We start from the raw sequence: 83,791 nt of genomic DNA on the forward strand, positions 1-83,791 counted from the left end.
ACTGATAACTGACAACTGACAACTGAAAATGTGGATGGGTATGATGGGAAGTTTTATCTGGTTGGTGACACAAGGTAGCCCACTACTTGCTGAAGCGGCAGAAGCAGAAGCAGAAGCAGGCGGGTTTGGTCTTAATTTTGATATTTTAGAAACAAACCTAATTAACCTGGCTATTCTTGTTGGCGTACTAGTATATTTTGGCAGCAAGGTAGTAGGAAAAACCTTGAGCGATCGCCGCGAGCGCATAGAAACAGAAATTGTAGCGGCAGAAAACCGCGCTAAAGAAGCAGCAGCAGCACTGCAAAAACAGCAGCAAAGATTGACAGAAGCTCAAGCGGAAGCCGAAAGAATTCGCCAAAGCGCGACAACGAACGCTCAACAAGCCAAAGAGCAAATCTTGGCTCAGGTGGGAATAGATATTCAACGCTTAAAAGAGACAGCAACTCAAGATTTAAATACGGCAAGAGAACGAGCGATCGCTCAACTGCGAGCTTCTGTAGTTGCAATGGCTTTACAAAAGGTAGAATCCCAATTGGAATCGGGATTAGACGAAAATATCCAACAACAAACAATCGATCGCAGCATAGCACTACTAGGAGGCAGTAAATGAGCAGCAATGCCATGAACGAACAGGTAGTGCAGCCTTACGCCCAGGCATTGATGTCTGTGGCGCGTAGTAATAACCTCACGGAACAATTCGGCGAAGATGCCCGTACTTTAACGAATTTGTTGCGGGAATCAGAGCAATTTCGTAACTTTCTCGCTAACCCCTTCGTCAGCATCAGCGACAAGAAGGCAGTATTGGGGCGAGTTGTCGGCGATAATGTCAACCCCTACATGCGTAACTTCTTAATGCTGTTGGTAGACCGCCGCCGCATTATTTTGTTAGAAGGGATTTGTCAACAGTATCTCGCCCTCCTGCGGCAACTGAATCAAACTGTTTTAGCCGAAGTCACTTCAGCTGTCGAACTGACTGAAGAACAAAAGCAAGCTGTGCGGGATAAAGTCATTGCCATGACCAACGCCCGTCAGGTAGAACTAGAAACAAGAATCGACCAAAGCTTAATCGGTGGTGCGATCGTCAAAGTTGGTTCTCAAGTGATCGACGCTAGTATCAGAGGACAACTGCGCCGCCTTTCTTTACGACTTACTAGCGGCACTTAAAAAGGACGAAGAAAGAAGGACAAGGGAGACAAGGAGGACAAGGGGGAAAAATTCTCCCCCCTCTCCCTTGTCTCCCCCCTCTCCCTTGTCTTCACCACTCCCGATTCCCAAAATTCCTTAACACAAACTCACCATGATCAGTATCAGACCTGACGAAATCAGCAGTATTATTCAGCAGCAAATCGAGCAATACGACCAAGAAGTTAAAGTTGCTAACGTTGGTACGGTATTGCAAGTAGGAGATGGTATCGCCCGGATCTATGGCTTAGAAAAAGCTATGGCTGGCGAACTCTTAGAATTTGAAGATGGAACCGTTGGTATCGCCCTGAACCTAGAAGAAGACAACGTAGGTGCGGTATTGATGGGTGAAGGTCGCGACATCCAAGAAGGCAGTTCCGTTACCGCTACAGGTAAAATTGCCCAGGTTCCAGTTGGAGAAGCCACAATCGGACGTGTTGTGGATGCTCTCGGTCGTCCGATTGATGGTAAGGGAGACATAAACACCTCAGAATTCCGTTTGATCGAGTCTGGCGCACCTGGTATCGTAGCGCGGCGTTCGGTATACGAACCAATGCAAACAGGAATTACCGCGATCGATGCAATGATTCCTGTAGGTAGAGGACAGCGGGAATTAATTATCGGTGACAGACAAACAGGTAAAACCGCGATCGCCATTGACACGATCATCAACCAGAAAACCGAAGATGTAATCTGTGTATACGTCGCGATCGGACAAAAAGCTTCCACCGTTGCTAACGTAGTCCAGACCTTACAAGAGAAGGGCGCAATGGACTACACCATTGTCGTTGCAGCTAACGCCAGCGACTCTGCTACCCTCCAGTACCTCGCGCCATACACGGGGGCAGCATTGGCAGAGTACTTCATGTACAAAGGCAAGGCAACTCTAATCATTTACGATGACTTGTCCAAGCAAGCTGCTGCTTATCGCCAAATGTCCTTGTTGCTACGTCGTCCACCAGGACGGGAAGCATACCCTGGAGACGTATTCTACCTCCACTCCCGCTTGTTGGAACGTGCGGCAAAACTTAGCACCGAACTAGGTGAAGGCAGCATGACAGCCCTACCAATTATCGAAACCCAAGCAGGGGACGTATCGGCTTACATTCCTACCAACGTAATTTCCATTACCGACGGTCAAATCTTCTTAACTTCCGACTTGTTCAACGCTGGTATTCGTCCGGCAATTAACCCTGGTATTTCCGTATCGCGGGTAGGTTCGGCAGCTCAAACCAAGGCAATGAAAAAAGTTGCTGGTAAGCTGAAATTGGAGTTGGCACAATTTGACGAATTGCAAGCTTTCTCGCAATTTGCCTCCGACTTGGATAAAGCCACCCAAGACCAGTTGGCACGGGGTCAGCGTTTGCGGGAGTTGTTGAAACAGCCACAAAATTCGCCACTATCGGTATTCGAGCAAGTTGCCATCCTCTACGCTGGGATTAACGGCTATATGGACGACATCGCCGTAGATAAAGTTACCACTTTCACCAAAGGACTGCGGGAATACCTGAAAACCAGTAAACCCAAGTATGGTGAAATCATCCGCAGCGAACGACAACTTACCGATGAAGCCGAAAAGTTGTTGAAAGAAGCAATTACCGAATACAAACAAACCTTCTTGGCAACTGCTTAGGTAATGGTTAATGGTTAATGGTTAATAGTTAATGGTTAATGGCAATTAACTATTAACTATTAACTATCAACGAATACCAACTACCAACTACCAATTACCAAAAGACGATGGCTAATCTCAAATTAATCCGCGATCGCATTCAGTCGGTCAAAAATACGAAAAAAATTACAGAAGCGATGCGTTTGGTGGCAGCGGCTAGGGTGCGTCGCGCTCAAGAACAAGTACTTTCTACTCGTCCGTTTGCCGATCGCTTGGCACAAGTACTGTATAATCTACAAACTCGCTTGCAGTTTGAAGATGTCAACCTACCGCTATTCAAAAAACGAGACATTCGCTCCATTGGTTTGCTGGTAATTACAGGCGATCGCGGTTTGTGCGGTGCTTATAATACCAACGTGATTAAACGGGCAGAAAACCGCGCCAAAGAACTTCAAGCTGAAGGCTTGGAATACAAATACATCCTTGTCGGACGCAAAGCCATCCAGTATTTTCAACGCCGCAACCAACCCATTGATGCAACGTATACGGGTTTAGAGCAAATTCCTACAGCGGCAGAAGCTTCTAATATTGCTGACGAGTTGCTTTCCCTGTTTTTGTCGGAAAGCGTAGACAGAGTGGAGTTAATCTATACCAAATTCGTCTCGTTAGTTAGTTCTCGCCCAGTGGTACAAACTCTGCTACCATTAGATGCTCAAGGTTTTGAAGCTGCAGACGATGAAGTTTTTCGGCTGACTACCCGTGGTGGTGAATTTGAAGTGGAAAGACAGAAAGTTTCTGCCACTGCACGGAGTTTTCCCAAGGATATGCTATTTGAGCAAGATCCCGTACAAATTCTCGATGCTCTGTTGCCTTTGTACCTGAATAACCAACTATTGCGTGCATTACAAGAATCTGCTGCTAGCGAACTGGCAGCACGTATGACAGCCATGAACAACGCTAGCGACAACGCTAGCGAATTGATTAATACCCTTACGCTGTCTTACAACAAAGCACGGCAAGCCGCCATTACCCAGGAAATTCTGGAAGTTGTCGGCGGTGCGGAAGCTTTGAAATAAGATTTCCCCAACCCCCCTTAACAAGGGGGATAGGGGGGATCCTCTGTATCTGCCTGCCAAAATCTCCACGACGAATTATAATGAGATAAGAAGCACATGGGGCTTTCAAGGTTTCGACAGGTTGGCGAAAGCTGCTCTGTGATACAGGTCGAGAGTGAGTCTCCTCTCGTAAATCAAAGGCTCAAAAAAACGTAACTGCGAACAACATCGTTCCTTTTGCTCGTAAGGCTGCTCCTGTAGCTGCCTAATAATCTCTCAAAGATTCGAGCGCTTGTAGTTTGACTCCGTTAAGGACTACAGGCAAACCCCAACGGATGCTCTAGCAAGGTTTCTTCGATTTACTTGCTAGCTAAGACTTAATCGAAGCATCCTACGTGCGGGATAATGCACGATCCCCGCCTTGAGGGTCAAAAAGGCTAAGCCTGTGAACGAGTGGGGGGTTAATACCCAATTTGGACACGGGTTCGATTCCCGTAAGCTCCACTTAAAAACCAAAACTGAGTTACCCACCTTGATGTTAAATTCCGGGTGGGTAATTTTTTGGCGTAACCATAGATATAATAGCAATTCTCGATTGCGTGCGTGACATTTGTAGGGGCGCACAGAGAAAGCGCCCCTACAGAGCGTGTGTTTTACCCAATTGAAAACCGCTATAAAATGTTGGTGCGATCGCCACCGCAATAATACAGATTTTTCCCAACAGCGTCTTAAATTATTTCCGCAATCTTCACCAAGAAGATTAGCTGTTGCTTGTGCCAATGTTAATCTAGCAGACTTGCGAGCGGTCTTGACTAGTACTGCTAATTGTACTGGGTTCGTCAGCTATGAGAACTTGTCTGAAGTTTACTGTATTATTTCGCGTCTGAGAATTTCTATGAATTTCCAATTTAACTTGTTAAAGTTTCCACTGTGGCAATATTTGACTCAGCCTATATTTGATGCCAATACGAAATTAGTTCTCAATCCTCAACAGTTTGAGGCGCAACATAGAGTCCAGCTTTTAGAGCGTTGCTGGTGTAAAGAGTACGACTCGAAGGATAGTTTTTTTAATAAGTAGGACGGGTGTAAAACCGTATAATCCTAAAGTTTAGTAAGCGGGTGATGGGACTCGAACCCACGACATCGACCTTGGGAAGGTAGCGTTCTACCACTGAACTACACCCGCAACTTAGCGTTTGAACACATACATATCTGTATATCGTACTCAAAAAATACTCAATGGGCAAGAAGAAAAGAAGTCCAAGAGGCGGTGTACATATGGAAGCTGTCGGGAATTCGCTGAGAATCAGATTTATGGCAACCGCTGGTGGAAAACAAATATGCTTTCACCCATGAGATTTCCAATTTTTCACTACCTTCATGCATTCCTTTATTGCCTTTAGGTGTTCCTGATTTTCCTTAACATGTTCCTGCGAAGCTTTGATAAACTCCTCTTTTGAGTTTTCATTGTGCTTCCGAGCCGCTTGGGAGTGTTTCAGTGAAGCATCAGCGTGTTTTTGCGCAGCCTTACCGTATTTTTCGATTAGCTCTCCATGCGTACTCTGTGGCTCTCCAAGCTTTTGTAAGAGCTTTCCAGTTTCCTTAGTATACTTAGCCTGTTTCTGTGAGGCTATGGCGTGTTCCTCAGCCGCCAATGCATTCTCTTCTGACACCCCAGACATAATTTACCTACAGATAACTAAGTTTGTCTAGTGTAGCCCTAGTGTCTGCTTCTGCTCATCCGGCAATCGGCTGATTATTTGATATGTACTAATAAAATTCCCACCAACTAGCGTTGCGGTAGGAACGGCTGGTAGGAAGGACATGAAAAACCTATATTGTTGCCTTATCCAATATTGATTTACTAATATGCAGTTTTCATTAACCAATAGGCTGAACTATTTGTCATAAGTGGTTGTTAATTAGAACACATACTAATCCTTACAGTATGTACTCTATTGCCTAGTTTTTACTGGAGAGATAGTAACGAATAATGTTTTCTAACTCATCAATGCTGTAAGGCTTGGTAACGCATTCTAGACAACCCTTGGAGATTCAAAAAGAGATTATCTGCTCGCTGCTGAGACTAGTCCTGTGTTATGCTGCTGACGAAAGAAAATCTTGGTCAGAATTGGGGCTGCCAAATTATGGGTGCAGCGATCGCCCGTCATGTCATAACTGTATTAACAGCTAGCAGCTTGTTTGTCGCTCAACCAACATCAGCAATCCCTGCGAGCGAATACCGTGCCTTGGGATTATCCTATCGTGCAGCGGCAAAATATCCAGAAGCGATCGCGGCTTTGCAAAAGTCTGTAGAACTCGAACCGCAAAATCTCTCTGGACGAGTTTTGTTAGGCTGGACGCAACACCTAGCCGGACAAAAAGAAGCGGCGGCTGAGTCTTTAATTCAAGTTTTATATCGCGATCCGAATTCTATTCCAGCTCTCAACGCTTTGGGAATTGTTTATTTAGTCAGTGGTAAATTGAATGCTGCTGTATTCGTTCACGCATGGGCAGCAATTTTACAACCAAAAAATGAGATTGCCTATTACAATCTCAGCTTAGCTTTTGAGCGATTGCAGTCCTACGAACCTGCAATTAGTGCGGCAAAACGCGCCGCCCAGCTAGAACCAACCAACCCTCATCCTTTAGTTGCTCTCAGTCTCGCCCATTGGCAGAAGGGCGAGCGCGCTGCGGCTGAAGCTGCTTATCGACAAGCGTACAACCTAGATGCACGGTATGGCGATCGCATTTTTCTCAACCATCTCCTGCAAGCTGGGTTCAGCCAGTCGCAGATTGAGATGACAAAACACATTTTAGCCGCAACTTTTCCCTAACTCTCACTCGAAATGTAGTTTTTTAACAAGGTTTAAACAAAAAATAAATAAAATTTGCTTGCATAAATAATTAATATTGATTAACTGTTCTTGAACTTACAAGAATACTGTTATATACGAAACTATAGCAATCTTAGATGGCTCGTGAAATCGATTGTCCGTATAGAGACGTTACATGTAACGTCTCTATACGGGAAACGTTCACACATCAATTTGAATTGCTATATAACCATTACTAAAATCTTTTTATGATGGATAATTCGTATCCCTTCGAGGACAATCAACTTATAGAAGAATTAGCTAGAAATCTCAATTTGGCAACACCAGAATATTCAGCATTGCCAGAAGCAGAGAAAACAATAGATCGGCGGGCGATTGAAGATGTATTTAACCTACTGCTAAGATATATCATTCTGAAACAAGAAATATACATTTCTACATCGAATTTATCCAATCGACAACAAATCACAACTATCTTCGATCGCCTTGCTCCGACAATTTGGATGAAGCTATCTATAATTGGAGCGAGTTTTTTTATTTCGGCTGCTATTGGATTAGGTTTGTTCAATCCAACAGCAACAGCACCTATCAGAATATATATTTATCTTTTTGGTTTTTTTGGCTTATTGTTTGCTATCCTTTGGGAAGTTAGATGGTTAAGACAGTTATCGAGTCAACAGGTAATTCGCAACCCAAAAGAAATAGCCTGTTTGGATTTTGAAGTAACTAGAGCGCAAGCGATTGGCTATGAATTAGATTTAGTCGATAAAATTATTAAAACGGCAAATTTCAGCAAACAAGCGCTCCAGTATGTTGAAAATAAAATTCACTCCGAACTATCATTTCAGACGCAACAGGTAAATCTAGCACATAAAATTATTAAAATAGCTGCAATTTTTATTGTTCTAAGCTTAGTTTATACTTCTATGCCCTTGCAGCTTTTACTAAACTCAATTTTGTTAAATAACCTAGCAATTCTCAACTCTATCGTGGCAGTTATAGCCGTATTGGGTGCAGGTGTAATTCTATTTGTAGAATGGGTAGAAGACACAGCGCTCCAGGGAAAAATTACTAGCTATAAAATTTGTGAGAATATATTAAAACAAGCGCGAGTGCTGTTAGAAGATTGATTTGGCTGTCATGCAGAAATCGGCAGTTGGAAGTTGGAATTCAGCAGATAATATTTACCTCTCACCAACTACCAACAACCAATTACCAACAACCAATTACCAATTACCAATTACCAATTACCACCCTCATTTCTCCACTCCTGAATGCCCTACAAGATCGCCCACAGGTTCAAATCGCCCGCCTAAGTATTTTGCTAAAAATTCCTCGGCTTTAGCATAGAAATGCAAGCGATTTTCGGGACGGGCAAAACCATGTCCCTCATCTGCGTACAGCAGATATTCAACTGGTCGATTGGATTGCCGCATTGCTGCCACAATTTGTTCGCTTTCTGCTTGTTTTACCCTCGGATCGTTAGCTCCCTGTCCAATTAACAAAGGTTTTTGGATGCGATCGCAGTAAAATAAGGGCGATCGCGATTTGAGAAATTCTGGTTCCGTCTCTAAATTTCCCAAACGATGAGCAAACATAGCTTTCATCGGTTCCCAGTAAGGCGGAATACTCTGCATCAGCGTAATTAAATTGCTGGGACCGACGATATCAACTCCAGCTGCAAATACCTCTGGCGTGAAAGTTAACCCCGCTAGCGCCGCATAGCCACCGTAGGAACCACCCATAATCGCTACTTTTTGAGGGTCAGAAATACCTTGTTCTACTAACCAATTGACTGCATCGATCAGATCGTCGTGCATCTTTGCGCCCCATTCGCGGTTTCCCGCATTCAGAAACGCCTTACCGTAGCCAGTAGAACCGCGAAAATTGACTTGCAATACCGCATAACCTCGGTTCGCCAGCCATTGCACTTCTGGATCGTAACCCCAAGTATCCCGCACCCAAGGACCTCCATGCACTAGAAGAATTGTTGGTAAGTTCTTAGCTGCAATTCCTACAGGTGTTGTGAGATAGCCGTGAATTGTTAACCCATCTCTTGTAGGGTAGGAGACAGGTTGCATGGTTGCTAATTGCAACTCTTCGAGTTTGGGTTGGTTGCTAAAAAGTAAAGTGCTACTTTTGGTCGTGCGATCGTATGTGTAGTAGTAAACTGGTCCATTGTCAGTGATGTAAGCCACTAACCAAGTTCGATCTGCCAAGTCACGGCTAGTAATGTTGTATTCTCCAGGGCGGACTTGGGCAATTACCTCTAGATCGTCAGCTATACTGCGATCGAGAATTTGCCACTCTTGTTTGTCGCGGTAAAAAGAAACCGCTTGCAAAACACGATCGGTTGGGTGAACGATGACACTATCAACATCGTATTCTGGATCTTCAGCAATAACAGTCTCTTGACGAGTCGCTAAGTCTAGGGCGAGGAGGCGTTGGGCGTTAGCATCGTGACTGCCGACGATATACAAAGTTTTGTCATCAGCAGAAAAACTAACCGCGTAGCCTTCATCCTCAGAACTCCAGTGGCGTAAATTTTCCCAAGCTGCCTGTGGAGATTCGCGGTAAAGTAAGTCGTAACCACCGTCAGCCGTAGCCGCGATCGCAGCTTGAACTTGAAACTGAGTATTCACAGTCCAAGAGACAATGTTACCTGGGTTTTCCGTGTCAAACTCTACTGCCCCATTTTTGAGGTTAACGCGGTAAACATCGTGCTTGCTTAAATCTGGCAAATTTAACCCCACCAAAAATTCATGCGGGAAGTTATGGTCTAAGGCGAGGGGTTGCGCCTGTACCCCTTGAAACGGAGTCAGGTCGCGGACAATATTCGTATTGATATTGACTGCATAACAGTGCCAATTTTCATCACCATCGGCATCTTGAAGGTAAATTAGCTGTTCGCCATCAAACGTCCAGAAGTACATGCGGATACCCCGTTTTTTATCCTGGGTTAGTTGGCGATCGTCTTGTTGTCCTACACTACGCACCCACACTTGAAGGATATTGTTTTCATCTGGGGCAATATACGCCAAATACTTGCCATCTGGGGAGAGTTGAGGACGGGCGCGTTCTGGGTTGCCAAACAGAATTTCACGTGGAATTAATGGTGGTAGTTGAGTTTGAGGTTGACTAGCTGTTGTTGTCACCATACTTGCCTCCTGATAATTGCTCTTTTACGATTGTTACCGCAATTGAGCAGAAGCCGCAGGATGGTTAGGGAATGCGATCGGCGATCGCTATGATTTGTGTACGTCACCACTTAAAAGCGAAGCCAGCGATCGACAGCAATCCCCAGAAAACTAGTGCGCTGCCAATGCCAAACCAAAGCGACGGAATTTCTTGTAGAACTACAGATGCAAATAACACTGCAAACATTGGCTCTAGCAGTAATATTGCAGTTGCCAGTACGACTGGTAAACGCTGCGCCGCTACTGTGTAGCACAAAAATGGTAAAGCAGTGGAAAAAATTCCCAATCCTAATAATACGAGAATAACTTGTCGATCGATTTCGATTCCAATTGACGCTGGGAAGAGAACTGCGCACAAAAAAGATAAAATACTTCCTAGCAAACAGGTCAGAAAAACCACATTTATCGATTTTGGCGCAATGTTTTGCTGAGCAAATGCATTAAACCAAAGTGTATAAATTGCGATCGAACCAGCAGCACCTAATGCTAAAAGGTAGCCTGCTAGAGTTGCCCAAGAGACAGCGCGATCGGTAGATAGCTGAGGCAGCACGATCGCACTGGCTCCAGTCATAGCCAGCAGCATTCCAAAGCCCTCACTTCTTTTTACGTGTAAGCGCACGACATATTTGTAGGCAATAATAAACAAGGGTGAGGTTGTGAATAATAATGTCACTTCTCCTACAGGTGCTAGCTGAAATGCTGTCGTGCCTAAGACATAACCCCCAATAGCTGGCAAACTCAGCCACCAGATCGGTGAAGTGCGAAGGGAGCGAATCAGATCGTGTCGGACACTCGGCGCTAGAAAAAGTATCGGCAGCATTGCAACAGTGGCAACCAAAAAGCGACCTGCCAAAACTGCAAAAGCAGACCATCCTGGAAGCCAGCGGACAAATACACCTACCATACCCCAAGTAGCTGCGGCACATAGAGCCGCCATTAAGCCTTGGGTGTTTAGTGTGGGTTGAGTCATCTAGATTTCATAGCCCTGACTGTTCCCTGTTAATCAAAGATTTCAAGTAAATTCGGAAGTCTCAAACTGCATCTTTTATTTTTTCTTTAATGCCTTTTTCACCAATTCGGGAATTTGAGAAGGGCGTTCTGCAACTGGAACTTTTGCCACTTTGAAAGCTTCTAACTTGCTTTTTGCCGTACCGACATTATCTCCTCTGCCAACCACGGCTGCTAGCGTCCCGGTATGCCCCCAGTGTTTACCTGCTGGCGCATGACAGCCAGCAATGTAGGCAATAACTGGTTTATCGATCGCCTCGGCAATGTAACGCGCCGCAGCTTCTTCACTATTTCCCCCAGGTTCCCCGACTAAAACGATCGCTTCTGTAGTATCGTCTTCATCGAAAATTTGCAGCCATTGTAGAAAAGAAGAACCAATAATTGCATCACTGCCGATACTGACAGCAATTGACTGCCCTAACCCGGCTTTAGTCAATCCCAAGGCAATTTCGTAAGTCAGAGTCGTGCTGCGACTGACAATACCAATCGAACCTGGAGTATAAAATTCACTGGCATGGGTTCCCAAGAGTAATTTGCCTGGAATGATAATACCCGGACTGTTTGGTCCTACAATTATGGTTTCGTTTGCCTCTGCTTTACGCAACAAGCGCACCATATCCAAAGGAGGTACACCAGCAGAGATGATAATAATTTGTTTTATCCCAGAAGCGATCGCCTCTAAAGCAGCATCTAAAGCTTGATAGGGAGGGACGAAAATAATCGTCGTATCGATCGCCCCAACTGCCGCTACTGCCTGTTCGACCAAATCGAACACGGGTAAATCGTCAATAGATGTCGTTTGACCAGGACTAACTGCGGCAACAATCTGCGTCCCGTAGGCTTGCATACGAGCAATGTAGGGCGACCAGAGCGATGCTGTCATGCCCTGAATTAAAACTTTACTATCAGGCTTTAATTTCATCACTCACTTCTTTTAGGCAACGAACTTTTCGCAACACGGACGGCTTGGGCGATCGCTTCGTCTAAATCTTCCATTGAAGAGACTTGTACCGCATCTAGCTTTGCTTTGGCATCTGCTAAATCCGTTCCTGCCAAGCGCACGACTAGTTTAGGGTATTGGGCATGAGAACGAGTTTTGTGCGTCTTATTGTCGTGCTGTTGTACGAAAGTCGCGATCGCCTCAGCCACTTCTACAGTTGTCGGCACGCTACAAAGAATATTAACTAAAATTGCGTGGATAGATTTATCTTGAGCGATCAATTCTAGACCTTGGATGACGCGATCGCAAAAATTCAACCCTCCATTTGCGCCAATTCTTCCATGTCCCACATTTAAGCAAACAGATGGTTTGCGGTGACTGGCTGTGGCGATCAAATCTAAAGTTGCCATCAATAACCCCGCGCCATTGCCCAAAATTGCGATATTTCCCGACTTATCTACCTCATTCCACTTGCCAACTTGAGCGACTGATGGATAACCGTTAGGACGGCTAGCTTTTTTTTCTGCCATCATCAAAATATCGGGATGGCGGGCGATCGCTTGGTCGTTGACAGTAACTTTACCATCCAATGCCATTAACTCCCCAGTCGAACTGACCCCTAAAGGATTGATTTCGATCAAATCCAAATCTTTCTGCACGAATAAACCGTACATTTTTTCCACGATAGCGCTGACCGATGCCAGTGCATCTCCCTGCAAGCCCATTTTGACTGCTAATCGGCGGGCATAAAAGGGTGAAAAATCTCGTTCGACTATGACTTGTTGTAAAGCTTCTGGATTGGATTCAACATCGACTCCCCCTTGCGTAGAACCCAGAAGCAACGGACGGCGAGCAACTGCATCGATAACTATGGCTAGGTAAAACTCGCGATCGGAGTTGTATTTTGCCTCCGCTAGTAAAACTTCAGGAAATTCCCCTAAAATTGGTAAATTGAAGATCGTTTGTGCCGCAGCGATCGCGTCGATCGTATTCGTGACGATCTTTACTCCCCCAGCTTTTCCCCTACCTCCCGTCCGCACTTGCGATTTGAGTACTACTGGATAGGGAATCTTCAACCCCTTCAAATCGCGGGGACGATCGATTCTTTGGGAAGGTAAAACTGGAATACCAATCTCGCGAAACCATTCTTTAGCTTGATACTCTAGTAGATCCATTTTTTGATGGTAATAGGTAATAGGTAATGGGTAATGGGTCAGGAGGGATTAGGATTTAGCACTAAGGGATTAGGGTAGCGATCGAGAACTACCAACTACCAACTACCAATTACCAATTACCAATTCATTTATACTTCATCCTTCAAGCCTAAACGATGCTTTTGCCAATCTTGCGCTACGAGGTTAATGCCATAAAATCGCTGCCAAAAGCGATCGACAACTTTAGTTGATAAAACTTTCGTCATCATAAACACCAAAAAATTTCCCCCTGTTGCTGCAATATAGCGCGGGCGGGGATGAGAGTCTGTCAGTGCTTTAACAATTGCTTCTGCAACTCGTTCGGCACTCCAAGCACGGCTACTCGTGTGTTTCTCTAAATCTTTTAATTTTTCAAAAGCAGCGCGATAGGGGGTGCGTTCGGGAGTGGCTACGGTTGATTCTACAGCTTGGGCGGCGGCGGCAAAAAAATCCGTGCTGACTGGACCTGGTTCGATGACGCTGACTTTAATATTGAATGGTGCTAGTTCCATGCGCAAAGCATCGCTGAGTCCTTCGAGGGCAAATTTTGAACCACTATACAAACCGCCAAACGGGAAAGCCATCCTGCCACCCAGCGAACTAATATTGATAATTCTGCCACCACCACGATCGCGCATCAGCGGAATTAAGCTGCGGATCAGCGCTAAGGGTGCTAGCACGTTGATTTGAAATTGTCTGGCAGCAGCTTCGTGGGGAATGAGTTCTATGGGTCCCATCTGTCCGTAGCCAGCATTATTCACTAAAGCATCAACGCGACCGAATTTTGCGATCGCGGCTTGGGTTAGGGCTTCAATTTGGTCAGTCTGTTCTAAATCTGTGGGAACGACGAGAACTTCTGCCCCTAATTGCCGACAGTGGCTAGCGACCTTTTCCAACTTGTCTGCATCTCTAGCTGCCAAGACTAAGCGAATCGTCTTAAATCGTTCTGCTAAAATTTTTGCCAATGCTGCCCCAATGCCAGTAGAAGCACCAGTTATTAATACAACTTGTTCGGATAAAGAAAGCATTTTTAGTCAATTTAACGAGCAACAATTAGGGCGAGACAGACAATCCTACCCTATGTTCTGCAAAGATTTTAAAGCGACGAGGGCAAACTTGTCTTATATCTGAGGAGACACAATTAAGGCAGCAGGGGAGAAGAGAGAGTCCAGCTGAGGGGACAAGGGAGACAAGGAGGACAAGGGAGACAATTCTGGTTCCACCAGCCATCAGTCGCAAGTCACAGTTAATTCCGAATTCCGAATTCCGAATTCTCCCCACACCTTTTCTGTCTCCTTTATCCTTTATCCTTTTACAGTTTCTCGCGCCAAGAACTTCTCTAGTTCGGTCAGCGCATCAGCATCAACTTTTGTTTGCATCGGGCAGAATTTGGGACCGCACATCGAGCAGAATTCAGCAGTTTTATAAATATCTGCTGGCAAGGTTTCATCGTGATATTCCTTTGCCCTGTCTGGATCGAGGGATAATTCAAACTGACGATTCCAGTCGAAATTGTAACGGGCGGTTGAAAGCTCGTCATCCCTATCTCTAGCACCGATGCGGTGTCTTGCCACGTCCGCAGCGTGGGCGGCGATTTTGTAGGCAATCAAACCATTCCGCACGTCTTCCGCATCGGGTAAGCCCAAATGTTCTTTAGGTGTGACATAGCATAACATTGCCGTACCATACCAACCTGCCATTGCTGCCCCGATCGCAGAAGTGATATGGTCGTAGCCTGGAGCAATATCCGTTACCAGTGGTCCCAACACGTAAAATGGTGCTTCCGAACACTCTTCCATCTGCTTGCGCACGTTAAACTCGATTTGATCCATCGGGACGTGTCCTGGTCCTTCTACCATGACTTGGACATCGTGTTCCCAGGCTTTACGAGTCAGTTGTCCCAAAGTTTTTAATTCTGCTAACTGCGCCTCGTCGGATGCATCGTGGAGACAGCCAGGGCGTAGAGAGTCACCCAAACTAAAGGACACGTCGTATTTCTTAAAAATCTCAATAATGTCGCGCAAGTGCGTGTACAGCGGATTTTGTTTGTGATGGTGCAACATCCACCGCGCTAAAATACCTCCACCACGGGAGACAATTCCAGTAATTCGGTTTTTGACTAATGGCAAATGCTCGATTAAAATCCCAGCATGAATTGTCATGTAGTCTACACCTTGCTGGGCGTGTTTCTCGATGATGTGGAGAAAATCTTCCGCAGTGAGCTTTTCAATACTACCGTGGACGCTTTCTAAAGCTTGATAGACTGGTACAGTGCCAATTGGCACGGGAGAAGCGTTAATAATTGCAGTGCGAATTTCATCTAAGTTACCGCCGCCTGTGGATAAGTCCATGACGGTATCGGCTCCATATTTTACCGCTAGATTGAGCTTGGCAACTTCCTCATCTAAGTTGGAAGAGTTGGGCGAAGCACCAAGATTAGCATTCACCTTGCATTTGGAGGCGATGCCAATACACATCGGTTCCAAATTGGGATGATTGATATTGGCAGGGATAATCATTCTGCCCCGTGCTACTTCATCTCGAATCAACTCCACGGGTAAATTCTCCCGTAGGGCGACACGATCCATTTCTTCGGTTATCACACCTTTACGGGCAAAGTGCATTTGAGACACGTTATCTTGCCCGCGACGCTTCGCGATCCATTCTGTACGCATTTCGAGTTCCTCGCATAAACAGCTTCCCTCCGCTGGTATTACCCAGTCTCAGGTTCTAAGGGACTGTCTCAGCCTGGTTTCCCAGACACCCCTAGCTATGGTTGTCGATTGTATCACTTCTCCCTAACCACAGTTTGTTAATTTTTGAGTTAATTAATCTTTCTCTATGTAGGCAAGCTAAATAGTTGTTGGAGTTAAGCGAAAGCTCGTAAAAATAATATTTGGCGGGAAAAATATACTGTCTATTTCCGAAAAGATTAGACTAAAAATTAATAACCGATCGCTTCAGGATTTTACCCGCGATGTTAGCTCATATACTAAGTTTACTGGCTCACGCGATCGATCCACCGATAGCACCCTACAATCCCAGCATCCGATCGGGCGATCGCAGCGTCCAATTAGTTAAGCAACAAAATAGCGCGATCGAACAGTTACTATCTACTAATGAATGTGAAGGATGTAACCTAGAAAATGCGGATCTTCAAGGTGCAAAATTGAGGGGCGCAAAACTAAGAGGCGCAAATATGAGAAATGCCGATCTTAGTTATGCCAACTTAGAAAATGCTGACTTAGAAAATACAAATTTAGAAAATGCTAATTTAGCAAGTAGCAATCTTCGAGGTGCGAAATTAGAAAATTCTTACCTGAGATCTGTCGATTTAGACAATGCTAACTTGAGTAATGCCAACTTAGAAAAAGTAAACCTGGAAAATGCCAATCTAGAGGGTAGCAGTCTTCGAGGTGCAAAACTAGATACTGCTTATCTTAGAGGTGTTAATTTTCGAGATGCCGATTTGCAACTCGCAATATTAGAAAATGCTAATCTTCAGGATGCCAATTTTCAGCGAGCTATTCTCCGAGATGCTGTACTCGATGATGCTTATTTGGGAAATACGAATTTAAGAAATGCCGATCTACGAAATGCTTCTCTACAAGATGCAAATTTGCAAGGGGCAAAATTAGCAGGAACTAATCTGCGCGGTGCAGATCTTAAAGGTGTTTATTTACCTGATGGTATGAGAAATGATTAGGTGATTGGGAGTTACCCAATTGAAGATTCAGATCTCGATCCCCCCAACCCCCCTTAAAAAGGGGGGCATTGTTCCCCCCTTCTCAAGGGGGGCTAGGGGGGATCTTTGAGGATCTATCGTTTTTAACCAAACTGTATCGATCTATATCTTCTTCCAATCCTTTTTGCTCTACTAAATCTACTTCAAATACCTCTGCAAACGATCGCGCAACTTGCAATTTCACCTGCTCTAGTTGAATATCTGGTATCCATTGAGCTAAACTACTCACGGGTTTATCGGCAATCCCGCAGGGGACAATTTTACTGAAACCTGCCATATCGGGACAGACATTCAAAGCAAAACCGTGCATTGTCACCCAGCGACTGACTTTAATCCCGATCGCTGCTACCTTGTATCCTTCCAACCATACCCCAGTTAACCCAGGGACGCGATCGCCCTGCAACCCGTAAACTGCTAATACGCGAATTAAGACTTCTTCTAGCTGCCGCAAATACCAGTGCAAATCTTTGTGGTGGAATTGCAGATTTAAAATCGGGTAGCCTACCAGTTGACCGGGACAGTGATAAGTTACCTCTCCACCTCTTTCTATCCTATATACTTCGTCTGCACTTTTGTCAAGGTCGAATTGCAGAAAATCTAAACTAGCTCCGTGTCCTAAAGTGTAGACTGGCGGGTGTTCCAGCAAAATTAAGACATCAGGTAAATCGGGATCTTGGCGGCGCTGTTGCAACAGATGTTTTTGCCAATTCCAAGCCTCAGCATAACAGACGAGTCCGTAATTATAAAGATAGCATTGATGGCGTTTCATGGAGATGATTACAAGCGATCGCAAAAAACTTCAAGCGTATTTTTTACCAAATTTTATTGCATTTGCGATTGACTACATCAAGAAATGTCAAGGAATGCGAAGGATATTAAAAAGAACTAAAACCTCTCTGTTTTCCAGAATACAAAGTGCTAACTTGAAAGTAGAAACACAAACACAGCAGGGAGGAAGGCTTTACCACCACGCCAGACTCGATGTGCAAGTCGAGATTCTACTAGGAAAAATCCCAGATCGCTCTCCAACTGGGAAATACCTGTAGTTTATCAGCAGGAACAAACCCTTTTCGGCAGGAAGTGCGACTGGTAAGTTGTCATCGCAAAATAGCGAAGTTGATAAACTAAAGCGTGGTGAAATGGTGACAAAGAGCGCACCAATCGATTGATTTCTGGAGTACTTAAAACACCAGAATTCGGGCTTTTAGTAAGTAGACACTGACAGCAAATTGTTGCTGCTTTGTATTTAACCTAACACAAATTTGGTTCGTATCCATCGGGAGAATTAAATATGAAGCTTGTGATCCATGGCAAAAACATCGAAATCACCGATGCCATTCGCGAGTACGTGAATCAGAAAATAGAAAAGGCAGTCAATCATTTTCAAACTCTAACCACTGAAGTAGATGTTCATTTGTCAGTAGCCCGCAATCCCAGGATCAACCCAAAACAAGCAGCGGAAGTCACAATTTACGCCAACGGAACTGTAATTCGGGCAGAGGAAAGTAGCGAGAACTTATACGCCAGCATCGATCTAGTTGCCGATAAAATTGCCCGACAGCTACGCAAGTATAAAGAAAAGTTGCAAGACAAGAAAACTCAGCCAAAAACTAGCTTAGAGGCAGTAGAACCACCCGTTGTTAATGATTTGATTGGCGATCGCACTCCCGAATTACCTAGCGAAGTCGTTCGGACGAAATACTTCGCCATGCCACCAATGACACTGAATGAAGCCCTAGAACAGTTGCAACTCGTCGATCATGACTTTTACATGTTCCGCAATGCCGAAACTGGAGAAATCAACGTCATTTACGAACGCAATCATGGTGGATATGGCGTAATTCAACCCCGCAACGGCAACGGACACACTCACGGTAATGCTAAGAACGGTAAAGCCCAAACTTCGGTAGAAAAGCCACAGGTTTCTAAGTAACAACAAGTAGAGACGTTACGTGTAACGTCTCTACACTGATAACTGTCTAAGCCTACAATGGAATTGGCGAGAAGTTGCTAGGAAGGTAGCGATGAGAGTACCACAGGCTTTCTTGACAAAATTCCGAGCTGCATTTGTCGGTGTCAGCATACTGATGCTAGGGATGCAACCTAGTTATGCTATAGAAACGTTACCAAGGCAAATCAAACCGCAAGAAAACCTACAGGTAGCAGCAACGCACAACAATCGAGGCGTAGAGTTAGCCGAACAGGGAAAATTCTCAGAAGCGATCGCGGCTTTCAATCAAGCAATTGAAATTTATCCTCAGTACGAAAACGCTCACAATAATCTAGGGCTTGCTTTTGGCAATCTGCAACAATATACTCAAGCAGAGAATGCTTTCAAACATGCCCTGGCGATCGATCCGCGTAATTTTGAAACCTACAATAATTTAGGAATCGCCCTCGGTAGTCAAGGCAAATTTGTAGAAGCGATCGCTGCTTTTCAACAAGCAATTCAACTCAAACCCAACGATCCAACCTCTTACCAAAACCTCGGTGTAGCATTTTGGAGCCAAGGAAATTTGCCCGAAGCACAAGCATCTTTGCATAAAGCCAAAGATCTCTACTCCACGCAAAACAACTCAACAGGCATAAGTCATGTAGAGCAGATTTTGCAACAGATGGAAAAGTAATGGGTAGTTGGTGAGTGGCTAGTGGCTAGTGGCTAGATTCAATTTCAGTAACTAGTCACTAGCGACTAGTTACCGATAACTGATTATATTGGCAGAGTCACAACAAAAGTCGTTCCTATTCCAACTTCACTGGTGACGCTAATTTCGCCGCCGTGCAAGTCTACACACTGTTTGACAATAGACATTCCCAAGCCTGTACCAGAGATATTTTCTACGTTACTACCACGATGAAAAGAATGGAAGAGTTGTTCTATGTCTTGAGCCGGAATACCAATTCCTCGATCGCGGATGGAGAAAGTAGCTTTTCTGGCTTCAATAGATAAGCTTAAATCGATGTCACCGCCTTTGGGCGAGTATTTAATTGCATTGGAAAGTAAGTTACTCAAAATATAACGGAGCAATTTTTCATCGACATGAGCAGCTATCTGTTGTGCTTGACTGGTAAAAATAATTGAGTGTTTGCTACTAGCACTCATCCGCATTTCTTCTACTAAGTCATGGCAAAATTGTTCTAAGGGTACTGGTGTGGGATTGAATTCGAGTTTTTCGGCTTCAGCTTTACCAATCAGTAAAACATCATCTAACAATTGTGTCATGCGTTTGGTAGCAATTTGAATTCGATCGAGATACATGCGTTTTTTATCTTCTGAAGCGCGATCGCCAAATTGTTCGAGTAGCTTAGCTGACATTAGAATTGTTGTTAGCGGAGTCCGAAATTCGTGAGATGCTGTAGTAATAAATCGCGATTTCAGTTCTACTAACTGTTTCTCTTTTTCTAAGGCGTAAATCATCTCAGCTTCGGCTAATTTCCGTTCTGTGATGTTGCGAAATATACCACGGGTGGCGATTGGCTTACCATTGATAGTTTTACAATTAATACTACCTGCAACCCAAACTTTCTCACCTTGTTTCGTTATAAATGCCGTTTCTATTTCCGAAATCTGTTTTCCTAACATGACTTCCCGAAAAGTTTTCTGGCAATGCTCTAAATTGTCGGGATGAATAACATCAAAAATTATCAAACGAGAAATTTCATCTTCACTATAATCTAAAGTTTCTTTCCAGGCTCGATTTACATATACTAAATGACCGTCTGGTGTAACACTTTGAATTAGATCGCTAGCATTTTCAAATAAATCTCTATAGCGTTCTTCACTTTCTCGGAGAGCTGCATCAGCTTGCTGACGCTCGTTAATTTCACGCTCTAATTTTCGATTAGTTCGCAATAGTTCTTTGGTACGCTCTTGGACTCTTTGTTGTAGAGATTCATTTGCTGCCTGCACTTCTTGAAACTTTTCATTTAAAGCCACCGTCATGAACTGAAAATTACCAATTAACGAATTAATTTCTACTACCTGACTAGTAGGAAATCGCATCAAATTCTTTTCTGGCAATTGGGAGGATAAATCTGTAGTTACGGTAGCTAACTGGGTTAATGGATTTGCTAATTTACGGCTGAGTAGTATGCCGCCAATTAAAACAATCAATACCGTAACTAGCATGAAAGTAAGGTCGTTAATATAAGTTTGTTGTAGGTGGTCGATATAAGGTGCAGCCGGAATTTCTAAAATAAGTTTCCATTGAGAACGATCGTTCAGCGGCTGTTCTTTAACATATAGAGAGCGTCGCCAGCGTACCATCGCCGGAAGTTTGCCTTTAGGTGGTAACCATAGGTATGTATTTTCAAAATATATATTCCCACTAGCTGTCTTTTGACTCAGCGATCGCATTTCTCCCCCATGCAGGCGATCGAAATTTTGCATCAGTTGTAATTGAGAATTGCTGCTGGCGACGATTCGATTTTGAGAGTCGAGAAGAATAATTTGGTGAACTCTGTGAGAAAGCTGCGATCGCAAAAAGTCCTCTAAATAGGAGAGGTTGAGGTGAGCGTATACTACACCAGACAAGCGATTGTTAGTTAGTATCGGTACGCCAATATCGATTTGGGGAATTCGTTCAGTCGAATGGATGTGGACGTTGCCTATAGTGGGTTTGAGACTAGTTTCGATCTGCTTTAAAGTCTTTATGTGCTGTGCATCTAATTTGCCAGGTGAAGTTAAGGCTGGATCGATTTGGGGTGCAGAGGCAACAATAGTATCGGTAGCATTAATAACTTGTAATAGAATTAATTCGGGATAAACTTGCTGTAGCAACTCCAGGCTGTGCTGTAATTGCGTTGAAGGCGCGTTAGCGGTCGTATTATTAGTAGCTAATTGACCGAGTTGAGATAAAACATTTAAATATTCGCGCTGGCGATCTGCCAAACCAGCTATCACCTCTTGAGCAGTATCTTTAAGTTCAACTTGAATTGTGTTGTGGATCTGTTGGGAAACCAAATTGCAATCTAAAACAACTAAAATTAGTGCAGGTAAAAAACAGGAAGTCGCACAAAGAGATAACAAAACCTGTCGCATGGATGGAGTATGCCTGACTTGGGCACGACTCACCCATCTAGAAATAGGTAAGTAATTAATTGCCAAGCTAGCGATAATAGAGTTAAAAATGCCATTAACAGACTGTTTCAACACCACTAACCAAGTTTGAGCCGAATCGACGTGTAACAAGCGGGAATAAAACAGCCACACCAACGGGATACCTAACAGCAGCCAGTAAAAGACATCTAATAGCACCAAACTTTGTCTTTGGTTGCGCCACAGTAAACCAATAAATAATGCTTCGCCAATCAAAACGATCGCGGCGTAGGGATGATTCCAGAGAAAGAAAGTGTGTACGGAGGCGATCGCTGCGGCAATTGTTCCCCAGCGAATACCGAAAAAGCGCACTACTAATAAAACAGAAATACTACCAAACAAAAAATCTACGCCAAAAAAGAGCGGCAAGCTGAAATAATTACCTGCATACCCTGCCAATAGCAAAATCGCCATTGGCAACCACGAGCGTCTAGGAATTGGGGGTAGTAACATGGTTAACTTTTAGTTACTGCGGCTTTTTAGCATCGCCTCGTAGAGATTACGAGCAAAACCACTGTTGTTAGATTAGTCCAGTTCCGAAATTTTCAGGATGAGTAAAATTACTGATGAAAGCGATCGCGACCCAACTTGCAGCTATTGTCAGCCCAGAATCTGTCTTGGAATGGGAAGATATAGATGCGATGCGACAAGAACACATCCAGGGGGCGATCGCCTCCAATATCGCACCTAGCTGCATTGTCTATCCCCAAACGCCAGCCGAACTAGCAGCAGTCATGGCATATACCGACAGCAACAACTGGCGAATTTTAGTCTATGGCAGCGGTACAAAACTCAGCTGGGGAGGACTGGCAAAAAATATCCAGGTGCTTGTCAGTACCGCACGCCTAAACCGACTCATCCAACACGCTGTCGGAGATTTAACCGTAACTGTAGAAGCGGGGATGAAATTTGCCGATCTACAAGCAGTGTTAGCCCCTACAGGACAATTTCTTGCCCTCGACCCCACCGCACCAGAATCAGCTACAATCGGGGGCATTGTCGCCACGGCTGATACTAATTCACTCCGACAACGTTACGGCGGCGTGCGCGATCAACTACTAGGTATTTCCTTTGTCCGTGCTGATGGAGAAATTGCCAAAGCTGGGGGACGAGTCGTGAAAAACGTCGCTGGCTACGACTTAATGAAGCTATTTACAGGTTCTTACGGCACGCTAGGCGCGATCGCCCAGGTAACACTACGGGTTTACCCCCTACCACCTGCATCCGGGACGGTGACGCTGACAGGCACAGCTGAGGCGATCGCCCAAGCGACATCTAAAATCAGGAGTTCGGCGTTAACTCCCACCCAAGCCGACCTGCTATCTTCTCATCTAGTCACTACCATAGGAATAGGTCAAGGACTAGGATTAATGGTTCGCTTTCAAAGCCTGAGTGCTAGCGTCCGAGAACAAACCGCACGGCTAGTAGAAATGGGACAACAATTGGGATTGCAAAGCACCACCTACTCAGATGCGGACGAAGCTGACTTATGGCAACAATTACAAGTACAAATACGTTTTCCTCAACCAATGCAAGCAGTTACTTGCAAAATAGGAGTATTACCAGCAACTGCTGTTGCAACTTTGCTCTATTTAGATCGGGTTGCTCCAGAATCGGCGATCGGTACAATCCATGTTGGTAGCGGTTTGGGAGCGATCAGATTTGACAACACTAATGTCAAGGCAAACACGGTTTTAAGTATGAGAACTCACTGCCAAAATCAAGGAGGTTATTTGTCTGTTTTAGAAGCCCCAGCAGTATTTAAGCAGCAGCTTGATGTCTGGGGTTATAGAGGCAATGCTTTAGATTTAATGCGACGCATAAAACAACAGTTCGATCCAAAAAATGTTTTGAGTCCGCAAAGGTTTGTCGGCGAGATTTAATAAACATTAGTTAATTGTTGATAGTTAATTGTCGATCGCTATCAACCATCAACTATCAACTATCAACCATCAACCACTATGCAAACTTCAGAAAATCCTTTAAATAATCATTTAATAGATCCAGAAACGGGGTCGATTAAGAATTTAAAAGGGTTCGATTCACAACATCCCCCCGATCCGAAACTCATCGATACTTGCGTTCACTGTGGCTTTTGCCTATCTACCTGTCCCAGTTATCGCGTCATTGGCAAAGAGATGGATTCGCCTAGAGGTAGAATCTACCTGATGGACGCAATTAACGAAGGCGAAATTGCCCTCAATACCGCTACTGTGGAACACTTTGATTCTTGTTTGGGATGCCTTGCTTGCGTCACCACTTGTCCTTCAGGGGTGCAGTATGACAAATTAATTTCTGCCACTCGTCCCCAAGTAGAACGCAACTATCCTCGTAGTTTAGGCGATCGCCTCTACAGAAAGCTAATTTTCTCCTTTTTTCCCTATCCCCATCGCCTGCGGTGGATGCTAGTGCCTTTATTTTTGTATCAATTGTTAGGCGTGCAAAAACTCGTCCGCGCTACCAAAATCTTGAAATACATTTCTCCTAGATTGGCGGCGATGGAATCGATATTGCCTAAAATTACGCTGAAATCTTTTCGGGACGATTTGCCTACGGTAATTCCAGCACAGGGAGAAAAGCGCTATCGGGTAGGAGTAATTTTAGGTTGCGTCCAACGGCTATTTTTCTCTCCCATTAATGAAGCTACTGTCAGGGTATTAACAGCAAATGGCTGTGAAGTCGTCATACCCAAATCTCAAGGTTGCTGTGCGGCGCTACCCCATCACCAGGGACAAGAAGAACAGGCGAAAGCACTAGCAAGACAGATGATAGATGCTTTTGCCGATACAGGTGTAGATGCGGTCATTATTAACGCTGCTGGCTGCGGTCATACTTTGAAAGAGTACGGACACTTATTGCAAGACGATCCAGAATATCGGGAAAAAGCACAAGCATTTGCAGCCAATGTCAAGGACGTACAAGAGTTTCTCGCTACTGTCGGCTTAACGACAAAACTTTCACCCCTATCTGAAAAACCTTTAACTCTGGTTTATCAGGATGCTTGTCATTTATTGCACGGGCAAAAAATTAGCGTCCAACCCCGTCAGTTGTTGCGACAAATCCCAGGAGTGCAGTTGCGCGAACCAATCGACGCAGCTTTGTGTTGTGGCAGCGCTGGAGTTTACAATATGCTGCAACCAGATGTTGCCGATGAATTAGGTCAGCAAAAAGTCCAAAATTTATTAAATACAGGTGCGAATTTGATCGCATCTGCCAATCCTGGTTGTACGCTGCAAATTAGCAAGCATTTGAAATTACAAGAGAAAAAGATTTCGGTCATGCATCCGATGGAATTGTTAGATTTGGCAATCCGGGGAAAACAGCTATCAGTGACCAGCGACCAGTTATCAGTGACCAGTGACCAGTGACCAGTGACCAGTGACCAGTGCATTTGTAGGGGCGGGTTTATCGATCCGATAGGCAAATCACAAACATGTTTGATAAACCCGCCCGATCGCCGCCACGAATTTATCGATATATTCAAATAAAATCAGAATTAGTTGATGAAAAGCGCTCCTACAAAGACAACGATCGCCTACCCAAGTTTGGATTAAACTGTCTCCAAAACCAAGCGAATGTTGCGTATACCGCGATCGCAGCTGCGATAACTTTTACTTTGTCCCATAACAGTTGTTTCTGCCACAGTTCTAGATTCAGAAAAAATGAACTGTAACCGTTGACGTTAATTCCTCCAAACGGCGCGATCGTACCTACTAAGGAAATTAGAATTGAAACTGAGGCGATCGCTAGAAAAATTCCTCGCAGCAGCTTTGATTTTTGGATGGGTTCGAGAACGTGAGTTAACGGCACGCACGCTAATAACATAATTGAAGCGAACCATCTGACTCCATAACTATGACCGCTATAGTTATTGCTACGAAAAATATAAAACATCACGTAAGCTAAACAAATCGCAGCAATGAATATATATTCTTTTTTATATTTAAAACCTGGTTGCGTTATCGCTCTACTCCAGCCATAAATTGCAAATAATAAAATTGGGGTATAGGATAGCAGACCTCTACTACCAAAAAGCATATGAAAAGCATAAATAGCTAGACTTTGTAAATCGTGTCCTACCAACCCTGAAAGATTACCTGCACCAAAATAAGACCCCGGATAGTCCCATAACTTAGCATTCATTGCTGGAGGAATGATACTGCCAGAAGTATAGAAATTTAACCATACATACAGCAATATGACGGGAATAAAAGCCAAAACGAAAGAAAGCTTAGCTCGATGGCTCTGATTAAATAGCAAAATAGAATACAAAGGAATTAAAGCGAACATTGTAATATCAGTGCTACCAGCAAAAGCAATAAAAAATCCGGCGATCGCGGCATTTCTTACTTCGTGTCGTCTGAGTAATAAAAAGTAAAAGCTGAAGAGTAAAAGACTGCCACTAAAAGCATGATTGTTAAAAACAATTGAATATGGTAGAACTAGCGTTCCCGCCCCCGCCAGAAGCAGCACAATATTTGTCCACTGCTCGTCAATCCGAAAGAATTTAAAAATCTCGTACAAGCAAACTAGTCCTAAGCTGGACATAACGCCCATAATTAGTACTGTTAACAAAAAGTAAGTCACAGATTGATGTGTGGCAATAGTCAGGTTAAAGACAGATTTTAGAAATAAATAAAATACCGAACTATACAAAGCCATAATTGGTGGCTTGTCAGAATAAAAATGATTTTGATAGAAATATTTATCGCCAGTCCAGATATAAGTAGAGCGATCGATACTAAAAGTATGAAAGTCCACCAATGACTCAATCGTTGCCATTCTGGAAGCATCATTCCAAGAATTTGTCTCTAATTTTGTTAAAATCGCAAACAAAAATAAGAATGCAAAAAATATCTGCATTCTTTTCACAACAACTTTATTTAACATCATGAATCAATAATTTTGACTTTTGACTTTTGACTTTTGACTTTTTTATATGGCTTCTCGCTCTAGTAGCAAAGTCACGGGACCATCATTATCAATAAAAACATGCATCATCGCGCCAAACTCTCCCGTTTCTACTTTTAAACCACTGTCGCGTAGCTTTTCCACAAACAGATTGTATAGGTTTTTCGCTGCTTCTGGTGCAGCCGAGCGGTCGAAGGAAGGGCGGCGACCTTTACGACAATCGCCATACAGAGTAAACTGACTGACAACTAAGAGTTCGCCATCGATTTCTGTGACGGATTTTTGCCAGCGATCGTTCCCTTCCTCAGCACCAAATAGACGCAAATCTAAACATTTACGTGCCATCCAGTCCAGTTCTACTTCCGTATCAGTATCGGCAATTCCCACCAGCAAGTTTAAACCCCGTCCAATTTTGCCAATAGTTTGTTCGCCAACGGTGACGTAAGAAGATTTAACTCGCTGAATGATGACGCGCATAGTGACGAAATAGAGAGTAAAGAGCGATCGCCATATTACTATTACCAAATATGCCAATGGCGATCGCTTTTCCAGCACCAAAAATTTCTTATTTGTCGTTGCTAGCGTCGTGTGGTTTGCTTTGAGTCATTTGTCCGATTAACTCCAATACCCTTTGCTCGAATTCTTGAGGAGAGACTCGTCCTTTGGTCAGAAACTCCGTATGTCCTAGCTTGAGCCGATTTCGCTCCGACTGGTCGAGGTCTTTGGCAGAATAGACGACTAAAGGAATACTGTAAAGGCGATCGTGTTGATGCAGCCACTCAACGACACCAAATCCATCCACTTGAGGCAAAATTAGATCGAGAATCAGTAGATCGGGTTTGATTTCTTGACTTAAACGAATTGCCTCGCGTCCATTTTTGGCAAGAAAAGTTTCAATATTATGACTTTTAAGCAGTGCGAGCAAAAGTTCGGCTAACTCGGCATCATCCTCAACCAGCAATACGCGGACTGGTCGAGCGTTTTTAGCTAGAGCTAGCTTGAGAGAGTCAAACAGCGAGTTTTCATCAACTGGCTTACTCACCCAAGCACTCGAATTTTGACTGAGCGGACTCTGACTAGGAGCGCAAATACTACAAATGACGATGGGAATGTCTTTCGTATCCGATCGCTCTTTCAGCTTTGCCATCACCTCCCAGCCATTCATTTTTGGCATCAGCAAATCTAGTAAAATTGCATCAGGATGTAGGGTAGCAGTAGAGGCGATCGCTTCTTGTCCAGAATGCACGACGACCGTGCGATAGCCTTTATGCTCAAGCAAGGTTTGTAGTTCAGTCCCAACATGAGGATCGTCGTCACAGATAAGTATGAGGGGAGACGAGTCAGGAGTAAGGATTGAGGGAGGAGTTAAAGAGTTATCTGCCTCGCGACTAGACTTAGCTTGTAGGATAGGCAGCGTAAAGTAAAAAGTACTGCCTTCACCCAGAACGCTTTCAACCCAAATGTGTCCGTCGTGCTGTTGTACGATACTGCGGCAAATTGCCAAGCCTAAACCTGTGCCATCATGCTTGCGGGAATCTGTTGAGTCAACTTGTTGAAATCGTTCAAATATACTATCGAGTTTGTCGGCTGGAATACCGCGTCCAGTGTCTTGCACTTGGAATGTGATATGAGTCGCTGGTTGTTGGTTGCTGGTTAACAGTTGACAGTTATCAGTGACTAGTGACTGGTGGCTAGTGGCTAGAATTGCTCCCTCAGCTCCCCCAGCTCCCTCAGCTCTCTTCCCCCTGCTCCCTGCTCTCTTCTCCCTGCTCCCTAATTCCACACTCAACCAAACCGTACTACCACTAGGCGAGAATTTAATTGCGTTAGAAAGTAGATTGGTGAGAGTTTGCACGATGCGGTCTGGATCTGCCCATACCTGAATTGGTAGGCTAGAAACAGATAAGGTAATTCCAGCTTTGTCGGCGAGAGGCTGCATCACGTTCACTGCTTCAGTTATCAACTCGGTAACATCGCAGCTTTCTTTTTCCATCTTCACCTTACCCGACTCGATCCGCTCGATATCGAGAATGTCGTTGATCAAACGTACCAGGCGTTCTGTGCTATCGGTGGCAATTTGCAATAAGCGTTGTCCCTGCGGTGAGTCTGGCTGGAGTAAACCACTAGCAAGCATCCCTAAAGAACCGTGAATCGAAGTCAAAGGCGTGCGGAGTTCGTGACTGACGACGGAAATAAACTCATCTTTCATCCGCTCGATTTGCTTGCGATCGCTCACATCATGCAAGTAAACCGTATATACTGTTTCTCCTCCCAAATTTAACTTGGAGATACTCGCCTCGGCAGGAAATTCAGTCCCATCCTTGCGGCAACCGTAAATTTCGCGTCGTTCTCCCATCCGGCGAGCCAAATTTGGAGATTGACCGAATTCATCTACGTGCTGACGATGTGCTGCGGCAAAACGCTTTGGTAGCAACAAGTCAAGCGGTTGTCCGATCGCTTCTGCTGCTGAGTAGCCGAATATTCTCTCGGCTCCAGAGTTAAACAAGGTGATGCGTTGATTGCTATCGATTGAAATAATCGCGTCATCGGCTATTGCGATGATTCCGGCAAATAAGGCTTGAGAATTTTGTAATGCTGCTTGGGTGCGCTGGCGCTCGTTTAACTCTGACTGGAGTTGCTCGTTCAGCTTGCAGCGATTTTCGCTTTCGACATTGTTCGTTGCTCTGACTTGGTTAATCCGGTGTAGTAGTTTCATCCGCTCTAAGCGATTGACGATCCGAGTCACGAGTTCGGAACCCACAATCGGCTTACGCACAAAATCATCTGCACCAGCACTAAAAACCCGATCTACAATGTCGGCATCGTGATGGACTGTCAAAAATAAAATTGGTAGATCGCTCCAGCGCGGCTCGTTACGTACCACCTGGCATAGGTCGATGCCATTAACATAGGGCATTTCCACATCTAGGATCAACAGATCCGGTGCAGTGGCTTCTAAAGTTTCCCAGAACCGACGCGGATCTTCTAAAGTTGTCACTTTCAATCCCCAAGGATTGAGCAATGCTGGTAACACTGCGAGGATTTTTGGATCGTCGTCCACAACAAGTAGATGAGCTTCTGCATGGGGTGCATTTTCTAATGCTTGCGCCACTGCATCTAGTACTTGTGTGGCAGGCATAGGCTTTTGCAAAAAGGTGCATCCACCACTACGAGCAATTTGCAGCCGATGGCTCAAGTCTGTTTGTTCGGTCAAAACTAGCACTGGTACGGGTGGCTGACGCTGCTTCAGTTCCGCTAGCAAGCTCAAACTCTCTTCATGACGCGGACAGATATCAGGATCGAGCAGAACAATACTGGGATGCTCTTGGTAAAGCTTGTTTCTAGCAGTATCGAGGTTATTAGCGATCGCAACCCTAAATCCTCTGTCTGTAGCTGCTGCGGTTAACTGTTGGGCGATCGAGCGTTCGCGATTGACTATCAGTAGCAATGGTTGCTCTGAATCTGCTTGTGGCTTACCTGCTTCTTCTTTCTGCTCAATTTCTTGACGCAGAGCCAACACTAGACGGCAAAAATTTGTTGCCTCAGATAGCAAGAGTGCGCGATCGCCTTTTAGCATCTGCTCAATTTCTTTTGCCAGTTTCGATTCTTGCGCCAAGCCGAAAGTTCCTAACGATCCTGCTAGGGTATGCGCTTCTTTTCGTGCTGATTCGAGCAGTTCTGGAGACAAGGCATTATTTGCGCTGACAGCAGCAGATGCTTGCTCCAACACGCCAATCTGTTCTGCAATCCTGGGCTTAAATTTATGCCAAATTCCTGCAACTGCCGATAGTGTTGAGTGGTGAGTGGGGAGAATTCGGAATTCGGAATTCGGAATTCGGAATTCGGAATGAGGAGTGACTTGTCTTGCTCCCCTGCTCCTCTGCCCCTCAGCTCCCTCAGCTTCCTCAGCCCCCTCAGCTCTCTTCTCCAAAGGCTTGAGACGATACCCAATGCCGTAGACAGTTTCAAGCAGATCGCTATTAGCTCCTGCGGCTTTGAGTTTTTGCCGCAATCCTTTAATATGAGTTCGCACGGCTTCTTCGCTGGGAAGGTCTTCATAAGACCAGAGATGTTCCAAGATCGTGCCGCAACTAAAAACGCGGCGACTGTTACGTAAAAACAGCTCTAAAAGTGCGTATTCCTTGGGAGTTAATGACAAATGCTTTTGACGATAGGTTGCCTCACAACTACTCGGATCTAATTGCAAGTCGCCCCACTTTAGTACTGGCGGGGAAACCAAACCGCTACGGCGCAACAGCGCTCTAATCCGAGCAACTAATTCTTCTTCGTCAAAAGGTTTAATTAAGTAATCATCTGCACCCGCATCTAGTCCAATCGCTTTATCGTGGCTGCTATCTCGACCAGTTAACAATAAAATTGGCGTTGACAAACCTTTAGATCTGATTTGACGGCAAAGACTAATGCCATCTAGTTTAGGGATGACGACATCCAGTACGATTAAGTCATAGTCGAAAGCTTGGACTAAATCCCAAGCAGCAAGACCATCGACAGCAACCTCAACTGCATAGTTGTGGTTGGTGAGGACGGTAGTAAGGGCATGGGCTACTAACTCGTCATCTTCTACAACTAAAATTTTCATTGCTAACTAGCTTTTCCCTGGCGATAGAAGATAGCAATTAACGAGCAAAATACAGAGGAAATGCAATCCAAAAATTGCTATCAAGCCGATCTTTAATCAAGCTACTTTATAGGAATCGCTTAAGTTTACAAGTAGCAAGAATTTGTTACATGGGAAAAGCCGATCGCCTAATAGATCGGAACCTTGGCGATCGGACATTGCTCGCTAGTTGCTACAGGGCGCGGAAACCGCCTCACCACAATGTCTCTGCTATACAAATCTTTCCGCGATTTTCAATTGCTAGACTTGTATCCGAGTGATACTTCACGTTCAGCCGACTGTAGTTTCTCGGCTGGCTGCACTGGGGACTGTACCGTTAAGACAGAACAAGAAGCGTGATGCAAAACGTAATTGCTGACACTACCCATAAAAAATTCAGATAAACCCCTGCGTCCCCTGCGTCCGGTGACAATTAAATCTGCCTTCCAAGCCAAAGCAAAATCGCAAATCAGCCGCCCAGGACTACCCGATAATTGTCGAAATTCCACGTTTAGCCCAGCAGCCATTGCTTCTTGATGGCGCGATCGCAACATGTCCAGACCTTGTTTTGTAAACGCTTCTCGCTGCTGTTGGTACAATTCCATATTTTTTTCATACACCGATGGATAGTATTCCAAGCTAGGTAAAATCGGTGTAGGGCTGCCGAGTTCTTCTTCCGATACTACGTGCAACAACATCAAGCTGGCGTTGTTTGCCTTAGCTAAAGACAAAGCTGTATCGAACACCTGTTTGCTGCTTTTTGACGTATCTACTGCAACCAAAATTTTCTGGAACATACTAACCATCCTTGGAATTCGGCAGTGCGGAATTCGGAATTATTTATGAATTGGTTCAATATCTAAGATCTATCAGAAGAATTTGAGGAAATTGTGAGGAATCAGTTGTCAGTGTAGAGACGTTACATGTAACGTCTGTACAAAGTTATCAGCGATCGGTTAACTGTCTTCACGCAGTGTAGCGCAGCGTTTACTGTCAACCATCAATTAGCCATTACTCATTATCCATTACCACTTCCTACTTACAAACTTTTAATTTTCTCAAATGCTCAGCCTCGATAAAATGGCACTGCACTGAAATAAAAAACGAGCATTCATGGATTTTCTCTCCAATACCGTCGTGCTGTCGCGGATGCAGTTTGCGCTGACTGCTCTATTTCACATGCTTTGGCCCACGATTACTACAGGCGTGGGAATATATTTGGTCATCGTTGAGGGATTATGGCTGAGGACTCGTAACCCTGACTATTACTACCATGCCCGTTTTTGGTCTAAGCTTTACGTGCTAAATTTTGGCATTGGGGTAGCGACGGGAATCCCAATGGAATTCCAGTTTGGGACGAACTGGGCTCCATTTTCCGAGGCTGTGGGCAACTTTTTCGGCAGCGTCATCGGATTTGAAGCTGCTTGGGCTTTTATGCTAGAGGCTGCTTTCTTGGGAATTATGCTATTTGGCTGGGAGCGCGTCAACTCTACCATTCACTACGTGGCGACGATTATGGTGGCGTTGGGCGCTAACTTATCTACGTTGTGGATTTTAACAGCAAACTCTTGGATGCAATCGCCAGCGGGTGGAGAAATTGTCAATGGTAAGTTTATTGTCAGGGATTACTTTCAAGCGATCGCCAATCCATTTATGGCAAAGAGTGTCCTGCACATGTTCTTCGCCACGTTAGAGACTTCGCTGTTTCTCGTCGGCGGGATTAGTGCGTGGTACATTCTCAACAATCGCCACCCAGCTTTCTTTTCTAAGTCTTTACGAATCGTTTTAGCAGCCGCGATCGCAGTTGCGCCCATGCAGATTTACATCGGACATTTAAGTGGCGAACAGGTATATCACTATCAACCTGCTAAACTTGCTGCGATGGAAGCACAATGGGAAACCACTCCCGCCGGACAACCTGCTGACTGGAGTTTGGTTGCATTACCTAACGATAAAGCGCAAAAAAACAATTGGGAAATTATCATTCCTAATGCTTTAGGATACATTCTAGAATTCAAACAAAATCTCACGGAACCTGTTGTGGGACTGAGAGATTTTAAATCAGAAGATCGACCGCATTTAGTTGGTTTGATATATTATTCCTTCCGCATTATGATCGGCATTGGATTTTTCCTAGCTTTCCTAATGCTATGGAGTATGCTTTACTGGTTACTTGGTAAGCTGAATAGCAAAAAAATCACTGAGCAGCGCTGGCTATTACGTACCTGGATTTTTGCGGCTCCTTTAGGATTTATCGCGATCGATTCTGGCTGGATCGTGCGCTGTGTTGGACGGCAACCGTGGACGTTATACAATCAAATTCGCACAGTAGATTCTGCTTCTCACGTTCCTGCTAGTAATGTTTTAGTTTCGCTGTCAGGTTTTGCGATCGTTTATGCGGTGTTATTTGTTGCCACATTGTATTTTGGTAGCCGCATTATTCGCAAAGGACCAAATTTAGAATTACCAATTCCAGGTGTGGAAACTATTCGTCCTGCGATCGATACTTCCCCCGGTGAATTTGTTCCCGACGAACGCCCCGTAGAAGCACAGCAGTAGAAATTCAAAATTCAAAATTCAAAATTCAAAATTAAGAAATTAACCTTCTACCCCTCACTAATTACCAATTACCAATTACCCGTTACTACATGGAGACTCTAACATATTTTCTCCCCCAAGTTTGGTTTGGAATTTTGGCACTGTTCCTATTTCTCTACGTCATGCTAGACGGTTTCGATTTGGGGGTAGGTATTCTCTCGCTGACTTCTGATGATGAGGAGCGGCGAGGACTGTTAATGACGAGCTTGAGTAATATTTGGGATGCTAACGAAACTTGGTTGGTATTAATGGGAGGCGGTTTATTTGGTGCATTTCCCCTCGCTTACAGTACAATTTTAAGCGCGCTTTACATCCCAATTATTACGATGGTATTTGGGTTTATTTTTCGAGCTGTTGCTTTTGAATTTCGCGAACAAGCAAAGCGCAAATTGATTTGGAATGTGGCGTTTGGCGCGGGAAGCTTTTTAGCGGCTCTCGGTCAAGGATTTGCTTTAGGTAGTGTATTAGAAGGCATTAAAGTTGATGAAGCCGGACATTTTATTGGTAGCACTTGGGACTGGCTGAGTTGGCAGTCAATATTAATTGCTCTGACGTTGATTCAAGCTTACGTGTTAATTGGTTCGACTTATTTAATTTGGAAAACGGAAGGAGAGTTACAGGAAACTCATTACAAAACTGCGAGAATAGCTGCCTTTACTACTTTGATCGGAGCAATTTTTATCACAATTTCCACTCCTATATTTTACGAAAGTGCTAGAACTCGCTTATTTCAACAGCCACTCGTCTATATTTTCGGCATCATTCCTGTCGTAGGCATACTTTTAATCTCTCGGCTTTTAGGTAGTCTCGATCGCAAGCAAGAACGAGCGCCATTTGTCTGGACAATTTTACTGTTCGTCCTTACTTTCATCGGACTGGCTTTAGTTGTCTTTCCCTACATTATTCCGCCTAATATTACAATTTATGAGGCATCGGCTGACCCTAGTTCGTTAGTCATCATGATTATCTTTATTGGTTTTCTCATCCCTGTCATGCTGTTTTACAACCTCTATCAATACGTCGTATTTAGAGGTAAGGTAACGGGGGGACATTATGGGGAATAATTCAGAAGTCAGGAGACAAAAATAGATGGGCAATGCCCACCCTACTTACGATTTATGACTCATTTGGTCATTTGGATCGAGGTGCGATCGCAAAACAGGAGGAGTATGTACCCAGACAGCTTGTTGCGGTACGGGAATAGCAATATCGGCGATATCGAAAGCCTTTTTCAATCGACGGCGATATTCTCTGGCTACATCCCATTGTTTGAGGGGTTGGGTTTTAATCCAAACCCGAATAATTAAACCGCGATCGCCAAAATTATCAACTCCTAGTACTTCTGGTCTTTCTAGAATTTGATCTCGCCACTGGGGATCTCGATCCATTTCTACACCCACCTCTTCAATTAAAAATAATGCTTGGTCGAGGTTGGCATTGTAAGCAACGGGTATACTTAAATCGGCACGCGACCACCGACTAGAAAGGTTTGCCACAATTTTAATTTCACTATTGGGAATAGTAATTAATCTACCTTCGGCATCGCGTAACTGAGTGATTCGCAGATTGAGATTTTCTACCAAACCGCCAAAAGTACCGACGTTAATTACGTCACCTACGGCGTACTGGTCTTCTACAATAATCAAAAAGCCATTGATCGCATCTTTAATTAAACTTTGGGATGCTAGAGATATGGCTACACCAAGTAGCCCCGCACCAGCTAACACTGGAACTAAATCTACACCCAGAGTTGAAAGGACAAGTAGTAAGCCCAAAGCGACAATACTAATAGTGGTCACGCTTTTAGCAACACCAGAAATTGTCATTACCCGCAGTTGCAAGCGTACGTAGTCTTGAGCGCCTAATAAGGCATTATTCGCCAGTGCATGAGTAAAGCGATCGATCGCAACATAGCTGGCGCGAGTGGCGACATAGGCTCCAATTGAGACAAGTCCAATCACGGCGGGAATTCTGACGATTGGAATTTGGAGTATCGCTAGAATCCAAACTGGAATAAACCGCGTGTAAGGGAACAATCCTAAAATTACCAGCGTTCCGCCAACCCATACGCCAGTTTGAGATAGCTGAAATATTCTTCGCCTGACTTCTCGTAAGTTATTTTGCTGTTGCTGCGTTAATTGTGTCGTGACTGACTCTGAGGGATCTGTGGGAGTCGTCGAAATTGGTATGACTCGATCTAAACGATCGCGCCAACGGCGAATTCCCCAGCTAGCCACTACGATACCCACAAAAATTCCAGTGGCGATCGCACCTCGGCGGATCAAAACTTGAGGTTTTCGTTCCTCTTTTGCCGCTTTCAGCTCTTGTGGCAGAGATTGTACTAATTTGCGTGCCAAATTTTGCACGCTTGTTTCTCCTTGAACCTCAGCATCTAAATCGGTGGGAGTGAAGAGATACTGCTGATTAATCGAAATGGCTGGCAGAGTTTGAGATACACCCGTGGGACTATTTGCATCCGTAATCGTTTGGCGTTGAGATCTGACTTCCAGTTCCTCCTCAGAATTGCTGGCAAAGTAATCTTCGCTAATTTTTTCTAAGTTTGACTGCACCTCATTGACCCGCTTAGCTAGCTCCTCCCTAGAAGATGCCGTGACCTGAAACAAACGCCGACCATCTAAGGTAATCCAGTCAGTATAGATCTGTCTTTGGGGATTATTGCGATCGCGAGTTGGTTGGTAAGCAGATAGAAAATTGTCTATTCCTGGGAGATCGAGTGAATTTAAACCTGGAATAGGTAACGATTGCTGTAAATTCGCTGGTTGTGTCGGCTTGGCTAGAGTGGGGGGAATAACTGAAGCATTCAGCACGATTGAACCCAAAATGCCACAAGTGAAACACATGACTAGCCGTCGTCTGCTTTTTGGTTTAGCGATCGCCTGAATTTGAGAGCGCACGTCCACACCTCCTACTTTTCACACTTATACACATTACTAGATGAAGGATGGTTGTTGGGAAGTGAGTAGTGAGTGGCTAGTGGCTGGTGGCTGGTGGCTGGACTCTTTTCTAATCACTAGTCACTACTCACTAGCCACTGATTAAAAAAACATGAAGTTTATTCGCTAAAGTATGAAAAAAGTGTAAATTTTGCGCGTAACAGCTATTGATGAGTTGACGATTGTTGGCTGGTCTTCATAGTCTGGACTGGTGCTTATGCAAGGGAGATAGGCGCTGTACCTAATGTTCAGTGAATAATTCCCCTTCTAGAAAAATGCAGTTAAGCTAAGTAAGACCACCTAAATTAACTCTTTAGGAATTAACTACATGACGGTTGCTCTCGATAAACTAAAGTACGAAATCAAAGATCCTGCTCTAGCAACCTTAGGTAAGCAGCGGATTGAATGGGCTGGGCGCGAGATGCCAGTGTTACGGCAGATCCGCGATCGCTTTGCCCAAGAAAAGCCTTTTGCCGGAATTCGCTTGGTCGCTTGTTGTCATGTCACTACAGAAACAGCACACTTGGCGATCGCCCTCAAAGCTGGTGGTGCAGATGCCGTTTTAATTGCTAGCAACCCCCTGTCTACTCAAGATGATGTAGCAGCTAGCTTAGTTGTAGATCATGGCATTCCTGTCTTTGCCATCAAAGGGGAAGACAACGCCACGTATAACAAACACGTCCAAATCGCTCTCGATCATCGCCCCAACATTATCATCGATGATGGCAGTGACGTAGTTGCAACTTTAATTCAAGAGCGGCAAAACCAAATCGCTGACTTAATCGGTACAACCGAAGAAACCACTACGGGTATCGTTCGCTTGCAAGCGATGTTAAAGGATGGCGTACTGACATTCCCAGCAGTGAATGTAAACGATGCCGATACTAAGCATTTCTTTGATAATCGTTACGGTACGGGTCAATCTACCCTAGATGGGATCGTTCGCGCTACCAATATTCTGCTCGCTGGCAAGACTGTAATTGTTGCTGGTTACGGTTGGTGCGGTAAGGGTACGGCACTACGGGCGCGTGGCATGGGTGCTAATGTCATCGTGACCGAAATCGACCCAATTAAGGCAATTGAAGCAGTAATGGATGGTTTCCGCGTCCTCCCAATGGCAGAAGCTGCACCTCAAGGAGATATCTTCATCACAGTTACAGGTAACAAGCACGTTATTCGTAGCGAACATTTCGACGTGATGAAAGACGGCGCGATCGTTTGTAACTCCGGTCACTTTGATATTGAAATTGACCTCAAGTCTTTAAAATCTAAAGCAGCAGAAGTCAAAAACGTTCGTCCGTTCACCGAACAATACAAACTCAACAGCGGCAAATCAGTTGTCGTCATCGGTGAAGGCAGACTGGTAAACTTGGCAGCAGCAGAAGGACACCCCAGTGCTGTCATGGATATGAGCTTTGCTAACCAAGCTATGGCTTGCGAATATCTGGTGAAAAACAAGGGTAAACTCGCTCCTGGCTTACATTCCATCCCAGTTGAAGTTGACAAAGAAATTGCTCGTTTGAAACTGCAAGCAATGGGTATCAGCGTTGATACTCTCACACCAGAACAAGTTGAATACATCAATTCTTGGACTTCTGGAACATAATTGATTTGAGATTCTCTTAGGGATCTAGGATGTAGGGTGGGCAATGCCCACCCTATTGCATATGTAATGTGATGTGAAACTATCTTGTTCCCCCCTTGTTCAAGGGGGGTTAGGGGGGATCTTCCCATAGTGAAGCACTTGGACGATCCCCTTTCTTGTTCCCCCCTTGTTCAAGGGGGGTTAGGGGGGATCTTCCCATAGTGAAGCACTTGGACGATCCCCCAACCCCCTTAAAAAGGGGGCTATAGATGAGTCGTGCATGGGTTTATCTAGTGTTCTTGTCGAGGCAGTTCAATGACTGAATGGATTGTAAATATCATGACTTCCCTTGGTTATTTGGGAATCGGATTGTTGATGTTTTTAGAAAACCTTTTTCCTCCCATTCCTTCAGAACTGATCATGCCATTGGCGGGTTTTACAGCAGCACAAGGTAAGTTGAATATTGTAGGGGCGATCGCAGCAGGTGTAATAGGAACTGTTGTCGGGGCGCTACCTTGGTACTATGCAGGAAAATTCTTAGGCGAAGAACGATTAAGAGGTTGGGCAGATAAATACGGTAAATGGATAACTATTACTGGTAAAGATATTGACAGATCGAAACATTGGTTTGACAAGCATGGGGTGAAAGCAGTACTTCTATGTCGTATGGTTCCTGGGGTACGCACTTTGATTTCACTTCCCGCCGGAATCGGTGATATGCATGTAGTACCGTTCCTGATCTACTCAACTGTCGGAACGATATTATGGGTAGGACTTTTAACTGCTGCTGGATACATCTTGGGAGATCACTACCAAATAGTAGAGGAATACCTTGCACCTGTTTCTAAAATTGTACTTGCAGCTCTAGTTATTGGTTTAATAATTGTAATTATCAGACGGAGGCAGCGACGGTAAATTATTGTCATTTCGATCGCTTCTTAAGAGGTATGGTGCATTATTAACGCACCATACATATAATTTAAAGAACATCTGATTTGTGCGATCGCTACCTTGAAAACTCGTTCTTATTACTGGCAGCTAATACCATATATCCGTCCCCAGTGGCAAAACCTAGCTAAGGGTGGCGTAGGAATTTTAGGCTTTGTCATCGCTACGTTAGCCTTAATTCATTTAGCTGGAAGATTGACTACACCGTTTGGACAAGGTAATGTCGTTGCGATCGCTCAACTTTCTAGTTTATGCGCTGCCGTTTTTCTCATCAGAGGTATTTCCCAAGCAATTCAAGATATTTATATGGCAAAAGCAGCTTTAAAAGTTGCTTTTTATCTAAGAAAACAAGTTTATAGCCATCTACAAAAACTCAACCTCAGCTATTTTGAAACCGCAAAAGCAGGCGATTTATCTTATCGACTGACTGAGGATATCGATCGCATTGGAGAAGTTGTCAATAAAATTTTTCATGATTTTATTCCTTGTCTTTTGCAGTTAGTGGCAATTCCGATCTATATGCTGTACCTAAATTGGCAGCTAACGATCGCAATTATTTTAGTTATCCCACTTATCGGTATACTCATTGCTTGGTTTGGCGAACGGGTACGCAAGTTTTCGCTCAAAAGTCAGAATCGCATTTCAGATTTATCAGCAATTTTAACTGAAGTTTTTAGTGGTATTCGCATTATTCAAGCTTTTGCAGCCGAAGATAGAGAAATTGCTCGATTCAGTCACGAAGCCGAACGAACTTTACAAGCCAAATATTCTACAGAACGACTCAAAGCGATTCAAATTCCAGTAGTGGGATTTTTACAAGCATTGAGTTTTCTATTTGTCCTCTTATTTGCAGCATGGCAAATTTCTCAAAATAACTTGACTGTAGCCGGATTTTTTAGCTATTTAGCAGCAGCAGTATCGATTATCGATCCGATTAGTCATACGACTAATAATTATAACGAGTTTAAACAAGCAGAAGCTTCTGTCGATCGCGTGTTTGAATTATTGGCAATTCAACCGACAGTAGAAGAAAAGTCAAATGCGATCGCTCTGCCCTTAGTCAGCGGTAAAGTAGAATATCGTCATATCAGTTTTGCCTATAAACTAGGACAACCAATACTAGAAAACTTGAGTTTAATTGCGCACCCAGGCGAAAGAATTGCTTTAGTGGGTGCTTCTGGGGCGGGAAAAACAACTTTAGTTAACTTACTTCCACGCTTCTACGATCCGCAGTCGGGAAAAATCTTAATTGATGAAATTGATGTGCGTGACGTGCAATTGAAAAGTCTGCGACGACAAATAGGGATTGTTCCCCAAGAAACAGTTTTATTTTCAGGTGCGATCGCCGAAAATATTGCTTTTGGACAGGCTAGTTACAATTTAGTAGATGTAGAATCAGCCGCCAAAATTGCCAATGCTCATCAATTTATTATGCAACTTCCTGATGGTTATTATACCCAAGTCGGAGAAAGAGGCGTAAATTTATCGGGAGGACAAAGACAAAGAATTGCGATCGCCCGTGCGGTTTTACTCGATCCGCGTATTCTGATCTTAGATGAAGCTACCTCTGCCTTAGATTCAGAATCGGAAGCTTTAGTACAGGAAGCTTTAGAAAGATTGATGCAGAATCGAACTGTATTTATCATCGCCCATCGTTTAACTACTGTACGTCGTAGCGATCGCATTTTGGTAATGGAAAAGGGACAAATTTTTGAATCAGGTACGCATGAAGAGTTGTTGGCATTAGAAGGACGGTATGCAAGGTTTTATGCTCAACAGTTTAGTTAGATCGAAGAAAATATATTTCTCTTGTCTAAGTCAAGTTTTAACGCAGATATTAGTAATTGCAAGCTTAAGTTAATAAACTCAATTTTCCTAACCTAACAATCTTTTATTACTTATATGCTCTTGCAAGCGACTAATAACTTCAGAAGTTAAACTTTCTTCTGGTTCGACTCATTTTTAACTAACTTCTGACTTCTGACTTCTGACTCCTGACTCCTGTTCAAAGCGTTTCCAAATAACTGAGCAAATCTGCCATTTCCTTCTCGCTAGGCTGAAATTTTGGCATTGGTGGTGTATCCCCACTAATCACCTGATGAATCAGACTGTAACCGGACTTTCGTTTGGAAACTCCTTGCAAGCTAGGCCCAACATTACCTTCTGCTTGAAAGCCATGACAACCAGCACAGTTCATCTGGAAGATCGCGTTACCTTGAACGGAGTCGCCAGGTAAAGATAAAACGCCCTTAATATAAGGATCGGCGGGACTGAGTAGGTAAGCGCCCACAATCGCCATTGCGATCGCCAATAACAGCGCTAGAGCGATCGTCGCGAACCGCTGGAGCGAATTTTGACTGAGGACGTGCTGGTTATCCAAAAGGTTTCACTAAAAGTCAACTTGACAAATCTTTTCTATATCCTACACATAGCTTAAAAGTTCTTGACCTTATCGGCAAGCAAAAAGCGCTAATTTATACCCATTAAATTTTTGTTAAAATCGACTGACATTTAGTCAGCTAAAGACTTCTGACTCAGCCCCCTACATACAACTAAACAGAGGTATGATTAAAGACGTGCAGAAAAACTTAATCTAAGCAAACATATTACTACATCTGACATTCAGGAGATTTGACGTGGTTGAACCCTTACTCGATGGCATGGTACTAGGTCTAATTTTTGTTACCCTGGCAGGGCTGTTTTTCAAAGCTTACGAGCAATTCAAGCGCGGTAAAAAGCTGGGAATTGACTAAGAATATGTAGAGGCGTTAAATATAACGTCTCTATATCTCTTTTGTATAGAAAATTAAAGTTGTGTTGCCATAGATTTTTTGACGACAGATTTCTAAGCCAGAGACGGCTTGCGGTTGCCAAAGTGAGGGATCGTATTCTACAGCGAGTTCTCCCTCTGGGTGCAAGAGATGATAGCGAGCGATCGCCTCTAATATTGGCTGATACAATCCACTGGCATAGGGTGGATCGAAGTAGATGCGATCGAATTGCTGTCCGACTAAAGTTTTCAACCGCTTCAACACGTCACCGCGCAATACTTGAAACTGTTGTTCTGGTTTGGCTATTTTCTGCCAGTTCTGTTGAATAATGGTGCAGGCACGGCTAGATTGTTCGATCCCGACTACATAATTAGCGCCTCTACATAACGCTTCCGCACCCATCGATCCTGTTCCAGCACATAGATCTAACCAGCGACAATCGGTAATTTTTCCCTGCCAAATATTAAATACAGCCTCCCGCACTCTACCACTAGTAGGGCGAGTATCTCTACCTGGGAGGGATTTTAATTGGCGATTACCAGAGATTCTGAGACTCATTGGAAGTGAGTGAGGATTTGGTAATGGGTAATGGGTAATGGGTAATTGTGAATTGAATTAACTCCCGACTATACAAGAACTGTTTCCCTTACCTGCGCCACGAAGTTAGATAAAATTTGCAAACCTGCTGTAGAAGACTTTTCGGGGTGAAATTGGACGGCTACGAGATTATCTTGGGCGATCGCCGCTGTGATGATTTGGCTGCCATGAGTGACTGTAGCGGCGCGAACTTGCGGATTGACGGGATCGACGTAGTAGGAATGAACGAAATAAACCCAAGGATTAGGTTGCAACTTTTGCCATAAGGTGCATTCGGGTTGAGTAAATTGCAGTTGGTTCCAACCCATGTGGGGAATCGTAATTCCTGGTTCGGAAGTAAAGCGGCGGACAGTACCAGCAATAATTCCCAGTCCTGGTTCCTTGCCTTCTTCGCTGCTTTCAAATAAAATTTGCAAACCAAGGCAGATTCCTAAAAAAGGTATCCCACTGGCGATCGCCTGTTTGATGGGTGCTTCCAAACTCCGCGATCGCAAATGTTGCACGGCTGGATCGAATGAGCCAACTCCTGGCAGGACGATCGCATCTGCTTGTAGTATTTCTCTGGCGGAATCCGTAATTTTTGGGGTTGCGCCTGCATTTTCTAGTCCTTTACAGGCAGAGTGCAAGTTTCCCATGTCATAATCTACAACTGCGATCGTTGCCATATTTCATCCTCATTCCGGCACTCTCTTATTTTAGGTCAATACACCTGCTTATACGAATATTGTGTACGGGCGAGTTCACCAAACAACACTGACTGGGATGAAGATTTCGGGTGAACCCACCCCTACAAATGCTTAACTTTCTTACTTACTTCACATGGCAAAAAAGATCTTGCTAACTTCTTTTACAACTTGGTTACCCCATCACACAACGAATTCTTCTGACGATCTATTAGAAAAAATATCTCAACTTAACTATACATTTGCTGTTCTCAACTTTTTGCGCCAGTTACCTGTTAATATTCAACTTGCCAGCAATATAGTGATGGAAAAAGCTGGGGTTTTAGAACCTAATTTAATTATTTGTTGCGGTATGGCAGAACGCCGACAGCATTTGACTATTGAATCTAATGCAACTTGTAGTGGTAGGATTTTACAGACAAATATCGATTTAGAAAAGTTAGTACAGGAAAATGAGAGAGTAAAAATTAGTTACGATGCAGGTAAGTTTGTTTGCGAAGGACTCTATTATTCAGTTTTAGAATGGATTGTTCGTCATCAATTATCAACAAGTTGTATTTTTATCCACGTACCTATCTTGACAGAGCAAAATTTCGATTTAGTTGTGAATGATTTTGAATTCATTTTGCAAAAACTTGGCAACTATTAGATGAAACCAGCATTCAAATATGTCTTGTGGAGTTTTGGAGTAATTAGTTTAGGTATTGTTGGCTATATTAGCTTTACCCTGTGGCAGGTCTTGAGTATCGGTACGGCTTATCAAGCAAAACAATTTTGTTCGGGCGTGTTTGTCTCTCAACGCACTCCAGAATCTATTTTCAATCGAGATGTCTTGGCTGAAATTGCAGGTTTATCAACCTTGGAACAGTCAATTGTTAAGTCAATTCAAGTAAATATCGATCGCCCGCAGCAATCTGTCACTGCAAGTATTTTGGGCTTGGCAAAACACCAAGCGATTTTTCGTCCTGGGCTTGGTTGTACTTTGGTTATCGATCGCTCTGTACAAGAGTTGCGATCGCAGGCTCAGCAACTCAACTTAACTCCACAACAAGATCGACGTTGGTTGACAGAAAAGACAAACCAACTTCCACCTGAAATTAACCAAAAACAACTTACAGCAGCTATGGACTGGATTTTCAGTTCCCAGCATGACTCTAGGGCTGTTGTCATTGTCTACAAAGGCGAGATTGTGGCAGAACGTTATGCCCCAGGTTTTTCGGCGCAAATGCCGTTGTTGGGATGGTCGATGACTAAGAGTGTAATGAATGCACTAGTAGGCATTTTAGTCAAGCAGGGTAAGCTGTCGCTAACCGACAAAAATCTCATGCCAGAGTGGAATCATCCAGGCGATCGCCGCAGCCAAATTACGCTAGATTCGATGCTCCGCATGAGTAGCGGTTTGAAGTTTGATGAGAATGAGGGCAATCCTTTGGGTAATCTAATTCAAATGCTATTCGGTCAGAGTAACGTAGCTGCTTACGCTGCAAGTCAACCTCTGGAAGCCGATCCAGGTAGTAAATGGCAGTATGCCAGCGGTACATCCAACATTCTCTCTCGGATTGTGCGCCGCGCGATCGGCGATCGCGATGCCGATTATCTCACATTTCCCCGTCGCGCTCTATTCAATCCTCTGGGGATGTCTAGTGCAGTTATCGAACCGGATGCATCGGGAACCTTTATCGGTTCTGCTTTCATGTATGCTACGGCAAGGGATTGGGCGCGGTTTGGTTTGCTTTATTTACAAGATGGCATGTGGGAAGGGCAACGCATTCTACCCGAAGGCTGGGTGAAGTACAGTCGCACGCCAACTCCAGCAGCACCCAAGAAAAATTATGGCGCTCATTTTTGGTTAATGAATGTTTCTACACCCTCTGGACACAGCAAAATTATGACCGCTCAAGGATTTCAAGATCAGTACACTGCTATTATTCCTTCACACCAACTCGTTATCGTTCATCTTGGTAGGAATAAAAACAGAACGCGCCAACAATTTATTCCTCGCGTTTTAGCGGCTTTTGCTAATTAATTTGGATGGGTTTACAGGAAATATTTGTTGGAGTCAAAGATGCTTCGTGAAACCGCCTCTACAACTTTTGACTTTTAACTTTTGACTTGCTTATGCTGCCTTTGTTGCCAATTTTCCCCATTGCTCAAACCACTCCCCCACCACAAGAAATCGTACAACCGCGAATTGTGCGTCCTTTAGCTGGCAGTTTGGATGCAGTGCCAGTATTTAATAGTAATAGTCCCGAAAAAATACAGGCAGAAGGAATCTTACTTTCCACTTTTCCGCCTGGTGGGAAAAAATCTAAATCCGCTCATCTGAATTTTCCTTTTAGGGGTAGATTCGATCTGTTTGCTCATCACGTTTTTCAACCGACTACACCGGACGATCTGCGATCGCTCTATTTAGGAGTCATATTACATAACCCTGGCAAGCGATCGGTACGGGTAGATATTTTGCAAGCAGCCAGTTATCTCAGCCAACCGGATGCACCATTTGCAGAATTACCACCTGTAACTGAAAATAACTTGGGTACGATATTTGCAGGACCAGGCGATCGCGTCATGAATGAGATTTTGCGCGGACAGCGACAGTCGAGTTTTCCGCCGCAACTGATTATTCCCCCCGGACAAAGCCAGATGTTAGTTAATCTACCGATTCCAGTACAGGGTTTAGAACCGCCGATTAACGGACGGTCTACATTCATGCGCTTGCGGAGTAGTGGAACGGTATATGCTGCAAGTTTGGCAATGTACGCGCCTACCGATTCTACTGGACAAGAGCGATCGCCTACTCTAGAAGAATGGCAGCAAATCTTAGAGCGTGGGAATTTAGCTGGACCCCGCGATAAAACTCCTACACCACCAGAACAAACGAGCGGTAAAGTTGTTTACGGTCGCGTGGCGGGAGTGGCGCAGGGTTCTCAATGGCGATCGCAATTGGTAGATAGTTCGTCGGGTGCTTCTTCTTTAAGTATCCCGTCGCCAGGTGAAGCTTTTTCCTATGGTTTGAGTATGTTGAACCAAGGGACGTTGGGAACGAGTCAAATTCAAAGTGCGCCAATGCTGATTCGTTACCCAGATACAGCTTATCGCGCCCACGGTAACTATGGGATTCAATATAGTCTGAGTTTGCCACTACAAAACAATAGCGATCGCGATCGAACTGTTACCGTCTCTCTAGAAACACCCCTGAAGGAAGACAAACTCAGTCAAGGCGGGTTGCGTTTCTTTAGTTCGCCAGCCAAGCAGGTATTCTTTCGCGGTACGGTAAGGTTGCGTTATAACGATGACCAAAACTTACCTCGAACGAAATACGTGCATTTAGTCCAGACGAGGGGAAAGCAGGGAGAACCATTAGTAACTTTACAGATGAAACCAGGCGATCGCCGTTTGATACAGTTAGACTTTCTTTATCCGCCAGATGCAACCCCTCCGCAGGTTTTAACGATTGGTACAAAATAGAGACATTACATAATTGTAGAGACGTTACATGTAACGTCTCTACACATGTCACGTACGCAATCGAAATTTGCAATCTTATTTTTTTAAACCAAAACCCGTCTTCTTCTTACTTCCACCTTTGGTTTTAGAACTAGATTTATTCACCTCTACAAAAGCTTCTTCAAATAAGTTGTGTAGATGAATAGGAACGCTAGCAATTTCTGGTAATTCCGGTTCTATCGGTTTATTGTATTCTTGTAATAGCGGTTCTAAGTCGCTGTCAAGTTTGAACTGAGGGCGTTCTAAGACCGTTTGCAATACTTGTTCTAATTGTTTGGGGTATTGTTGTGCTAATTTCTGCCAGATAAAAGTGTTGATAGTGGCATTTTCTAAATAATACTTAACTAATTTTTCCGCACCTTCTTGCGATCGCCAATCCTCAGCTTCTAACAACTCTACGAACTTAGTATACGTAGGTAGAAACATTTGTCCCCAGCGAGGATGAGAAATCGCCGTCACCTGTTCGGCTTTTTTCAGATCTGCTGGTAATTCTACTTTTGGTGCTACCATTTTAGTCTTGCTTTTATCTGCAAGAATCTGAGAAATTGCTTGCGAGTCCGCACCTGCTTCCTTAGCGGCTGCTTCAATTTCCTCATCTCCTACTCCCGCTTCTTCAGCTAGTTCTGACAAACTTTTAGATTCATCAACTCCGGCTGCTTTGAGGCGTTGTTGAGTTAGTATTTCTTGAAATTCAGCGACTTTCTTATTGAGTTGATAACCAGGCATCGTCACTTCTTCATTTCCAAAGAAATCTATAAATTCTTGATGATAGTTAGCCACAGATTGCCAAGCTTCTGCTAATAAATCTGGAGCATCGCTATAAAGATGTTTTCTATGGTTGTCTTTAAAATTACCAATTGCTACGGCAAGTTTGGGTTTTCCCAATTTACCCATCAGCGTGTAAGCACAAGAAAATGTCCAATAATCATCGGTGACGGGTGCGATGCGAGTCAGCAAAATTTCTCCCTCTTTCCACCGAGACATTTCTTGTAATGTTTTCTCGTCGTTTGGCTTCACAGTGTATTGTTTTGCCGTCAGCCAGTTCATCAATTCCAAACCATCGGGAAGAATTTTAGTAATAGTAAATAAACCGATAAAACTCCGCTTCCAACTATTTAGCAATTGGCGATCGCTCTTAGTCAACTCAGGCTGGCTTTCAATAAATAAGTCTATAGGTGTTTTGTCGCCGACCTGTCCTTCAGTAATAAATGTATCGATGACTATTTCTTGCTGAACCGCATCGTAGCGGTCTTTACGCGCATTGGCAGCAGCATAAGCCTCTAAAGCCTCAGCGAGTTCTCCTTCTGCATCGAGGACGAAATCGGTTAAGTCTTGTTTGAGTTGGCGCGATCGCTCTAGGATTGCTTCTACCATGAGGTTTTTTGATTGTATGGCTTTTACTAGGGTAAAGGTTGTATGGCAGTTTGAGGATCTGACTGGTGTGAGATTGACAGGAATTTAAATTGCAGATGCGGTAATGGGTAATGGGTAGTTGGTAGTTGTTTGCTGTTTCCCGTTCTCTATTCTCTGCTCCCAGCTCGTCCCTGCTCCCTGCTCCCTTCCTTTAGTGTTTTGATCATCCAGTGTGACTGAATTTGATAGCCTAGTTTGTGATATAGGTCTAAGGCTAGGGTATTAGATTGAAAGACTTGTAAGCCAATTTGCCGATCGCCTTTTGTTCGCGCCCAATCTTCGAGATATCTCATCAATGCTTTACCGATACCCCGTTGTCTGTATTCTGGTTTGACGTAGAGTAAGAATATATATGTATGGCGATCGCCCTTGACTTGATCTACGGCATTTCCTACCCAGAGACATGCTACTTTTTGGCGGGAGTCGGGAATGGTATTTTGACTTTTGACTTTTAACTTTTGACTTTCCTCCACCCACCATAAGGGTGTATCCTTAGAAAAATATTGCTCGACGGTGCGCGCCAGATGGGCAAAGTTCTGTTGGGGGAAGATTTCTCGGTAACTCTGCTGCATGAATTGGAGCAGCAGCGATCGCTCCGAGCTAGAGCCAGGATAAATTAAGTAGCCTGGTAGTAGCTGTTGAGTCACTTCAAAGTATGTGAGGTGCGATTGTATTTGCGATTGCGATCGTTCTATCTAAGTTAACTTGGGCGTTGTCTGATTGAGGACTGACTTCTTCGGTAGGTGCGGGTGCAGCCATATCAGCCGGGATGAAAATACGGGCGCTGACTGCAACCAAGGCAATTAAGAATACGAGTACGACTAATAATGGAGCGATGTATTGACGAAAGATAGCCATTTTGATTGTTAGTTGTTAGTTGTTGGTTGTTGGTTGAGTGTTGTTACCAATTACCCATTACCTATTACCTATTACCTATTCCATCCTACAACTGTTGCCAGTCTTCTTCATCTAGTCCTGGTCTGGGTAATATATACTTCGAGTTCCAAGGGGCAACGATAGGTAAAAGTAACAGTCCTGGTATGGCAGCAACTATTGTTAGTAAAAAGAAGGTTGCCCAACCTGTTGCTTTGGCAATTTCACCAGCAGGTCCAGCTAAAATATCTCTACTCATTGCCATTAAACTAGAAAATAAGGCAAATTGAGTTGTGGTAAAGCGGCGATCGCACAGACTCATTAAGTAGGCAACAGTTACGACTGTGACTAAGCCAGCACAGAAATTTTCGATGTTAATTGCTATGACTAGTAACGAGCTATTTTTTCCGGCGATCGCTAGGGCATAATAGCCTAAGTTACTCATCAGTTGCAGAATTCCAAATCCCCACAAGGCACGATTTATGCCAATTTTGGTTAAAATTACGCCACCGATTAATACTCCTACAGTTGTGGCTAAAAATCCCATTCCTCCTTGAATTGCGCCAATTGCGCTTTTACTAAAACCTAAATCTACTAAAAATGGATTTGCCATATTTCCCACTAAGGCATCTCCCAACTTATAAAGCAAGATAAATAGTAAAATTAGAATTCCTGCCCCAATTCCTTGACGCTGAAAAAATTCTTGAAAAGGTAAGTAAATTGCCTCTTGTAATGTTTGTGGCGATCGCTCTGTGGCTATTTCCCTAGTTTTTGTTGGTAACAAAAATGATGTAGCTAACCACACTACAATTAAAGCTGCGATTATCCAATAAAATATAGGTAAAGGTAGATAACCCGTACCAACCGCTAAGAGTAGTCCTGCAATTAATCCAATTCCGCCAATTAAAAAGACTATATCTTTAACAGTAGGAGGCGATCGCTCCTCTAAAATATCGTTCTCTGGTTGGGGCGACCAAAAAGTTGTAAATAGTCCAACTCCCATCAAAGCCGCCATTAACAAATAAACAACTTGCCAAGGTAAATAATCAGCTAAAACTAAAGCTAAAAAACTCGTGACTAACAACGCCATCCGATAACCGAGTACCCAAACAGATGCCCCAGTTTCTAATTCTTGTGGCTTCAGAACATCAGTGCGATAAGCATCGCCAACAATATCTTGAGTTGCACTGAAAAAAGAAACAATCAAAGCAGTAATTGCCAATAAATTCAAGACTCGTACATCTTGAGTAGGTTGTTGAAAAGCCAAAGCAGCGATCGCGACAATTAACCCAATTTGAGTTATCGCCAACCACCCCCGCCTACGCCCCAAAAAAGGGGGTACAAATCGATCCAACACAGGCGACCACAAAAACTTTAAAGAATAAGGTAAAGCCACCAAGCTGAACCAGCCAATAACCCCTAAATCGATATTTGACTCCTTCATCCAAATTTGTAAAGTTCGACTCGTTAAAAACAACGGCAAACCCGAAGCAAAACCCAGCAGTAGCAAAGCCGCCATCTTGCGACTTTGAAAAACTTGTAGCAGCGATCGCATTCCCGATCCCCCAAAACTCCCATCAGCTACAACAGCATTAAATCAGCGATCGCTTTTCTGGTGGTTTCTTAATCAAACCTTTAGAATCTCACGCAAAAGACCTTTAGCGATCTTCTTTGCGACTTTGCGACTTTGCGCGACATTAATTTTCTTAAATATCTTGAGCAAACCCCCCCCTACATTACAATCGTCTCTTTTATCTGAGCCGATCGCCGCGCTGCATCTGCCACTTTCAGAGCATATAAACTTTCAGTCGGAGACACGTACAAAGGCGTACCCATATATAAATGGTCTAAAACCATCCCTGTATCTTTAGCAAATAATCCACGTCGAGAACCGACCTCAATTTTTGTTGTTTCCTCTGCTTGAATTAACACGCCATCATCCTTATCAAAAATTAAACCACCTTTATCGGCATGAACCTCAAATTTGCGCTCGTTTTGCCACAAAGTTTCCCCTTTACCATAACTAACTTCGGCAATCGCTCCGCTAGTAAATCGAATTTGTGCAGTACACAAACACACTTGAAAAAATGACTCGGGATCTGTACCCCAATAACGATTTTGACAACTGATAGTCTCAACCGTACCGAACAAATCTGTAAGGCGATGAATTCTCGATAGCGCACCACATAGAGGAAAGCCAAACATCTCTTGATTGTAAGTCCAACGTCGAGGCGCGGGGCGTTGGGGATTCATCGTGCTGTAACGGGCGTAGAACGGGCTACCAACTTGTGGTAAATACTGTTTTAAGGCTTGGTGTAAGCCACCGAGTAACTCAATATGTTCGACGTGCAATAACCGATTTTGAGTTTTAGCTAGAGCAATAATTTCCTCTGCTGCCGCTACATCCAAAGCCAAAGGATATTCTACAACGACGTGCTTGTGGTTCTGTAAAGCAGCTTTGGCGATCGCTCCATGATCTGAGTTAATCGTACAGATAACAACGAGATCTATATCTTCCCGTGCTACCAACTGTTGCCAAGAATCAACCGCTTGGGCTTGATATGTCTGACTAAAAGTTGCTGTCTTTTCAGGAGTATGCCCAGCAATTGCAACGACACGCGATCGCTCGTCTCTTCCAAAAGATTCTGCTCTTAACTTCGCTGCATAGCCAGTACCTACTATTCCGATCTGAATTTGGTCATCGAGCATTGTGAAGATTGTTGTGTGGTAAGGGATAAGAAGAAAAGTTTTGACTTTTGACTTTTGACTTTTGACTTTTGACTTTTGACTTTTGACTTTTGACTTTTGACTTTTGACTTTTAACTTGTTTATGATGTTCCGAAACGGCTAGTAGGTGCTGAAGTTATGCTCTGCTGCCTCAATCCCAACTGCCAAAATCCAGTTAACCCTGACGATCGGCAATATTGCTTTAGTTGTGGCACAAAGCTCGTTCCGAGTTTAGGCGATCGCTTCCGTCCAGTTTACCCCCTAGCTGGTGGTGGCTTTAGTCAAATATTTCTCGCTCAAGATCGAGATGCACGAGAATCTTACGTGGTACAACAATTAGCGTTACCTGGATCTAATAAATACTATTCCGTCTCGAATATTTTTTACTCTCTAGCGAAGAAGTTAGCACAAATTGGCGAAAACGATCGAATTTCTACTTTGTCGGCTTATTTCACCCAAGGAAACTATTTTTATTTAGTTCAACCAGCAATTTCGGGGCAAACCTTAAGACAGGAATTAGTTCAGCAAGGAACATTTAGCGAGCAACAAATTTGGGATGTCTTAGGTCAAATATTGCCATTACTCTATTTCATCCACAAGCGCCAGATCGTTCACGGAAATATCAACTTAGAAAGTATTATTCGCCGTAATAGTGATGACAGGTTGATGTTAATTAACTTCGATCTGACCAAACAGCTATTTCATCCAAACAATTTACATCCAAACAACTCATTTGATGATGACTGGGCATTACAAACAAATCTCGATTTCTACGATTTAAGTGTAGCTTGTCTGCATTTATTATCTGGACATCCCTATTTTTCTTGGCTTCAAGGCGATCGCAACTGGAGTACGAATTGGCAACGTCACCCGTTATTACAAGCAGTTAGTCAGGAACTCGCGCAGGCGATCGATCGGTTACTACAAAAAAAACCTCAGCAAAACTATCTTGCAGTAGCGCGATCGCCTCAGCCGATTGTACCTGCACTGACAACCCCGTTAACCGCAGTAGAAACCGCAGCTTTAGTATCCCCGCAGGCAAACACTTCAGCCACATCGCCTCAACCCACAGTTATAACTCCATCAGCAAAACCATCTAAACGGAGTCGGCTTTTAGGTGGCTGCTTTCTACTATTGCTGGCGCTAGTAGCATATTTGTATTACTGGCAACAACAGCAAGTCAATACCATAACAGGGCATACAGATGAAGTGAATAGTGTTGCCTTTACTCCTGACGGTAAAAAGTTTGCTACTGGTAGCGACGATCGCACTGTCAAAATTTGGGATGCAAATAGCCGACGAGAAATTCGCTCGCTTGAGGAACATTTAGACTGGGTTTATTCGGTGGCGATTGGTAATGACAATCAAACCCTTGTCAGTGGCAGTAAAGATAATACAGTAAAAGTTTGGAATCTCAACACTGGGCGAGAAATCAAAACTCTACGCGGGCATAAAAGCTATGTCAATTACGTTGCCATTAGCCCAGACGGACAAAAAATTGCCAGTGCCAGTTATGACAAGACGGCTAAAATTTGGGATCTGAAGACAGGGAAAAATATCACCCTTACAGGGCATACAGCGGAAGTTCTCACCGTTGCCATCAGCCCCGACGGACAGAAGCTAGTCACTGGAAGCGGCGATAAGACTATGAAAATTTGGGATTTAAACCATAATCCAGTCAAAGAATTGCGTACCCTCAGAGGACACAAAGGTGCGGTTTGGTCTGTTGCCATTAGTCCAGATAGCCAGCAACTTTATAGCGTCAGTGACGGCACGGCGATCGCAGTTTGGAATCTCAACACTGGTAGAGCAATTCGGACGATCGCAGGTCATACTGCCGATATCAATCTCGTTGCGGTGAGTCCAGATGGGCAAACAATCGCTACATGTAGCGACGATCGGACAATAAAGCTGTGGAACATCATTTCAGGCGCAGAACTCGCCACGTTTAAAGGGCATACAGCAGCAGTTTGGGCTGTGGCATTCAGCCCCGATGGACGCAAGTTGGTAAGTACGAGTGAGGACAAAACAGTTAAGGTGTGGCGCGTACCGCGATGACAATTCGGAATTCGGAATTCGGAATTGAAGATGCTTGGTTACTGGTGGTTGACAGTTCTTGCACCTGAAGCACCTGAAGCCCCTGTGCTCCCTACTCCCTGCTCCCTTGCCCTCGTCCTTGACAGCTCGTCATTTGACAAGGAGTACACTTTTTTTAGTATATTTTCAGTATATTTTGGGTATTTCTACCCTAGAAATAACTAGCCAGGGAAGATAAACCAAAGGAGAAGAAACTTTCCTCAATTTTCTTGATACAAGTGATAGAGATTCTCAATTAGCTTGCAACAATGTTTGAATGACTTTATACTCTCTTGTGAGGCAATTCTTGTTTTTCAGACTTCCACTCAAGCGCAAACCTACCTAATTACATTCTGAAATATAGATCTTACGCTCGTCAATAATGCCATTTAACATACCTGAATTTGGAAATCTACACCTGGTAACTGCTTATGTCATCTCTCTCGCCGATGATTACTATAGCTGAGAATTTATCTCAGCAAACGTTCAAGCGTCATGACTCAATTCCCCTAAAATCGGAGATGCTATTGCATATCGAGCGGGGAGTTGTTCGCACTGTCACTTGGAGTGAGGAGGGAACAGTAATGACATTGGGGTATTGGGGTACAGGTGATGTCATCGGTCAGCCTTTGTCGAATATCCAACCTTATCAAGTTGAGTGCATTACGAGTGTAGAAGTCAGTTACGTTCCCTCGTACCAACGAGAATGGGTATTGACGGCAATTTGCCATCACGTACAACAAGCAGAGGAACTACTAAGTATTATTCGCCAAACCAACGCCCGCGATCGCCTGCTACAAATGCTACTGTGGTTAGCGCGTAAGTTTGCCCGTCCTGTGGAACGCGGACGGCTAATTGACCTACGCCTGACTCATCAAGAGATCGCAGAATTTATTGGTATGACTCGCGTATCCGTGACGCGCCTGCTATCTCAGCTCGAACAAGAAGGTATCATCGATCGCCCCCGCCGCCATTTCATTGTCTTATTAGATCGTCAAACTAAATTTGCCTGATCTATAACGATTTATGATTAGCTTATGGTGGGCATTGCCCACCATATTAACCTCTACTTTTCAACAACAGTTCTGATAAAATCAAGGCAATATTCCAAGCATCATCCCCACCGCGATGATGCGTGCCTTCGAGGGGAAAATTGAGTTTTTCTAATGCTTCTGCCATGCCGATTTCATTGGGTAGAGCATGAATAACTGCAAATAGAGTTTTGACGTTGATATGTCTGGAACCAAAAGGATAATTTATCTTTTTGGACTGGCATTGTTTTTCAAATTGTCTTCTATCATAATCTCCAAAGCTTGCCCAAATTCGCTGTTGCGATTGATATTTGTTTTTCAGAATCGTGCAGGCTTCTTTTAAGGAAATACCTCGTTCTACTTGGGCTTGGGTTAGAGTGGTAAGTTGGGTACAAAATTCGCTGACTTGAGATTTTTCGGGTTTAACTAAAATACTTTCTTTTTCTAGTCTTTTTCCTGAAGCTACATCAACTGTACAAATTCCAATTTCGATAATTTCGCTTTCTTGTCCGATTGGTGGTTTGTCTTGCCAGCAAGTAGATTCGATGTCGATGACTATAATTCGATCTGTTTTTTTCGGCACTGATTTATACTCATTAGGGTTAAAGATCGTTTTTGTTTCGCGCAAAGTCGCAAAGTCGCCAAGAAGAAGGCAAAAAAATATTAGGGTAGGGAAGGATGAGATTTATCTTCGCATTGTCTAGAGCTGAAACCTATGGTTTGAAATACTTGCTGTTCTGCTTCTGGAGGTAAACTAGCTGCTGCTTTTCGATCTTCGGCTGCACCTTTTTTGTCACCAATGCGATCGCGTGCCATAGCTCTTTTAGCATATGTTGTAGCAGCTGATTCTGGATCGAGTTGAATGGCTTTTGTATAATCAGCGATCGCACCTCGATAATCTCCTATCGCAAAAAGCGCCTCGGCTCTACCGTAATAATTAAATGCAGAGGAAATCGTTCCATTACCAAATGTAATTGCTTGCGTATAATCGGCGATCGCACCCTGCTTGTCTCCCGACTTGTATCTCAACCAAGCGCGACTGCTATATGCTGAAAGCTCGCAAGGATCTAACTGAATAATTTGAGAATAGTCCTCAATTGCTCCCTGGCGATCGCCAATTTTCAAACGCGCAGCAGCTCTGTTCGTATATGCAGCTTTGTCATTCGGCTTCATCTTAAGTGCTTGAGTATAATCTTCTATAACTGCTCGATAATCTCCGGCTGCTTCATGAATCTGAGCTTGATACGTATAAGTACCAGCTGCATCGGGATGAACGTTATCGGGATGAGTTAATTTAAGCCGCCTGACTTGGCTGAGATCGGCAACTGCTCCTTGAAAATCCTTCATGTTTTGACGTGTTAATGCCCTATAAAAGTAGAGCATGGCATCATTAGGATTGAGGCGAATTGCTTGCGTGTAGTCTTCAATTGCTCCTTGAAAATCTCCTCTTCCTTCGCGGTTAAGAGCGCGATAGCGATATGTGTCGGCGTTATTCGGTTGAACTTTAGCAGCCTGTACTTCATCGGCTAAAGCTCCTTGTGGATCTCCTAGAGCAGATCGGAGTCTAGCCCGTTGTAGATATGATAAGGCATCTGTTGGATTCAGTTGTAAGACGCGATCGAAATCTGCTAACGCTCCCTTTTTATCCTGTAGTTCGCTCTCGCGGAGATTAGCTCTGCTGAAATAAGCTGCAACATGATTGGGATTGAGTCGAATTGCTTGGTTAAAATCTTCAATTGCTTGTTCCACTTCACCACTATTGCTGAGAATCTCGCCTCGCTCGTAGTACGCATCAGCATAATCGGGTTTGAGTTGAATTGCTTGAGTTAAATCTTGAATTGCTCCTTCACTATCGGAATTCTCATACTCACCATCTTCATCTGGTTGATAACGAGTTAATGCTCTTTGATAATAAGCTTCAGGATATTGAGGTTTGAGTCGAATCGCTTCCGTAAAGTCAGCGATCGCTCTTTCATCATCTCCCTGCTTAGCCTTTACCAAACCTCGTTGGTAAAAAGTTTCAGCGTCCATAGAAACAGGTTTTTTAGAGTTTTTAGAAACCGATCGAGCAATATTGAGATAAGTTTTAGCAGCAGTATTCTCTTGAGTAGAAGGTAATGGAGCGTTACTCATGGGTAATATTTGCCCAAAAGCGATCGTGGCTATTCCCACAGAGGCGATCGCGTTGAATACTAGAGTCATTACCTAAATACAAAGTATAAATAATTACTTAGAGTATTATGCCATATGTTTAGTTAGAAACTGCGAGAGGAGATATTAATGACAGTTGATAGCAGCCATACCCAAGAAACTTCTTTCTACATCGCCGTGGTTTTATTTGAATCATCAAGCGCGACAAACGATCGACCTTTGTACGAGGAATGTTTTATACTTATCCAAGCGAATTCTTTAGAGGAAGCTAGAGAAAAGGCTTTGCTTTACAGCCGCCAACAAGAATGCAGCTATCAGAATCAGTACAATGACACTATCACTTGGACTTGCAAGCAGATAATTGATGTAAATTCAGTTTTGTACGATGATTTTAGCAACGTTACAGAAATCTATGCCCGACATTTTCGGAATTACGAAGCATATTGTCAATTCGAGCCGTTATTATCAGGCGAAGAACTTTAATTTCTTGCTTGTAGAAACGTTATATCCTCTGTAGAGACGTTACATGTAACGTCTCTACACTAGGGATTGCAACAATATTCCGCTCGAAATTGTTCTACCACCCGATCCAAACCTACGGAATGAGCAGCCTTAAATAAAATGCGATCGCCTGCTTTCACTCCTCCTTTCAACCGCTCAACTAATTCCACATGGGTAGCACAACGCTCTACAGGTATACCCGTTGCACTCTGCGCGATCGCTTCTGCATCCGTACCATCTACCAAAACCAGCAGTAAATCTAAATTTAACTGCCGTGCCATTGCCCCAACTTTCTGATGTAATTCTCGCGATCGCTCTCCCAATTCTTTCATCGCACCCAACACCGCAATGTGTCGCTTTCCTGGTGTTTGTGCTAGTAGTTGTAACGCTGCTAGCATAGCTTCTGGTGCAGCATTATAACTCTCATCTAAGATTACCACGTCATCTGCTAATTCATAACGTTGCGATCGCCCTGATGGCATATCGACAGTTAAACCTGTTTTTAGCACCGACCAATCGATCTGCAACACCTTTGCTACTGCCAGAGCTGCCAAGAAATTGACGGCATTGTGTCGTCCTGGTAAGGGTAAAGGCAACTCTAATCCTGCTACCTTTAAAGTTTGAGAATCGAGTAATTCTCCTTGAATGTCTCCCCCTTCTAAACCGTAGGTAATAGTTTTTCCCTGCCATACGGTGTTAGCAGTAGAAATTAAGCGAGAATTATCGTAGTTGAGAATTGCCACGCTATTTTGAGGCATTTCGGCTAATAGTTCGCATTTTGCTTGCGCGATCGCCTCTTCAGAACCCAAGCGTTCAATATGTGCCGTGCCGACATTAGTAATGACACCAATAGTAGGACGAGCAATTTGAGTTAATAGGGCAATTTCACCCCTTCCTCGCATTGCCATTTCAATGACGGCAAAGTCATGCTGAGTATCCAGTCCCAACAATGTCTTTGGTACGCCGATTTCGTTGTTGAAATTTGCATGGGTTTTGAGGACGTTGCCTTGAGTTCCCAAGACAGCTGCAATTAACTCCTTAGTGGTGGTTTTACCGACAGAACCAGTCACACCAATAACAGGCATATGAAACTGACTGCGCCACCAAGAGGCAATTTGTTGATACGCCTGAAGGGTATCTCGTACCTGCAATACAGGTAAATCCCCTTGATAGTGTCCGTCAACAATTGCTGCGATCGCACCTTTTTCAACTGCCGTTGCAACAAATCCATGTCCGTCGAACTTTTCCCCTCGCAAAGCCACAAATATATCTCCAGGCTTGAGGCTGCGCGTATCGGTGTTAATTCCCGTACAAGTTGAAGCTAACGCATTGTCAGAAAGATGTTGTGGCTTAGCAGCCAATAGAGAAATGAGTCGATCGAGAGTGGCGTGGAAAGACATATTGGAGAAGTCGTAAGTCGTAAGTCGTAAGTTGGGAAAGGTTATAGGGGGTGTAGGCAAATTTTGACTTTTAGCTTTTGGCTTTTGACTTCTTCCCTAACCCTTACCCCTTACTCTTCAATAAAGCTGCTTTTGCATTGTGATTTAATAACAGTTTGCCATCGGCATCAATGCTAAAGTCTACACCAGGAATAAATTTTTGGTTAATTAACTGCTTGTAAAACGCTAAATTGGTAATTTTTCTAATTTCCTGCATGAGATCGGCAGGAATCATCTGTTCTATAGTCCAGAAAACTGCATCGACATCAAACCAGAGGATACGCTCAATACCGACAAGCAACAAACCAGCTAATTCTTCACTTGTCAGTTTTGTTCTCAAATCGTCAATGATATCGCTACCAATCTCTGAATTACGAGTCATCATGACTCTAGCGATTCTGGCAATTTCTGTTTCCAATTGTAAAGGGTTGCGATCGAGCATTTGACTTCCTGGGATATAGAGCTGAAGCTAAACCGAGCAGAAACGTGCTGATGGTTTTGCTAAGTATATCCAAATTAGGAGACAAATAGACCCTAAGATAGATGATTAATTTGTGTAGCTGCGAAATTTATTTGTCCAAGCTTCAACGAAAATTGATGCGGTACATTTTAGGAGTGACTCCTGTTTGCTGCCGAAACCATTTGCCTAAATGACTGTGACTGCTGAAACCACACTGCAAAGCGATGTCCATAATGGATAGTTCGGTTTGTATGAGTAACTGCTTTGCCTGTTCCACCCGTTGCTGAAGCACGTATTGGTGAGGGGTAACTTGTATCGATCGCTTGAAGAGGCGGCTGAAATGAAATGGACTCATACTGAGTAATTGAGCTAAATCGGATAAGGTAATGTCGTCAGCCAGATGAGCATTAATGTAGTCCGTGACTTTCAGCAGTTGGCGATCGCTCAATCCCCCATCATATAGAGCTATATTACGCTCGACAGCCACGTAATTTCTGAGTAAATGCACGGCTAATACATTTGTCAGTGACTCAACATAAAGTTTTCCTGCCAGTCCCCCAGTTGTGAGTTCGGCAAGCAGCATCATGCTAATTTGTTCGATCTGAGGATTTCGAGCGCGGAACTCAGGCAATAGCTCAACGCGATCGGGATCGAGCTTGAGTGTATCTTGGGCAACCTGTTGGAAAAACTGAGATGCTAGCTGAATTCTTAAAATTCTGTCTTCGTCATTTCCCTGACAGATTAGCACGGCTTCAGCAGGGGTAATAGAAATATCGCCTTGGCTGAAAAGACCGCTATGACGACGATCTCCAAGTGTTAGTGACAGACGGGACGGACGACGATTTAAAGATACACAAAGGGTATGACTAGTTAAATTTTGATAGGTTTCTTGCCCTGGAGGATATCGAAATTCCTCAACCAAAATATTTTTCCAACCATACGCTTGACTCGAATAGATTGGCGGATAAAGATCGGTGTTAAGCTGAACGATCCTCGTGGGCGATCTCTCTAAACCTGGCATCTAGTTACCCAATCTCTTACACCTTCAATTATCAGTCACAGGTCACTGATAACTGAATAACTGATTCAAAGTCGCCGCAAGATTGTGATAGTCGCGCAAGGTTTGAGTAGTCCAGAATTTTCGACTTGGCTAAATTGTAGGGTACGAGCAACTACTACAGCAATAAAGCATTAGGAGATCTGATGGCACGTATTCTACACATTGATTCCAGTCCGAGAGGAGAGCGATCCCATTCTCGCAGGCTCACCAGAGAATTCGTTGAGGCTTGGAAACAAACTCACCCAGATGATATTGTTACCTATCGCGATGTCGGGCGCAATCCCGTTCCTCATGTTGACGAACCGTGGATTGCAGCTGCTTTTACACCGCCAGAACAACGAACCCGTGAATTACAAGAAGCAATTCGGATTAGCGATCGCCTAGTGGATGAATTCTTAGCCGCCGATCTCTATATCATTGGTATTCCCATGTACAATTTCAGCGTTCCCAGCACGCTCAAGGCTTACATTGACCAAATTGTACGCCCTAGACGAACATTTGTGTTTGAACCAGAGGATGCTGCAAATCCTTACAAACCACTAGTACTAGGTAAGAAAATGTTTATCATTACGGCGCGAGGTGATTCTGGCTTTGGAAGTGGCGAACGTAATGAAAAGCTGAATCATCAAGACCCTTATTTAAGAACGATCTTTGGATTTATTGGCATCACCGACATCAGCTTTATTTCTGTTGAGAATGATGAGTTTGGTGGCACGAGTTTGGCTAAATCGATCGCCAACGCTCAAGCAAAAATTGCCGAGTTAGTTGCAGCATAGAAGAGCTTTTACAGCTCTTGAGTCACAAACATACTTAAATTCTGGCGATCGAGTCGAAGCCTTTTTGTAAGTGTCTGAGCCGATCCCAACTCGATCGCATCAAACGAATACTATCACAGCCATTACACCCCTGCTGGGAAGAGATTATCTTGACTTAAGGAATGGATGATGCTCTTTTTCAATTGATTCGATAACTGCTAATCCAATGGCAGAAGCCGATAAAAGCAGTACTACAGAAACCAGATAGGCGTTGACAAAAATGCGTAAGGCTGTATCGAAAAAAATGTACGTAGTCATTTTTACTTGCTTTGGCTCAACTTAGGAGTTGATGCGATTGACTTTTCTATTTACCCATCTGTCTAGGTGAGAGTTCCACCGAGAGATTACTGTAATTAATTTTCTTTTTAGATACCACCTCTGTGATTGTACGGAGGGAAGCTGACAGTGACTAGTGGCGCTTTGGCTAGTGACTAGTTAATTCCGTCTCCCGACTCCCTAAAAAAGACACCGTTCGATTGTAGCTACTACAGATTGAGACAGGGCAGGGAGATCGTAACCTCCTTCTAGACCGAAGACAATCCGGTGACTAATCTTAAGACAAAATTCCGTAAATAATCCGTAATCTTGCGGTTGCAGGTACATTTCTGCTAAAGGATCGGCGGCGTTAGCGTCGTATCCAGCACTGACAATCAGTAGATCGGGTTGAAACTGAGTTAAAAATGGCATCACTTGAGTCTCAAACACTGGTTGGTAGTCAGCAATCGTGCTACCTGGGGGGAGGGGTAAGTTGAGGACGTTGTTGTGCGCGCCTGTTTCGGCGGCTGTACCAGTGCCAGGGTAGCAGGGAGACTGATGTAAGGAGCAAAAAGCGATGTGGGGGTGATTCTCGACGATCGCCTGAGTCCCGTTACCGTGGTGTACGTCCCAGTCTAAAATTGCCACGCGCTCGATATTGGGCTGTTCTAAGGCATAATGAGCGGCGATCGCCGCATTGGAAAATAAACAAAATCCCATGCCGCGATCGCTTTCGGCATGGTGTCCAGGGGGACGAGAGAGGACAAAAGCAGGGTTATTTGTTGCTAGCGTGTAATCGATCCCATCCAACCATGCATTAACTGCTAATAGTGCTACATCGTAGCTGCGGGGAGATACAGGAGTATCGAGATCCAAATAACCGCCACCTTGGGTGGCAAGTTCTCGAACAGATTGGATGTGATGGGGTGAATGGACTTTTTCCAGCCACGCGATCGCCCTTTGGGGGTCTGTCACAGGCGATCGCCATTCTAGTTGGTGAGCAAAGCTCGTATGTTGTAAAGCAGATGCGATCGCGCTGATGCGTTCTGGTTTTTCTGGGTGAAACCGTCCCGTTTTGTGTTCGAGAAACTCGTCAGAATAGATGACAGCCAACATATCTAAATCCTTATTGATTCATCAGATTAGCGCGTTGTGGTTGTCATTCGTGAGTGGCTAGTGGCTGGTGGCTGGTGACTAGAAAAGAGACTAACCACTAGTCACTAACCACTAGTCACTTTCTTCAGGCTCATCTGTTGGCATAATATCATCGCGCAAATCTTCGCCACTATTGAGCATTTCCGGCGACACGGCTTGGTTTGCCCGCAATTCTTCAGGACTGAGTTGCTTCATTTGGTCGTGAATCGAAGGTGGGTGTTTAATTTTATCCAGTACCTCTGGATCGAGTTGCGATGGATCTCCTGGGGGATTTTGCTTTTCTGCTTGATTTGGAGCCGTTTCACTGCTCATATCTAATTCTCACCTCTACACGCCCCAGCTTAAAAGCGATCGCCTTTAGGCACACACTATCTTGAGGCTTAAATTCAGTTGTCAGTTCTCAGTTATCAGTAACCAACTACCAACTACCTATTACCCATTACCCATTACCAACCAATCCCTAGCAAAATATGATAAAATTTTGATATAATTTACAGCTTTTTGGCAGCTAAACCGAAGATTTAGCAACATCTTGGGCATTATCTGCCGGAAATCGACAAATTTGGAGTTTTTTGCAAAGATATGACCATCATTCCAACCGATCTGCGGAACGAAATGTCGCGGTCTTACCTGGAATACGCCATGAGCGTAATTGTAGGTAGGGCGCTACCAGATGCCAGGGATGGTCTGAAACCCGTGCATCGCCGAATTCTTTACGCCATGCATGAGTTGGGATTAACGGCAGACCGTCCGTTCCGTAAATGCGCCCGTGTTGTGGGGGAGGTACTAGGTAAATATCATCCCCACGGCGATACGGCTGTGTATGATGCCTTGGTACGGATGGCGCAGGATTTCTCCATGCGATCGCCCCTGATTGCAGGGCATGGTAACTTTGGCTCGGTGGATAACGATCCTCCAGCGGCAATGCGTTACACCGAATGTCGCTTGCAGGCATTAACTGAAAATGCTTTGTTACAGGACATTGAAGCCGAAACTGTAGACTTTATCGACAACTTCGACGGTTCCCAGCAGGAACCGATTGTTTTACCTGCGAGAATTCCCCAACTTTTGCTCAACGGGTCTTCGGGAATTGCCGTGGGGATGGCGACAAATATTCCGCCGCATAACTTGGGCGAATTAATTGACGGTGTAGTGGCGCTGATCCACAATCCAGAAATTAGCGATCGCCAGTTGATGCAATATATCCCTGGTCCCGACTTCCCTACGGGTGGAAAAATCTTGGGAACGTCGGGGATTCACGAAGCGTTTACCACCGGTCGCGGTTCAATTACGATGCGCGGCGTGGCGGAGATCGAAACGGTCGAACAACGAGGACGACCGGAACGGGAAGCAATTATTATTACTCAACTGCCTTACCAAACTAACAAGGCAGCCTTAATTGAAAAAATTGCCGAACTCGTTAATGACAAGCGGATTGAAGGGATTGCCGATATTCGGGATGAAAGCGATCGCGATGGGATGAGAATCGTGATCGAACTCAAGCGCGATGCCTATCCCCGTGTCGTCCTCAACAACCTTTACAAGCAAACTCCGCTTCAAGCTAACTTTGGTGCGAATATGCTGGCGTTGGTCAACAACGAACCCCAGCTATTGACTTTAAAACAGTTTCTTCACGTCTTCTTAGAGTTTCGCGTTGAATCAATTACCCGCCGCACCCGTTACGAACTGAGGAAAGCTGAAGAACGGGATCATATCCTGCAAGGGTTACTGATTGCCTTACTCAACCTAGATGAGATCATTGCTGCAATCCGCAGTGCTGCCGATACAACTACGGCAAAACAGCAATTAATCGACACTCATGGACTATCGGAAGCCCAAGCCGATGCAATTTTACAAATGCAGTTGCGGCGACTGACAGCACTAGAAGCAGAGAAAATTCGTCAAGAACACGAAGATTTACAAGTCCAAATTGCCGATTTAAAAGATATCTTGGCACGGCGAGAGCGGATTTTAGAAATCATCGAAACTGAAATCACCCAAATCAAACAAGCCCACGCCACCCCTCGCCGCACGGAAATCGAACCTGCTGAAGGGGAATTCGATGCGATTGACTTAATCGCCAACGAGAAAGCAGTGATCCTGCTGACAGAACAAGGCTACATCAAGCGGATGCCCTTAGATACCTTTGAAGCTCAAAGTCGGGCAACGCGTGGTAAATCGGGCACGCGAATGAAAGAGGATGATGGTGTCGATCACTTCCTCACCTGCTGCGACCACGACAGCGTTTTATTCTTCAGCGATCGCGGTGTCGTCTACTCCCTCAAAGCCTATCAAATTCCCGTGGGATCGCGTACCAGTCGGGGCGTGCCAATCGTGCAAATGCTGCCGATCCCTAAAGAAGAAAGGATTACTTCCATCGTCCCAGTTAGTGAATTTACTAGCGAAGAATACTTGGTAATGCTAACTAAAGGCGGTTACATCAAGAAAACCGAACTCGCAGCTTTCACCAATATTCGGGCAAACGGATTGATTGCAATTTCCCTAGAAGAAGGCGATCAATTGCGTTGGGTACGTAGGGCGCGAGTCGAAGATAGTATTATCATCGGTTCTCGCTTTGGCATGGCAATTCACTTTAGAACCAGTCACGAACAATTGCGTCCTTTAGGTAGAGCCACCCGGGGCGTGAAAGCCATGAAACTCAAAGAGGGAGACGAACTAATCGGCATGGATATCATTGCCAGTGCCGTACTTGCTGCTTCCCATATGGAAGAAGCCGACCCCGCTGAAGCCGAAGTCGAAGAAACCGAAATCGTCGAAACCGAAACTGAGGAGAATGGTGAAATAGCTAATGCTACTCAAGGTCCTTGGGTATTGATTGTGACAATGGCAGGATATGGCAAGCGCGTCCCCGTCTCCCAATTCAAGTTGTACAATCGTGCCACCAAAGGCAAAATTGCGACGAAATTCAAGCAAAATCGCAAATTCAAAGACAAGCTAGCAGCCTTGATGGTAGTCAATGAAGGCGACGAATTAATGCTGATCACGACTCGCGGCATTATCATTCGTCAATCCACCGATGCCATCCCCCGCCAATCGCGCAGTGCGACAGGCGTAAGAGTACAACGCTTGGACGAAGACGATGCGATCGCGGCTGTAGCTCTAGTTCCATCTGATGTCAGCGATGAAGCGGCTGCGTGCTAAGAGGAGCGAGGAGCGAGGAGTGAGGAGTGAGGGGATCGCCTCTCCTTTTTCGCTGCTTATTGCTCTTGCTAGCGGTATATTAATGGGGCTTACCGTTGCCCCTGTAGGAGCTTGGTTTCTTGCCTGGATTGCCCTAGCTCCTCTGTGGGTATTGGTAGTTACAACCCCCAAACATTCCTCACTCCTCGCTCCTCACTCCTTACCCCTCCTTTGGGGCATTGGCTATCACGGTGTCGCTTTATTTTGGATTACAGGCATTCATCCTATGACTTGGATGGGTGTACCGTGGTTGAGTAGTCTGGCGATCGCCCTTTTCTGCTGGATCTTCATCACCCTCTGGGGAGCTGCCTTAGTAGTTGGCTGGGGCGTTGGCATGAAAGCACTGCTAAATTGGCGAATTCCCACTTTAAAATCCCTACTCCCAAACGCAAAAACACAAAAAACCCTTTGCGCCTTCGCACGCCAGTTGCTACAACGGAGGGAACCTCACGCCAGTCGCCTCAACGGGGGAAACCCCCGCACGGCGCTGGCTCCGCAACGCACCGGCTCGTCTTTGCGCGACAAAATTCCCATTAATCTTGTCCGCCTCCTCCTCGGTGTTACCCTTTGGTGCGGCTTAGAAAGCTTGTGGAGTGCCGGACCCTTGTGGTGGTCTTCGCTTTCCTACACCCAAAGCCCCCACAACCTACCCATTCTCCATCTCGGACAACTTTCTGGAGCGAGTGCTGTTACGGCTGCGATCGTCGCTGTCAATGGATTGTTTGCCGAAGCTTGGATTGCAGTTGTAGGGGCGCACAGCTGTGCGCCCATTCAGGGGAGTCGAAAAACATCTGTTGTCTTTTGCCTTTTGCCTTTTGCTTTTTGCCTTTTATTACACCTTTTGGGCTACAGCTTGTACAGCCGTCCCCTGATTCAGTCTCCAGACACAGTTCTCAAAGTTGGGATCGTCCAGGGTAACGTCCCGAATAAAATCAAACTTTATCCCGAAGGTTTTCGGAAGGCGATCGAAGGTTATACGACTGGCTACCAAACTTTAGCAGATCGGGGAGTTGATGCAGTTTTAACTCCAGAAGGAGCTTTACCTTTTCGCTGGAATGACGTTCAACGCACTTCTTTTTACTCCGCTGTCAAAGAAAGGGGCGTAGTTGCTTGGTTGGGATTGTTTGGCGACAAAAAAGGAGGCTATACGAACAGTATTTTTACCCTACTGAGTAACGGACAGATTTTTAGTCGTTATGACAAATCAAAATTAGTACCGATTGGCGAATACGTTCCATTCCAAGAAATTTTAGGTGGGATTGTTTCTCGACTTTCACCGCTTGACGAGCATCAAATAGCAGGTGCGCCAAATCAGTTATTCGATACTCCTTTCGGTCGAGCAATTGTCGGAATTTGTTACGAATCTGCCTTTCCCGAACGATTTCGCTACCAAGCTGCTGCTGGAGGGCAATTTATCCTCAGTCCCTCCAACGATGCCCATTACAGCGCTGCGATGCCAGCTCAGCACCATGCTTTAGATATCATGCGGGCGATCGAAACTGACAGATGGGCTGTGCGTGCTGTCAATACCGGATATTCTGCTTTTGTCGATCCTCACGGTAAGACAGTTTGGATATCGGGACACAATACTTATGAAATCCATTCCGAAACTATTTATCGCCGTCAAACCAAAACTTTATACGTGCGTTGGGGCGATTGGCTGACACCGATGTTGATGGTTGTGGCTGTTGTCGTTTGGCTGGTAAGGCTTGTTGGACAAGTTTAGGTTTTAGGGTTTTAGATCGTATATGAGAAGGTCGCGATCGCTCTATTCTAGAGGTAATTCAAATCCAGGTAAAATATCTTCTCCGGAGAGGACGGAAGGTAAAAATATGACTTCTACAGGCTGGTTGGCGCGATAAATTTCTACTTGGTTATTTTGAGGGTTAATTAACCAACCCAAACGCAAACCATTAGCCAAATATTCTTGCATTTTCTCTTGTAATGGTTTTAGCGTATCGGTGCGAGAGCGCAATTCAATTGTAAAATCTGGGCATATGGGAGGAAACTTTTCTCGTTCTTCTGGAGTTAGAGCCTCCCATCGTTCCAATCTTATCCAAGCTGCATCAGGAGAACGGTTAGCACCATTGGGGAGACGAAAAATTGTGGAGGAACTAAAGACTTTTCCTAGCTTGGTTTGACGATTCCAATTATTCAAATCTGTTATCAGATCTGCTTCTTGATTGCCGCTTTCTCCTCCTACGGGTGGCACGATAATTAAATCTCCTTTGGCATTAAGCTCTAAATTCAACTCGCGATTTGCCATGCACAGTTGATAAAACTGTTCCTGAGTCAAATGCACGATTGGTTCTAGATTTAATATCACCGTATCCATAAAGAATGGTAATGGGTAATGGGTAGTTGGTAATTGTTGGTTGACAGTTTATTCTCCCTTGTCTCCCTTGTCCCCCTTGTCCCTCTTGTCCCCCTTGTCTCATTTCTTCGCTTCCCAAGGCTTAACTTGCACTTCTCCTTTGGGTGTAAAGGTGACTTGAAATTGAGCTAAGGATTCTGGTGGCGTAGCACTACCAGCAGCAGGTTGGGATAGCAGGCGAGGTAGGGGGGTTTGCTGGACTTGTTGATTGGCTACGTCATTATTCGCGACATAGCCTTTAATGGCTCCATCAGCAGCTACGCCAACACGGTAGACTAATTCTTGACCGAGGGCTGCATTAGGCTTCCAAGCTGGTTTGAGTTGGTCGGTGAGTTTTTGCTGTAATTGCACCAATTGCAACGGATCGGTGATGGGTGGTGCGTTAGCAATGTTGGTAGATTGTGCGGATGGAGAGGTGGGTTCTGTAGGACGGCGGACAGCTTCGGGAATGGGAATTAAGAAAAAGGCGATCGCGGCTAGGGCTAATCCTGATGCGCCTACGGTGGCGGGTACGGCTTGCTTGACTAACTGCTGTCCCGATCGCACATAGCGCCGCGAAACTGGAGCTAGTTGCAGCGTTAAATCTGGTAAGGTTTGAGTGTCAGCAAAAAACTGATCGATTGCCTCTACTAAGTCAAATAACTGTACTGTTGTCAGCTCGACTTCCTGCGTCGTGCCTTCGGTGTGGCTATTTGCCTCTGATTCTTTATGACTTTCTGGCTGGACAGTCAGACGATGGCGATCGCGATCGATTTTTTGTAACTGTACCAAGCTAGATTCTTGGTTGTGTGCTTCTGAGTGCGTGACGTGGCTCAAAAATTCTTGGGCGTAACCGCTAACGGCTGTCACTAAACTTTCAAAAAAATCTCTGCCACCAGTCAAGGTTTGTTTTGCTTGGATCAGTTGACACTCAACATAGGTCAAAATTGTGAGTACGGGTCGCCCGTCAAAGGATTGGGAGTCAGTCGCGCGATCGCTCAATCCCTCTAAAACCAACGTGCAATTGGGCAGGCTGTACTTGCGCTGAATCGTCGTCATTCTACTTCCCCATCAAACAAACTGATCCATAACCGCTGCATTCCCGCTGTCCCCGTACAAAATAGCAATTGTTGCAGCAGCGTCAGTGCTAGTTCGTCTAACTTTTCAGGGGAATTGTAAGCCAGTACCCCAGCACGACGGGGATTCATCCGGCTGCGAAAATGCGATCGAAACCTTTCGAGATAATTAGACAACCGTAAATTCTGTTCGAGGGGAATTTCCTTATCACGCATCTGCTGATATGTCAATAGCAGTTGGCGAATCACTGCGGTCAATCGCCGAGCTAAATCGGCAGCAATGACGACAAGTGCTTTAGCCTCTAGTAAACTGAGGTCGCGTCGAGCGTGCGATCGCCTCAGCGGGTTCGTACAGCGCATTCGCCACAAGTTTACCCGATTTTTGATAATGTCTTGTAGTTCTAGCTCCTGCGCTATTGCCAAGAATAATTCCGAACCACCAAGTTCTAGGGCTTCGATCGCCAGTAACATCAAATCGATTTGCAACCTGACCCTTTGAGGACACGCCCTTTCATCAACAGGTGGGTTAGGTAAACTTTCCAGCATCAGGGGGAGGGATGGGACGGTTGAACTATCTAACGGATTCGCGCTTGCGGAGACATTCATCTTAACCAAAGATATACGAGTAAATAACTAAAACCAGCCTTCACTAGATTGGCAAAATTGGCGACTGACTGTCTACTTTTAGCATAGAAGGGAGTCGGGAGTCGGGAAGAAGGGGACAAGGAAGACAAGGGGGACAAGGGAGCAATTCTAGTCACTAGTCACCCGCCACTAGTCACTGATAACTGATAACTAGTAACTGATAATAAGGTTTCCCTGATTCTCGCTCGAAATTAGCGATCGCACGTAACAATTTAAAACATCTGGAATTCTAGTGTACGATTTTTCAAAGTCTTCCTAAGTCTGCCAATATAGATAGTTGCCGTTATACTCAGCCAGTCTCGCTGACAACCTATGGATCTCAAGTCCCTGATTCGCGATATTCCCGATTTTCCCAAGCCTGGTATTTTGTTTCGAGATATTACCACTTTGCTGCGCGATGCCGCAGGGCTACGCCATGCCATAGATAGTCTGGCTGATAAGCTGGATGGTGCGGGGTTAAATGCTGAATATATTGTAGGGATTGAGTCACGCGGCTTTATCATTGGTGCAGCTTTGGCTTATAAATTAGGCATTGGCTTTATTCCCGTGCGTAAACCTGGGAAGTTACCCTCTTTGGTTCACTCGGTTGAATACGAACTAGAGTATGGCATGGATAAGTTAGAAGTGCATCAAGATGCCTTGCAGCCTGGTAGTCGGGTATTGATTGTAGATGACTTGATCGCTACTGGGGGAACCGCCAGCGCCACGGCTAAGTTAGTGCAGCAAATCGGCTGCGAGTTGGTGGGTTTTGGATTTATTGTCGAGTTACAAGATTTAGCAGGGCGAAGGAATTTGCCAGACGTGCCAATTGTGACGCTGGTAGAGTATTAGTTAGGCAGCAATAACAAAGTTAAACGAGAAGATATTACTGAAGTGGGTATGCTAACTGCTGGCTGCTACAAGTAGGGCAAAGTTATGATGAAGCGGTCAAAGAGTTGAAGTCTGCTTAGGAGTTTGAGATGCAGTTGCCAGAACCACAAACAAAGACATTTTCAAGTTTGGTAGGTGCAATTGAGCAAGGGCAAATCAAAATTCCGCAATTTCAAAGAGACTTTGTTTGGACAATGCAAAAGTCAGCTGGTCTTATAGATAGTGTCATTAAAGGCTACCCAATCGGTACTTTTATTTTTTGGCGTACTAAAGAACGGCTCCGTTCAGTTAAAAATATCGGAAAGCAAGTTCTACCGGAGCCAGAACAGGGCGAGTTTGTTGACTACGTTCTAGATGGACAACAAAGGCTAACAAGTCTCTTTGCTAGTTTGAGAGGCGTTACTTTGGTTAGAGAAGACGGTAGAAAAAATGATTTCTCAAAGATTTTTATCGATTTAGAAGCTGAAGAGTCAGATCGAATAGTTACTACGGATATTGAGGGAAAAGATGAGAAAAGCTCGATTAGTATTCTTGCTTTGCTAAAGGGTGACTTTACAGTATTAGCGTCATACCCTCAAAAATATCATGAGAAACTCAAAACTTATAAAAATAGAATTGAGAGCTACCAATATTCAATCATTCAAGTCAAAGATGCACCCATAGAAATAGCTACAGAAATTTTCACAAGAATTAATGTTGGTGGTAAGCCACTATCTCTCTTTGAGATTATGGTGGCTAAAACATTTGACCATGAAATACAGTTTGACTTATCGGAAAAATTTCAAGAGTTAGTAGATAATCTGAAGCCTTTCAACTACGAGACAATTTCAGATGCTACTGTACTGCAAATTATTTCAATAATCCTCTCAAAAGAATGCAAAAGACAGGTCATATTGCAGCTTGACAAAACTAATTTTATCAATATCTGGGATAAAGCAAAAGATTCTATAGAGCGTACTGTGGAGTACTTCAAGAACTATTACCGGATTCCAGTTTCTCAGTTGCTTCCATATAATGCTTTGATTGCTCCTTTTTCCTATTTCTTTTTCGATCATACTGACAAACCAACTGGAGATAAGCAGAAATTTCTAGAAGACTTTTTCTGGAGATGCTCTTTGTCTGGACGCTATTCGTCTGCTGTAGAAAGTAAACTAGCGTAAGATGTGAAAAGGATAGAGCGAATTCTTGCTGGTGAATTACCAAGTTATGATTGGTCGATTGATACTTCAGAAGAGTTTATTAAAAATAATGGTTGGTTTAGTGCAGCTAGAAGCTATATCAAGGCAATACTGTGTATATATGTATATCTTCAACCAAAGTCTTTCAACGATAATTCTATAGTTAACATTAGCAATTACTGGCTAAAGCAAGCAAATAGTAAAAATTATCATCATTTTTTTCCAAAAGCATATCTTAAGAAACAAGGCTATGGAGAATTTCGTATTAATCACATTTTGAATATTACGATAGTAGATGATTTTCTCAATAAGAAAGAAATCAAAGACAAAGCTTCCTCGAAATATATGGCAAAGTTTCGGGGTGAAAATACCGACTTGGAGACAACTATGAAAACTTACCTAATCGAGAATTTAGATACTTTTGAAATTTGGAATGATGATTATGATAAATTTTTCAATGAGAGAGCAAAAGTTGTTAGCCGTGAACTTTCTAAAAAATTATTAAACAAGATATAGATAAGAAAGGTCAGTCAAATTTAGTTGACGATTTTGAGGAGGAGTTAACAACCACTGAATAGTAGATATTCAACTTGATACTGACGTAGTTGATTGAGAAATCTACTAAATTCAGCCACTCTTATTTACTCCAGTTCTAGCCTACTAAAAAACATCTCTATAAAAGCTTATGTCTTTTACTGAATTGCTTCCTGTTGTCAGTCAACTTTCCCATCAAGACAAGCTACGCTTGATTCATTTCCTGCTACTAGCGGTAGCAAAAGAGGAGGGCTATGAATTACAAACGACCGAGACTCAGACACAAGAAAATTTGTTGCTAAAGCAGTTAAAAGGTACTGAAGCAGTTGTATGGTCGCCCTATGATGCTCATGGAGCAGCTCAAACGCTTTCAGATCTTCTAGTGGAAGCAAGGAAAGAAGGCGATGCTTGAGGGCAAGAGGTTTCCTTTTATTAAGCGCACCAATAGCCTTGGTCTTTCTAGTGTTTTGCCGTATTTACCAATTACACTGACCTATAAAAATCGCTCTGTAGAGGCAATGGCTTTGCTAGATACAGGCGCAACTGTCAATGTCTTGCCCTACGAGATCGGCATACAATTGGGGGCAGTTTGGGAGGAGCAGACACTTCCTATTCAGTTGAGCGGCAATCTAGCTCAGATGGAAGCACGGGGCTTGGTTTTATCAGCAAGCGTTGCTGAATTTTCTCCAGTTCTGCTTGCATTTGCTTGGACACAATTTAGAGAAGCTCCATTAATTCTGGGTCACATGAACTTTTTTGCAGAATTTGATGTTTGTTTCTATCGTGCTGACCTTACTTTCGAGTTGCGTCCAAGAGTAAAATAGAGGAGATTCCAAAATGGATAAATTAACTGAGTATTCCAAGCTAATTAAGCACATTTTGACTGAGTATGTAGAACTGTTCGATCGCCGTTCCAAGCATCATACATAGCAGCACAGGCTAACAATGCGTTATTGCGAGTGCATAGGCTAATTGCAACCTATTTCACAACAAAAACTACCCCAAATTATTTGCTTCCGGTAAGTCAAATAATATCGTCGTCATATAGTGTTCTGCCCACTCTACACCAAAGGCTTTTTCTAACACTCGGCGAGTTTTGTCATTTTGCTGCTGTTTTGTACAGTAATATTGTTGCGCGGCGAAAATTTCGGCTTGTTGCGTTTTAGAAACGGGTTGAGATGCGATCGCCTGGGTACAATGTATTTCTAAAAATCCTCGTACCATTGCCAAGAATTTCTCTTCTTCCTCTGGAGAACCAGGACGAATAAATGTGCAAAATGGCGAAAAGATATCTCCCCAAACTGGAAGTTCGCGGGGTTGAGAGAAATTCGGATTTGGTAAAGCAGAAAGTGCAGCAGTATAAGCAGATGGTAAAGTCCGTTCTCGATTTAAAGGCGATAAATCTGCGATCGCAGCGCTAATTTGTCCCTTTCCTCCCACTAAGTCACAGCCAAACATGGGTAGAGCGTATTCTACGCGGGGAAACATGACGCAGTGCAAAATATCTAGCGTCGTTCCCACTTTCGCCAATTCTAGGTGTAGTTTACGAAATTGGGGTGTTTGGTAACAACGATTTTCAATTGTCAGTCTCTCTCCCTCCAATCTACCTTCAACATAGCCTAACTCTGCGGGAATGACGTAGGGTGAGAGTTCTAGGTGATTTTGCCAAACAGATTCGATCGCGTCGGCTAGTTGCCGAATTAGAGAGTGCTGTTGCGATCGCAGTGAAGGAGTAGAAGCAGGTGTCATGGAAAAATACTCAATACCGGACTGTGAATGCTGAATTCATCACTTACAACTCCTCATTCTATTACTCTATGTGGCTCGGAACTTAAAAGGCGATCGTATATCTGGCTGGAACAAACGTAAAGTTATCCAACGATAGATGCAGCTTCTCTCGAAGTTTCTGTAGCATAAACTACAGAAATGCAATTTTTACAGATTGCCGATCGACTTTTCTGAGTAACGAGGGCAAAGGCAGTGCAACTAAATTCTCACAAACAACACAAAACCGCCGATAGAACCCATTCGGACTGGCTGAACAAAATTTATGACAATTCATTAGAGCAATGTCAACGCAATGGTTGGGTCAAGTTGCGAGAACTTCCCAGTACTTACAGTCATGATGAAGCATTGCTCCTGTGCCAAGTGGGAAAAGACGAGTGGTTGGCTTGGGTTCCAGATCATGGAGAAGCTGTACTGCACGCGGATCAATTTGAGGTGGATGGTAATTGGTAGTTGGTAGTTGGTAATTGGTAATTGGTAATTGGTGAGTTAAGCGAGAAATAAGAGGCAATAGGAAAATTTCCGACTCCCGTACGGGCGGGTATGATGCGAAGATTTGTTGTGTCAACCGTTGATTTTTCGCTAAATTCGTCCCTACGACTTCCGACTCCCGTTCTTAACCCATTACCAAAAATCCGTCACCTCATAACCAAGTTGCGATAGCATTTGGCGCAGTAGGGGCAAGCTGAGACCAATTACATTTGAGTGACAGCCTTCAATTTTATCGACAAATAGACCTCCGCGCCCTTCTAAAGCAAAAGCACCAGCACACTTGAGGGGTTCTCCAGTAGCAACGTAGGCTCTAATAGCGCGATCGCTCATTTGAGCAAAATAAACCCGCGTGACTTGAGTGCGGACAAGTATTTGTTGTTGCGGCTGGTCGATAATAGCATGACCAGTATACAGTTCCCCCACTTGACCGCTCATGTGCTGCCAACGGGCGATCGCGACTTCTGTATTCTCTGGTTTACCATGTATTTCTCCATTTAACAGCAAGACAGAATCACAGCCCACAATTAAAGCTGAATCAAATTGAGGTGCGATCGCTTCCGCTTTACAACGCGCTAAAGTTTCTACCAATTCAGTCGCATTCTCGGTTTGAATTTGAGACTCATCAAAATTGCTGACGCGCACAATTGGTTCGATGCCAACCATTTGTAACAAGCGCCGCCGCGCCGGAGAAGCGGAAGCCAAAACAAATTGTGGTAAACCCATGTCAGTTATCAGTTATCAGTTATCAGTTATCAGTCGGCTTCTTAGATGATCCCATTCCACGGTAGGATTGACTGTGATTTAAGTATGAATGTGAATGGATTGTATATGAAGCACTATTGGTCACGTCTACTTGCCCTGGTTTTGGTAGTCGTTATTGGTTTAATGGGCTGCTCTAGTGGCGGTGGGCTTTCTGGAGATTATCGTCAAGATACCTTGGATGTGATAGGTGTATTGCGCAACGCAATCGAACTACCGCAAGATGCACCGAACAAAGGCGAAATCCAAGCAGAAGCCCGCAAAAAAATTAATGATTTCGCCGCTCGCTATCAGCGTAATGGTAGTTTGACGGGTTTAAGTTCTTTTACCACCATGCGCACCGCTTTAAATTCCCTGGCTGGTCACTACAGTTCTTATCCTAACCGTCCTCTACCAGCAAAACTGAAGCAACGCCTGGAATTAGAATTCAAACAAGTAGAGATGGCGGTGGCTCGGGGAAATTAAGCTTAGTTACTAGTGGCATATTTAAGAAATATGTATCTTTGCTGGTGGCAAGCAGGTTACTGCTTGCCAATATTTTTTTACACGAATAAAGTAGGCGATCGCCTACCGGGAAACGGATAAAGGAAACATCAGTGGCAGGAATTCCGAATAATTACGAATTACACAGGACAAATTCCGAATTATTCTGAGTGATGGCAGCAACCAAAGGTCGAATACTAACGTCAAACTAAGTCGTAAGTTATGAGTCGTAAGTTGTAAGTGGAAGAGTTATCTTCTGCACTCTAGAACATAAAGTCAGCAAATTTAATCGTTTGTCAACTCTTTAAGGCTATCCATAATACTTTCTTAACTTCCGACTTCTGACTTCTGAATTCCTTTGTCCTATTTCTTGTTTTTAGGAATGTCCGATTGCAAATTAAGTCAATTAAAATTCTTGCAACTGCGCCTATTACAACGATACCTAGCGGCGATCGCCTTTACGAGTAGCTTACTGGTAATGAGCTTGGGGAACCATCCTGTAATAGCCCAAACAACTGCCTACTGTCAGGAATCAGAAGCAGTAAGGCAAGAGAAAGAAAGCTTACTTCAGAAAGCATTACAAGGTGACACAGAGGCGCAAAACCGCTATAAACAGCTAATAAACCAACAAGCACAGCAATTAGCAGAGTGCCGCGATCGCACTCCGCCTCAACATCAAGCGATCTGGTTGCGCCTTTATCCCTGCGATACTCAGCCAGGGGTATTAGACAAGATTATGGATCGGATTGTCAGCCGAGGCTATAACTACGTTTACATCGAGACATTTGCGGATGGGCAAGTCCTATTACCCGCATCGGCTAACCCGACAGCATGGCCCGCGATGGTGCGTACTCCTGGCACGGAAAATACAGATTTACTCGCCGAAGCTATTCAAAAAGCCCACGAACGAGGCTTGAAAGTCTACGCTTGGATGTTTATGATGAACTTCGGCTATTCCTACGGGCAACGCAGCGATCGCCAATCGGTATTAGCCAGGAACTTTAAAGGCGATACGAGCTTAAATGTTGTAGATAACGCCAGTCAAGTATTTATCGATCCTTACAACGTCCAGGCAAAGCGCGACTTCTATCAGTTGGTGCAACAAGTGGTACGCCGCCGCCCTGACGGAGTCTTATTTGACTACGTGCGTTATCCACGCGGTTTGGGTGGTGCTTCTGTAGTCTCTAAAGTACAAGATTTATGGATTTATAGCGAAGCAGCCCGTCAAGCTTTAGAACAACGGGCGTTGAACAAAAAGGGGCGAGAACTGATTAAACGCTATGTTGCTAAGGGTGCATTGTCAGCCTCAGATGTTGATGAGGTCGATAAGCTTTATCCCGATGAAGGAGAACCACTTTGGCAGGGACGCACTCTACCCACTCAAGAGGAGAAAAAAGTGTTACCGAGTGCTGCGGCGCGTCGTCCGCTGCTACAGTTGGAGTTGTGGCGGTTGAGTGTAGCCCATGCCCTACAAGGAATTCTCGATTTTGTCGCCTTGGCAGCTTCACCAGTACAACAACAGGGAATACAGACAGGGTTAGTGTTTTTTCCCGATGGCAACCAAGTTGTAGGTGAGGGGTATGATTCCCGCTTGCAGCCTTGGGATCGGTTTCCTACCAGTGCAGAATGGCATCCCATGTCCTATGCTGCTTGCGGTAATGCCGATTGCATTGCGGCTTTGGTGCAAAGAGTGTTTAAATACGCGCCACCTGAAGCTAAAGTTATTCCGGCGATCGCTGGTACATGGGGACAGTCTATCAGCAATCGCCCCTCTCTTGAAGCTCAAATGAGCGCGATCGAGCGTGCTGCACCCCAAGTTAAAGGGATTAGCCATTTTGCTTTTTCTTGGCAAGAACCGGAAATTGAAAATTTGCGGAAGTCTTGTAGTTGGAAGTAGATATATCATCAGGTGGGCATTGCCCACCTACACTTAAATTTCATGCTATAAATTTAGTGCGAGTTGTTCGCAAATTGAATCAGAATAAGTGTAATTTTGAAATAACTGAAAAGCTTTTCGATCGAGTGCGGTTGAGAGTTTTGCACTTAGGTCTAGACGATTCATCCAGTGTAGTGTTTTCGATAAAGCTAAATGCTGCCGCATGGAGATATCAATGTCATTACTATTTAATTGAATAACGCAAATCCTTGCAGTGATACGATGATGAGCGATCGCATGGGTAAATTTTCCTGGTAGTTGAAGCGGTTGCCAACGATCGAGCTTTGATAATTGATGAGCGATCGTCAAAGGAAAGCCAATCGTTTTGGCTAAAAAACCATCTGTCCTTTCTCCAATTGCCAAAGTATCGGTTTGTCGATGCCAAAAAATTAGCACGAATAATTCCGTATCTACTAAAACGCGGCGGGGTTTTTTAGGAGGACAAATTTCAATACAATTGTTAGCGTAAGCTAAACATTGCATTTGTAAAGGACAAATATCGCAACGGGGTTTCGTTTTTCGGCAGATTATTGCACCTAACTCCATCATCGCTTGATTGAAATCACCAGGACGATCGCTAGGAATGACTTGCATGAGATAATCTTGAATGCGCGATCGCCCTGCTGTATTCCACACATCTTGTAAGGCTAGCAAGCGACTCACCACCCGTGTGACGTTACCATCAATACAAGGAACTTTTTCGTTCAAGCAAATACTAGCGATCGCGGCAGCAGTATAATCGCCACAACCTGGAATTTGCAACCATTCGCGATAAGATTGGGGAAAACGACCGTTGAGACGATTGACGATGAACTCCGCACCTTTTTTCAAGTTTCTCGCTCGTGCGTAATATCCCAATCCAGCCCAGAGTTGGTGTAGTGTCTCTTCATCGCAGTTGGCTAAATCGTCTACCGTAGGCAGTTGTTGAATAAATTGAGCAAATTTAGGTAAGACGACGGCTAGAGTCGTCTGTTGGCTCATAACCTCACAGATCCAAGTATGATAAATATTGACCTGCTGTCGCCACGGTAGCGGTCTGCGATCGCGATCGTACCAAGTCAGGAGTTGTCTTACACCCCGATCGATTAACACTTTTTTCACATAAGTTAGATAGATATTTACGTTGGCTTTACCTAAAACCCAAATTTAAAGATTATTCTATGGTTATATACAGAAGATAACTAGTTGAAACTCTATAACTTAACCAGCATAGCGCCTGTAGAAGACAATTCTCCAGGCGCTATAGCTATTTTGCTTGATGGTGCTTCCTGTATCAGTTATCAGTGGTCGGTTGTCAGTGAGTTAGGCAGGTAGCGATAACTCTATTAATAACTGCTTGCTGCCGATTATTAACTGGTTACTGGTCACTGGTTACTGGTCACTGGTTACTGGTCACTGGTCACTGGTCACTAGTCACTGATTAAAAGCCAGCAAAGTTATAGCCAACACCAATTTGAATACCTACTTCTGTATCATCTAAAAAGCCTACGTTCGCACCTACGTTAGCTGTAAATTGCTCGCCTATTGGTACATCTACACCAGCAGTTAACATTGGTCCTACATCGCTATCATCTCCCGTAGAAATACCCAAACCGCCACCGACATAGGGTGCAAAAATCGAACCAGCTTCCGAACCTGTATCGATTCCTGTAGGTTGCAAGTTAAAGTCGTAAGTCACGGGAATCAAGATGGTTGTATTGTCCCCAATGATGACTGACGGACGTGCAGAGACAGCATTGGTTAATCCGATTTTACTGATGACGGTGAAGTTAGTGTCACCTAAAGCTGTACTACCGTCTATCCCAATATTCGCTCCCACGCCTACGTAGCTAGAACCACCACGGGTAGGCGATCCTGGTTCAATTGGATCTGGATTAGTTGCTGGTGGTTCTGTTGGGGTAGTTGGTTCTGTAGTAGGAGTCGTTGGTTCTGTAGTGGGAGTAGATGGTTGAGTGCTGGGATACGTTGGTTCTGTAGTGGGAGTAGATGGTTGAGTGCTGGGATACGTTGGATCGGCTTGTGCGATCGTGTTAACTCTCGATCTATCCTTCAAAGCAGCAGCAGAAGTAGAAATTTTAGGGTTTGTAGTTTGCGCTGATGCTGGCATTTCGCTTGCAACTGCTACAACAGTTGCAATACTAAACACAATGGCAGTCGAATGGAAAAATTTAACATTCATTTTTGTCATCCTCACATACAATTTGCTTTTTTTTGGAGTCTATTACACGAATTTCTGCACCAGATTTGGCACTCCCAGCAGAATTCTAATCGTCTTTTACTGGTAAACTTGCGCTTTGTATAGTTAGTCCTAAAGCTCGCATATCTACCTTAGGTTAGACTTAGATTAGAAAAATTAATTCTCAGAAGTTATGTTTGATTTCTGCATTTTGTAGTTTTAGCTCAGAAAAATGATAAAAATTTGTCGTTACGTCTATTTTTACCAAAAAACTTTAATTTTTGTTGGATTAAGAGCAACTATATATCAATAGTGGTAACAAGCAAAAATTAGAGTATTTCTAAAGAGATACTCAAAATAAAATCAACTCTACTTAAGTTAGAAAATTTAATCTTGTAACTCTGATTATTTGTCTATCTTACGCTAGATAAACTTTTTTTAATTATATAGCCACAAACCAGCACTCGCACTCTAAACGTGCCTCTGAAAGCGAGAATAGGCACAGGCGATCGCTAATAAATACTACAAGTGAAAATATAATTGAGTAGCTACGCTTTAAGCAGTCTATCTAGCAAAGAGTTAATCGAACGCTTGATTTGATGCCTGCGTTTCCAATTCTGGAAGGCTTTTTCATACTCCTCGCCTTGAATCTGTGACTTATTCCATACATCAAGACCCAAAAGAAAACTTAAAGATAATAAGATATAGAGCGACCAAGACAGACCACCGCCACTGACCAGATCTAAAAGGATAAAAAAGATATTAACTAAACCATAGTTACCAAATCTTTTTTGCAACTTTTTCCGTCTATCCAGATTAAATTTCTGCCGTTCTTGACTATCAGATTGCTGAGTCAACCACTCTTGTTCTGCTAATTGCAGACATTCTGGGGAAATTTCTAATTCAGCGGCAATTTCTAATAATTGTTGGCGAGAAAATTCTCCTTCATAGGCTTGACGAGCGATCGCTATTTGGAGAATTTGTTGAATATCTTCTTGGTGATAAGTCTGCACTAGCTTGTTGTCAACCACTGTTTTCATCTCACCTATGCCTTTCCCAGAAAATTTTGACTCAATCCAGATAGCTTCACTGTTTCTATGATAATTCGGAATTCAGTGAGTTGTCGTTGGTCGATGAGTCGTTAGTGGCGTTTTAGCGAGGTGGCTGGTGACTGGTGTTTTTTCCTCTTTGCTAATCACCAGTCACCAACTACTATTTACTCTTGCGGTGGTTTTGGACGTTTGGTCGGTTTGGGAATCGGGGCTTTAGGTATGGGTTTTTGAGGCATGGGTGTAGAGCTATCAGTCTTACGGACGGGACGTGGGGTCTCGAATTTACCTCTACCTCCACCTTTGTTATATCCTCCTCCCGATCGCGCGCCGAAGGGTTTTTTCATCGGTTTTCGGAAGGGTTTAGGCAAAGTAGCGATCGATGTACCTTCTTGTACGACGAGATCGTCAGCTTGTCTGAGAACGTGAAACTCCCAAAACTGACCTACAGCTTTTGTTTTCAGCACGCCCTGAAGATTGACTTTAAAAAACTTGGGTCGATCTGATTCTTTACGTGGCGCTTGCTTGATTTTCACGACCAGCCGACTATCCCCCGCAGACTGAAAAACGACTTCACCGCGTACAGAAAAATAACCATCTTCGGCGTTGTCGATTGGTGCAGAATCCGCTTCTGAGGGTGCTGCTTCGCTGGTGGGAGCTTCTTCTGGGGTTGGTTGCTTTGCTAGGGTTTCTGGTTCCCAAACTCCGACAATTTGAAGGTGCAATTGATTATCTTTTTGTCCTGTGCGCGGGTAAACCACCCACAGGTGTTCTGCCTCTAAATCTATGTGCTTTCTGACTAAGCTAATAATTCGCCCTAGCAGTACGGCTTGCAGTTGAGTACCATCATGCGCCAGTAATGTTCCTTGCGTGAATTGTTCGGCGCTGGCTTGATAGCGACCGCGTACTAGACCAATGGCACGATACTGCATTGGTTCGCTTGGGGGTGGAATTGGCTGCTGGCGGTTTGCTTGGTTTTCCTCTGCTACAGTCTCGGTTGGAGGCTGTTGAGAATCGGAATCGGAAACTTGGGAAGACGGAATCAGGTCGGAATTCATAAAAACTCCTTAGCGGCGGAGACAAATCCCATTTGGGACTATTTTTATCCTGCTGCTCGCAAATTCGAGCGGCGGATAATTTAAGTTACGTTTTGTATGCTGTCGGCAAGCGTAGCTCATTGGCAAGAAGTAAACTAAGCGTGAGCGCAGCATAACATATCACTACAACCCCAATTGGTTGTGATGTTACCCTAGATCGGAAAATCGCTATTTTACAAAATCTGTACTCGTGCAGGCAACTAGGTAAATTAACCCCCTTTCGCTTGGCAACGAGCAATTAGCATTCTGAATGTTAGCTTTTAAGATATGGAAGTAGAGTTCAAAGCGATATCGTGTCACAGCCATCCCGCAGTCGTTGGTTCATCAATCTTGTCTTGGCGCTAGGAGCCGTTTTCTTTATTGGGGCTTCGATGTTACCCCTGTTAGAAGGCATAGTCAAAGATAGTCAGCCAGCGCAGGAAGCTACGCCCACTGCTAGCCAGACAGCGCGAACGCAATCTTCATCTCCACTGGTGAATCAGGCACAAGAGTACGAACTCGTCTTGAAGCAAGAGCCAGATAACCAAGCAGCACTGAAGGGATTAGTAGAAGTTCGCGTCCGCCAGAGAGACTTTCAGGGTGCGATCGCACCTTTAGAAAAACTGATTGCTCTCAACCCCAATGAAGGTTTATATCACTTAGTATTGGGTCAAGTTTATGCTGCCCAGAAAAATAGCGATCGCGCCAATGCAGCTTTTGACCGGGCGATGCAAATCGACCAGAAAGATTATCGTCCTGTTTTAGGCAAGGCACTGCTACTTAAAGAACAGGGTAAGCCAGAGCAAGCTAAGCCCTTGTTCGAGCAAGCTGCTGCCCTTGCACCTAGTCCCTCAGAAAAAGAGCAAATTAACAACTTGGCTAATCCTCAACCCACCCCTGCTCCCGCAGTTCCCCAGCAAAAACAAAAGTAAATTTTAATTATTCTTTACTTGCGATCGCAAAAATCAATTTATTTGGCTATGGTGGATTGACTTTCAATCCGCGATCGTGATATCTATTATTTATAATAGAGATATTATTTATTTTTTTGAAACGCTTACGTCTCGATTATTAAGAAAACCCTTTTGGTTAAAGTAATAGTATCATCAAAAAAGTAAAAATACAAGATTTTTCCAGCTTAAATTTTTCTGGCAGTATTACACCCTGTCTCTTATACACATCT

The 83,791-nt window shown here is 44.1% G+C and carries 76 protein-coding genes, 1 tRNA gene, 1 other RNA gene and 1 riboswitch; of the genes, 38 read left to right on the plus strand and 40 right to left on the minus strand.

Features of this window, described 5'->3' with window-relative positions:
* Positions 1–34: 34 nt before the first annotated feature.
* From C7Y66_RS03340 to C7Y66_RS32265, 6 genes are all read left to right on the plus strand, one after another.
* Positions 35–610: a F0F1 ATP synthase subunit B gene (locus C7Y66_RS03340; RefSeq protein ID WP_041463379.1), complete on the plus strand. Its 576-nt coding sequence runs from the start codon at positions 35–37 to the stop codon at positions 608–610.
* The gene (atpH, locus tag C7Y66_RS03345) at positions 607–1,164 is read left to right on the plus strand and encodes an ATP synthase F1 subunit delta (protein ID WP_015156237.1); all 558 of its coding nucleotides are present in this window, start codon (positions 607–609) and stop codon (positions 1,162–1,164) included. The genes C7Y66_RS03340 and atpH overlap by 4 nt, the downstream gene beginning before the upstream one ends.
* Before the next feature lie 133 nt (positions 1,165–1,297).
* On the plus strand, positions 1,298–2,815 hold the full coding sequence (gene atpA, locus C7Y66_RS03350; RefSeq protein WP_015156236.1) for a F0F1 ATP synthase subunit alpha: 1,518 nt from the start codon (positions 1,298–1,300) through the stop codon (positions 2,813–2,815).
* A gap of 107 nt (positions 2,816–2,922) precedes the next feature.
* Positions 2,923–3,870, plus strand: coding sequence for a F0F1 ATP synthase subunit gamma (locus C7Y66_RS03355; RefSeq protein ID WP_015156235.1), 948 nt, complete (start codon positions 2,923–2,925; stop codon positions 3,868–3,870).
* 98 nt (positions 3,871–3,968) lie between these two features.
* Positions 3,969–4,356: a transfer-messenger RNA gene (gene ssrA, locus C7Y66_RS03360) on the plus strand.
* Between the two features lie 139 nt (positions 4,357–4,495).
* Entirely contained in the window at positions 4,496–4,927 is a 432-nt protein-coding gene (locus C7Y66_RS32265; protein ID WP_233222508.1) for a hypothetical protein, read from the plus strand.
* Positions 4,928–4,963: 36 nt separating this feature from the next.
* Here the strand turns inward: C7Y66_RS32265 and C7Y66_RS03370 are convergent.
* Both C7Y66_RS03370 and C7Y66_RS03375 read right to left on the minus strand, forming a co-directional pair.
* Positions 4,964–5,035, minus strand: a tRNA-Gly gene (locus tag C7Y66_RS03370).
* A 160-nt stretch (positions 5,036–5,195) separates the two neighbouring features.
* The gene (locus C7Y66_RS03375; protein ID WP_158265861.1) at positions 5,196–5,522 is read right to left on the minus strand and encodes a hypothetical protein; all 327 of its coding nucleotides are present in this window, start codon (positions 5,520–5,522) and stop codon (positions 5,196–5,198) included.
* A 426-nt stretch (positions 5,523–5,948) separates the two neighbouring features.
* On the opposite strand from C7Y66_RS03375, the gene C7Y66_RS03380 reads away from it, so the two are divergent.
* Complete coding sequence (locus C7Y66_RS03380) at positions 5,949–6,686, plus strand: tetratricopeptide repeat protein (RefSeq protein ID WP_015156232.1); 738 nt, start codon at positions 5,949–5,951, stop codon at positions 6,684–6,686.
* 248 nt (positions 6,687–6,934) lie between these two features.
* Positions 6,935–7,816: a hypothetical protein gene (locus C7Y66_RS03385; protein ID WP_106544467.1), complete on the plus strand. Its 882-nt coding sequence runs from the start codon at positions 6,935–6,937 to the stop codon at positions 7,814–7,816.
* Positions 7,817–7,942: 126 nt separating this feature from the next.
* Here the strand turns inward: C7Y66_RS03385 and C7Y66_RS03395 are convergent, their stop codons facing one another.
* The 6 genes from C7Y66_RS03395 to thiC form a co-directional block, all read right to left on the minus strand.
* Positions 7,943–9,844 (minus strand): S9 family peptidase, encoded by a 1,902-nt coding sequence (locus C7Y66_RS03395; RefSeq protein ID WP_106544468.1) that lies wholly within the window; start codon positions 9,842–9,844, stop codon positions 7,943–7,945.
* A 103-nt stretch (positions 9,845–9,947) separates the two neighbouring features.
* Positions 9,948–10,853 carry a DMT family transporter gene (locus tag C7Y66_RS03400; RefSeq protein ID WP_106544469.1) on the minus strand — a complete coding sequence of 302 codons (906 nt, stop codon included), beginning with the start codon at positions 10,851–10,853 and terminating at the stop codon, positions 9,948–9,950.
* Positions 10,854–10,928: 75 nt separating this feature from the next.
* Positions 10,929–11,813, minus strand: coding sequence for a CoA-binding protein (locus C7Y66_RS03405; RefSeq protein ID WP_106544470.1), 885 nt, complete (start codon positions 11,811–11,813; stop codon positions 10,929–10,931).
* On the minus strand, positions 11,813–13,006 hold the full coding sequence (locus tag C7Y66_RS03410) for a succinate--CoA ligase subunit beta (protein ID WP_106544471.1): 1,194 nt from the start codon (positions 13,004–13,006) through the stop codon (positions 11,813–11,815). The genes C7Y66_RS03405 and C7Y66_RS03410 overlap by 1 nt, the downstream gene beginning before the upstream one ends.
* Positions 13,007–13,134: 128 nt before the next feature.
* Positions 13,135–14,052 carry an SDR family oxidoreductase gene (locus C7Y66_RS03415; RefSeq protein WP_106544472.1) on the minus strand — a complete coding sequence of 306 codons (918 nt, stop codon included), beginning with the start codon at positions 14,050–14,052 and terminating at the stop codon, positions 13,135–13,137.
* Positions 14,053–14,328: 276 nt separating this feature from the next.
* Entirely contained in the window at positions 14,329–15,699 is a 1,371-nt protein-coding gene (thiC, locus tag C7Y66_RS03420) for a phosphomethylpyrimidine synthase (protein WP_106544473.1), read from the minus strand.
* Positions 15,700–15,706: 7 nt separating this feature from the next.
* A riboswitch (TPP riboswitch) is annotated at positions 15,707–15,802 on the minus strand.
* Positions 15,803–16,001: 199 nt separating this feature from the next.
* On the opposite strand from thiC, the gene C7Y66_RS03425 reads away from it, so the two are divergent.
* Positions 16,002–16,730: a pentapeptide repeat-containing protein gene (locus C7Y66_RS03425; RefSeq protein ID WP_106544474.1), complete on the plus strand. Its 729-nt coding sequence runs from the start codon at positions 16,002–16,004 to the stop codon at positions 16,728–16,730.
* Positions 16,731–16,812: 82 nt separating this feature from the next.
* Here the strand turns inward: C7Y66_RS03425 and lipB are convergent, their stop codons facing one another.
* Positions 16,813–17,538 (minus strand): lipoyl(octanoyl) transferase LipB, encoded by a 726-nt coding sequence (gene lipB / locus C7Y66_RS03430; RefSeq protein ID WP_106544475.1) that lies wholly within the window; start codon positions 17,536–17,538, stop codon positions 16,813–16,815.
* Between lipB and C7Y66_RS03435 the strand changes: the two genes are divergently transcribed.
* The 3 genes from C7Y66_RS03435 to C7Y66_RS03445 all read left to right on the plus strand — a co-directional run bounded on the left by C7Y66_RS03435 (position 17,537) and on the right by C7Y66_RS03445 (position 19,396).
* Positions 17,537–17,815, plus strand: a complete 279-nt coding sequence (locus C7Y66_RS03435; protein ID WP_106544476.1) for a hypothetical protein — start codon at positions 17,537–17,539, stop codon at positions 17,813–17,815. The two genes, lipB and C7Y66_RS03435, sit on opposite strands and share 2 nt — an antisense overlap.
* A 245-nt stretch (positions 17,816–18,060) precedes the next feature.
* Positions 18,061–18,702, plus strand: a complete 642-nt coding sequence (gene hpf, locus C7Y66_RS03440) for a ribosome hibernation-promoting factor, HPF/YfiA family (protein ID WP_015154632.1) — start codon at positions 18,061–18,063, stop codon at positions 18,700–18,702.
* Between the two features lie 91 nt (positions 18,703–18,793).
* On the plus strand, positions 18,794–19,396 hold the full coding sequence (locus C7Y66_RS03445) for a tetratricopeptide repeat protein (RefSeq protein ID WP_106544477.1): 603 nt from the start codon (positions 18,794–18,796) through the stop codon (positions 19,394–19,396).
* Between the two features lie 83 nt (positions 19,397–19,479).
* Here C7Y66_RS03445 and C7Y66_RS03450 read toward each other — a convergent pair whose 3' ends face one another.
* Positions 19,480–22,320, minus strand: a complete 2,841-nt coding sequence (locus tag C7Y66_RS03450; protein ID WP_106544478.1) for an ATP-binding protein — start codon at positions 22,318–22,320, stop codon at positions 19,480–19,482.
* 113 nt (positions 22,321–22,433) lie between these two features.
* Between C7Y66_RS03450 and C7Y66_RS03455 the strand changes: the two genes are divergently transcribed.
* On the plus strand, positions 22,434–23,750 hold the full coding sequence (locus C7Y66_RS03455) for an FAD-binding oxidoreductase (RefSeq protein WP_106544479.1): 1,317 nt from the start codon (positions 22,434–22,436) through the stop codon (positions 23,748–23,750).
* Between the two features lie 78 nt (positions 23,751–23,828).
* Entirely contained in the window at positions 23,829–25,235 is a 1,407-nt protein-coding gene (locus C7Y66_RS03460; RefSeq protein ID WP_106544480.1) for a (Fe-S)-binding protein, read from the plus strand.
* Positions 25,236–25,383: 148 nt separating this feature from the next.
* Here the strand turns inward: C7Y66_RS03460 and C7Y66_RS03465 are convergent, their stop codons facing one another.
* The 4 genes from C7Y66_RS03465 to C7Y66_RS03480 all read right to left on the minus strand — a co-directional run bounded on the left by C7Y66_RS03465 (position 25,384) and on the right by C7Y66_RS03480 (position 32,193).
* Positions 25,384–26,730: a hypothetical protein gene (locus tag C7Y66_RS03465; RefSeq protein ID WP_233222509.1), complete on the minus strand. Its 1,347-nt coding sequence runs from the start codon at positions 26,728–26,730 to the stop codon at positions 25,384–25,386.
* 72 nt (positions 26,731–26,802) lie between these two features.
* The gene (gene dtd / locus C7Y66_RS03470) at positions 26,803–27,255 is read right to left on the minus strand and encodes a D-aminoacyl-tRNA deacylase (RefSeq protein WP_106544482.1); all 453 of its coding nucleotides are present in this window, start codon (positions 27,253–27,255) and stop codon (positions 26,803–26,805) included.
* An 88-nt stretch (positions 27,256–27,343) separates the two neighbouring features.
* Complete coding sequence (locus C7Y66_RS03475) at positions 27,344–31,378, minus strand: response regulator (protein WP_106544483.1); 4,035 nt, start codon at positions 31,376–31,378, stop codon at positions 27,344–27,346.
* A gap of 272 nt (positions 31,379–31,650) precedes the next feature.
* Entirely contained in the window at positions 31,651–32,193 is a 543-nt protein-coding gene (locus tag C7Y66_RS03480; RefSeq protein ID WP_106544520.1) for a universal stress protein, read from the minus strand.
* 316 nt (positions 32,194–32,509) lie between these two features.
* On the opposite strand from C7Y66_RS03480, the gene C7Y66_RS03485 reads away from it, so the two are divergent.
* Both C7Y66_RS03485 and cydB read left to right on the plus strand, forming a co-directional pair.
* Positions 32,510–33,955, plus strand: a complete 1,446-nt coding sequence (locus C7Y66_RS03485) for a cytochrome ubiquinol oxidase subunit I (protein WP_106544484.1) — start codon at positions 32,510–32,512, stop codon at positions 33,953–33,955.
* 89 nt (positions 33,956–34,044) lie between these two features.
* Positions 34,045–35,058 carry a cytochrome d ubiquinol oxidase subunit II gene (gene cydB, locus C7Y66_RS03490; RefSeq protein ID WP_015154642.1) on the plus strand — a complete coding sequence of 338 codons (1,014 nt, stop codon included), beginning with the start codon at positions 34,045–34,047 and terminating at the stop codon, positions 35,056–35,058.
* 45 nt (positions 35,059–35,103) lie between these two features.
* Here the strand turns inward: cydB and C7Y66_RS03495 are convergent, their stop codons facing one another.
* Complete coding sequence (locus tag C7Y66_RS03495) at positions 35,104–36,909, minus strand: mechanosensitive ion channel family protein (protein ID WP_106544521.1); 1,806 nt, start codon at positions 36,907–36,909, stop codon at positions 35,104–35,106.
* A 367-nt stretch (positions 36,910–37,276) separates the two neighbouring features.
* On the opposite strand from C7Y66_RS03495, the gene ahcY reads away from it, so the two are divergent.
* The 3 genes from ahcY to C7Y66_RS03510 all read left to right on the plus strand — a co-directional run bounded on the left by ahcY (position 37,277) and on the right by C7Y66_RS03510 (position 41,269).
* Positions 37,277–38,554, plus strand: a complete 1,278-nt coding sequence (ahcY, locus tag C7Y66_RS03500) for an adenosylhomocysteinase (protein ID WP_106544485.1) — start codon at positions 37,277–37,279, stop codon at positions 38,552–38,554.
* A gap of 294 nt (positions 38,555–38,848) precedes the next feature.
* Complete coding sequence (locus C7Y66_RS03505; RefSeq protein WP_106544486.1) at positions 38,849–39,448, plus strand: DedA family protein; 600 nt, start codon at positions 38,849–38,851, stop codon at positions 39,446–39,448.
* Positions 39,449–39,544: 96 nt separating this feature from the next.
* Entirely contained in the window at positions 39,545–41,269 is a 1,725-nt protein-coding gene (locus tag C7Y66_RS03510; protein ID WP_106544487.1) for an ABC transporter ATP-binding protein, read from the plus strand.
* Positions 41,270–41,486: 217 nt separating this feature from the next.
* Here the strand turns inward: C7Y66_RS03510 and C7Y66_RS03515 are convergent, their stop codons facing one another.
* The gene (locus tag C7Y66_RS03515; protein WP_039714024.1) at positions 41,487–41,861 is read right to left on the minus strand and encodes a cytochrome c; all 375 of its coding nucleotides are present in this window, start codon (positions 41,859–41,861) and stop codon (positions 41,487–41,489) included.
* A 256-nt stretch (positions 41,862–42,117) separates the two neighbouring features.
* On the opposite strand from C7Y66_RS03515, the gene petG reads away from it, so the two are divergent.
* Positions 42,118–42,234 (plus strand): cytochrome b6-f complex subunit V, encoded by a 117-nt coding sequence (gene petG / locus C7Y66_RS03520; protein ID WP_015154651.1) that lies wholly within the window; start codon positions 42,118–42,120, stop codon positions 42,232–42,234.
* Between the two features lie 30 nt (positions 42,235–42,264).
* Here petG and rsmD read toward each other — a convergent pair whose 3' ends face one another.
* Together rsmD and hisH are read right to left on the minus strand one after the other, a co-directional pair.
* Positions 42,265–42,810: a 16S rRNA (guanine(966)-N(2))-methyltransferase RsmD gene (rsmD, locus tag C7Y66_RS03525; protein ID WP_106544488.1), complete on the minus strand. Its 546-nt coding sequence runs from the start codon at positions 42,808–42,810 to the stop codon at positions 42,265–42,267.
* A 68-nt stretch (positions 42,811–42,878) separates the two neighbouring features.
* A complete protein-coding gene (hisH, locus tag C7Y66_RS03530) occupies positions 42,879–43,514 on the minus strand; it encodes an imidazole glycerol phosphate synthase subunit HisH (protein ID WP_106544489.1) in 636 nt (211 codons plus the stop codon).
* 154 nt (positions 43,515–43,668) lie between these two features.
* Between hisH and C7Y66_RS03535 the strand changes: the two genes are divergently transcribed.
* The 3 genes from C7Y66_RS03535 to C7Y66_RS03545 all read left to right on the plus strand — a co-directional run bounded on the left by C7Y66_RS03535 (position 43,669) and on the right by C7Y66_RS03545 (position 47,000).
* Positions 43,669–44,181, plus strand: a complete 513-nt coding sequence (locus C7Y66_RS03535; protein WP_106544490.1) for a peptidase C15 — start codon at positions 43,669–43,671, stop codon at positions 44,179–44,181.
* Entirely contained in the window at positions 44,182–45,558 is a 1,377-nt protein-coding gene (locus C7Y66_RS03540; protein ID WP_106544491.1) for a serine hydrolase, read from the plus strand.
* 92 nt (positions 45,559–45,650) lie between these two features.
* The gene (locus C7Y66_RS03545) at positions 45,651–47,000 is read left to right on the plus strand and encodes a DUF3370 domain-containing protein (protein ID WP_106544492.1); all 1,350 of its coding nucleotides are present in this window, start codon (positions 45,651–45,653) and stop codon (positions 46,998–47,000) included.
* Positions 47,001–47,075: 75 nt separating this feature from the next.
* On the opposite strand, the gene C7Y66_RS03550 is transcribed toward C7Y66_RS03545, so the two are convergent.
* The 5 genes from C7Y66_RS03550 to C7Y66_RS03570 all read right to left on the minus strand — a co-directional run bounded on the left by C7Y66_RS03550 (position 47,076) and on the right by C7Y66_RS03570 (position 52,034).
* The gene (locus C7Y66_RS03550) at positions 47,076–48,413 is read right to left on the minus strand and encodes a hypothetical protein (RefSeq protein ID WP_106544493.1); all 1,338 of its coding nucleotides are present in this window, start codon (positions 48,411–48,413) and stop codon (positions 47,076–47,078) included.
* Positions 48,414–48,559: 146 nt separating this feature from the next.
* Positions 48,560–49,099: an N-acetyltransferase gene (locus C7Y66_RS03555; protein ID WP_106544494.1), complete on the minus strand. Its 540-nt coding sequence runs from the start codon at positions 49,097–49,099 to the stop codon at positions 48,560–48,562.
* 1 nt (position 49,100) lies between these two features.
* The gene (locus C7Y66_RS03560) at positions 49,101–49,310 is read right to left on the minus strand and encodes a hypothetical protein (RefSeq protein WP_106544495.1); all 210 of its coding nucleotides are present in this window, start codon (positions 49,308–49,310) and stop codon (positions 49,101–49,103) included.
* Positions 49,311–49,395: 85 nt separating this feature from the next.
* Positions 49,396–50,880, minus strand: coding sequence for an AmpG family muropeptide MFS transporter (locus C7Y66_RS03565; RefSeq protein WP_106544496.1), 1,485 nt, complete (start codon positions 50,878–50,880; stop codon positions 49,396–49,398).
* Between the two features lie 176 nt (positions 50,881–51,056).
* Positions 51,057–52,034: a Gfo/Idh/MocA family protein gene (locus C7Y66_RS03570; protein ID WP_106544497.1), complete on the minus strand. Its 978-nt coding sequence runs from the start codon at positions 52,032–52,034 to the stop codon at positions 51,057–51,059.
* A gap of 156 nt (positions 52,035–52,190) precedes the next feature.
* Here C7Y66_RS03570 and C7Y66_RS03575 point away from each other — a divergent pair, with 156 nt between their 5' ends.
* On the plus strand, positions 52,191–54,110 hold the full coding sequence (locus tag C7Y66_RS03575; protein WP_106544498.1) for a 4-Cys prefix domain-containing protein: 1,920 nt from the start codon (positions 52,191–52,193) through the stop codon (positions 54,108–54,110).
* A 449-nt stretch (positions 54,111–54,559) separates the two neighbouring features.
* A complete protein-coding gene (locus C7Y66_RS03580; protein ID WP_106544499.1) occupies positions 54,560–55,141 on the plus strand; it encodes a Crp/Fnr family transcriptional regulator in 582 nt (193 codons plus the stop codon).
* A 46-nt stretch (positions 55,142–55,187) separates the two neighbouring features.
* Here C7Y66_RS03580 and C7Y66_RS03585 read toward each other — a convergent pair whose 3' ends face one another.
* Together C7Y66_RS03585 and C7Y66_RS03590 are read right to left on the minus strand one after the other, a co-directional pair.
* On the minus strand, positions 55,188–55,742 hold the full coding sequence (locus tag C7Y66_RS03585; RefSeq protein ID WP_106544500.1) for a 3'-5' exonuclease: 555 nt from the start codon (positions 55,740–55,742) through the stop codon (positions 55,188–55,190).
* Between the two features lie 80 nt (positions 55,743–55,822).
* The gene (locus C7Y66_RS03590) at positions 55,823–57,361 is read right to left on the minus strand and encodes a tetratricopeptide repeat protein (RefSeq protein WP_106544501.1); all 1,539 of its coding nucleotides are present in this window, start codon (positions 57,359–57,361) and stop codon (positions 55,823–55,825) included.
* A 78-nt stretch (positions 57,362–57,439) separates the two neighbouring features.
* Between C7Y66_RS03590 and C7Y66_RS03595 the strand changes: the two genes are divergently transcribed.
* Entirely contained in the window at positions 57,440–57,793 is a 354-nt protein-coding gene (locus C7Y66_RS03595; protein WP_106169082.1) for a DUF4288 domain-containing protein, read from the plus strand.
* A gap of 59 nt (positions 57,794–57,852) precedes the next feature.
* Here the strand turns inward: C7Y66_RS03595 and murF are convergent, their stop codons facing one another.
* The 3 genes from murF to C7Y66_RS03610 all read right to left on the minus strand — a co-directional run bounded on the left by murF (position 57,853) and on the right by C7Y66_RS03610 (position 60,731).
* Entirely contained in the window at positions 57,853–59,211 is a 1,359-nt protein-coding gene (gene murF / locus C7Y66_RS03600; RefSeq protein ID WP_106544502.1) for a UDP-N-acetylmuramoyl-tripeptide--D-alanyl-D-alanine ligase, read from the minus strand.
* Between the two features lie 103 nt (positions 59,212–59,314).
* Positions 59,315–59,692 carry a hypothetical protein gene (locus C7Y66_RS03605; protein ID WP_106544503.1) on the minus strand — a complete coding sequence of 126 codons (378 nt, stop codon included), beginning with the start codon at positions 59,690–59,692 and terminating at the stop codon, positions 59,315–59,317.
* Positions 59,693–59,834: 142 nt separating this feature from the next.
* Positions 59,835–60,731: a helix-turn-helix domain-containing protein gene (locus C7Y66_RS03610; RefSeq protein WP_106544504.1), complete on the minus strand. Its 897-nt coding sequence runs from the start codon at positions 60,729–60,731 to the stop codon at positions 59,835–59,837.
* Between the two features lie 182 nt (positions 60,732–60,913).
* Here C7Y66_RS03610 and C7Y66_RS03615 point away from each other — a divergent pair, with 182 nt between their 5' ends.
* A complete protein-coding gene (locus tag C7Y66_RS03615; RefSeq protein WP_106544505.1) occupies positions 60,914–61,546 on the plus strand; it encodes an FMN-dependent NADH-azoreductase in 633 nt (210 codons plus the stop codon).
* A gap of 144 nt (positions 61,547–61,690) precedes the next feature.
* Here the strand turns inward: C7Y66_RS03615 and C7Y66_RS31570 are convergent, their stop codons facing one another.
* The 3 genes from C7Y66_RS31570 to C7Y66_RS03625 form a co-directional block, all read right to left on the minus strand.
* Positions 61,691–61,843 carry a hypothetical protein gene (locus tag C7Y66_RS31570; RefSeq protein ID WP_015154671.1) on the minus strand — a complete coding sequence of 51 codons (153 nt, stop codon included), beginning with the start codon at positions 61,841–61,843 and terminating at the stop codon, positions 61,691–61,693.
* A 198-nt stretch (positions 61,844–62,041) separates the two neighbouring features.
* Positions 62,042–62,956 (minus strand): histone deacetylase, encoded by a 915-nt coding sequence (locus tag C7Y66_RS03620; protein ID WP_106544506.1) that lies wholly within the window; start codon positions 62,954–62,956, stop codon positions 62,042–62,044.
* Between the two features lie 111 nt (positions 62,957–63,067).
* Positions 63,068–63,307, minus strand: coding sequence for a hypothetical protein (locus C7Y66_RS03625; RefSeq protein ID WP_106544507.1), 240 nt, complete (start codon positions 63,305–63,307; stop codon positions 63,068–63,070).
* 270 nt (positions 63,308–63,577) lie between these two features.
* Here C7Y66_RS03625 and gyrA point away from each other — a divergent pair, with 270 nt between their 5' ends.
* Positions 63,578–66,157, plus strand: a complete 2,580-nt coding sequence (gene gyrA / locus C7Y66_RS03630) for a DNA topoisomerase (ATP-hydrolyzing) subunit A (RefSeq protein ID WP_015154674.1) — start codon at positions 63,578–63,580, stop codon at positions 66,155–66,157.
* 82 nt (positions 66,158–66,239) lie between these two features.
* Positions 66,240–67,922, plus strand: coding sequence for an apolipoprotein N-acyltransferase (gene lnt, locus C7Y66_RS03635; protein ID WP_370143878.1), 1,683 nt, complete (start codon positions 66,240–66,242; stop codon positions 67,920–67,922).
* A gap of 42 nt (positions 67,923–67,964) precedes the next feature.
* Here the strand turns inward: lnt and C7Y66_RS03640 are convergent, their stop codons facing one another.
* The 3 genes from C7Y66_RS03640 to C7Y66_RS03650 form a co-directional block, all read right to left on the minus strand.
* On the minus strand, positions 67,965–68,531 hold the full coding sequence (locus tag C7Y66_RS03640; RefSeq protein WP_106544508.1) for a Uma2 family endonuclease: 567 nt from the start codon (positions 68,529–68,531) through the stop codon (positions 67,965–67,967).
* A 99-nt stretch (positions 68,532–68,630) separates the two neighbouring features.
* Entirely contained in the window at positions 68,631–69,608 is a 978-nt protein-coding gene (locus C7Y66_RS03645; protein ID WP_106544509.1) for a DUF4335 domain-containing protein, read from the minus strand.
* Positions 69,605–70,231, minus strand: a complete 627-nt coding sequence (locus C7Y66_RS03650) for a DUF3038 domain-containing protein (RefSeq protein ID WP_106544510.1) — start codon at positions 70,229–70,231, stop codon at positions 69,605–69,607. Before C7Y66_RS03650 ends, C7Y66_RS03645 begins: the two co-directional genes overlap by 4 nt.
* A gap of 351 nt (positions 70,232–70,582) precedes the next feature.
* On the opposite strand from C7Y66_RS03650, the gene C7Y66_RS03655 reads away from it, so the two are divergent.
* From C7Y66_RS03655 to C7Y66_RS03670, 5 genes are all read left to right on the plus strand, one after another.
* Positions 70,583–71,101: an adenine phosphoribosyltransferase gene (locus tag C7Y66_RS03655; protein ID WP_106544511.1), complete on the plus strand. Its 519-nt coding sequence runs from the start codon at positions 70,583–70,585 to the stop codon at positions 71,099–71,101.
* A 128-nt stretch (positions 71,102–71,229) separates the two neighbouring features.
* On the plus strand, positions 71,230–72,300 hold the full coding sequence (locus C7Y66_RS03660; protein ID WP_199197228.1) for a DUF262 domain-containing protein: 1,071 nt from the start codon (positions 71,230–71,232) through the stop codon (positions 72,298–72,300).
* Between the two features lie 3 nt (positions 72,301–72,303).
* Positions 72,304–72,834, plus strand: a complete 531-nt coding sequence (locus tag C7Y66_RS31575; RefSeq protein ID WP_199197229.1) for a DUF1524 domain-containing protein — start codon at positions 72,304–72,306, stop codon at positions 72,832–72,834.
* Between the two features lie 169 nt (positions 72,835–73,003).
* A complete protein-coding gene (locus tag C7Y66_RS03665; protein ID WP_106544512.1) occupies positions 73,004–73,264 on the plus strand; it encodes a hypothetical protein in 261 nt (86 codons plus the stop codon).
* A complete protein-coding gene (locus tag C7Y66_RS03670) occupies positions 73,257–73,676 on the plus strand; it encodes a hypothetical protein (protein WP_106544513.1) in 420 nt (139 codons plus the stop codon). Before C7Y66_RS03665 ends, C7Y66_RS03670 begins: the two co-directional genes overlap by 8 nt.
* Before the next feature lie 172 nt (positions 73,677–73,848).
* On the opposite strand, the gene C7Y66_RS03675 is transcribed toward C7Y66_RS03670, so the two are convergent.
* Positions 73,849–74,601 (minus strand): phycocyanobilin:ferredoxin oxidoreductase, encoded by a 753-nt coding sequence (locus C7Y66_RS03675; protein ID WP_106544514.1) that lies wholly within the window; start codon positions 74,599–74,601, stop codon positions 73,849–73,851.
* Between the two features lie 231 nt (positions 74,602–74,832).
* On the opposite strand from C7Y66_RS03675, the gene C7Y66_RS03680 reads away from it, so the two are divergent.
* A complete protein-coding gene (locus C7Y66_RS03680) occupies positions 74,833–75,090 on the plus strand; it encodes a hypothetical protein (protein WP_106216080.1) in 258 nt (85 codons plus the stop codon).
* A gap of 171 nt (positions 75,091–75,261) precedes the next feature.
* On the opposite strand, the gene C7Y66_RS03685 is transcribed toward C7Y66_RS03680, so the two are convergent.
* A complete protein-coding gene (locus C7Y66_RS03685) occupies positions 75,262–75,852 on the minus strand; it encodes a nucleoside triphosphate pyrophosphatase (protein ID WP_106544515.1) in 591 nt (196 codons plus the stop codon).
* A 105-nt stretch (positions 75,853–75,957) separates the two neighbouring features.
* Between C7Y66_RS03685 and psb27 the strand changes: the two genes are divergently transcribed.
* Both psb27 and C7Y66_RS03695 read left to right on the plus strand, forming a co-directional pair.
* Positions 75,958–76,353 carry a photosystem II protein Psb27 gene (psb27, locus tag C7Y66_RS03690; RefSeq protein WP_041462465.1) on the plus strand — a complete coding sequence of 132 codons (396 nt, stop codon included), beginning with the start codon at positions 75,958–75,960 and terminating at the stop codon, positions 76,351–76,353.
* A 400-nt stretch (positions 76,354–76,753) separates the two neighbouring features.
* On the plus strand, positions 76,754–78,268 hold the full coding sequence (locus C7Y66_RS03695) for a family 10 glycosylhydrolase (RefSeq protein ID WP_106544516.1): 1,515 nt from the start codon (positions 76,754–76,756) through the stop codon (positions 78,266–78,268).
* A gap of 45 nt (positions 78,269–78,313) precedes the next feature.
* Here the strand turns inward: C7Y66_RS03695 and C7Y66_RS03700 are convergent, their stop codons facing one another.
* The 4 genes from C7Y66_RS03700 to C7Y66_RS03715 form a co-directional block, all read right to left on the minus strand.
* The gene (locus C7Y66_RS03700; RefSeq protein ID WP_106544517.1) at positions 78,314–79,408 is read right to left on the minus strand and encodes an A/G-specific adenine glycosylase; all 1,095 of its coding nucleotides are present in this window, start codon (positions 79,406–79,408) and stop codon (positions 78,314–78,316) included.
* A 319-nt stretch (positions 79,409–79,727) separates the two neighbouring features.
* Entirely contained in the window at positions 79,728–80,486 is a 759-nt protein-coding gene (locus C7Y66_RS03705; RefSeq protein WP_106544523.1) for a hypothetical protein, read from the minus strand.
* Between the two features lie 545 nt (positions 80,487–81,031).
* Positions 81,032–81,523, minus strand: coding sequence for a 2TM domain-containing protein (locus tag C7Y66_RS03710; protein ID WP_106166484.1), 492 nt, complete (start codon positions 81,521–81,523; stop codon positions 81,032–81,034).
* Between the two features lie 176 nt (positions 81,524–81,699).
* A complete protein-coding gene (locus C7Y66_RS03715; protein ID WP_106544518.1) occupies positions 81,700–82,590 on the minus strand; it encodes a hypothetical protein in 891 nt (296 codons plus the stop codon).
* A 332-nt stretch (positions 82,591–82,922) separates the two neighbouring features.
* On the opposite strand from C7Y66_RS03715, the gene C7Y66_RS03720 reads away from it, so the two are divergent.
* The gene (locus C7Y66_RS03720; RefSeq protein ID WP_106544519.1) at positions 82,923–83,540 is read left to right on the plus strand and encodes a lipopolysaccharide assembly protein LapB; all 618 of its coding nucleotides are present in this window, start codon (positions 82,923–82,925) and stop codon (positions 83,538–83,540) included.
* Positions 83,541–83,791: the final 251 nt, after the last annotated feature.

It is taken from the genome of Chroococcidiopsis sp. CCALA 051, from assembly GCF_003015105.1.
Lineage (GTDB): Bacteria > Cyanobacteriota > Cyanobacteriia > Cyanobacteriales > Chroococcidiopsidaceae > Chroococcidiopsis > Chroococcidiopsis thermalis.

Coding starts and splice junctions, on each gene's coding strand:
- C7Y66_RS03460 (WP_106544480.1), top strand. CDS start 23,829: ATGCAAACTTCAGAAAATCCTTTAAATAATCATTTAATAGATCCAGAA.
- C7Y66_RS03385 (WP_106544467.1), top strand. CDS start 6,935: ATGATGGATAATTCGTATCCCTTCGAGGACAATCAACTTATAGAAGAA.
- C7Y66_RS03570 (WP_106544497.1), bottom strand. CDS start 52,034: ATGCTCGATGACCAAATTCAGATCGGAATAGTAGGTACTGGCTATGCA.
- C7Y66_RS03610 (WP_106544504.1), bottom strand. CDS start 60,731: ATGCCAGGTTTAGAGAGATCGCCCACGAGGATCGTTCAGCTTAACACC.
- C7Y66_RS03450 (WP_106544478.1), bottom strand. CDS start 22,320: ATGTTACTACCCCCAATTCCTAGACGCTCGTGGTTGCCAATGGCGATT.
- C7Y66_RS03540 (WP_106544491.1), top strand. CDS start 44,182: ATGAAACCAGCATTCAAATATGTCTTGTGGAGTTTTGGAGTAATTAGT.
- C7Y66_RS03400 (WP_106544469.1), bottom strand. CDS start 10,853: ATGACTCAACCCACACTAAACACCCAAGGCTTAATGGCGGCTCTATGT.
- C7Y66_RS03535 (WP_106544490.1), top strand. CDS start 43,669: ATGGCAAAAAAGATCTTGCTAACTTCTTTTACAACTTGGTTACCCCAT.
- C7Y66_RS03565 (WP_106544496.1), bottom strand. CDS start 50,880: ATGCGATCGCTGCTACAAGTTTTTCAAAGTCGCAAGATGGCGGCTTTG.
- C7Y66_RS03560 (WP_106544495.1), bottom strand. CDS start 49,310: ATGGCTATCTTTCGTCAATACATCGCTCCATTATTAGTCGTACTCGTA.
- C7Y66_RS03685 (WP_106544515.1), bottom strand. CDS start 75,852: ATGGGTTTACCACAATTTGTTTTGGCTTCCGCTTCTCCGGCGCGGCGG.
- C7Y66_RS03705 (WP_106544523.1), bottom strand. CDS start 80,486: ATGAATGTTAAATTTTTCCATTCGACTGCCATTGTGTTTAGTATTGCA.
- C7Y66_RS03620 (WP_106544506.1), bottom strand. CDS start 62,956: ATGTTGGCTGTCATCTATTCTGACGAGTTTCTCGAACACAAAACGGGA.
- hpf (WP_015154632.1), top strand. CDS start 18,061: ATGAAGCTTGTGATCCATGGCAAAAACATCGAAATCACCGATGCCATT.
- C7Y66_RS03455 (WP_106544479.1), top strand. CDS start 22,434: ATGAAAGCGATCGCGACCCAACTTGCAGCTATTGTCAGCCCAGAATCT.
- C7Y66_RS31570 (WP_015154671.1), bottom strand. CDS start 61,843: ATGACTACGTACATTTTTTTCGATACAGCCTTACGCATTTTTGTCAAC.
- C7Y66_RS03655 (WP_106544511.1), top strand. CDS start 70,583: ATGGATCTCAAGTCCCTGATTCGCGATATTCCCGATTTTCCCAAGCCT.
- C7Y66_RS03340 (WP_041463379.1), top strand. CDS start 35: ATGGGTATGATGGGAAGTTTTATCTGGTTGGTGACACAAGGTAGCCCA.
- C7Y66_RS03405 (WP_106544470.1), bottom strand. CDS start 11,813: ATGAAATTAAAGCCTGATAGTAAAGTTTTAATTCAGGGCATGACAGCA.
- lnt (WP_370143878.1), top strand. CDS start 66,240: ATGGGGCTTACCGTTGCCCCTGTAGGAGCTTGGTTTCTTGCCTGGATT.
- C7Y66_RS03435 (WP_106544476.1), top strand. CDS start 17,537: ATGGAGATGATTACAAGCGATCGCAAAAAACTTCAAGCGTATTTTTTA.
- C7Y66_RS03710 (WP_106166484.1), bottom strand. CDS start 81,523: ATGAAAACAGTGGTTGACAACAAGCTAGTGCAGACTTATCACCAAGAA.
- gyrA (WP_015154674.1), top strand. CDS start 63,578: ATGACCATCATTCCAACCGATCTGCGGAACGAAATGTCGCGGTCTTAC.
- cydB (WP_015154642.1), top strand. CDS start 34,045: ATGGAGACTCTAACATATTTTCTCCCCCAAGTTTGGTTTGGAATTTTG.
- C7Y66_RS03595 (WP_106169082.1), top strand. CDS start 57,440: ATGACAGTTGATAGCAGCCATACCCAAGAAACTTCTTTCTACATCGCC.
- C7Y66_RS03550 (WP_106544493.1), bottom strand. CDS start 48,413: ATGGTAGAAGCAATCCTAGAGCGATCGCGCCAACTCAAACAAGACTTA.
- C7Y66_RS03425 (WP_106544474.1), top strand. CDS start 16,002: ATGTTAGCTCATATACTAAGTTTACTGGCTCACGCGATCGATCCACCG.
- ahcY (WP_106544485.1), top strand. CDS start 37,277: ATGACGGTTGCTCTCGATAAACTAAAGTACGAAATCAAAGATCCTGCT.
- C7Y66_RS03715 (WP_106544518.1), bottom strand. CDS start 82,590: ATGAATTCCGACCTGATTCCGTCTTCCCAAGTTTCCGATTCCGATTCT.
- C7Y66_RS03415 (WP_106544472.1), bottom strand. CDS start 14,052: ATGCTTTCTTTATCCGAACAAGTTGTATTAATAACTGGTGCTTCTACT.
- C7Y66_RS03670 (WP_106544513.1), top strand. CDS start 73,257: ATGCTTGAGGGCAAGAGGTTTCCTTTTATTAAGCGCACCAATAGCCTT.
- C7Y66_RS03355 (WP_015156235.1), top strand. CDS start 2,923: ATGGCTAATCTCAAATTAATCCGCGATCGCATTCAGTCGGTCAAAAAT.
- dtd (WP_106544482.1), bottom strand. CDS start 27,255: ATGCGCGTCATCATTCAGCGAGTTAAATCTTCTTACGTCACCGTTGGC.
- C7Y66_RS03590 (WP_106544501.1), bottom strand. CDS start 57,361: ATGACTCTAGTATTCAACGCGATCGCCTCTGTGGGAATAGCCACGATC.
- C7Y66_RS03650 (WP_106544510.1), bottom strand. CDS start 70,231: ATGAATGTCTCCGCAAGCGCGAATCCGTTAGATAGTTCAACCGTCCCA.
- C7Y66_RS03465 (WP_233222509.1), bottom strand. CDS start 26,730: ATGCAGATATTTTTTGCATTCTTATTTTTGTTTGCGATTTTAACAAAA.
- rsmD (WP_106544488.1), bottom strand. CDS start 42,810: ATGAGTCTCAGAATCTCTGGTAATCGCCAATTAAAATCCCTCCCAGGT.
- C7Y66_RS03665 (WP_106544512.1), top strand. CDS start 73,004: ATGTCTTTTACTGAATTGCTTCCTGTTGTCAGTCAACTTTCCCATCAA.
- C7Y66_RS03580 (WP_106544499.1), top strand. CDS start 54,560: ATGTCATCTCTCTCGCCGATGATTACTATAGCTGAGAATTTATCTCAG.
- C7Y66_RS03395 (WP_106544468.1), bottom strand. CDS start 9,844: ATGGTGACAACAACAGCTAGTCAACCTCAAACTCAACTACCACCATTA.
- murF (WP_106544502.1), bottom strand. CDS start 59,211: ATGTCTTTCCACGCCACTCTCGATCGACTCATTTCTCTATTGGCTGCT.
- atpH (WP_015156237.1), top strand. CDS start 607: ATGAGCAGCAATGCCATGAACGAACAGGTAGTGCAGCCTTACGCCCAG.
- C7Y66_RS03545 (WP_106544492.1), top strand. CDS start 45,651: ATGCTGCCTTTGTTGCCAATTTTCCCCATTGCTCAAACCACTCCCCCA.
- C7Y66_RS03695 (WP_106544516.1), top strand. CDS start 76,754: ATGTCCGATTGCAAATTAAGTCAATTAAAATTCTTGCAACTGCGCCTA.
- C7Y66_RS03615 (WP_106544505.1), top strand. CDS start 60,914: ATGGCACGTATTCTACACATTGATTCCAGTCCGAGAGGAGAGCGATCC.
- hisH (WP_106544489.1), bottom strand. CDS start 43,514: ATGGCAACGATCGCAGTTGTAGATTATGACATGGGAAACTTGCACTCT.
- C7Y66_RS03625 (WP_106544507.1), bottom strand. CDS start 63,307: ATGAGCAGTGAAACGGCTCCAAATCAAGCAGAAAAGCAAAATCCCCCA.
- C7Y66_RS03410 (WP_106544471.1), bottom strand. CDS start 13,006: ATGGATCTACTAGAGTATCAAGCTAAAGAATGGTTTCGCGAGATTGGT.
- C7Y66_RS03445 (WP_106544477.1), top strand. CDS start 18,794: ATGAGAGTACCACAGGCTTTCTTGACAAAATTCCGAGCTGCATTTGTC.
- C7Y66_RS03380 (WP_015156232.1), top strand. CDS start 5,949: ATGCTGCTGACGAAAGAAAATCTTGGTCAGAATTGGGGCTGCCAAATT.
- C7Y66_RS03675 (WP_106544514.1), bottom strand. CDS start 74,601: ATGACACCTGCTTCTACTCCTTCACTGCGATCGCAACAGCACTCTCTA.
- lipB (WP_106544475.1), bottom strand. CDS start 17,538: ATGAAACGCCATCAATGCTATCTTTATAATTACGGACTCGTCTGTTAT.
- C7Y66_RS03605 (WP_106544503.1), bottom strand. CDS start 59,692: ATGCTCGATCGCAACCCTTTACAATTGGAAACAGAAATTGCCAGAATC.
- C7Y66_RS03505 (WP_106544486.1), top strand. CDS start 38,849: ATGACTGAATGGATTGTAAATATCATGACTTCCCTTGGTTATTTGGGA.
- C7Y66_RS03475 (WP_106544483.1), bottom strand. CDS start 31,378: ATGAAAATTTTAGTTGTAGAAGATGACGAGTTAGTAGCCCATGCCCTT.
- C7Y66_RS03575 (WP_106544498.1), top strand. CDS start 52,191: ATGCTCTGCTGCCTCAATCCCAACTGCCAAAATCCAGTTAACCCTGAC.
- C7Y66_RS03640 (WP_106544508.1), bottom strand. CDS start 68,531: ATGGATACGGTGATATTAAATCTAGAACCAATCGTGCATTTGACTCAG.
- psb27 (WP_041462465.1), top strand. CDS start 75,958: ATGAAGCACTATTGGTCACGTCTACTTGCCCTGGTTTTGGTAGTCGTT.
- atpA (WP_015156236.1), top strand. CDS start 1,298: ATGATCAGTATCAGACCTGACGAAATCAGCAGTATTATTCAGCAGCAA.
- C7Y66_RS03645 (WP_106544509.1), bottom strand. CDS start 69,608: ATGACGACGATTCAGCGCAAGTACAGCCTGCCCAATTGCACGTTGGTT.
- C7Y66_RS03660 (WP_199197228.1), top strand. CDS start 71,230: ATGCAGTTGCCAGAACCACAAACAAAGACATTTTCAAGTTTGGTAGGT.
- thiC (WP_106544473.1), bottom strand. CDS start 15,699: ATGCGTACAGAATGGATCGCGAAGCGTCGCGGGCAAGATAACGTGTCT.
- C7Y66_RS03485 (WP_106544484.1), top strand. CDS start 32,510: ATGGATTTTCTCTCCAATACCGTCGTGCTGTCGCGGATGCAGTTTGCG.
- C7Y66_RS03480 (WP_106544520.1), bottom strand. CDS start 32,193: ATGTTCCAGAAAATTTTGGTTGCAGTAGATACGTCAAAAAGCAGCAAA.